Source organism: Streptomyces sp. NBC_00873, assembly GCF_045207415.1.
GTDB lineage: Bacteria > Actinomycetota > Actinomycetes > Streptomycetales > Streptomycetaceae > Streptomyces.
This window is the reverse complement of the sequence record NZ_CP108803.1, coordinates 5,267,115-5,379,610: the sequence shown is the minus strand read 5'-3', so window position 1 is coordinate 5,379,610 and position 112,496 is coordinate 5,267,115. Positions and strand designations below refer to the sequence as shown.

General features: G+C 69.2%; 121 protein-coding genes and 5 pseudogenes (2 of these 126 cut by a window edge). 78 read left to right on the top strand and 48 right to left on the bottom strand.

The window, feature by feature from the left end:
• The 30 genes from OH809_RS24950 to OH809_RS24805 all read left to right on the top strand — a co-directional run.
• On the top strand, positions 1-356 hold the end of the coding sequence (locus OH809_RS24950) for an LAGLIDADG family homing endonuclease (protein ID WP_406515584.1). It extends 1,867 nt beyond the left edge of the window; only the last 356 of its 2,223 coding nucleotides appear in the window; its start codon lies off the left edge, out of view; it ends in the stop codon at positions 354-356.
• 25 nt (positions 357-381) lie between these two features.
• Positions 382-1,518 (top strand): PD-(D/E)XK nuclease family protein, encoded by a 1,137-nt coding sequence (locus OH809_RS24945; RefSeq protein WP_406515583.1) that lies wholly within the window; start codon positions 382-384, stop codon positions 1,516-1,518.
• Between the two features lie 66 nt (positions 1,519-1,584).
• Positions 1,585-2,508, top strand: coding sequence for a hypothetical protein (locus OH809_RS24940; RefSeq protein WP_406515582.1), 924 nt, complete (start codon positions 1,585-1,587; stop codon positions 2,506-2,508).
• A gap of 85 nt (positions 2,509-2,593) precedes the next feature.
• The gene (locus tag OH809_RS24935) at positions 2,594-2,998 is read left to right on the top strand and encodes a hypothetical protein (protein ID WP_406515581.1); all 405 of its coding nucleotides are present in this window, start codon (positions 2,594-2,596) and stop codon (positions 2,996-2,998) included.
• A 91-nt stretch (positions 2,999-3,089) separates the two neighbouring features.
• Positions 3,090-3,599 carry a hypothetical protein gene (locus OH809_RS24930; RefSeq protein WP_406515580.1) on the top strand — a complete coding sequence of 170 codons (510 nt, stop codon included), beginning with the start codon at positions 3,090-3,092 and terminating at the stop codon, positions 3,597-3,599.
• A gap of 97 nt (positions 3,600-3,696) precedes the next feature.
• The gene (locus tag OH809_RS24925) at positions 3,697-4,275 is read left to right on the top strand and encodes a hypothetical protein (RefSeq protein ID WP_406515579.1); all 579 of its coding nucleotides are present in this window, start codon (positions 3,697-3,699) and stop codon (positions 4,273-4,275) included.
• Between the two features lie 67 nt (positions 4,276-4,342).
• Positions 4,343-5,893: a DNA cytosine methyltransferase gene (locus OH809_RS24920; protein WP_327349637.1), complete on the top strand. Its 1,551-nt coding sequence runs from the start codon at positions 4,343-4,345 to the stop codon at positions 5,891-5,893.
• A 171-nt stretch (positions 5,894-6,064) separates the two neighbouring features.
• Complete coding sequence (locus OH809_RS24915) at positions 6,065-6,505, top strand: hypothetical protein (RefSeq protein ID WP_327349636.1); 441 nt, start codon at positions 6,065-6,067, stop codon at positions 6,503-6,505.
• A 115-nt stretch (positions 6,506-6,620) separates the two neighbouring features.
• Positions 6,621-6,806 (top strand): hypothetical protein, encoded by a 186-nt coding sequence (locus OH809_RS24910; RefSeq protein WP_406515578.1) that lies wholly within the window; start codon positions 6,621-6,623, stop codon positions 6,804-6,806.
• A 23-nt stretch (positions 6,807-6,829) separates the two neighbouring features.
• Positions 6,830-7,228, top strand: coding sequence for a hypothetical protein (locus tag OH809_RS24905; protein ID WP_406515577.1), 399 nt, complete (start codon positions 6,830-6,832; stop codon positions 7,226-7,228).
• Between the two features lie 87 nt (positions 7,229-7,315).
• The gene (locus OH809_RS24900; protein ID WP_406515576.1) at positions 7,316-7,774 is read left to right on the top strand and encodes a hypothetical protein; all 459 of its coding nucleotides are present in this window, start codon (positions 7,316-7,318) and stop codon (positions 7,772-7,774) included.
• Between the two features lie 87 nt (positions 7,775-7,861).
• Positions 7,862-8,476: a hypothetical protein gene (locus OH809_RS24895; RefSeq protein ID WP_327349632.1), complete on the top strand. Its 615-nt coding sequence runs from the start codon at positions 7,862-7,864 to the stop codon at positions 8,474-8,476.
• Positions 8,477-8,635: 159 nt separating this feature from the next.
• Positions 8,636-8,827 carry a hypothetical protein gene (locus OH809_RS24890; RefSeq protein ID WP_406515574.1) on the top strand — a complete coding sequence of 64 codons (192 nt, stop codon included), beginning with the start codon at positions 8,636-8,638 and terminating at the stop codon, positions 8,825-8,827.
• Between the two features lie 93 nt (positions 8,828-8,920).
• Positions 8,921-9,205, top strand: coding sequence for a hypothetical protein (locus OH809_RS24885; RefSeq protein WP_327349630.1), 285 nt, complete (start codon positions 8,921-8,923; stop codon positions 9,203-9,205).
• An 81-nt stretch (positions 9,206-9,286) separates the two neighbouring features.
• Positions 9,287-9,661: a hypothetical protein gene (locus tag OH809_RS24880; RefSeq protein ID WP_406515573.1), complete on the top strand. Its 375-nt coding sequence runs from the start codon at positions 9,287-9,289 to the stop codon at positions 9,659-9,661.
• Positions 9,662-9,720: 59 nt separating this feature from the next.
• Positions 9,721-10,113: a DUF3846 domain-containing protein gene (locus OH809_RS24875; RefSeq protein ID WP_406515572.1), complete on the top strand. Its 393-nt coding sequence runs from the start codon at positions 9,721-9,723 to the stop codon at positions 10,111-10,113.
• A 70-nt stretch (positions 10,114-10,183) separates the two neighbouring features.
• The gene (locus tag OH809_RS24870; RefSeq protein ID WP_406515571.1) at positions 10,184-10,552 is read left to right on the top strand and encodes a hypothetical protein; all 369 of its coding nucleotides are present in this window, start codon (positions 10,184-10,186) and stop codon (positions 10,550-10,552) included.
• A 28-nt stretch (positions 10,553-10,580) separates the two neighbouring features.
• Complete coding sequence (locus tag OH809_RS24865; RefSeq protein ID WP_406515570.1) at positions 10,581-11,672, top strand: PP2C family protein-serine/threonine phosphatase; 1,092 nt, start codon at positions 10,581-10,583, stop codon at positions 11,670-11,672.
• A 123-nt stretch (positions 11,673-11,795) separates the two neighbouring features.
• Positions 11,796-12,128 (top strand): hypothetical protein, encoded by a 333-nt coding sequence (locus tag OH809_RS24860; protein WP_406515569.1) that lies wholly within the window; start codon positions 11,796-11,798, stop codon positions 12,126-12,128.
• A 71-nt stretch (positions 12,129-12,199) separates the two neighbouring features.
• Positions 12,200-12,778 carry a hypothetical protein gene (locus tag OH809_RS24855; RefSeq protein WP_327349624.1) on the top strand — a complete coding sequence of 193 codons (579 nt, stop codon included), beginning with the start codon at positions 12,200-12,202 and terminating at the stop codon, positions 12,776-12,778.
• Between the two features lie 77 nt (positions 12,779-12,855).
• Positions 12,856-13,572 (top strand): hypothetical protein, encoded by a 717-nt coding sequence (locus OH809_RS24850; protein WP_406515568.1) that lies wholly within the window; start codon positions 12,856-12,858, stop codon positions 13,570-13,572.
• Positions 13,573-13,649: 77 nt separating this feature from the next.
• Complete coding sequence (locus tag OH809_RS24845) at positions 13,650-14,036, top strand: hypothetical protein (RefSeq protein WP_406515567.1); 387 nt, start codon at positions 13,650-13,652, stop codon at positions 14,034-14,036.
• A gap of 91 nt (positions 14,037-14,127) precedes the next feature.
• Positions 14,128-15,252 carry an N-6 DNA methylase gene (locus OH809_RS24840; RefSeq protein ID WP_406515566.1) on the top strand — a complete coding sequence of 375 codons (1,125 nt, stop codon included), beginning with the start codon at positions 14,128-14,130 and terminating at the stop codon, positions 15,250-15,252.
• Positions 15,253-15,361: 109 nt separating this feature from the next.
• Positions 15,362-15,709, top strand: coding sequence for a hypothetical protein (locus tag OH809_RS24835; RefSeq protein ID WP_406515565.1), 348 nt, complete (start codon positions 15,362-15,364; stop codon positions 15,707-15,709).
• Between the two features lie 88 nt (positions 15,710-15,797).
• A complete protein-coding gene (locus tag OH809_RS24830; RefSeq protein WP_406515564.1) occupies positions 15,798-15,986 on the top strand; it encodes a DUF4314 domain-containing protein in 189 nt (62 codons plus the stop codon).
• An 81-nt stretch (positions 15,987-16,067) separates the two neighbouring features.
• A complete protein-coding gene (locus tag OH809_RS24825) occupies positions 16,068-16,370 on the top strand; it encodes a hypothetical protein (RefSeq protein WP_406515563.1) in 303 nt (100 codons plus the stop codon).
• Between the two features lie 67 nt (positions 16,371-16,437).
• Positions 16,438-17,142 carry a hypothetical protein gene (locus OH809_RS24820; RefSeq protein WP_406515562.1) on the top strand — a complete coding sequence of 235 codons (705 nt, stop codon included), beginning with the start codon at positions 16,438-16,440 and terminating at the stop codon, positions 17,140-17,142.
• 60 nt (positions 17,143-17,202) lie between these two features.
• Complete coding sequence (locus tag OH809_RS24815) at positions 17,203-17,553, top strand: hypothetical protein (RefSeq protein ID WP_406515561.1); 351 nt, start codon at positions 17,203-17,205, stop codon at positions 17,551-17,553.
• 60 nt (positions 17,554-17,613) lie between these two features.
• On the top strand, positions 17,614-17,946 hold the full coding sequence (locus OH809_RS24810) for a hypothetical protein (RefSeq protein ID WP_406515560.1): 333 nt from the start codon (positions 17,614-17,616) through the stop codon (positions 17,944-17,946).
• 77 nt (positions 17,947-18,023) lie between these two features.
• On the top strand, positions 18,024-18,479 hold the full coding sequence (locus OH809_RS24805) for a hypothetical protein (protein ID WP_406515559.1): 456 nt from the start codon (positions 18,024-18,026) through the stop codon (positions 18,477-18,479).
• Positions 18,480-18,494: 15 nt separating this feature from the next.
• On the opposite strand, the gene OH809_RS24800 is transcribed toward OH809_RS24805, so the two are convergent.
• The 3 genes from OH809_RS24800 to OH809_RS24790 form a co-directional block, all read right to left on the bottom strand.
• A complete protein-coding gene (locus OH809_RS24800) occupies positions 18,495-19,082 on the bottom strand; it encodes an SMI1/KNR4 family protein (RefSeq protein WP_406516276.1) in 588 nt (195 codons plus the stop codon).
• A gap of 118 nt (positions 19,083-19,200) precedes the next feature.
• Entirely contained in the window at positions 19,201-19,431 is a 231-nt protein-coding gene (locus tag OH809_RS24795) for a hypothetical protein (RefSeq protein WP_406515558.1), read from the bottom strand.
• A gap of 433 nt (positions 19,432-19,864) precedes the next feature.
• On the bottom strand, positions 19,865-21,163 hold the full coding sequence (locus OH809_RS24790) for a serine/threonine-protein kinase (protein ID WP_406515557.1): 1,299 nt from the start codon (positions 21,161-21,163) through the stop codon (positions 19,865-19,867).
• Positions 21,164-23,124: 1,961 nt separating this feature from the next.
• On the opposite strand from OH809_RS24790, the gene OH809_RS24785 reads away from it, so the two are divergent.
• From OH809_RS24785 to OH809_RS24770, 4 genes are all read left to right on the top strand, one after another.
• Entirely contained in the window at positions 23,125-23,781 is a 657-nt protein-coding gene (locus OH809_RS24785) for a YeeE/YedE family protein (protein WP_406515556.1), read from the top strand.
• Entirely contained in the window at positions 23,781-24,197 is a 417-nt protein-coding gene (locus tag OH809_RS24780; protein ID WP_406515555.1) for a YeeE/YedE thiosulfate transporter family protein, read from the top strand. Before OH809_RS24785 ends, OH809_RS24780 begins: the two co-directional genes overlap by 1 nt.
• A 308-nt stretch (positions 24,198-24,505) precedes the next feature.
• A complete protein-coding gene (locus tag OH809_RS24775) occupies positions 24,506-25,360 on the top strand; it encodes a hypothetical protein (RefSeq protein ID WP_406515554.1) in 855 nt (284 codons plus the stop codon).
• Positions 25,361-25,476: 116 nt separating this feature from the next.
• Positions 25,477-26,037 carry a hypothetical protein gene (locus OH809_RS24770; protein ID WP_406515553.1) on the top strand — a complete coding sequence of 187 codons (561 nt, stop codon included), beginning with the start codon at positions 25,477-25,479 and terminating at the stop codon, positions 26,035-26,037.
• Positions 26,038-26,225: 188 nt separating this feature from the next.
• Here the strand turns inward: OH809_RS24770 and OH809_RS24765 are convergent, their stop codons facing one another.
• Positions 26,226-26,672, bottom strand: a complete 447-nt coding sequence (locus tag OH809_RS24765) for a hypothetical protein (RefSeq protein WP_406515552.1) — start codon at positions 26,670-26,672, stop codon at positions 26,226-26,228.
• 104 nt (positions 26,673-26,776) lie between these two features.
• Positions 26,777-27,406, bottom strand: coding sequence for a hypothetical protein (locus OH809_RS24760; RefSeq protein WP_406515551.1), 630 nt, complete (start codon positions 27,404-27,406; stop codon positions 26,777-26,779).
• 473 nt (positions 27,407-27,879) lie between these two features.
• Between OH809_RS24760 and OH809_RS24755 the strand changes: the two genes are divergently transcribed.
• Positions 27,880-28,716, top strand: coding sequence for a hypothetical protein (locus tag OH809_RS24755; protein ID WP_406515550.1), 837 nt, complete (start codon positions 27,880-27,882; stop codon positions 28,714-28,716).
• 61 nt (positions 28,717-28,777) lie between these two features.
• Entirely contained in the window at positions 28,778-28,963 is a 186-nt protein-coding gene (locus OH809_RS24750) for a hypothetical protein (protein WP_406515549.1), read from the top strand.
• A 522-nt stretch (positions 28,964-29,485) separates the two neighbouring features.
• Here the strand turns inward: OH809_RS24750 and OH809_RS24745 are convergent.
• Positions 29,486-29,971: pseudogene (locus tag OH809_RS24745) on the bottom strand (tyrosine-type recombinase/integrase); the annotation flags it as partial.
• A gap of 585 nt (positions 29,972-30,556) precedes the next feature.
• On the opposite strand from OH809_RS24745, the gene OH809_RS24740 reads away from it, so the two are divergent.
• Entirely contained in the window at positions 30,557-30,760 is a 204-nt protein-coding gene (locus OH809_RS24740) for a hypothetical protein (RefSeq protein WP_406420341.1), read from the top strand.
• Between the two features lie 225 nt (positions 30,761-30,985).
• Here OH809_RS24740 and OH809_RS24735 read toward each other — a convergent pair whose 3' ends face one another.
• The 3 genes from OH809_RS24735 to OH809_RS24725 all read right to left on the bottom strand — a co-directional run bounded on the left by OH809_RS24735 (position 30,986) and on the right by OH809_RS24725 (position 34,533).
• The gene (locus OH809_RS24735; RefSeq protein WP_406420342.1) at positions 30,986-31,741 is read right to left on the bottom strand and encodes a hypothetical protein; all 756 of its coding nucleotides are present in this window, start codon (positions 31,739-31,741) and stop codon (positions 30,986-30,988) included.
• 344 nt (positions 31,742-32,085) lie between these two features.
• Entirely contained in the window at positions 32,086-33,504 is a 1,419-nt protein-coding gene (locus OH809_RS24730; RefSeq protein WP_406424997.1) for an ATP-binding protein, read from the bottom strand.
• 672 nt (positions 33,505-34,176) lie between these two features.
• Positions 34,177-34,533 carry a hypothetical protein gene (locus OH809_RS24725; RefSeq protein WP_406516275.1) on the bottom strand — a complete coding sequence of 119 codons (357 nt, stop codon included), beginning with the start codon at positions 34,531-34,533 and terminating at the stop codon, positions 34,177-34,179.
• Positions 34,534-34,960: 427 nt separating this feature from the next.
• On the opposite strand from OH809_RS24725, the gene OH809_RS24720 reads away from it, so the two are divergent.
• Entirely contained in the window at positions 34,961-37,039 is a 2,079-nt protein-coding gene (locus OH809_RS24720) for a restriction endonuclease (RefSeq protein ID WP_406515548.1), read from the top strand.
• Between the two features lie 274 nt (positions 37,040-37,313).
• Here OH809_RS24720 and OH809_RS24715 read toward each other — a convergent pair whose 3' ends face one another.
• From OH809_RS24715 to OH809_RS24690, 6 genes are all read right to left on the bottom strand, one after another.
• Entirely contained in the window at positions 37,314-37,832 is a 519-nt protein-coding gene (locus OH809_RS24715) for a tyrosine-type recombinase/integrase (protein ID WP_406515547.1), read from the bottom strand.
• Between the two features lie 163 nt (positions 37,833-37,995).
• Positions 37,996-39,198, bottom strand: coding sequence for a PucR family transcriptional regulator (locus tag OH809_RS24710; RefSeq protein WP_406515546.1), 1,203 nt, complete (start codon positions 39,196-39,198; stop codon positions 37,996-37,998).
• A gap of 43 nt (positions 39,199-39,241) precedes the next feature.
• Positions 39,242-40,624 carry an NAD-dependent succinate-semialdehyde dehydrogenase gene (locus OH809_RS24705; RefSeq protein ID WP_406515545.1) on the bottom strand — a complete coding sequence of 461 codons (1,383 nt, stop codon included), beginning with the start codon at positions 40,622-40,624 and terminating at the stop codon, positions 39,242-39,244.
• A 34-nt stretch (positions 40,625-40,658) separates the two neighbouring features.
• Positions 40,659-41,312 carry an RraA family protein gene (locus tag OH809_RS24700; RefSeq protein WP_406515544.1) on the bottom strand — a complete coding sequence of 218 codons (654 nt, stop codon included), beginning with the start codon at positions 41,310-41,312 and terminating at the stop codon, positions 40,659-40,661.
• Positions 41,309-41,734 carry a RidA family protein gene (locus tag OH809_RS24695; RefSeq protein ID WP_406382110.1) on the bottom strand — a complete coding sequence of 142 codons (426 nt, stop codon included), beginning with the start codon at positions 41,732-41,734 and terminating at the stop codon, positions 41,309-41,311. Before OH809_RS24695 ends, OH809_RS24700 begins: the two co-directional genes overlap by 4 nt.
• A complete protein-coding gene (locus OH809_RS24690) occupies positions 41,731-43,092 on the bottom strand; it encodes an MFS transporter (RefSeq protein ID WP_359115504.1) in 1,362 nt (453 codons plus the stop codon). The genes OH809_RS24695 and OH809_RS24690 overlap by 4 nt, the downstream gene beginning before the upstream one ends.
• A 339-nt stretch (positions 43,093-43,431) precedes the next feature.
• On the opposite strand from OH809_RS24690, the gene OH809_RS24685 reads away from it, so the two are divergent.
• Together OH809_RS24685 and OH809_RS24680 are read left to right on the top strand one after the other, a co-directional pair.
• Positions 43,432-45,138 (top strand): thiamine pyrophosphate-dependent enzyme, encoded by a 1,707-nt coding sequence (locus OH809_RS24685; RefSeq protein WP_406420350.1) that lies wholly within the window; start codon positions 43,432-43,434, stop codon positions 45,136-45,138.
• A 136-nt stretch (positions 45,139-45,274) separates the two neighbouring features.
• Positions 45,275-46,552 (top strand): M20 family metallo-hydrolase, encoded by a 1,278-nt coding sequence (locus OH809_RS24680; RefSeq protein WP_406515543.1) that lies wholly within the window; start codon positions 45,275-45,277, stop codon positions 46,550-46,552.
• Positions 46,553-46,611: 59 nt separating this feature from the next.
• Here OH809_RS24680 and OH809_RS24675 read toward each other — a convergent pair.
• The 4 genes and pseudogenes from OH809_RS24675 to OH809_RS24660 form a co-directional block, all read right to left on the bottom strand.
• Positions 46,612-46,683 (bottom strand): annotated as a pseudogene (locus OH809_RS24675) (oxidoreductase); the annotation flags it as partial.
• 72 nt (positions 46,684-46,755) lie between these two features.
• Entirely contained in the window at positions 46,756-47,280 is a 525-nt protein-coding gene (locus OH809_RS24670; RefSeq protein ID WP_406420352.1) for a hypothetical protein, read from the bottom strand.
• A gap of 9 nt (positions 47,281-47,289) precedes the next feature.
• Positions 47,290-47,619, bottom strand: a complete 330-nt coding sequence (locus OH809_RS24665) for a hypothetical protein (protein ID WP_406420353.1) — start codon at positions 47,617-47,619, stop codon at positions 47,290-47,292.
• Between the two features lie 794 nt (positions 47,620-48,413).
• Positions 48,414-48,671: a hypothetical protein gene (locus tag OH809_RS24660; protein ID WP_406420354.1), complete on the bottom strand. Its 258-nt coding sequence runs from the start codon at positions 48,669-48,671 to the stop codon at positions 48,414-48,416.
• A 65-nt stretch (positions 48,672-48,736) separates the two neighbouring features.
• On the opposite strand from OH809_RS24660, the pseudogene OH809_RS24655 reads away from it, so the two are divergent.
• Positions 48,737-48,868, top strand: a pseudogene (locus OH809_RS24655) (IS5/IS1182 family transposase); the annotation flags it as partial.
• Positions 48,869-48,884: 16 nt separating this feature from the next.
• Here the strand turns inward: OH809_RS24655 and OH809_RS24650 are convergent.
• The 5 genes from OH809_RS24650 to hutH all read right to left on the bottom strand — a co-directional run bounded on the left by OH809_RS24650 (position 48,885) and on the right by hutH (position 53,112).
• A complete protein-coding gene (locus OH809_RS24650) occupies positions 48,885-49,454 on the bottom strand; it encodes a GNAT family N-acetyltransferase (RefSeq protein WP_406420355.1) in 570 nt (189 codons plus the stop codon).
• A gap of 151 nt (positions 49,455-49,605) precedes the next feature.
• Positions 49,606-49,752 carry a hypothetical protein gene (locus tag OH809_RS24645; RefSeq protein WP_406420356.1) on the bottom strand — a complete coding sequence of 49 codons (147 nt, stop codon included), beginning with the start codon at positions 49,750-49,752 and terminating at the stop codon, positions 49,606-49,608.
• Positions 49,753-49,793: 41 nt separating this feature from the next.
• Positions 49,794-50,369 carry a hypothetical protein gene (locus OH809_RS24640; protein WP_406515542.1) on the bottom strand — a complete coding sequence of 192 codons (576 nt, stop codon included), beginning with the start codon at positions 50,367-50,369 and terminating at the stop codon, positions 49,794-49,796.
• 57 nt (positions 50,370-50,426) lie between these two features.
• A complete protein-coding gene (locus tag OH809_RS24635) occupies positions 50,427-51,104 on the bottom strand; it encodes an ATP-dependent DNA ligase (RefSeq protein ID WP_406420358.1) in 678 nt (225 codons plus the stop codon).
• A gap of 466 nt (positions 51,105-51,570) precedes the next feature.
• Entirely contained in the window at positions 51,571-53,112 is a 1,542-nt protein-coding gene (gene hutH / locus OH809_RS24630; protein ID WP_406420359.1) for a histidine ammonia-lyase, read from the bottom strand.
• A 448-nt stretch (positions 53,113-53,560) separates the two neighbouring features.
• On the opposite strand from hutH, the gene OH809_RS24625 reads away from it, so the two are divergent.
• Complete coding sequence (locus OH809_RS24625) at positions 53,561-53,797, top strand: hypothetical protein (RefSeq protein ID WP_406420360.1); 237 nt, start codon at positions 53,561-53,563, stop codon at positions 53,795-53,797.
• 7 nt (positions 53,798-53,804) lie between these two features.
• On the opposite strand, the gene OH809_RS24620 is transcribed toward OH809_RS24625, so the two are convergent.
• The 4 genes from OH809_RS24620 to OH809_RS24605 all read right to left on the bottom strand — a co-directional run bounded on the left by OH809_RS24620 (position 53,805) and on the right by OH809_RS24605 (position 56,842).
• The gene (locus OH809_RS24620; protein ID WP_406515541.1) at positions 53,805-54,410 is read right to left on the bottom strand and encodes an MBL fold metallo-hydrolase; all 606 of its coding nucleotides are present in this window, start codon (positions 54,408-54,410) and stop codon (positions 53,805-53,807) included.
• Positions 54,407-55,507 (bottom strand): S-(hydroxymethyl)mycothiol dehydrogenase, encoded by a 1,101-nt coding sequence (locus OH809_RS24615; RefSeq protein ID WP_406515540.1) that lies wholly within the window; start codon positions 55,505-55,507, stop codon positions 54,407-54,409. The genes OH809_RS24620 and OH809_RS24615 overlap by 4 nt, the downstream gene beginning before the upstream one ends.
• Positions 55,508-55,584: 77 nt before the next feature.
• On the bottom strand, positions 55,585-55,893 hold the full coding sequence (locus OH809_RS24610) for an aromatic amino acid lyase (protein WP_406420363.1): 309 nt from the start codon (positions 55,891-55,893) through the stop codon (positions 55,585-55,587).
• A 133-nt stretch (positions 55,894-56,026) separates the two neighbouring features.
• Positions 56,027-56,842: a hypothetical protein gene (locus OH809_RS24605; protein WP_406420364.1), complete on the bottom strand. Its 816-nt coding sequence runs from the start codon at positions 56,840-56,842 to the stop codon at positions 56,027-56,029.
• 81 nt (positions 56,843-56,923) lie between these two features.
• On the opposite strand from OH809_RS24605, the gene OH809_RS24600 reads away from it, so the two are divergent.
• From OH809_RS24600 to OH809_RS24585, 4 genes and pseudogenes are all read left to right on the top strand, one after another.
• Complete coding sequence (locus OH809_RS24600; RefSeq protein ID WP_406515539.1) at positions 56,924-57,907, top strand: LysR family transcriptional regulator; 984 nt, start codon at positions 56,924-56,926, stop codon at positions 57,905-57,907.
• A 781-nt stretch (positions 57,908-58,688) separates the two neighbouring features.
• Positions 58,689-60,029 (top strand): MFS transporter, encoded by a 1,341-nt coding sequence (locus OH809_RS24595; protein WP_406420365.1) that lies wholly within the window; start codon positions 58,689-58,691, stop codon positions 60,027-60,029.
• Entirely contained in the window at positions 60,029-61,489 is a 1,461-nt protein-coding gene (locus OH809_RS24590; protein ID WP_406420366.1) for an aromatic amino acid ammonia-lyase, read from the top strand. Before OH809_RS24595 ends, OH809_RS24590 begins: the two co-directional genes overlap by 1 nt.
• Positions 61,490-62,215: 726 nt before the next feature.
• Positions 62,216-62,374: pseudogene (locus OH809_RS24585) on the top strand (mobilization protein); the annotation flags it as partial.
• Here the strand turns inward: OH809_RS24585 and OH809_RS24580 are convergent.
• Positions 62,302-62,682, bottom strand: coding sequence for a hypothetical protein (locus tag OH809_RS24580; protein WP_406516335.1), 381 nt, complete (start codon positions 62,680-62,682; stop codon positions 62,302-62,304). The pseudogene OH809_RS24585 and the gene OH809_RS24580 overlap by 73 nt on opposite strands.
• 245 nt (positions 62,683-62,927) lie before the next feature.
• Here OH809_RS24580 and OH809_RS24575 point away from each other — a divergent pair, with 245 nt between their 5' ends.
• A complete protein-coding gene (locus OH809_RS24575; protein ID WP_406420367.1) occupies positions 62,928-63,311 on the top strand; it encodes a hypothetical protein in 384 nt (127 codons plus the stop codon).
• A gap of 136 nt (positions 63,312-63,447) precedes the next feature.
• On the top strand, positions 63,448-64,428 hold the full coding sequence (locus OH809_RS24570; RefSeq protein ID WP_406420368.1) for an SIS domain-containing protein: 981 nt from the start codon (positions 63,448-63,450) through the stop codon (positions 64,426-64,428).
• Between the two features lie 253 nt (positions 64,429-64,681).
• Here the strand turns inward: OH809_RS24570 and OH809_RS24565 are convergent, their stop codons facing one another.
• The gene (locus tag OH809_RS24565) at positions 64,682-65,101 is read right to left on the bottom strand and encodes a type II toxin-antitoxin system VapC family toxin (RefSeq protein ID WP_406516274.1); all 420 of its coding nucleotides are present in this window, start codon (positions 65,099-65,101) and stop codon (positions 64,682-64,684) included.
• Positions 65,102-65,139: 38 nt separating this feature from the next.
• The gene (locus OH809_RS24560; RefSeq protein WP_406515538.1) at positions 65,140-66,426 is read right to left on the bottom strand and encodes an RNA-guided endonuclease InsQ/TnpB family protein; all 1,287 of its coding nucleotides are present in this window, start codon (positions 66,424-66,426) and stop codon (positions 65,140-65,142) included.
• A 23-nt stretch (positions 66,427-66,449) separates the two neighbouring features.
• Between OH809_RS24560 and tnpA the strand changes: the two genes are divergently transcribed.
• Positions 66,450-66,878: an IS200/IS605 family transposase gene (gene tnpA, locus OH809_RS24555; protein WP_406420369.1), complete on the top strand. Its 429-nt coding sequence runs from the start codon at positions 66,450-66,452 to the stop codon at positions 66,876-66,878.
• A gap of 110 nt (positions 66,879-66,988) precedes the next feature.
• On the opposite strand, the gene OH809_RS24550 is transcribed toward tnpA, so the two are convergent.
• From OH809_RS24550 to OH809_RS24540, 3 genes are all read right to left on the bottom strand, one after another.
• Complete coding sequence (locus OH809_RS24550) at positions 66,989-67,240, bottom strand: hypothetical protein (RefSeq protein ID WP_406420370.1); 252 nt, start codon at positions 67,238-67,240, stop codon at positions 66,989-66,991.
• A gap of 154 nt (positions 67,241-67,394) precedes the next feature.
• Positions 67,395-67,949, bottom strand: coding sequence for a hypothetical protein (locus OH809_RS24545; protein ID WP_406515537.1), 555 nt, complete (start codon positions 67,947-67,949; stop codon positions 67,395-67,397).
• Between the two features lie 569 nt (positions 67,950-68,518).
• Positions 68,519-69,454: a hypothetical protein gene (locus OH809_RS24540; protein ID WP_406515536.1), complete on the bottom strand. Its 936-nt coding sequence runs from the start codon at positions 69,452-69,454 to the stop codon at positions 68,519-68,521.
• Positions 69,455-69,492: 38 nt separating this feature from the next.
• Here OH809_RS24540 and OH809_RS24535 point away from each other — a divergent pair, with 38 nt between their 5' ends.
• From OH809_RS24535 to OH809_RS24515, 5 genes are all read left to right on the top strand, one after another.
• Positions 69,493-70,734: a CapA family protein gene (locus tag OH809_RS24535; protein ID WP_406515535.1), complete on the top strand. Its 1,242-nt coding sequence runs from the start codon at positions 69,493-69,495 to the stop codon at positions 70,732-70,734.
• Between the two features lie 245 nt (positions 70,735-70,979).
• The gene (locus tag OH809_RS24530) at positions 70,980-73,283 is read left to right on the top strand and encodes a HAMP domain-containing protein (RefSeq protein ID WP_406515534.1); all 2,304 of its coding nucleotides are present in this window, start codon (positions 70,980-70,982) and stop codon (positions 73,281-73,283) included.
• A 6-nt stretch (positions 73,284-73,289) separates the two neighbouring features.
• Positions 73,290-74,912, top strand: coding sequence for a poly-gamma-glutamate synthase PgsB (pgsB, locus tag OH809_RS24525; protein WP_406515533.1), 1,623 nt, complete (start codon positions 73,290-73,292; stop codon positions 74,910-74,912).
• Positions 74,909-75,391 (top strand): poly-gamma-glutamate biosynthesis protein PgsC/CapC, encoded by a 483-nt coding sequence (locus OH809_RS24520; protein ID WP_327245851.1) that lies wholly within the window; start codon positions 74,909-74,911, stop codon positions 75,389-75,391. The genes pgsB and OH809_RS24520 overlap by 4 nt, the downstream gene beginning before the upstream one ends.
• A gap of 56 nt (positions 75,392-75,447) precedes the next feature.
• Positions 75,448-76,530, top strand: coding sequence for a C40 family peptidase (locus tag OH809_RS24515; RefSeq protein ID WP_406420376.1), 1,083 nt, complete (start codon positions 75,448-75,450; stop codon positions 76,528-76,530).
• Positions 76,531-76,576: 46 nt separating this feature from the next.
• Here the strand turns inward: OH809_RS24515 and OH809_RS24510 are convergent, their stop codons facing one another.
• Both OH809_RS24510 and OH809_RS24505 read right to left on the bottom strand, forming a co-directional pair.
• Entirely contained in the window at positions 76,577-78,439 is a 1,863-nt protein-coding gene (locus OH809_RS24510; RefSeq protein ID WP_406515532.1) for an MFS transporter, read from the bottom strand.
• Positions 78,440-78,624: 185 nt separating this feature from the next.
• Positions 78,625-81,222, bottom strand: a complete 2,598-nt coding sequence (locus OH809_RS24505) for a D-alanyl-D-alanine carboxypeptidase (protein ID WP_406515531.1) — start codon at positions 81,220-81,222, stop codon at positions 78,625-78,627.
• Between the two features lie 193 nt (positions 81,223-81,415).
• On the opposite strand from OH809_RS24505, the gene OH809_RS24500 reads away from it, so the two are divergent.
• The 4 genes and pseudogenes from OH809_RS24500 to OH809_RS24485 form a co-directional block, all read left to right on the top strand.
• Positions 81,416-82,138 (top strand): GPP34 family phosphoprotein, encoded by a 723-nt coding sequence (locus tag OH809_RS24500; protein ID WP_393303888.1) that lies wholly within the window; start codon positions 81,416-81,418, stop codon positions 82,136-82,138.
• Positions 82,139-82,348: 210 nt separating this feature from the next.
• Complete coding sequence (locus OH809_RS24495; RefSeq protein ID WP_406515530.1) at positions 82,349-83,218, top strand: helix-turn-helix domain-containing protein; 870 nt, start codon at positions 82,349-82,351, stop codon at positions 83,216-83,218.
• A gap of 237 nt (positions 83,219-83,455) precedes the next feature.
• A complete protein-coding gene (locus tag OH809_RS24490; RefSeq protein ID WP_406420380.1) occupies positions 83,456-83,662 on the top strand; it encodes a DUF397 domain-containing protein in 207 nt (68 codons plus the stop codon).
• A gap of 96 nt (positions 83,663-83,758) precedes the next feature.
• Positions 83,759-83,980 (top strand): annotated as a pseudogene (locus OH809_RS24485) (SDR family oxidoreductase); the annotation flags it as partial.
• Between the two features lie 56 nt (positions 83,981-84,036).
• Here OH809_RS24485 and OH809_RS24480 read toward each other — a convergent pair.
• Positions 84,037-85,152, bottom strand: a complete 1,116-nt coding sequence (locus OH809_RS24480; protein ID WP_406515529.1) for an ADP-ribosylglycohydrolase family protein — start codon at positions 85,150-85,152, stop codon at positions 84,037-84,039.
• 209 nt (positions 85,153-85,361) lie between these two features.
• On the opposite strand from OH809_RS24480, the gene OH809_RS24475 reads away from it, so the two are divergent.
• Complete coding sequence (locus OH809_RS24475; RefSeq protein WP_406420382.1) at positions 85,362-85,646, top strand: hypothetical protein; 285 nt, start codon at positions 85,362-85,364, stop codon at positions 85,644-85,646.
• A complete protein-coding gene (locus OH809_RS24470; RefSeq protein ID WP_406420383.1) occupies positions 85,643-86,041 on the top strand; it encodes a hypothetical protein in 399 nt (132 codons plus the stop codon). The genes OH809_RS24475 and OH809_RS24470 overlap by 4 nt, the downstream gene beginning before the upstream one ends.
• Before the next feature lie 235 nt (positions 86,042-86,276).
• Here OH809_RS24470 and OH809_RS24465 read toward each other — a convergent pair whose 3' ends face one another.
• A complete protein-coding gene (locus OH809_RS24465; protein ID WP_406515528.1) occupies positions 86,277-88,859 on the bottom strand; it encodes a bifunctional FO biosynthesis protein CofGH in 2,583 nt (860 codons plus the stop codon).
• 288 nt (positions 88,860-89,147) lie between these two features.
• Between OH809_RS24465 and OH809_RS24460 the strand changes: the two genes are divergently transcribed.
• The gene (locus OH809_RS24460; protein ID WP_406425006.1) at positions 89,148-89,339 is read left to right on the top strand and encodes a phosphogluconate dehydrogenase C-terminal domain-containing protein; all 192 of its coding nucleotides are present in this window, start codon (positions 89,148-89,150) and stop codon (positions 89,337-89,339) included.
• A 133-nt stretch (positions 89,340-89,472) separates the two neighbouring features.
• Complete coding sequence (locus tag OH809_RS24455; protein ID WP_406515527.1) at positions 89,473-89,868, top strand: DUF6281 family protein; 396 nt, start codon at positions 89,473-89,475, stop codon at positions 89,866-89,868.
• A gap of 248 nt (positions 89,869-90,116) precedes the next feature.
• On the opposite strand, the gene OH809_RS24450 is transcribed toward OH809_RS24455, so the two are convergent.
• Both OH809_RS24450 and OH809_RS24445 read right to left on the bottom strand, forming a co-directional pair.
• Positions 90,117-90,380: a helix-turn-helix domain-containing protein gene (locus OH809_RS24450; RefSeq protein ID WP_406420387.1), complete on the bottom strand. Its 264-nt coding sequence runs from the start codon at positions 90,378-90,380 to the stop codon at positions 90,117-90,119.
• Complete coding sequence (locus tag OH809_RS24445) at positions 90,380-91,045, bottom strand: DUF2975 domain-containing protein (RefSeq protein WP_406515526.1); 666 nt, start codon at positions 91,043-91,045, stop codon at positions 90,380-90,382. The genes OH809_RS24450 and OH809_RS24445 overlap by 1 nt, the downstream gene beginning before the upstream one ends.
• Before the next feature lie 217 nt (positions 91,046-91,262).
• Between OH809_RS24445 and OH809_RS24440 the strand changes: the two genes are divergently transcribed.
• Complete coding sequence (locus OH809_RS24440; RefSeq protein ID WP_406420389.1) at positions 91,263-91,403, top strand: hypothetical protein; 141 nt, start codon at positions 91,263-91,265, stop codon at positions 91,401-91,403.
• 19 nt (positions 91,404-91,422) lie between these two features.
• Here the strand turns inward: OH809_RS24440 and OH809_RS24435 are convergent, their stop codons facing one another.
• Positions 91,423-91,863, bottom strand: coding sequence for an Lrp/AsnC family transcriptional regulator (locus OH809_RS24435; RefSeq protein WP_406515525.1), 441 nt, complete (start codon positions 91,861-91,863; stop codon positions 91,423-91,425).
• A gap of 123 nt (positions 91,864-91,986) precedes the next feature.
• Here OH809_RS24435 and OH809_RS24430 point away from each other — a divergent pair, with 123 nt between their 5' ends.
• The 10 genes from OH809_RS24430 to OH809_RS24385 all read left to right on the top strand — a co-directional run bounded on the left by OH809_RS24430 (position 91,987) and on the right by OH809_RS24385 (position 100,647).
• Positions 91,987-92,910 (top strand): SMP-30/gluconolactonase/LRE family protein, encoded by a 924-nt coding sequence (locus OH809_RS24430; protein ID WP_406420391.1) that lies wholly within the window; start codon positions 91,987-91,989, stop codon positions 92,908-92,910.
• Positions 92,911-93,648: 738 nt separating this feature from the next.
• Complete coding sequence (locus tag OH809_RS24425; RefSeq protein ID WP_406516273.1) at positions 93,649-94,146, top strand: SigE family RNA polymerase sigma factor; 498 nt, start codon at positions 93,649-93,651, stop codon at positions 94,144-94,146.
• Positions 94,147-94,623: 477 nt separating this feature from the next.
• On the top strand, positions 94,624-95,895 hold the full coding sequence (locus tag OH809_RS24420) for a mannosyltransferase family protein (RefSeq protein WP_406515524.1): 1,272 nt from the start codon (positions 94,624-94,626) through the stop codon (positions 95,893-95,895).
• A gap of 559 nt (positions 95,896-96,454) precedes the next feature.
• Positions 96,455-97,438, top strand: coding sequence for an ATP-binding cassette domain-containing protein (locus OH809_RS24415; protein ID WP_406515523.1), 984 nt, complete (start codon positions 96,455-96,457; stop codon positions 97,436-97,438).
• A gap of 426 nt (positions 97,439-97,864) precedes the next feature.
• Positions 97,865-98,266, top strand: coding sequence for an RNHCP domain-containing protein (locus OH809_RS24410; RefSeq protein ID WP_406515522.1), 402 nt, complete (start codon positions 97,865-97,867; stop codon positions 98,264-98,266).
• 42 nt (positions 98,267-98,308) lie between these two features.
• A complete protein-coding gene (locus tag OH809_RS24405) occupies positions 98,309-98,725 on the top strand; it encodes an RNHCP domain-containing protein (protein WP_406420396.1) in 417 nt (138 codons plus the stop codon).
• Between the two features lie 234 nt (positions 98,726-98,959).
• Positions 98,960-99,214 (top strand): type II toxin-antitoxin system Phd/YefM family antitoxin, encoded by a 255-nt coding sequence (locus OH809_RS24400; RefSeq protein WP_405687044.1) that lies wholly within the window; start codon positions 98,960-98,962, stop codon positions 99,212-99,214.
• On the top strand, positions 99,211-99,354 hold the full coding sequence (locus tag OH809_RS24395; protein WP_406420397.1) for a hypothetical protein: 144 nt from the start codon (positions 99,211-99,213) through the stop codon (positions 99,352-99,354). Before OH809_RS24400 ends, OH809_RS24395 begins: the two co-directional genes overlap by 4 nt.
• A gap of 21 nt (positions 99,355-99,375) precedes the next feature.
• Positions 99,376-99,462: a type II toxin-antitoxin system RelE/ParE family toxin gene (locus OH809_RS24390; protein WP_406425010.1), complete on the top strand. Its 87-nt coding sequence runs from the start codon at positions 99,376-99,378 to the stop codon at positions 99,460-99,462.
• 447 nt (positions 99,463-99,909) lie between these two features.
• Positions 99,910-100,647, top strand: coding sequence for a hypothetical protein (locus OH809_RS24385; protein ID WP_406515521.1), 738 nt, complete (start codon positions 99,910-99,912; stop codon positions 100,645-100,647).
• 14 nt (positions 100,648-100,661) lie between these two features.
• Here the strand turns inward: OH809_RS24385 and OH809_RS24380 are convergent, their stop codons facing one another.
• Positions 100,662-101,516: an NmrA family NAD(P)-binding protein gene (locus tag OH809_RS24380; RefSeq protein ID WP_406420398.1), complete on the bottom strand. Its 855-nt coding sequence runs from the start codon at positions 101,514-101,516 to the stop codon at positions 100,662-100,664.
• A 108-nt stretch (positions 101,517-101,624) separates the two neighbouring features.
• Positions 101,625-102,047 (bottom strand): ATP-binding protein, encoded by a 423-nt coding sequence (locus OH809_RS24375; protein ID WP_406420399.1) that lies wholly within the window; start codon positions 102,045-102,047, stop codon positions 101,625-101,627.
• Positions 102,048-102,181: 134 nt separating this feature from the next.
• Between OH809_RS24375 and OH809_RS24370 the strand changes: the two genes are divergently transcribed.
• The 3 genes from OH809_RS24370 to OH809_RS24360 all read left to right on the top strand — a co-directional run bounded on the left by OH809_RS24370 (position 102,182) and on the right by OH809_RS24360 (position 104,547).
• Positions 102,182-103,048: a Scr1 family TA system antitoxin-like transcriptional regulator gene (locus OH809_RS24370; protein ID WP_406425012.1), complete on the top strand. Its 867-nt coding sequence runs from the start codon at positions 102,182-102,184 to the stop codon at positions 103,046-103,048.
• Complete coding sequence (locus tag OH809_RS24365) at positions 103,045-103,290, top strand: DUF397 domain-containing protein (RefSeq protein ID WP_406515520.1); 246 nt, start codon at positions 103,045-103,047, stop codon at positions 103,288-103,290. Before OH809_RS24370 ends, OH809_RS24365 begins: the two co-directional genes overlap by 4 nt.
• A 330-nt stretch (positions 103,291-103,620) precedes the next feature.
• Positions 103,621-104,547, top strand: coding sequence for a helix-turn-helix domain-containing protein (locus OH809_RS24360; protein ID WP_406515519.1), 927 nt, complete (start codon positions 103,621-103,623; stop codon positions 104,545-104,547).
• Between the two features lie 45 nt (positions 104,548-104,592).
• Here the strand turns inward: OH809_RS24360 and OH809_RS24355 are convergent, their stop codons facing one another.
• From OH809_RS24355 to OH809_RS24345, 3 genes are all read right to left on the bottom strand, one after another.
• Positions 104,593-105,027 carry a GNAT family N-acetyltransferase gene (locus OH809_RS24355; RefSeq protein ID WP_406420402.1) on the bottom strand — a complete coding sequence of 145 codons (435 nt, stop codon included), beginning with the start codon at positions 105,025-105,027 and terminating at the stop codon, positions 104,593-104,595.
• A gap of 67 nt (positions 105,028-105,094) precedes the next feature.
• On the bottom strand, positions 105,095-106,579 hold the full coding sequence (locus OH809_RS24350; RefSeq protein WP_406420403.1) for a peptidoglycan D,D-transpeptidase FtsI family protein: 1,485 nt from the start codon (positions 106,577-106,579) through the stop codon (positions 105,095-105,097).
• Between the two features lie 236 nt (positions 106,580-106,815).
• The gene (locus OH809_RS24345) at positions 106,816-107,661 is read right to left on the bottom strand and encodes an LLM class F420-dependent oxidoreductase (RefSeq protein WP_406515518.1); all 846 of its coding nucleotides are present in this window, start codon (positions 107,659-107,661) and stop codon (positions 106,816-106,818) included.
• Between the two features lie 179 nt (positions 107,662-107,840).
• Between OH809_RS24345 and OH809_RS24340 the strand changes: the two genes are divergently transcribed.
• Together OH809_RS24340 and OH809_RS24335 are read left to right on the top strand one after the other, a co-directional pair.
• Positions 107,841-109,376, top strand: coding sequence for a CehA/McbA family metallohydrolase (locus OH809_RS24340; RefSeq protein WP_406515517.1), 1,536 nt, complete (start codon positions 107,841-107,843; stop codon positions 109,374-109,376).
• 4 nt (positions 109,377-109,380) lie between these two features.
• Positions 109,381-109,629 (top strand): hypothetical protein, encoded by a 249-nt coding sequence (locus OH809_RS24335; RefSeq protein ID WP_406420406.1) that lies wholly within the window; start codon positions 109,381-109,383, stop codon positions 109,627-109,629.
• Positions 109,630-109,633: 4 nt separating this feature from the next.
• Here OH809_RS24335 and OH809_RS24330 read toward each other — a convergent pair whose 3' ends face one another.
• Both OH809_RS24330 and OH809_RS24325 read right to left on the bottom strand, forming a co-directional pair.
• Positions 109,634-111,199: an APC family permease gene (locus OH809_RS24330; protein WP_406420407.1), complete on the bottom strand. Its 1,566-nt coding sequence runs from the start codon at positions 111,197-111,199 to the stop codon at positions 109,634-109,636.
• 246 nt (positions 111,200-111,445) lie between these two features.
• A protein-coding gene (locus OH809_RS24325) for an aldehyde dehydrogenase family protein (protein WP_406420408.1) crosses the window boundary here: on the bottom strand, positions 111,446-112,496 show its 3' portion. 410 nt of this gene lie beyond the right edge of the window; only the last 1,051 of its 1,461 coding nucleotides appear in the window; the start codon falls outside the window, past its right edge — the gene reads right to left on this strand; its stop codon occupies positions 111,446-111,448.

Below are 112,496 nucleotides of genomic sequence, written 5' to 3'. Positions count from 1 at the left end.
GCGTGCAGGCGTGGCTGGAGGACAACGACGTCGACGAGCTGAAGGACGTCGAGAAGCTGCGCCAGCTGTGGTGGGACGCCGCCGAGCCCGACACCGGCCTGGCCCGCGCCGAGGTCGTCTCCATCCGTGGGGCGATCGAGCGGAAGGTCGCCGTCCTCGAGAACCCGCCCACCGAGATGGGCCAGGGCCCGCTCAGCGACGCCGACAAGCTGCGGGCCGCCGCGGAGCGCAAGGCCGCCGAGGAGCCCGACGTCGACCCCGACGACGTGACCGTGCCGGAGCCGACACGCCGGCCCGCCCGCAAGCGCACCACCGCCAAGAAGACCACGGCCGCCAAGGTCCCCGCCCGGCGTTGAGCCGCCCTACTTCCAGGAGTACCTGATGACCGCACAACCTGTGGAAAGCGCCGTGTCCCTGTGGACAGCCGCTCACGACGTCGACGCCAGACGGCCGCGATCCCTGCAGCGCCAGCTCGGCGCGTCCGACACCGTGTGTGAGCGCCGCGCCGCCTACGTCCTGTTCGGGACCACCCCGACCGACCAGTCCGAGAAGCGTGCCGCGATCTTGGGAACCTACATTCACGAGGGCCTGCTGGGTGCCGCCCGCACCGAGTACGGCTGGCTGGTGGAGAGGGCCGTGGCCGACGAGACGATCCGGGGCCACATCGACGCCGTGCAGCTCGACCAGGACACTGCTGCCCGCGTCCCGGCCCGGCACCGGCCCAAGGTGACCGCCGAGCACGGGGTGACCGTGGAGGACGTCAAGACGAAGTCCACGTACCTGTGGGAGAAGGTGCGCCGCTACGGGCCCTCGGCGGCCGAGCTGCGCCAGGTGTACCTGTACGCGGACCTGCTGCGCACGACCGGGTTCGAGGACGTGCGCGGCCAGCGGTACCTGGCCAAGCTCGGCCCGCTGGAGGTTGCCCGGATCCGCTTCCGCTTCGTCAACCGCGACAACGGCGAAGAGCTCATCGAGGAGTTCGACTTCGACCCGAACGAGGCCACCCGCGCCCGCTGGTGGGTCCAGCGCGTGCGGGAGCTGAACTCGCCCGAGGAGGGGCGCCGCGACTTCGACGGGCCGGGCCTGGACGCGATCTGCGACCACTGCCCGTTCATGACGGCCTGCTGGGGCCTGCCCCAGAGCCCCGGCGCGGCGGTGCAGAGCGTGCTCATCCACGACGACGCCGACCGGACCCAGGCCCTGGAGGAGTACGTGCAAGGCCACGCGTTGGCGCTCCAGGGCAACCGCATGAAGGCCCTGGCGCGCAAGAAGGTCGACCTCTCGCCGGCGGGCGTGTACGGCGCGAACGAGCTGGTTTGGCTCGGTGGGAACGAAGTCTGGACCGGCGACTTGCAGGCCATGGTCGACCTGCATGAGTCGGCGGGCCTGACGGTGCCGATGGTGCCCGACGAGAAGCGGATGGTCGCCAACTTGAAGGAGGCGGGCCTCGCGGTCCCGGAGAAGAAGACCGCGCAGAAGACGCCCAAGACCATCAACGTGCGGGCCTACAAGGCCTGATCGGACCGCCGCCGCCCGCCCGCGACCCGGGCGGGCGGCAGCGTGCCGTCAGAAGGGGAAGTTCCGTTGTCCATTCACCTGATGCTCGTCGCCGCATACCTGCCCGCCGACGTGGTCACCCAGGGCCAGAAGCTGGCCCTGATGAAGATTTGCGACTCGGCCGACGACGAGACCCGCCTGTCCAAGCCGGGTATGAAGCGTGTTCGCGCGTGGGTCGGTTGCGGGGAGAAGCGGTGCACGACCATCGTCACCGAGCTGGTCGCCAAGGGCCTGATCGAGCGCGTGGAGGTCGGCATGCTCGGGCGCCGGGCGGTGTACCGGGTCTTCCCGCTGGGAGTGCCCCCGATCCCGTCCAACGACGACCTGGACGCCCGGTTCCAGGCCGCCGACGCCGCGCCGAAGAACCCGAACAAAGCCCGCTCGGGCATCACTCGCGCGGCACCGTCCAAGCCCGCGATGACGCACGAGGACATCGATGCGAGGACGCGCGAGGACCTCGACGTGCAGGAGCTGGCCGCCGGCGAAGGCGTGAGGCGAGAGCCAGGGTTCCACGGGTGGAACCCTGATGATGACGAGGCCAGGGTTCCACCGGTGGAACCCCAAGGGTTCCACGGGGGGAACCCCAAGGGTTCCACCGGTGGAACCCCTTCTTTTCCTTCTTCTACTGGTGTTCTTCCTTTCCCCCCTACCCCCGCGGCTGACGCCGCAGGGGAGCCGCGCGGCTGCCCCAAGCACTCGACTCCGGCTGCCAGTTGTCGTGGCTGCAAAACCAATCCGCGCGCCGAGCGCGCGGCACGGGAGCGGGAGCGGGCGGAGACGGAGCGGCAGTCGCAGCGGGAGTTCATGGAGAACTGGCACGCGGACCAAGCCCAGGCGCGGCAGGTGGCCCGCGACCGCCCGCAGGACGTGGAGGCGGCCCGGCAGCTGGCCCGCCAGGCGGCACGAGCAGGGCGGGAAGGGCTCGGTGACGCCCGCTCACCCGAAAAATAAAACTGGACCCCCAACCCGAGTGACGCTAGAATAAAGGCAGCGGTGAGAGGGAAAGCCCCGCCCATCAACCCGAAAGAGAGACGCCATGAACCACCTGATCGACATCAACGACGACGACGCCGCTGACGCCGAGCGCGCCGCCTGTGAGCTGGCCGAGATCGACGCCCACGACGCCGAGCTCGCCGCCGAGGATGCCGCCCAGCCCAAGGCCGTCCACCGCTTCGGTGACACCTGGGAGGCGTACGACGCCACCCAGTGCCGCGACGACATCGCCGACGGCGACGTGCTGGTCATCGAGTCGGAACAGGTCGTCGGCTTCCTCGTCGAGGCCTGGCCCGTCGCCATCACCGAGGCGCACGGCGAGTTCCACCGCCTGACCGCGTCCGTCCAGGAGTTCAAGGACGGCCGCTATGTCGCGAGCGCCGAGCGCGCCGCCGAGCTCGCCGGTGAACTCGGCTTCCCCATGCGGCAGTCCGTTCAGACCGCCTGACCCCCCGGCCCGGGCGGCGGACAGCATCCGCCGTCCGGGCCGGAATGTGCCACACCACTCGACCGAACGAATTCACCTCTTGGAGCACCGCATGAGCTACCTGCCCACCCTGCGCCGCGAACACCCGGACCGCATGGTCCTGGACGCCTCCGCACAGGCCGCGACCGTCCTGATCGGCCTCGTCAACGCCTGGTTCGCCAACCCCGAGGCCATCGACGCCTTGCTTGTTGAGGTCGCCAGACTCGACGAGTGCGTCCGCGAAGGAATCCAGCTGGGCGTCCTCGGCAGCGCCGAGCACGCCCGCGACCAGCTCGTCGACCGGCTCGTCACCGAGGCCGGCGGCGCCGAGTTCCACCTGAGCCCCAAGCGCGACCGGTACGCCGCCCATCAGGCCCGGCGGATCGCCAAGGAGGCCCGCCGCATGGCGGCCGCCCTCGACGGCCACGCCAACGCGATCGACGTCGAAGTCGAGGCCGCCGAGCGTGAGCGCAGCGCCCGCCAGGAGGCCGAACTGATGCGCCTGCGGGCCCAGCTCGCCAACCCGGGCCACCAGCCCGCCCTGCCCCCTGCGCTGGCCCTCCAGCACCCCGCCGACCGCTGACCCGCCCCCGGTCCGGGCGGCGGGCAACTCCGCCACCCGGTTCACAGATGTGCCACAACTCTGTACTGTGTCGACCGCTCACCTCTTGGAGATCAAGATGAACCTCGCTCCCATGCCTGACCACGGCCGCGTGAACCGCCCGGAGTGGCAAGCCCTTTGGCTGCAGTACGAAGCTGTCACCACGCCGCTGCGCGCGGCCGGACTGGTCTGCGACATCGAGACCTGCGGCGGCGAGACCGTCATCTACGTCAACCTCCCCGACGGCACGCACCTGGTCATCGCCGACGACCACTCGCTGCCCGACCGTCTCGCTGACGTCACCGGCTGGCGGATCGTGCGCAGCCACGAGGACAACCCGAACTTCGACGGCCTGCTCTACGACTCCACCGCCGAAGGCGAACACGCACAGCTGGCCGCAGAGGTCCGCTCGATGCTCGCCGCGATCGCGCTCTACCTGCGCGACCTGCGCGACGCGGACACCGTGGCCGCCGGCCAGGCCCTCGGCGAATCCCTGCTGGAGCCCCGCCAGTGCTGGTGCGTCATCAACCACCCCGTCACCGAGCAGCAGCGCGCCGAGCTGAACGAGGCCATCACCTACGCCCGCCGGATCGGTGACGCCGCGGCGCTGCCGCTGCTCCTTGCCCGCCTCACCGGCCCCTGCCCCGCCCGCGCCTGACCTGCGCCACGACCTATCCCGCCCCGCCCCCGTCAGGGGGCGGGGCGGCGACCTCTTGGAGACACCTGTGCTGACCACTCTTCCCACCGACATCGAGTTGACGTTCAACGACCTGCTCGCAGGAGCAGGCGGCTCCTCCTCTGGCCTGGTGGAGGCCGGATGGCAGGGCAAGCTCGCCATGAACCACTGGCAGACCGCGATGGACTCGCACGCCGCGAACCACCCCAACATCGAGCACCTGACCGCCGACGTCAGCGGCTACCCCATGCGGTTCCTGCCCCGCGCGCTGCTGCTGTGGGCGTCGATCATCTGCACCGAGGTGTCCCCGGCCGGCGGCCGCGTTCACCAGACCAATCAGCTCGACCTGTTCGAGGTCCTGGACCAGCTCGGTGACGACGACGATGCCGAGTCGTGGCAGGCCCTGACGCCGGACGCGTTCGAGCGGACCCGGGCCACCGCCTGGTGCGTGGTGCGGGCCTGCGAGGCGAAGCGGTTCCCGTATGTCGTCATCGAGAACGTCGTCGAATTCTGGCTGTGCTGGGTCCTGAGGAAGACCTGGGTCAAGGCCATGACGGAGCTCCGCTACGAGCCCCCGCAGATCCTGTGCGCCACCTCCGCCCACGTCGGCGACGACGACAACGTGCGCGCCCCGCAGTGGCGGGACCGCATCTACATCCTCTTCCGCCTCAAGGGCATGCCCAAGCCGGACCTGGAGCCCCGCCCGCTGGCGTTCTGCTTCGAGTGCGGCAAGGACATCCGCGCGAAGAAGGCGTGGTTCGCCCCCAGGGTCCGAGTCGGCAAGTACCTGCGCGACTACAACTACCGCTGCCCCAGCAGCCGCTGCCGCAACGCCGTCGTCGAGCCGTACGTGCGCCCGGCCGCCTCCGTCATCAACTGGGACGACCTCGGCCAGCGCATCGGGGACCGCAAGAAGCCACTGGCCGACACCACCATGGATCGCATCCGCGCGGGCCTGGTGAAGTTCCCCCACACCCCGGCCTCGATCACTCTCAACCACGGCAAGGACGGCACCGACCGGGCCTACGCGGTGGCCGAGCGGCCGTTCACCACTCGCACCATCAAGCAGGGCGAGGCGCTGCTCGTGCCGACGGGCGGCAGTTGGAACACCGCGTGCAGCGACGTCGCCGACCCGATGCGTACCCGGCTGACCCGCGAGAGCGAGGCCTTGGTCACGGTCGACCCGGAGCCGTTCGTGATCACCTACCGGCAGAACGCCAACCCGGCTCTCGCCACCGCCCCGGTCACCGCCGTCACCGCGCAGGGCAACCATCACGGCCTGGTCGTCCCTGGCGGCCCCGTGCCGGTGGAGCTCCGCAACTCCCTGGTCATCCCGTACCGCAAGGCAGCGGTCAAGACGGCTGCCGAGCCCGTCCACACGATGACCACCCACGACTCGGCCGCACTGCTGCGCAGCGCCCCGGCGGTGGAGGACTGCTTCTTCCGGATGCTCAAGCCCCGCGAGCAGCTGGAGGCCCAGCGGTTCCCTCACAGGTACATCGTGCTGGGCACCCAGGCCGAGCAGACCATGCAGGGCGGTAACGCGGTGTCGGTGAACGTCGCCCGGCACATCGGCGAGCGCATCAAGGAAGCCCTGTAACCCCGCGGGGGCCAGGCCCCGACCGGCCTGGCCCGCCGCCCCCCTTTCACCACCTCAAACCGACCTCTTGGAGACCCCTGTGACCACTACCGACCACCGGCCGGAAGCCGCCCGCCTGCCGGCCGAAGCGGAAGCCGTCAACGCCACCGCCTACGACCCCGAGGAGCAGCTGTGACCGGCGCGTGGACCCTTCGCGCACCCTGCCGCGACCAGGACGGCTTCGCGCCCAACCAGGACGACTGCGGTAGCGCAAACGACATCAAAGACCTGTGTCTACCGCAGCTGCCGACGTGCGGGCCGTGCCCGTTCCGCGCCGAGTGCATCGCCACCATCAAGCCCTCCCAGGCCAAGTTCGACGGGATTGCCGGTGGCCGCCTGTGGTGCAACGGCGAAGTCATCGCCGCCCTCGACGACGTGAGCGACGAGGAGCTGGCAGAGCCGAAACTGCGCCCCTCCTGCGGCACCGAAGCCGGAGCGAAGAGCCACACGCGCAACGACGAACGCATCTGCCCCTCGTGCCGGCAGGCGACCCGCGAGATCGAAGAGCGCCGCCAGGCGGAGAAGCCCAAGCGGCAAGAACAGCTGCAGCTCGACTTCGCCGGTACCACCTGACCCGTCCCCCGCCTGCCTCCGGCGAAAGGGGGGCGGGCGACGGACCCGACCCCCTTTTGGAGACGACGATGCTCCACCCTGCCACCGATCCCCGCGCCGACACCGGCGGCCCCCAGTGATCCGCACCAACGGCCGGGCCTGCACCGGCAAGCGCCGTCACGACACCGAGGAGCAGGCCGAGGAGCACCGCGAACGGCTCATAGCCAAAGGCGCCGTACGCCTGGCCGCCTACCGGTGCCGCAACCGCCGCTGCGGTGGCTGGCACGTCGGCCACACGCCCAAGCCCCGCACCACCCGCTGACCACAACACCTCTTGGAGAACCCGTGAACCACGACATGACCGACCTCGCCACCCGCCTTGCAGAGCGCGCCGCCGGATCGTGGCAGGAGGAAGCCGCCGTGTGGCTGCTCGCCACCCACGGCCACTGGCTGCCCGAACTGGAGCGCACCCAGCTGGTCATTGCCGACGTCGACGGCCAGTCCCGCATCGCCTGGCGTCAGGTCGCCGTCGCGTGCCTGTCCGCCGGCGACGGCTCCCTGATCGGCACGCTCTCGGAGTGGCAGGTTCTGCGCCTGGCCTGCCTCCTGACCGGACGTCACGCCCTGTCCTTGGCCAATGTCTCCCTGCTGGACGAGCCCAACAAGCGCCTGGCCCTGCACGCCGTGGCGTGGGCGTCCGGCGGCCGCGCGTGGGCCGACAGCCTCGCCCTCCTCGCCGCCTGACCCAGCCCCCGATCCGGGCCGCGCCCGCGGTGCTCACACCCCCGCGGGCGCGGCCCACCAATCACCCAGACAAAGGAACCGAGCATCGTGAACTCCTCCCTGCGCGCCAAGCTGGTCATGGACGCCATCAGCCGCGCCATCGACTGCGACTTCCAGGTCGCCTCGAACCTGATGGGCGAGATCTTCCGCAACAGCACCGGCCAGCAGATATACGGGGTGTGCTGCGGTCTGGCGGACGCCGCCCGCCAGACCCTCGTGCGTCTCTACGGGCACCAGGGCCCCGAGACGATGTGGGCCCTGGCCGCACCGGACCCGGACTACGAACCCCAACACCCCGCGCACGCCTTCTCCCTGCGCTTCATCACCGCTTTCGCCAACGGCGACATGGAGACCTGCCAGGCCCTGTACCTGGCCGCGTCCAAGGCCAGCGCCGACGACTATGCCCACTCGGTGATCGCACTGCTCGGCGACGTCGCCCGCCTGGCCCGCCGCGCGCTGCTTCAGCTTGCCGAAGGCGGCGAGGAGCCCGTGGCCGACCCGCACTGACCCCCCAAGCCGGGCCGCGCCCGCGCGGTGCCCACACCCCCGCGGGCGCGGCCCAACCACCCCCATCTGCTGCGCAAGGAGCCCTCGTTGACTGACCTCGTTCCCGCCCCCGGCGCCTGGATGGCCACGGCCGGCCGGTCCCCGCTGGTGATCGGCGTGGACCCTTCGCTGACGTGCACGGGCGTCGCCGGTGACGGCTGGGCTGATGCGCTGCGACCCAAGGGGCGCGGCCACGGGCGGCTGCAGTGGCTGCGCGGGGAGGTCCGGGAGCGGACCCGCGCGGCCGACCTGGTCGTCATCGAGGGCGCGGCGTACGGGCACGGCGGGCAGGCCGGGCACCACGAGCTGGCGGGCCTGTGGTGGATCCTCGCCCAGGACCTGTGGGAGCGGAACATCCCGTACGCGGTGGTGGCGCCCGCCTCGCGCATCGTCTACGCGATGGGGGTGTCCAACCCGGCGAAGGACTACCCGCGCAAGGAGCGGGCCCGCGTCGCCAAGGGCATGGTCCGCGACGCGGTCGCCGAGCGGTACGGCGTGGAGTGCGAGGGGCCGGGCCGGTACGACAAGGCGGACGCGTTCATCCTCGCCGCGATGGGCCTGCATTGGGCGGGCTGGCCGCTCGCGCCGGTGCCGGACACGCACCGTCGGGCCCTGGACGCGGTGCCATGGCCAAGCGCAGGAGGGGCGGAGGCGGCGGCGTAGGCGTAGGCGGTCCTGCGGGACTGGATGGGCTCTGACCTGGGGAAACGCGAAAAAAAGTTCTTGCCTCCCCATAGAAGGACGCTAGAATAAGGGGAGCAGCGCGAGGTGGGAAACCCCCCTGCGTCGACAAGTCATTGACAACTCAAGAGGGAGACGACGATGAGTCGTACGTACAAGCTCGGAGACACCGTCGAGCACGCCCAGGTCGGAGACCGCGGGACGATCATCGAGGTGAAGTCCAGCTGGAAGCGCCAAGCCAGCGGGAGCACCGCTCGCGTCCACAAGTACGTCGTCGACTGGGACAACGGCCCGCAGGGTCACCTGTGCGGTCCTCGGACCTTCTCGAAGTAGGAAACACAGCCGGCCGGTCGCCCACCCACAGGTGGGCGGCCGGCCGGAAGTATGCCACATCTTTCAAACGTTCCAGTCACCACAGGAGAAGTCATGAGCACCGTCCAGGAACTGTTCGCCGCCAACCTCACCGAGCGCGCGGACGACGTCACGTGCGTCAGCAACAACGTCTACGCCCGCTACATCGATAACACCCTCGTCCTGAAAGTCATCTGCGAGCCGGCGGCGGCCGACGAGCTGCGCATCACGCTCGTAGCCGTCACCCCGGAACGCGGCGCGATCGACGCGGTCAGCTTCACCCACACCCGCGCGCAGAAGTTCTCGCAGGCCCTCGAGGAGCTGGACGCGTTCATGAACGTCTGGTTCCCGCTCGCCTGACCCACCCCGGCCCGGCCGCCCACCCCACCAGGTGGGCGGCCGGGCCGTCTCTGCACGACCACCGGCCTCTTGGAGGAAGCCATGTTCGCCACCGACCAGACCGACCGCCTCGCCGCCCCGTACACGCTCACCACCGGCCACACGGCCGACCGGCTCGCCGGCATCGTCGCCGGGGGCCCGCACCTGCAGGCCCTGCTTGTCGAGCGGTTCGGCCTCACCGTCGCCGCCGCCGGCGAGGTCGTGATCACCGTCGACCAGGTCCTGACCGCCACCCACCGGACGGCCAGCTATGGCCAGGACTACCGCACGTGGATCGCCTGCATGCCCGAGGTGTTCCTGAAGTGCCTGGTGGAGATGGCCGCCCGCGCCGAGGCCGACGAATTCGCCGTCGGTCACGCGGTGCACGTCGGCCGCCAGCTGATCGCCGAACTCGCCCTGGCTCTTCGCCCGTTCTGACCCGCCCCCGGGGGCCGCCACCGCGGCGGCCCCCACTCCTCACCGACTCGGAGACAACCATGACAACCATTCGCGGCATCCGCCTCGACGTCGACGGCACCCTCACCGACCTGGAACTGCCCGTCGCCGAGGGCCTGTCGGCCGCCCTGCGCCCGGTCGTCGACGGCTGGGTCGAGATCGCCCACTACGCCCGCCCCGGCGGCACCCACCGCCTGTCCGTGGCCGTGAACGAAGAAGGCATTGCCCTGGGGCTGCCGCCGAACCTGTATGCGACGTCGCTGATCAACGCCATCCGCCTCGAACGCCTGGGGTACTGCCTGCACGGGCCCGTCGTGCTGATAGGCGCCCTGGACGGCGCGGGCCTGCACACCGACGTGCCCGAGGTGCTGCGCGGCGGCCTGCCGCAGATCATCGACGCCCTCAAGCCCCGCTACACCCCGGTCACTTCCTGACCCCCCGCGGGCGGCCGGACCCAGCACGGGCCCGGCCGCCCGCCCCGCCACCCATGAACGGACCGCCTGCATGCGCACCGACCGCCTCGACCGCTTCGCCGCCACCGGCACCGGCTGGCAGCCCGCCCGCATCCGCCTCGCCGACGGCCACCTCATGAGCGTCCAGGCCGGACCCGGAGCCTTCAGCCTCCCCAGGCCCACCAGCTCCTGGCCGGGCACCGTGCCAACCGACTACCCCGGCCCCTACACCCACCTCGAGGTGTTCCTGTGGCCCGGCCTCGAAGTCCCGGACGACTGCGACTGGGACGAGGACCCGGTCGACTGCGAAAGCCCCGACGCCTCCCTGTACCTGGAGGTGCCGGTCGACGAGATCCGCACCTTCGTCCTGGCCCACGGCGGCGAGCACGCCGACCAGGACGCCGACCAGGACGCCAACTGACCCCGCAAGCCCTGACCGAGGAGGAAACATGCCCCGAGAGATCCAGGCCCTGTACGTCCAGCCCAACGGCCACGCCGAGCCCTTCTACCTGGACGACGAGCCCAAGCGCCAGCAGTCCGACATCGCCGACGAGCTCGACGGCCCCGTCACCGCCTGGAGGCTCGGCCGTCACATGACCGCCCACACCAGCGGCCCCGGCTTTGAGCGCACCCGCAACGAGCCGGTGCGCTGCGCCTGGCGCGACCTCGCAGGCACCGACGCCCCGGACCTTCGCGGCCCCGTCATCGTCACCGGCCCCGAGAGCCGCGACGGCCTCCTGCTGCCGCTGCCGCCGCAGGCCATCGAGCGCGTATACCGCTGGGCGCGCCTGCTGCGCCCGGCGACCATCCGGCGCCGCCCGCAGATGTCTGCCGCCCAAGCCGTCGGCACCCGCGACCTGCAGTGCGACACGCACGCCGTCCACCACGACCGCGTCAGCGGCCGCTGGGCGTTCGTCGTCCTGGACGGCGTCGGCGACGAGGAGGACATCCAGGAGCACGTGCGGACGTGGGCGCCCGAGCTGGCCCGGGCCGCCGCCCGCTCGGGCGAACCCATCTCCGCGATCGCCCACGTCCGCGCCCAGATCCTGACCCGACTCGGACGGCGCTGGAACCACATGGACCCGGGCGCGGCCGCGGTCGTGGCCGTCCACCACCCCACCAACCCGCGTCTGCGCCTGGCCTGGTCCGGCGACGCCCGCGCCTACCGGCTCTCCCACATCGGCACCCTCGTGCCGCTGACGAAGGACCACAACTTTGCGCAGGAGCTGCGCGACGCCGGCCGCCAGCCCAAGGAGTGGGACCACAACTCGCTGATGGCGTGCCTCGAAGACGGCGACATCGGCTACGAGGAGGCGGAGTTGGACGTGGTCGCGCAGCTCGTCCTGTGCTCGGACGGGGTGCATCACCCACTGGAGACCTACGAGCCGGGCCTGATGGAGGAGGCCCTGCTGCTGGCCCTGGACGCGAAGGAAAGCGCGGGATCGCTCGTGGCCGAGGCCCTGTCCCAGGGCCGGACGCGTGGGGCGAGCCAGGACAATGCGACCGCGCTCGTGGTCAGGTTCCCGCGCCCGAGCGCCTGAAAAATCTGGCCCATACCCGAGATTTTCTGGCATAGGGGGGCACATACGCCAAATGCCTGTAGAATAAGGGCAGCGGGGAGGGGGAAGCCGCCCCCTCCCCGCCACGACCTCTTGGAGAGCAACGTGACCATCGCATCCACGTCCACGCGCATGCCGATTCCCCCCTACCCCGGCCTGAACATCACCGAGACCGTCGAGCGTCACAACGTCGACGGCGCCCAGCTCCGCGACGCCCTGGACCGCATCAACTGCGCCCTCACCAAGGCTTGGGACATCGCGCACTACGGCCTCACCCAGGAGCAGTACACGCAGCTGGTCTGCCACTGCTTCTACAACACGCTCCTCGACGACGCGCTCGTTCACACCATTCACGCCACCACGATCAGCCGGACCCGCGGCATCACCTGCCTGGCCTTCCGCATCGACGAGCTCATCACCACCGAACTCGGCGCCTGACCCCTTCGGTGGCCCGCCCGTCGGTAGGCGGGCCACCGAACCACCGGACCACCGACCTCTTGGAGACCCGCATGCCCATCCGCCTGCAAAGACCGCTCCGCAGCTGGCTCGTCGTCTTCCATGACGACCCGTACGCGATGCGCATCGTCGCCGTGCACCCGGCCGCCGACGACGACAGCGACGACGAGCTGCACGCCGAGCTGTACGTCGCGAACCTGGCCTCGTTCTACGTCGACGCCCCGTCCGCCGGCCAGGCCCGGCTCACCGCCCGGCAGCTGCACGACGTCGAGCGCATCCGCACCGTCTGCGCCCGCCTGCGCGCCGACCGCCCCCAGCGCCGCCCGGCCGCCCCGCGCACCTGCACCGCGCCCCGCGGCCACCAGGCCCTCGCCCGCGCCTCCCGCGACGTCGCCCTGACCCGGACCGCCGCAAAACGCGCCGACGAGATCGTCACGACCGCGCTGCGCGCCGGATACCGGCACCGGCCCCTGCGTCAGCGCCACCTGACGTACGAGCAGTACGTCGACCACCTCACGGCCAACGCTGCGGCAACCCTCTACCGGCACGCCGCACTGGTGGCCGCAGGCCGCACCGAGGAGGCCGTGGCCGTCCTCATCAACGCACTGGGCAGCGCCGCCGCCACCCACTGACCCCGCTCCACCCCACCCCTGGGCCGGGCCCCGCACCTGCGGGAGCCCGGCCCCTTCCACACCCGGAGGAACACACCGTGACCGACACCGACCAGCAGCAGCCCGCCGACGCCGCATCCCCCCTGATCGAAACCCGGGTCTGCATCGACGACATGCTCGGCCCCTACGACGCCAAGCTGAACCCCGACAACCGGTGGAACGGCTGGCTCTCCCCGTTCTTCACCCTCGACACCGCCCGCAAAATCGCCGCCCGCACGCAGGAGATGGCCGATGAGGACGGCCACGACTGCGTCGACACCATCCACGTCATCGACGGCGGCATCGACCGCGAGGGCGAGCCCCGCGCGGTCGTTCTGCACATCAGCTGGCAGTACTTCGACGAGGGCTCCCAGACGGCCGCCTCGATCATCCAGCCCAACGACGAGGGCCTGTACGGCATCGGTGGCTGGTCGTGGACCTGGCACTTCGCGACCTGGTCGTGCACCTGCGGTGCCGACGAGGAATGGCACGTGACCCGCTGCGAGTGCGGCCAGCCCCGCCCCGAAGACGCCGCCGACGAGGCCGCCCCTGATGTGGCGCACGCCCGCCGCGAGGACCCGATCATCAAGCCGGAACCCAAGCGCAGCGGGCCGGGCACGCGGGATCTGCGGGAGATCGCCGAGGACGCCGCCAGGACCATCCCCAGCGACGTCACATCCCATGACGCCAACGAGATCGCCCAGATGGTCAGCGGCCTGGTCGCCGCCGTTCTCTGCGTCGCCGACACCGTCGCCCGCGTCAACGACCGCCCCTGACGGCGCACCATCCCACCCCTGGGCCGGGCCCCGCACCTGCGGACGCCCGGCCCCTTCCGCACCAGGAGGAACCTTTGATGAGTACTCGCGCCATCGTCGCCCGCCCCACCGAAGGCGGCGGCTTCGCCGGCCGTTACCTGCACCAGGACGGCGACCCCGCAACCGCCATGAGGCTGCTGCGCGACTTCGTCCTCCTCGGCCACAGCGGCAACGTCGAGGCAGCCACCCGCATTCTGCTCGACGAGCACCCTTTCGGCTGGATCGACCTGCCTGACTCGGAGAGCGACGGCGAGTGCTTCTGCCACAGCGTCGAGACGGCCAGCCGACTCGACACGGGCCTGCTCACCCACGAGTCGGACGCCGACGTCGAGTACGCCTACGTCCTGCACCCGGACCGCCTCGTGGCCCTCGCCCCGGGCGGCGACGGCTGGGAGCCGATCCGCACCAGCGCCTGGACCCACTGACCCACACCACCCTTCTTCGGCGCCCCGCCACCGGCTGCACCCCAGCCCGGGTGGCGGGGCGCCGTCACACCCACACCTCGAGGAGCAACCGATGGACCAGCTCGACCTGTTCGCCGAAGCCGAGGAGATCCCGGCGACCTTCACCGCCCGCCCCGCACAGTCCCGCCCCGCGGCCGCACCCCGCCCGGCCGCTGTGCCCGCGCCCCGCCCGGCGCCGGCGCCGCGCCCGGTCGTGGCGGCCGCCGAGCCCGACAGCCTGTTCGCCGACCCGCGCCCCGAGCTGCCTGCCGTGCAGACGCCCATCCCCGCCCGCCGCGGCGTCACACCGCTGATGATCGGCAACCCCCGCGACGCCGGGCAGCGCCTCGGCGAGGCCGTCGCGGAGACCTGGCACGCCTCCAACTGGGGCGGCTACCGCATGGACATCCCCGTCAGCATCGTCGCCGCCCTGGCCCTGTTCCCCATCAAGGGGCACACCGAGGACGTCACCCGCATCATCAGCACCTGCACCGACTGGGAGCTCCTGCAGGGCTACCGCGAGATCTACGCGGCGACCTGGTCCAGCCGCCCCGACCTGGGCGCCCGCATGGCCCCGCTGATGGGATGGCTCACCGAGGACGGTGTGGAGGAGAAGGCGTACGCGGTCCGCCGGGTGACCGACACCGCGCTGAAGTACGGGGTGCTGCAGATGACCGGCAGCACTGACCCCGACAGCCGCTCCGACACCGACCTGATGTCGTGGACGATCACCTCGCTGCGCTCGCACGGCGCCCGCCAGGGCCTGGGCGAGTACCACACCCCGCCGGAGCTGTGCGACATGATGGCCCGCCTGACCTGCGACGCCGAGTCGCTGCAGAAGGGCGCCTGGTTCCACGAGCCCGCCGGCGGAACCGGCGGCATGTTCCGCGCGCTGGCGCAGCACCTGCGCAACCATCACCTGGACCCCGCCGACTTCGGGTGGGCGATCAACGACCTCGACCCGCTCGCGGCCGCCGGTGCCGCCGTCAACGCGATCGTCTGGGGCCTGGGCCCGAGCGTCGTCGTCTCCTGCGGCGACGCTCTCCGGCAGGGCGACGTCGTGGACCAGGCCATACGGGAGCGTGCGGCGCTCATCGAGGAGCGGAACCAGATCGTCGGGTACCTCGCGACGGTCGAGGCGTACGGCGAGGCGATCAAGCTCGCCGACCGGCTCATGGCCGGACCAACGGCCGCCTGACCTGGGGTTTCGCCGAAAAAAATCCTTGACCCCCACTGCTATGCCGCTAGAATAAGGGGGATGGGCAAGGGGGAAGCGCCCCCCTGCCTCAACGCGAGGAGAACTGAACATGAGCGAGCAGCAGACGCACTCGATTCACCACGACGGCTGGGAGCTGAGGTTGCGAGACGAGGGTGACGCGGCAATCGCCGAGCTCTGGGCCTTCGGCGCCAACCTGAGCAAGACGACGCTGAACACCACCGGAACCGGCGAGGTCACCGTCACCTCCGAGTTCTCGCCGCACGTCAGGGGCGATCAGCGGACGAAGTGCTCCGCGAACTGCCAGTGCAGCTGGGAGCTGAGGTCGCGCGACGAGGACGACACGGCGATCGTCGAGGTCTGGGCCTTCGGCGCCAAGCTGAGCGAGACGACGCTGAACACGACCGGAACCGGCGAAGTCACCGTTCACAAGGCCTGATCCCGGTGCGGGCGGCGGACGACTCCGCCGCCCGCACCTAGATGTGCCACACCATTCGACCGACCTGCACCTCACGGGAAGGCAACCCATGTACCACCGAGGCCAGCGCATCGCACTCATCGCCACAGCCGACCCCCACACCGAACTCCGCCCCGGCGACAAGGGCACCGTCCGCCGCTACGACACCCGCCTCCAGCAGCTCGCAGTCGACTGGGACAACGGCTCCCGCCTCTCGATGCTCCTCGACGACGGCGACGAGGTCAGTGTCCTGAGCTGACCCCACCCGTCCCCGCGCACTCGGCCCCGCCCACCTGGGCGGGGCCTTCGCACAGCACCACCCGACCTCTTGGAGAACCCCATGCAGCCCGCAGCCCCGGCCCTCGACATTCACCTCGACCTCCCGAACCTCGAAGCCGCCGCCCGCAAGTGGGCCACCCGCGCCCGCGCCCTCGGCAACCGCGCCGTCTGCGACGACCAGGAGAACGCCCTCAGCGTCGCCGCCATCTCGCTCGACTCCGCCGCATATTTCCTCGACCGCGGCGAGACCGACGCAGCTCGCGACGCCCTGCGCGCCGCCTGCAGCTACGCCGGCTGCGAGGAAGCAGGCGCCCCCCAGCTCGCAGCCGCCGCCCGCACCCTCCTGGACAACCTCCCGGCCTGACCCGAGCCAGCCCCGCCCCACCAGGGGCGGGGCCCCAACCAGCACCACCGACCTCTTGGAGAACACCGTGCAACTCGCACCCTCAGCCCTTCACGCCACCGGCGAAGATCTCGCCGTGCGCCTCGGCTGGCAGCTCGACGGGCTCGACATCGACGGCATCGTCCACCTCCAGGGCGACCTGGAACGCCAGATCGGGATGCGTCTCATCAACAACGGCAGCACCGTCCAGATGTGGGCCACCGGCGGCACCCAGCCCACCGACCAGCCCGCCGACGGCATCGCCCCGCTGCCGTACCGCCACAGCTACAACATGGCCGTCCACATCGGCTCCCTCACCGAGGACCAGGACCCCGGGGTCGTCCTCTACAACACCGTCAGGGACAACCTGCTGCCCGTCTTCGACGCCAAGCCGTACTACGTCGGCCACCGGCCCTGGGAGCCCGACACCGCACCCGACGTCGAGCCGGACCCCGAGGTGACGACCCTGCCCGCCGCCGGCACCGACGAACAGCCCGCACCCGCACCCGAGCCGCAGACCCCGGCCGATCAGCCCGCAACCCAGCCCCAGCCGGAACCGGAGCCCGAGGCCAAGCCCGCCGCCAAGCGGACCCGCCGCACCAAGCCCGCCCCCGCGGCCGCCGCCGAACCCAAGCCGCGCCCCACCCGCAAGCGCACCACCACCAAGCCCGCCCCCGCGGCCGCCGCAGCCGAACCCAAGCCGCGCCCCGCCCGCAAGCGCACCACCGCCAAGCCGAAGCCCGCCACCTCCTGACCACCCCGCCCGGCCGCCCGCCCACCACAGCGGGCGCCCGAACCCAAGGCAAGGACACCCATGGCTCCCAAACCCGAAACCCAGCCCGAGCCCGAAACCCCGGCCGACCCCACACTCGACAACTGCCCCGACTGCTCTGTCCGGCCCGGCCGCTTCCACCTCCACGGCTGCGACATCGCCCGCTGCGCCATCACCGGCCTGCAGCGCGCCGGATGCGTACACGGCAGCGACGTCTGCAACACCCGCTGGACCGGCCAGTGGCCCGGCGAGGCCGAGTGCAACGAGTACGGCTTCGTCATCAAGTTCGGCGACGACCCCGTCCGCGAACACCTCCCGGACCTCAACCGCCTCTACGCCGAATGCGACTGGGACCGCGACCAGCAGCGCATGGTCCGCCGCACCACCTCTTGACCCGCACCCGGGCCGCCCACCCCACCAGGTAGGCGGCCCGGCCCACACACGAGGACACCCATGACCACCACACCCGACACCGACCACAAGACCGAACCCAACCGCGAGCGCAGCGAGTTCGAGTCGGCCCAAGCAATGACGGCCCTGCTGGTCGCCCTCGGCGTCCAGGCCGAGACGATCAACACGGGCGGCAACTGCTGGTCCTCCTCCATCACCCTCACCCCGTTCGTACGCCTGGAGCTCAGCGACTGGCCGGGGGACGCATGGTCCTGGCTCCTCTACCAGCACGGCGGCGAGCAGGTCATGGGCGGCCACTGGGAAACCGCCGACGACGAACTCACGGCCAACAAGGCCAAGGCCCTCATCGACGCGATGGGCTCGATCGTCGCCTGAGCAGCACCGCCCACCCACCACGCGGCCCGGCCCACCAGCCGGGCCGCACCCATCCCCGAAAGGAAGACACCCCAGCCGTGACCCCCGAGAACTGGACCCCCATCGCCGCCCTGGAGCACAACGCCGGACGGCACGTCGCTTACAGCGGCGAGCACACCACCGCCTACGGCCAGCACCCCGCCCCCGCCGGCGCGTTCTTCTACTACTCCCTCGCGCTGCACCTCGACCCCGACCAGGCGGCCGCCACCATCGCCGACCTCCCCGTGGCCCTCATCCTCACCAGGGACATGGAACACTGCCTCCTGCCCCTCACCACCGACACCAACTGCTGGCACATCGCCGAAGCCTTCTGCCGGCTCGGCATCCTCCCGCCCGCCACCGAGCTGCACCCCAACCCCGTCATCGCCCTGTTGGTCGACGCTGAAAATGCCGACGGGTCCGGCACTGAAGGTGCCGATCACCGAGAACAAGATCGCCCCACTGGGGTGGTCCCAGCGGGGCGTTTGTCGGCGAGGTGTCGCGGGCGTCGGTAAGGTGCCGAGGCGCAATCAGTCGAACTTCATGCCGAAGTATGGGTCGGGTTCGCCTGTGTAGGGGTCGACGCCGGACTCCCACCGTCGTTGTTCCTCGCGCCAGTGGACGAAGTGCGGAGAGGACTCTCCCCAGAGGGAGGCGTCGCTGAGTGGACACTCGTCGAAGCCTTTGGTGAACAGGCGCCGAAGGAACTCCGCCATTCCGCAGTCGTAGATTTTCCAGTGGGGCCAGCCGTGCCGTTCCCACACGACAACGGGCCACTTGTTGGGGTCGTGGTCAAGGGTGAGCCAGCCGAGGATGTCGGCTCCGCAGCTGACGCCCCAAGCGACGACAGAATCAGGTCCGGCATCGACCTCGTCCGGTCCTCCTTCGGACTCCCACATGTGCCGCATGTTGGCTGTCTCGGCCGCCATGCCCTCGAGGTCAGGGCTGTCGGCCGGCTGCGTGTTCGCTTCGGGGATCACGACGCCCAGCGCGTTGTCGATGCCGCCAGCTCCGTACGTGCTCATGAAGGCGATGTAATCGGAGGGAAAGCCGACTCCCCAAGCCCGCCGGATCGCATCCCAGTCCACCTGCTCATCGGCCCCGTCATGTGGCGGCATTACCACCGTGAGTGCGGCGAGAACTGTTCCTTGAGACGGCATGTCCCCTCCAGTGGTGTGCATCGTCTGATGCAAGGTATCCGGTGCCACCGACATCGAGTTTCGAGGGTGTGGAATATCAGTCGAGGACTTCGGTGACGGCGGGCTGCGCGGCTTTCTCGTCGACGAGAGACTTGCCGGCGGCGAAGGTGGCCACGAGGGATTGCAGGCAGAGGTTGTTGACCGCGCGGGGGAAGCCGCGCGATGTGGTGTGGATGAGGGTGACGGCATCGTCGGTGAAGAGCTGGTCGCTGCGGCCGGCGAGGCCGAGGTGGTGCTTGATGTAGCTGGCTGTCTCGGTGGACGTCATGCCGGGCATCGTGTAGGCCTGTGCACGGACTGCAGGCTTCGAGGACGCGTCCAACGCGGCTGCGCGGCCGACGACCCCGACCGCTCCCGCGAATCCCGACGCACCTCCTACGCCCAGCCGTGGAAGTGGGCGCCCTGCCCGCACGACTGCGGCTACGTCGGTCGGCCAGAGACTCGCGCCGGCGTTCTGTACCAACTGGCCCCGCAGATCAGCCCGAAGAAGTGGCCTGTGCTGTACGGCTCTCAGAGGGCCGACGCAGACGGCCAAGAGGCCCTACCCCCAGGAGGAGTAGGGGCTCTTCGCGTCGCAAGGTCGATCCGATGGAAAGGCTTTCCGGCCTGGCGCTGGTCTGGAGGTCTGGCCACTTCCAGGTAAGGCCCGGGTGTCAGACGCGCAAGGCAGACCGTGGGGGATCCAGGCCCCGGGACTCGTGTCAGTGTTTGCCCTTGCCGTGCTTGCCGGCCTCCTTGGGGCCTGGCTTGATGTCGTGCTCCTTCTCCGGCTTCTGCTCGGCAGGCTGTGCTGGGGGTGAGGAGGCGGTCCCGTATGACGGCGTGGCCGGGGACGAGGAGGATGTGGCGGGGCTCGTGCTCGCGGACGGCGTGGTCTGCGGCTCCTGCGCTGAGCCGGTGTCGGGCGAGAACCACGCCATGCCCACCAGCAAAGCCATGATGAAGACGCCGACGCCGCCCAGCACGGCCACCAGGCGGGAACGGCGGAGAAACGGCAGGTGCGAGCGGCGGGTCGCGACCCGGTGCACGCTGGTCTGCCACTCGGTGTCCGCCACCGGGACGAAGGCACCCTGGGAGTGTGCCGTGGGAGCAGAGGCGGAGCTTGCAGGGGCGGCGGCGCTCGAGCCGGTGGCGTGTGGCCGGTCCGGGCGGCTGTGATCCTGGTGTTCGCTCGGCAGCGGCTCAGGCACGCCGCGCCAGGCTCCGCGCCCGAACCAGTCCGCCACCTCCTCGGCCGTGGGCCGGCTCTCGGGCTCCTTGGCCAGCAGACCGAGCAGATAGCTCTCGAAGGCGGGCGGGAGATCGGCACCGAGTTGCCGGGGTGGGACCGGGGTGGAGTCGAGGTGCTGATGAAGCACCGCGAGCGCGCTGTCCGCTTGGAACGGCGGGCGGCCGGTGAGGAGTTGGTAGAGCACACAGCCAAGGGAGTACACGTCCGAGGCAGGACCGGCGGTGCGGCCCAGAGCACGCTCGGGCGCGAGGTAGAGGCTGGTGCCGACGATCTGCCCGGTGGCGGTGAGCGCGGCGCCGGGGTCGTCGAGGAAGCGGGCGATGCCGAAGTCGCCAATCTTCAGGGTGCCGTCGGCACCCAGCAGGAGGTTGGCCGGCTTGACGTCCCGGTGCACGATGCCCTGCCGGTGCGCGGCGGCCAGCCCAGCAGCGCCCTGCGCGGCGATACGGGCCACCCGCTCGGCGGGCAGCGGTCCGGAGACGGTGAGCAGCCCGGCGAGGCTGTCCCCGTCGACGAGCTCCATCACCAGGAACAGACGGTCTTCGTGCTCGCCGAAGTCGAGGACGCCGACCACATTCGGGTGGCTGAGGCGGCCGGCGGTCTGTGCCTCCAGCCGGAAGCGGGAGGATGCGGTGGGGTCTGAGTCATGGGGGAGCAGGAGTTTCACGGCAACCGGTCTGCCGAGCGTCTCGTCGAAGGCCCGCCAGACCTCCCCCATCGCGCCCCGCCCGATGGCATCCCGCAGCCGGTACCGGCCCGCTATCAGCACGTGTTCTTCACCCTCATACCCAAAGACGTCTTGATCACCGCAGGCCATCGCTCACCGCCGGGGCGCGGATCAAGTGGGGGGGTGCCGCAGCGGCCCCAGCGTACCGGCCCTGCAACGTGCCTCTGGGCGGCGCAGCCATCCCTCGGTGTGCCTTTCGGCCGGTTTACAGCGGGAGGGCCCGAGCCGAGGGACCGCTCCAGTGCCCGGCTGCTATGAGGTGCGCCACGAGGGGGAAGGTGCGTGCGTGGTTCGCGGCTGAGTCGTGATGGCTTTATGTTGCGCTTGTCACACGAGCGTTGGAGTTGTGACCACCTCTCGCCACCAGTGACATCCCAGGGGCACAGCACGCTGGAAAGAGTGACCCCGTCGTGAGGGTCGAGGCGCTCGCCCTCATGGGGAGGTACGCGAGCGCCGACCGCAGGAGCGGGCTGGTTCCCCCCGTGCCGGCTCGCTCCTGCTCGCATACGGCAGCCCGGGTGTCCACGTGGCAGTCGCACCCGGGCTGCCGTCGCCAGCGGGGCGACTGGTAAGCCGCTCCCGTAACAAGCCGACTGTCAACAGCTCCCTTTCATCGTGGACGCCACTCCTGCTGGTAGCAGGGATGCCGCACAACGGCTGCGCGAGCCACGCCCTGGCGCTGTGCACGTACCATGCAGCTTGGCGGCAATTATCTCATATCGGGCTTTTCGCCCAATTGACGAGCCGGGCCCACCAGCCACCCCTCGATCGGCCCGGTGAACCCCCTGGGCACCGAGGATCCTGCGTGCGTCGCGCCGCCCCACCCGGTCGGGCCGGCACCGATTCCGACCGAGTTGTCGCCTCCACCGTGCGCGCCCGCCTATGCTCCGCCGGCTCACACAGGCACCGCTGAGCCGTTGGCACGCCCTTGAGTACTTGGTCCACATGTCTCCCGCAGCCCTCATAAGTCACTTTGCGGCACGACCGACAGACAGCACGTTGGCACATGATTCCCCTCCATTAGCGTCTTCATTTACCGCCTGGAAAATCAACAGCTTCGTCACAACCGAATTCACAATTTCGCCACAACCAACCCTCATATGCGCACTGTCTCCCCGAACGGCTAACTCGCTGCCAGCGCGAGGGCCGGTCCTGAAACCCAATCACGCTCCAAGCGGCCCCGCCGCCGACCGTAAATATTCAGACACAAGAGACAAAGACGCATAAGCATCACGTGGCATATCTCACTCGGTGATGTCAAGCGGTCACGGTCAGAATCCCCCTGAGGTTGCTTGGGACACCGAAACGGTGGTTCCATCACGCCCGGTCGAAGAAATGGAGGCACAGCTCCATAGCTGTGACAGGCCGTCACCGCGTCGCTCTGAGATCGTCGACCTGGCGCGGCGAGGGCATGAAATCGAGAACGGCAACCGCCCTCTCCGAATGGGTGGTGTGCGCCGGTCAGAAGGGAGCAACGTGGGTTGCTCGCACGCCGTAGGATGCCCCCTGTTCCCGCTGCTTAGGGCGAGCTTGCAAGGTTGGCGCGACTACTACTGCGACAGCGAGGATCAGTGGCTCGGCTGTGCGCGCTACCAGATGTCACTCACCGGCGAGCGCGTGCCGATCAGCCTGCTGCCCAACGGGGCTCGCGCACGACATCTCGAAGACGCGGCCAACGCGGGCCGGTCCGGCGCCGTCGACCCAGGGCAGGTACCCCGGCAGGCCCCGCCACCACGGCACAATCCGACGTCACCGGGGAGCGCGTCTTGGTCGCAGCAAGCGCTGGCCCGGCCACCTGAGCCGTCTGAACCTGGGATCGCGGCTCCGGAGAGCGTGACTCAGTGGGGGGCGGCATCTCCGCCGATACCAGTCACGCATTACCAACCGTCACCACCCCCGCAGATTCCCCAGCCTCATACCCACCCCTCTCGACACGCGCGGCGAGCGCCCAGCTCGAAGCGCGGCTGGTGGGCTCGATTCACCGAATGGATGGGAGGCCCCGCATGAGTAGCTACTGGCCCTGGTGGGCCGGCGCTGCCGGGCTCGCTCTGGTCACGATCAACTACGCCCTCACCACGGATCGCTCTTTTGGGGTGTCGTCCGCGTGGGATCGCGTGTTGCACTGGCGCCGCGAACGCCACCTCGAGCGGATGGACGAGGAGTTCACCGACGATCGTGCTCTTGTTGACGCTCTCGCCGCAGCTACAGCGGAGCACTTCGGCACCGGCCCTGGCGCGTCTACCGTGCCGCCGGCTCCATACGGGGAGTCACAGCTGCTCAAAACGGACGTCGAACCGACGGTGAGCGAGAACACCTCGGTCACAGACCCGGGCCCGGCCCCGCTGGTCACCCAGGCTGCCCTGCTGATATCGATCTTCCTCGGCGGATTGATCGCCGCGGTCACCTCCGGGCGGTTCCACCTCCGCTACGACATGGGCCCGGGTTTCCGGAGCCTGGTCACCGCCAATCCGACCACCATGACCGTCCTGCTGTTCGTGGGGGGCGTGCTGGTCGGCTTTGGCACTCGGCTGGCCGGTGGGTGCAGCTCCGGCCACGGACTCAACGGCTGCGGCCGTCTACGCCCGGTCAGCCTCGTCGCGACCGCCGTGTTCTTCGGCACCGCCATCGTGGTGTCGTTCCTCCTGTGGAAGGTGATCTGATGCGTACCCGGGGCGCGATTCTGCTGGCCAACATCCTTACCGGACTGGCCCTCGGCTATACCGTCACCAACATCGGCTTCGGCGACTACGCCGAGCTGAACCGCATGTTCACCTTCCAGGACCTGCGCATGCTCCTCTCCTTCGCCGGCGCCGTGGTGATCATCGTGTGCGCATTCGCTCTGCTACGGGTCCGCCGCACCCCGGGGCGCATCCACGCCGGCGTGATCCCAGGCGCGGTGTTGTTCGGTACGGGCTGGGCGATCTCAGGTGGGTGCCCTGCAATCCCGATCATCCAGGTCGCCAGCGGATACCTGCCTGCCCTGGTCACCATCGTCGGCGTCATCGTCGGTATCCGGCTGTGCCGCTGGGCCAACGCCCGATACTTCCACCTCGACCGCGGCTCCTGCGGCCTGTAACCAAGGACGCCCCCGCCACACGTCCCGCCGAGGAAGCGGCCCTCGGCCGGAGCCGCTGCGGCTGGTCAGCCGGAGTAGCACGGGTCGCCGCCGTAGCTGGACTCGGCGCGGATACGTCCACCTATCCCGTCACCACACAAGGAATCCGCGCAGGAGCATCACACATGCTGCACACAGCGTTTCAAAAGCCTCGTTAGCGTTGACGGCTGCTCGATCCCCTGTGCGAACGTGACCAGGCCGTGGCCCAGGCGGGCCGTGGCCCAGGCGGGCCGACGACGCATCGAACCAGGAAGACCGGAAAACCGCAGATGGATTACTGCTCCTCATGCCGTCGGCATCTCAACGGCGCCCTGGTGTGCCCCGGGTGCGGCGCCTACGCCCCGGACACCGCCCCGCCCGCCGCCGACGGCTTCAGCGGGTCGGCCCCGGCGATGGCGAGCGCCACACCGGCCACAACGGCTCACCGGGACACCGCGACCTACGACACGTGGCATGACACGCTCCTCGACGGCGAGGCGCAGTCCAGCGATTCCATGGACGTGGCCCCGCACGTTGCCGCTGATGTCGAGGACCTGCCGCCCGCGCGGCAGGGGCGTGCGGCACGCCGACGCCAGCTGGTCCGCTGGAAGAAGAACAAGCGCCGGGCGGCGGTCGCCAGTGCTGTCGCACTCGTCGGAGGCGGCCTGACCATCGCCATGATGGACCGGAACTCCGCCGACCGGGCCGAGGCAGCCGTGGCGCCGTACGACCAGAGCATCGGCGCCGTGAAGGAGCGGACGCCCGAGCAGAATCGTTCGGCCTCCGCGCCAGCTACCGATCAGCGCACTCACCGGTCGTCACACGCCCCGTCCCAGCCGCAACCGCCGACGAGGACCAACGCCCCGCGAGTGCTGACCCGCGCGGTCTCGCCCCGCGCGACGCCATCAATCGACCGGCCAGAGGCCGACGCGCCCGGCCGCCCGGCCGCGACGCCGACCCCGCAGCCGCACAGCACCACCCCGCCCGCCGGCGACACGGCCCCCGACCGCTCCGATACAACGGCGCAACAGCCGTCGACGCCTGCGCCCACCAACGGCACGGACTCGGGCACGTCCCAGACCCGCCCCGCACGGGCATCGACGTCGCCGACGGATGTCTGTCTACTCGCACTGTGCCTCAGCTGACCATGCCTGCACCCGGCCGTTCCCGGTCGAACGATTTTCGGAGTTCGCGGGCATGTGTCAGTCTGTGAGCAATTGAGCAACGGCCCCAGCCGATGGAAGGAGAGGAGACAGAGCCAATGAGTCCCCGCGACGAATTCCAAGTCCTCCTGCGCCGCATCGGCCGGTGGTGGGCCGTCGACATCCCCCGCCTCGACCTCCACACCCAGGGCCGCACACTGGAAGGTGCGGAGGACCTGGCGCGCGGCCTGGTCGCCGAAGCCGTCGGCGTCCCTCCGGAGGTGATCGCCCTGAACATGGTGGTGCCTGAACTCGCGCCCGTGCTCGGCCCGGTGACCGAAGCGCGGCACCGTCGGGCGGCCGCGGTCGCCGCCGAGGATGAGGCGATAGCCGCCGCTGTTCACGAGCTCGTAGACAAGCTGCACATAAGCCAGGGTGACGCCGCGCGTCTGCTCGGCATGCCCCCGAGCGAGGTGGCCCACTTCACGCCACAACGCGGCTCGGCGACCGCCGGCACAGGCCAAAGCGCAGGGCAGCGCGCCCCCGCGCCCGCGCCCACTCCGCCGCGACCGGCCGCCGCCCCTGCTTCCAACTCGCGCCCCGGCCTGCCACGGCGACCGCGGCAGACGGCCTCGTCCGCCTGGGCGACTTCAGACGACGGCGCCGCAGGCCGAGGCTGACCGTTTCGCCTCCAGGCACGCGGCCACAGCCGTGCCTACCTCGCCCTCCACCACGCAATCCGAGGTCGCCTACTACCTCGCCTGCGCACCCCTGGACGCCGCCCTCGCGGACCTGGTCCGCGTCGCGGGCTGCCACTGGAAGATCCCGTTGCGCGGGTTGCCGGCCACAGGCGCCTCCTCTGCTCAGGTCAGCACTTGTTGTCCAGGAAGTACTGGGCTTGCTCTTCCGTGAGGAGTTCGGCGACCGCAGGATCGTCGATCTGGAGCGCGGAGCAGATGTCTGCTTGGGCGTCGGCGTCCATCTCGTCCCACGCGGTATCCCAGGCAGTCTCGTTGGCGGCGTCATCGAGGATCTCGTCCTTGTGGCCGCCGATGACCTCCGCGACGGCGTCGGTGTACTCGTCCTCGGTGAGGCCGATGCACTCGGCTTCGTCGGACGCGTCGTGGAGGTTGTCCTGCGCGTAGTCCTGCTCGATGACGGCCACGCAGTCGTCGATCGTGTGCTCCTGCTCGGTGCTGGCCGTGACCGTGGTGGCCGGGGAGGCTGCCGTGGTTTTGTCGTCGCTGGAGCTGGAGCAGCCGGCCAGGGCGGCGAGCATGGCGGTGGCTATGAGGGCGGTGGTGGTACGGCGCACTGTTCCCCCTGGTGCGTCTGGTGGCGGGTTCGTGATGGCGAGCGGTGCCGGGGGCCGCGGCCCCCGCCGTCACGGGTGGGCGGGGGCCACGGGCTGTGGGCCGCCTAGTAGTTGGCGTTGGCGATGAGGTCGCCGTCCTCGCCATAGACACTGACGAGTCCGTTGTCCGACTCGTAGCAGGAGGTGAACGCGGACGCGATCAGCTTCGCGTCGCCTGCGTTCTCGCTCATGAAGCCGCCGGTGTAGTCGGTGAACACCTCGGCCGAGTCCAGGATGTCGTTCCGCTTGTCCGCGCCGGTCACCTTCGTGACGTGCTTGACCGCCTGCTTCTCCGGCGCCGTGCCGGACTTGGCGACGCAGGCCTTGAACTCCTCGGCCTGAGCCTTCTGCTCGGCCGGCTTGTCCTTCGCGTCGTCGGTCTTCGGCTTGTCGTCGGTCTTCGGCTTGTCGCTGGTCTTCGGCTTGTCGCTGGCGGTGACGGCCTTGTCCTTGCTGCTGGTGTCGGTGGAGTCGCTGCCGCCTCCGGCGATGGCCGCGACGATGCCGATCAGGACGAACAAAGCAACGATGCCCAGGCATCCGAAGCCGATGATCTTCCCGGCGCTGGACTTCTTCGGCGGCTGCGGCTGGAACGGCGGCTGGCCGTAGGGCTGCTGGGGTCCGCCCCATCCGGGCTGCTGCGGTCCGTTCCAGCCGGGCTGCTGGGGCTGCTGCGGGTACTGCTGGTTGCTCATGGTTTCCTCTGGGGCAGGCATTGTGCGGTACAGGTGTGTGACTGGTGAAGAAGATGTGCGGTTGCCTCGAATCGGTGATCTTGACCTGATCGTGATGAACCGTCCAGGGTCACTCGAAGCGGCTGATCGGGTAGCAACCACCGCAGGAGGCGCAGTAGTACAGCGGCTGCTGCTCGTAGCCGAGGGCGCCGAGGAGGCGTCGGATCATCGCTCGTTCACCTCCCCAACGGTGGTCGGATCGGTGACGGGCCCGATCTCAGGGAAGATCGTCAACCCCTCCCCCGGACCCGAGCGGACCTCGCGCGCGGCACCACGGCGCACGCAGCGATGCGCGACCACGGCGCTTGCCCCGCAGATCGGCACCAAGCGTCGCCAGTCATGGCTCATCTCACCGCGTGTCCAAGTGAAGGTCACCCCCGTGCTGGCGGGGAGCAGGGGATCTGACCAGCTGCCTTCGCATCGGCGACATCACGGTGTTCCACGACACCGAGCCGCCCCGCACGGTGGAGATCAAGACGGACCCGAAGAAGACCAAACGCGCTCAGCTACGGCGGATCAACCAGGCCCGCGCGGCGGTCCTGCACGGTGGCCCGCTGCCCGGGGAGAACGCGTCGGAGGTCCTGCATGACCTGGACTTGCCGTTGCACACGCATCTGGACCTGCTGCGTGCGGCCATGGGGAAGGCCGCGGCAGAAGGCGTCTACGCGACCGAGGTCCCCGGCAGCCGGGCCCTGCTCACCTTCGACCAATACGGTTGCGCCGCACAGGGCCTGACCCACGAGCAGTTCACCGAGCGCACAGCCGATGCCTTCGACGCGGCGCTCCAGCGTGCGGGCATCGGCGGCCAGCGGGAGCACAACATCCACACAACCAGCCTGGACAGCACGGCCGGTGACCCGCAGCGGGTGCCCTGGGCGAACTACCCGCTGGATCCCGTCCTCTGCGCCCGCCTGATCGGCGACTACGCCGCGGTGACCGTCGAGACCTCGGGCCCCGCGCTCACCCGGCTGCTCCAGCTCTCAGGCATGGACGCGCGATGGGTTCGCCCACCCGGGAACCATGACCTGCAATCCGGTGAGGTCGTAATGGAGATCCACCGCCAGGAGCAGCTGCGGTCTGTCCTTCTGCCCGGCGGGCTCACCATGACCCCGGCCTGGACGCTGCAGATGCGCCGCTCAGCACTCGACCGCTACCTGATCGAGTTCCTCCGGCCAGGTTCGTGGGTCGCAGGTATCAAACACTTGATCGCCGCACGACAGGCCGGCCAGCCGTGGCCGCACTACCGCAACGAGCACGAGATCTGGGTCTAACCGACCCAGCTCCAGTGGCACGTCGAGCAGGCGGAGATCGTGCTCAGAATGGCCACCTGAAGTGCACCCAGTCCTCCCGCGCGAGACCGACGCCCTCGAAGCCGAACGCTGCGGCCCCTACCGCGACGCCTTCGGCCTGTACACCGGCTGCGGCCTCCGAAGCCGCGTCGAACGCCGCTGCGCGGCCGACGACCTCGACCGCTCCCCCGAGTCCCTGCGCGCCTCATACGCCCAGCACTGGAAGTAGGTACCCGGCCCGCACGCCTGCGGCTACGTCGGCCAGCCCGAGATCCGTCTGAGCGTCCTGCACGGACTGGCCACGCAGTTGAGCCCGAGCCGCTAGCCTGTGCCCAGCGGCCATGCACGGCCCGCAGAGACGGTCCGAGGGCCCCGCCCCACTGTGATGGGAGCGGGGCCTTCGTCGCCCCCAAGGGTTCTGCGGTGCTCACCGCTTCGACGACCGCAGCTGACCTCGACCGACTCCCCCGGCCTCCGTTCCCACAGGTCTGGGAGCCCGCATGGGGAACGTCAGGGGAACGGAAGGCCGAGTAAAGGCCGGGAACGATCCGACGGGGACGGAAGGCCGGACCGCGCTGACCAGCCAGAACGGTGAATCCGGGGGAAGATCAACACAGACAGGGCAGGTTATAGGGCCTCTCCTAAAGCGGGTGTCGCAGGTTCGAATCCTGCCGGGGGCACCAGGCAAAAGGCCCCGGACCGATCATGGTCCGGGGCCTTTGACATCAGTTTTTGACATCAACGAGGGCGGTCACTCACGGCCGGGGCGCCTCTTGAGCAGCCGGTCCATGTGGCTGATGGCCTCGCGCTGCGTGTCGTGGACGACGTGCGTGTAGACGTCCATGGTGATGCTGATCTGGCTGTGCCCGAGGATCGCCATCACGACGCGGGGCGCGACGCCGGCCGCGGTGAGGAGCGTCGCGCAGCCGTGCCGGGCATCGTGCAGCCGGACGACGCGGAGGCCGGCGGAGTCGGCTACGCGGGTGAAGGAGCGGTACACGTTGCGCGGCTCGACCGGGCGACCGGTGCGGGTAGTGAAGACGTGGCCGTTCTCGTCCCAGGACTCCCCCGCACGCTGCTTCGCGGCCGACTGGCGCATCCGATGCCAGCGCAGCGGCGGGATGCACATCGCCGGGAGCGGCAGGGCACGATGGCGGCGGTTCTTGGTCTCGTCGTCGTAGAGGACTCCGCGCCGTCGCTGGGTCTGCTGCCGGACGTAGATCACGCGGTTGTCCAGCAGGCGGTCGCCGAGTACGACCGTCTGCGGGCTGAAATCGTGGCCCAAGCCTGACCAGTGGCTCGGGCCGGCATCGTGTAGTGCCGAACTGGTGGGGCGCCTCAGCTGACGGCGGTCTCACTGCAATGACGATGGACGTCACGGTGCGCAGCGGTATCCGATGCTCGCAGTACAGCGTGCCCGTTCGGAGGGGACGCAGCGGGGACTCACGGGGAACAGCGGCGCCAACCTCGCTCCGGACCAGGTCAGGGAGCCGCCAGGTCAGCGGCCATCCGCATACGGCGTCTTCCAAACTGGTGCGGCGTGGCCGCTAGAATCGACCCATGACGTCACATCAGGCGGATGCCGCGTAGGTCCCCGCGCGAGCTCAGGGCCACCGTGCTCCGTGGGCAAAACGATGGTGGGGTAAGCACACTGCTCGTCAGCGCGTGCCCCGGGCAGCCAATTTGTTCCGCCGTTCACACGTACCTCTTCGCCGATGGCCTCGACGTGGTCGCGCGCAGCGACAGCAGAATGGCTGGCCTCGATCCAAGGTGGCTGCTCCGCCCAGGCGGACCGCTCTATCCGACGGATATGCCGTGCAAGGTGGATGTAGCAGCCCAAGAGCGGCCCGAGCCCGGGCCAGACAGGCTGACCATCCGGGTCCGGCTCCGGGGCGAGACGGTCATCTGGACCGACCTGATGTACCCGGGCCTCGATGGCAAGCCCATCGAGGAGGTTCGCTTCCGCCTGAACCAGTACCTGGGCGAGGTCGAACGAGCGTACGCGGCGCTGAAAGACCAGCCGTAGTTAGGCAATTACGACGATCTATATGAGGCGCTACGCGGCCTCCGCAGGCATGCGCGCTGAGTGTCTAACTGCGCTACAACAGCCCCGCACCAGGGCGCACAACCACGGACTCTCGCGGACGGTCCGCCCAGGTCACGAGCGGTTCGGCCGCAGGTCACAAGGTCGCGCGCATTGCTTCGGGACGAAGAGGTCGTGGGTTCAAACCTTGCCACCCCGACGCGGTTCTCAGCTGGAACAGTCGACGACCTGCCCAATGACGGAGAAGCGCTGCTCACACTCCGGGCAGGTCGCCTCACCGAAGGCATAAGTCAGGGCGCGCGCGACTTCCTCATGGCCGTCGGCCATGGCAAGGTCGTAGAGGCGCCGGCCGAGACCTTCCAGGGCGCGAGGATCGGCCGGATGGAGAGGGAAGGTCTCGATGTCGTCAGAGAGGGCGTAGTCCTCCGTCGCGCTGAAGAAGCCCCGCTCTCCGAAAATCACCCACAGCGACGCGCACCCGTCGGGATCGGGGCACTCGAGCTCGTATTCCTCGCTGACGACGCCCCAGACCAAGTCCTCCGCCCAGTGGATGTCACCCTCCAGGTTCAGGACCGCCTCAACCAGATAGCAGTAGTCGTTGCGGTCGGCGGTGACCTGCCGCCACCGGTGTGCGGCGCCCAGTAAGCGTGCAACTTCCGGCGCGTACCGGTGCCGCAGGTTCCGGGTCTCGGACCGCTGGTCGGCCTGGACGAGAAGGGCGCCAGCCAAGTGGAGGGCCGAAGGCGCCACGCCGGCTTTGTCGGCCTCCGCCATGTCGGCCAGCGTGTGCAGCACCAGCGGATGGGCGACGTCCAGAGAGCCGTTGTGGTAGAGCTCCGTCCAGAGGTCGCTCCAGGCCTGACTGTCCCGGCCCGTGGCGGCACGTTCCAGCAAGGCCTTCAGGCGGTCGGAATCAGCGTCGTCTGCGCGGGGAACAAGAGAACTCGTCGTCATCTCCGGCATCCAAGCAGACTGCCGCAAGCGCACTTTCGCCGACCTGTCGACTGCTGTGGATGTCGCCGGTCGGCATGTCCGGTGACGCTGGGCCGACTGACCGGGCTGCTCGAGAGCGGCTCGGCCCGGGTACGGCCGGTGGTCCGTGCCATGCCGTGTCGTGCCGGACATCGTGCGCCGCTCGACGGCGGGACGACCCGCGCAGGCGACCGACATCCTGGTGCACCTCTGCTCCTCAGTTGCGTCCAGGCGGACTTCGTAAGGCAGGATCGAGTATCGGGTCCAGAGGCTCGGTCGACCCGAGTTTGGCTGGCAGGCCGTACACCTCCAGCCCAACATGTAATCGGGCGTGCTCAGGAGGACCACGCCGCGAGAAGTTCCACCGGGCCGTACGCGGCGTCGAGCCCCGCGCAGTCGGTCCCGCTGCGCGAGACAGCGATCACAGGCACGGGAGCAGGCGTGAGCGCGGCACGGTGTCGATGCAGCGCCGCGAGATCGTGCCGGTCGAAGGGGGAGTTCTCCAGCCACTTCACCGAGCCGACGAACAACAGCTCCTTGGCGATCGGCGCGCGGTCCGCTCCCACGACGTCGATCTCCACATCGTTGGTGCGGGTCCAGTAACCGCCGATGGCGGGGGCGGCGGGGAGGTTCGCGTCGGGCAGCAGCCGTGCCAGCGCCTCGCGCACCAGAGGTTCAACGGCCCGGCCACGCCAGCTGGTCCAGTTTTCGCGGATTCGCCGCAGCGTCAGGTCACCCCGGCCCCGCTCGATCTCCTCCATCGCCGGACCCAGGAGCTTCAGCCAGAAGCGGAGGTAGGGATCCGCGACCTGGTATCGACGATCCTTCGAAGGCCGCGTGGACACAGGAAGCTCCGCCGCGATCACCCGCTTTTCCGTAAGGATCCCCAGCGACCGCTGTAGCGGGGTCGCCCCGATCCCGCCGGCGGCGCGGGCAATATTGGAGAACGTCCGCTCACCGCTGCCGATCGCCGAGAGGACGGTGCGGGCCTGCACCTGCTGGGGAAACTCTGCAGCGAGCGAGCGCTCCGCCGACACCAGCAAGGCCGAGACCGGATCGCTGAGTGCCGCCTGCAGGAACTCCCACATCCCGGCGCCGTGCGTCCACTCTGCACAGATCAGGGGCAGTCCACCGGTGATCAAGGCCGCATCGAAAGCCGAGGCAGGCTCGAGACCGAGCATCTCGCCTACCTCCGCCGGGTTGAGCGGACCCAGCACCATCTCCCGTCCGCGCTGGTGGAACGGGCGTCCATAGCTGTTCAGCGCCTCCATCATCGACAGGTCGGAGCCGATGAGAACCAGCAGAACCGGCTTCGTCTCCAGCACTCGGTCCCAGGCCCGCTGAAGCATGCCCTCGAAGGCGCCCTCCGCATCCATCAAATAGGGCACCTCGTCCATGACCACCACGCTCGCCCGGTCATGCGGCAGTGCCGCCGCCAGTACATCGAAGGCGGCATCCCAACTCGCCGGGCGGGCCGCGGACAGCAGATTCGCCAGCGGAAGGCTGGATGACTGCGCATCCTGGCTGAGCCGCTCCAGGTCCACCCCCGGCGACGCCCCTGTGGCGGCATAGAAGAGGAACGGCGCACCGGACCTCTCGGCAAACCGCTCCACCAACCGCGACTTACCCACCCGGCGGCGTCCTCGAAGCATCACGCACCGCCCGGGCCGCTCCCCACCGACCCCGGCCGTCACCTTGCCCAGCTCGCGATCCAGCGTCTCGAGCTCGTGCCGCCTGCCCACGAAATCCGCCATGTCGCCGCCCTCCAGAGCGTTACTTAACATCCACGCAGATACTAACATCGCAGTTAGTAACATTAGCGTTAGTGGTGGAGGCTGGCTCGGAAGGATGGCACTTACCCCGGTACATCCACGGGAGACAATCAGCCTTCGGCGCCACAGCACGGTCCGCCACTGGACGCCCCACGGCCGCCGAATGCGTGAGCGGCGCGTGAGCGGACGGCGTAACAGGAGCCGTCCTGAGCCGGATGGCCGGGAGCAATGCTCGGGACTTGTGGATCGGTTCCGGGAAGGCGCGCGGAGGGCGTACCTTCCCGAATGATCCTGTGATGGTCACCGAGTAGGCCCGCGTTGCAGCGCGGGTCGGGAAGGCACGCCCGTGCTCACCGTGGTGAATGACGACGCCGCGACGCGAGACGGCTCCTTGATCGACGAGATCGGACGAGCTTGCGACCGGCCTCGGCCGTGGACGGCTCGCACGGAAAGATCTCGCTGTACGTGGCATGGCTGGCGAGCACGGCCTCAACTGGCTTCTTCGGACTCGGCATTGGTTGGAGCCTTCGTGTCGTCTCGGCGCCCGACCCGCCCTCTCGTGACACTTCAGGGCGGACCGGACCGTCAACAGCCGCTCACAGGAGGCGACCGACAACCAAGCAACTCCACAGCCTGGCTTCCTGGTTAGGGCGTTCAGGCACTCGTCCGACGGCAGGACCTAGGGCGTTTTGACCTCCTCTTTACCTGGCGGGTGGGAAGTGCGCGGGCTACCGTGCCCGAATGGACGCCATCCGCAGCACCGTCCTTGAGACGTGGATGACCGAACACGGCTACAGCTCCAACAGCCCTGCCCCAGATCATGACGGCCACGAACAGATCGCGGAGCCCGTCGGGATCGTCGCCGGCGCGCTCTCGTATCGCCGTCAAGTCGTCCCGGCTGATCAGGCGGTCTCCGCTCGGCCCGCTCGCGCATTCCTTACCGGCATCTGGAACGTGCCCGGCCCCGTGCGGCTCCAGCCATGGACGCCAGGTCTCGGGACGAAATCGCACCCGGTGCTGACTGCGCCCGGCATGGGTGTGGACGAGTCTTCGTAACTGTTCCAACACTGTGCCCTCCCGTGGAGACGGCGCGTCGTGTGCCGCAGCCGATGGGGGCCGACGCCCGGACAGTCGGCCTTTCCTGACCTCAGCGCCGCGGAACGTTCCAAGGCGCCTCCCTACTCACCACAGCCAAGGACCGGCACGCTCAAGACGGTTCGTCGCTGAGCACTGGCTCCGCCCGACAGGAAGGCGACGTCCCGCCGACAGGCGCCGCTTCACCTCTGGTATGCGCAGGTTAGGGCGGAGTGGAGGTCATTTGCGGCAAGGGCATGGGCGCACGGTTGGTTGCCGACTAGAGTCACCTCATCACTGCTGGTTATGGGGCCAGGGATCGGTGCACACACGCCGAGCCGCTGGTGGGGACGGCCTGTAGAGCATGAGCCGTCGCTCCAATGGGTTGGTCGGTGTCTGGGCTGAAGCGCAACGCCAACAGCAACGTCAACGTGAGGCGCAAGCCAGATACCAGCGGGATCAGGAGAGGCAACAACGCGCCTACCAGCGAGAGCTCGCGCGCAGCCACCGTGAGCAGAGAGCGGCGTACCGGGAGCAGCGCGAGGCGGAGGCCCGGCGGCGCACGGAGGAACTCGACGCGCGGGTGGAGTCGTTGCAGGGCCTGCTGGCGGCAGGGTGCCGGGCTCCGGCGTTCAGGGCCGATGCTCTGACTCGGGCGGAGCGGATAGAGGCATTCTCGCCGGGACAGCTCGCGCACCCCATCCGCATGCCGGACCCGAACCAGTACCAGCCGCAGGGCGGTTGGGCCGCCACACGGCGAGCCCAGACACAGGCGGAGGCCCGGTCCAGGTTCGAGCACGACTGGCAGGCCGCACAGGCTGCGGAAGCACAGCGTCAGCACCAGTTGGCTACCTACCAGCTGCAGTACCAGCAGTGGGCCGAAACCCAGCTGGGCGAGATCCGTCGGCACAACGCCGGCATCGGAGAGATGACGATGGGGCTTCGCAACGGAGATCCCGAGGCCGCGGTGGAGTATTTCTCCGCCGCCCTCTACGCCTCGACCGGTTGGCCGGAGGGCCTGCCCCGTCAGGTATCCGCAGCGTACGACTCCGGTGCGCGCCAGTTGGTACTGAACTGGGAGCTGCCCAAGTACGACGTCGTCCCGGAGGCGAAGTCGGTGCGCTACATGATCAACGCCGATCAGGAGAAGGAGTCGCCCCGACCGGTCACGCAGCGCCGCGCCCTGTACCGGGACGTACTCGCGCAGTGTCTCCTGTTGGTTCTGCGTGATCTTTTCGCAGCCGATGAGTTCGGTGCGCTGGAATCGGTCGCGTTGAACGGGTTCGTGGACGATCACGACCCGACGACCGGCCGACGCGCACCCATGTTCCTCGGCACTGTCATGGCCCCGCGTTCGACTTTCGCCGAGCTGCATCTGGAACAGGTGAACGCTGTCAACTGCCTGGTGGACGGACTCCGGGGGCAACTGTCGTCGCGCCCCGATCAGTACGCGTCCGTGCGGCCCGGCCGGGTTCCCGAAGACGTCGGTAACGGTGTCGTCACCCATGGAGGCGACGAAGAGCCGGATCTGTACGAGATGGATCCCATCGCCTTCGAAGCGCTGGTCGCCGATCTGTTCCGGGCCATGGGCATGCAGGCCGTGACCACACAGCGCTCGAACGACGGGGGTGTGGACGTCGATGCGCTGGACCCGACCCCGATTCGCGGCGGCAAGATCGTCGTACAGGTCAAGCGCTACCGCAACACCGTGCCCCCGACAGCCGTCCGCGACTTGTACGGCACCGTCCAGGACGCCGGCGCCAACAAGGGTGTGCTGGTCACGACATCCGCATTCGGCCCCGGCTCGCACACCTTCGCCAACGGCAAGCCCTTGGAACTGGTGGCAGGCTCCGAACTGGTCGACCTGCTGCACCGCCACGGGCTGCGCGGGCGACTGGGCAGCGGCGAACGCTCGGTGCCCGCCCAGCGGACAGCGCCGGACAGTGAGACCAGCACGGACGACCACAACGTGCTGGGCATGTACTGGTCGGGCAGCGTCGCCTTGGACGTGTGCGCGCTCGTCTGCCACGGCAACCGGGTTCTGGACGACGACCACTTCGTCTTCTTCAACAACCCCCGGACACCCGACGGCACAGTCCGCGCGCTCATCCCCGTCGCGCCGGACAGAGCCGCCATCCAAGTCTCCTTCGATGCCCTACCGGCGCGCGCTGACCGCCTCGTCGTCATCGCCGCGGTCGATCCTGTCGCCGACCCCGCGGCCGACCTGTCCGGGTTCACCGACGCCGGTATTCGGCTGCTGGACTCCGAGGGAACCCCACTCGACCAGTTGGAAGTCTCCGACGGCCGCACCGGCGAAACCGCCCTCGTACTGGGGTCCTTCCGTGGCCGCGCGAACGGCGACTGGGAGTTCGTCACCGGAGGCAAGGGATACCGAGGCGGCTTGGAGAAACTGGTCCAGGAGTACGGCATCGATGTGGATTAGCGCCCATGCCGACATGAGACCTCAAGCGGGGTGCCGCCGATCCTTCGTGTCTGTCACGAAGACACGCAGCCGGCCGCCTGCCGAGTAGCCCCCGGTTCAGAACGGATTCAGCACACATCAGGACGGGAAACCACGCGAACACGTGAGAACCCGGGAGAGGAATTCTTCCAGGCGAGGCACCCTACGCCCGACATCTATGCAGGTCACAGTCTCGCTCCGAGAAAACTCCTAAAGCGGGTGTCGCAGGTTCGAATCCTGCCGGGGGCACAACGCATTACGCCACTGACCTGGGGTTTCTCCCCCAGGGAGGCGCCCTATTCGGCCTCGGACTCCTCGTCCGGGGCCGTTTGCGTGAGCGGTGCGTGAGCGGTGCGTGAGCGGACGGAGAGTTGATCTCCGAAATTTCTGCCACCGGATCAGCATCATCCGGCACGGACTCCAAGCCGGGATGCTCCGCGTCGTCGGGCTCGGCCTCCGCTTGGGGGGCGGTGTTTTCGGAGGTGGCGCGGGCGCGCGGGACGAGCCGGGCTGCGGCCTCGGCGATCGCCAGGTCCGCTTCGGGGAGCAGGCTCGTGTACGTGTCGGCCGTGACGGTGATCGAGGAGTGGCCGAGCATCTCCTGGATGTCCTTCAGGCCGGCCCCGGCCACGTGGGCCAGCGTTGCGGCACCGTAGCGCAAGTCGTGGAGCCGGACCGGCGGGAGACCGATCTCCTCGCACAGCTCGACGAACCGCCGTGTGACGCGTTGGCGGGGTGGAGCATCTCGCCGTTCCCTCGGGGGGCTTCTTGCCACCGCTCCGGCTGGTCGAACGCATCGCCCCCGGAGCCGATGCAGGGCGGGGCGCCGCTGCAAGTCCAAAGTCGCCGGCTGGATCGACGAACTGGGCCGGCGAGCGTGGCGCCGGCCTTTCCCCTGGCGGTGTCGGCTTCGTCGCGTTGCGCGCCGGCACCGGGCGTCACATCTGTAGCAGGCGATGCGCGCTGAGGGCCAGGACGACCAGGGCCGCGTCCTCGGGGCGTCTGGGGTCGCGGCCGGTGAGTTCGGCGAAGCGGTTGAGGCGTTGTTGGATCGTGTTGCGGTGGCAGTACAGGGCGGCGGCCGTGTCGGCCACCGATCCGCTGCCCGACAGATGGACCTGGACGGTTTTCAGCAGGCGTTCCGCCTCCGCCGCAGGAACCGCGGGAACTCCCGTGTACAGGCCGCCGAGCACGTCGGACGCCAGGTCCCGGCCGAGGTCGCCGGCGCGGTGGACCAGGACGTCGAGCCAGTTGTCCTCCAGCCGGTGCGGTTCTGTGGCGTCGGGCGCCAGCACACGGGCCGTGGCGGTCGCGAGCGTCACCGCGCGGGGGACCTCGGTGAGTCCGGTCACCACGCGGGAAACGCCGCACGGCGTCCCGTGCAGCTGTGTCAGCACCGCTTCCCGGGTGAGGCGTGGGCCCAGCTGGACCACCAGGACCATGTCCGAGGCGACCGCCTGCTGTTGCAGTGGGGCGTCGAGGTTGCGGAGGGCGTTCGCGACTCCCCGTAGCGACGCCTCGCCGCCTCCGGGCGCTACCGCGCACAGGAACTGCCCGGGCACCTGGAATCCGAGAGCCCGCGCCACGTCCTGCACCACGGTGGGGTTGCGGCCGTCGGTGTCCAGGAGCCGGCTGAACCACAGACGCCGCTCGTCCTCCGTCCGCCGCCCCATCTCCAGGACGGTGCGCTGATAGGCGGTCATGATGCCGGTGACGTGGCGCTCGACCGCCTCCCACACGTAGTAGGCGGAGGTGACCAGCTGCGCCCTGCCCTCCTCGCCCGCGCGCCGCACCAGGGCGGCCCAGACGACCCGGAAGTCCACGCGGGCGGCCTGCAGCAGCGCATCCAGCGGAACGCCCTGCCGGGCACGCTGTTCGCCGACCCGCTCGGAGACGCCGGCGATGTGTTCCGGCACCGGCAACTGCGCGACGGTGCGCAGCAAGAGCTCGAACGCCTGCCAGGCGCTGTCGCGGAACTCGTGCCGGGAGACCAGGTCCGAGTAGGAGGCGCGGACCGGCCCCACGTACTCGGCCCACTCGTCGACCAGGCTGTCGATCTCCTCCAGGCACTCGCGGGCCAGAGCGACGACATGCGGGTCCGGCAAGGGCAGGGCGGCCAGGTGCGGAGTCGGGGTGTGCATGTGCTCCATCGTGCCTCGTCCCCGCCGGGGTAGAAACGCCGAGTCAGCTCGCCCGGCCGCGTACGCGGATCACCTTCCGGTTCACGAACTCCGCCATTCCGTACGCCCCCAGCTCCCGCCCCACGCCGGACAGCTTGACCCCGCCGAAGGGGATGTCCTCCTGGGTCTGGGAGGAGCCGTTGATCGAGACCATGCCGACGTCGAGCGCGTCGGCGACCGTCTTCGCGGCGGCGAGGTCGCGGCCGAACACGACGCTGCCGAGGCCGTACGGGGTGTCGTTGGCGAGGCGGATCGCCGTCGCGGTGTCGGGGACGCGGTGGACGACCGCGACCGGGCCGAAGATCTCCTCCTGGTACGCCCGCATGCCGGGGGTGACCCCGGTGAGGACGGTCGGTTCGACGAAGGCACCCTCGCGGGCCGGCCGCTTGCCCCCCGTCACCGCCGTCGCGCCCCGCTCCACCGCGTCGTTCACCTGCGCGATCACGGCCCGGGCGGCCTCCTCGGAGGAGAGGGGACCGAAGGAGACGCCGTCGTCGGTGGGGTCTCCAACGGTCAACGCCCGCACCGTGTCCGTGAAGGCGCCGAGAAAACGGTCGTAGAGAGGGTCTACGACTATGAACCGCTTCGAGGCGGTGCACGCCTGGCCCGCGTTGCCCATCCGGCCCTCGACGGCCGCGGCGACGGCGGCCTCCAGGTCGGCGTCGGGAAGGACAACGAAGGGGTCGGAGCCGCCGAGTTCGAGGACGTACTTCTTGAGGTGGCGGCCCGCGACCTCGCCCACCGCTCGCCCGGCCCGCTCCGAGCCCGTGAGCGACACTCCCTGGACCCGAGGGTCCGCGATGACGCGGGCGACCTGCTCGTTGGTGGCGTACACGTTGATGTACGCGCCCGTCGGCAGTCCGGCCGCCCGCATGATGTCCTCGATGGCCTGCGCCGACTCGGGGCAGTTCGGGGCGTGCTTGAGGACGACGGTGTTGCCGAGGACGAGGTTGGGGGCAGCGAAGCGGGCGACCTGGTAGTACGGGTAGTTCCACGGCATCACGCCGAGCAGCACGCCCAGCGGCTCGGACCGTACGACCACGTCGTCGCCGCCGCGGATGTCGAGCCGCTGGTCGGCGGCGAAGTCGGGGCCGTGCTCCGCGTAGTACGCGAAGATCGCCGCCGACAGGTCCACCTCACCCAGGGCTTCGCGGGTGGTCTTGCCCATCTCGCGGGTGATGATCGCGGCCAGTTCCTCCCGCCGGTTCTCGAACTCCCGGGACACGGCGAGTACGGCGTCGGCCCGCTCTTTGACCGGGCGTCGCCGCCAGGCCGTGAACTCGGCTGCCGCCGCCTCGACCGCGCGGTCGACCGTGGCGTCGTCCGACGTCGGGTACCGCCGCACGAGAACGTTCGTGGCCGGGTCGACGATCTTGTATTCCGTCACGCGTGCCTTCTTCCTTCGCATAGCCAAAGGTGGATCAGCCGAGGTGCAGGAGCGTCCGGAGGTCCTCGCCCGCGCGGATCCGCCGTAGGAGCTCCGGCTCCGCCGCGTCCGACAGTTCCGCCTCGTGCACTACGGCGGCCAGCGCCACCGGCGGCAGGGCGATCACGCCGTTGGCGTCGCCGAGGACGATGTCCCCCGGCGCGATGCGGACACCGCCGATGTCCACGGGCACCTGGTGCCGCCCGCCCCGACCGTCAAGCCTCTTGGTGGTCAGGCAGCTGGTGCCCCGGGCGTGGACCGGCAGGCCGAAGGCCAGATCTGTGAGCGCGTCCACATCCGTCACCACTCCGTCGACGAGGATGCCCGCGGCCCCGCGCGCTCGCCCCGCCGCTACCGTGACGGCGCCGATCGGCGCGTGGGTGTGGTCGCCGCGCATGTCGACGACCAGCACCTCGCCGGGGCGCAGCGCGACGAGCGCGCGGTTCACCGCCACGGCGTCCGGGGCGTCGAGGGCGAGGGTGGCGGCCGTACCGGCCATCCGCCGTGGCCAGCCCAGCCGCCGGACGGCCGAGTCGACGAAGCCTTCCTCCAGGAAATGGCCGAGCGTCGGGAGGTCCACTCGCCGGAGGCGCTCCAGCAACTCCCCGTGTGCGAGTCCGGCCTGGTCGGGGCCGGCGGTGACGCTCACTCCCCCGCTCCTTCCTTGACCACCGCGATGCAGTCGATCTCCAGGGACACGCCCCACAGCCCCACGCAGACCGTCGTCCGCGCCGGCCGGCGGTCGGCGAAGAACGCCTCGTACGCCTGGTTGTAGGGCGCGAGCTGGTCCGGCGAGCTGAGATAGGTGTTGACCTTGACGATGTGGTCGAGATCCGAACCCGCCGCGTGGAGAACGGCTTCGAGGTTGCGCAGCGTCGCGTGCACGTCGTCCTCGAAGGTGCCGTTCGACTGCCCCGGGGCGGCGGGTATCTGACCGGTGGTGAAAACGAAGCCACCGGCAGACGTCGCCTGGACGTAGGGGCCCACGGCGGCCGGGACGCCCGGCGCCGAGTCGATCCGCGTGATCCCGCGTCCATTTGTCGCTGTTGCCGCCGTTGTCGCTGTGCTCATGCGACCGCCCCGATCGGGCGCGCGGCGGACCGGGACTCCACGCCCGGCTCGTCGATGTCCCCGAACCGGGTCTCCGCGAGCAGGAGCAGGGCCAGCAGGGACAAGGACGCCGCGCCGAGCACGTACCAGGCGATCGAGGAGCTGCTTCCGGTGGCCGACAGCAGCCAGGCGGTGACGGCCGGAGTCGCCGCGGAGCCCAGCAGGCCCGACAGCATGTAGGCGACCGAGAGGCCCGAGTACCGGACCCGGGTGCCGAAGAGCTCGGCGAGGAAGGTCGCGATGGGGCCGTAGTTGGCGGAGAACGCGAGCATCATGAGCGCGTAGGCAACGAAGACCCCGAGCGCCGATCCGGTGTCCAGCAGCCAGAAGAACGGGAAGGCGAGTACGGCCTCCGCCGCGATGCCCGCGTAGATGACGGGCTTGCGGCCCACCCGGTCGGACAGCCGGCCAAAGTACGGGATGGCCAGGAACGCGATGGCGCAGGCCACCATGACCGCCCACAGCATCAGGTTCTTGGAGTGTCCGAGGTCGTTGGTCCCGTAGCTCACGCCGGAGGCCACCATCAGGGTGAAGGTCGACCCCGTGGACAGGGTCGCTACGCCGCCCAGCAGCACCTGGCGCCAGTACCGGCTCATCAGCGCGAAGAACGGGATTCTGGCCTTGACGCCCTCCTCCCGGACCGCCTGGAAGGACGGCGTCTCCTCGATGTGGAGCCGGATGTAGAAGCCGATCCCGACGAGGATCGCCGAAGCCAGGAAGGGGATCCGCCAGCCCCACGAGTACAGCGCGTCGGTGCTCGTGGTCGAGGCGACCAGCAGGAAAGCCCCGTTGGCGAGCAGCGTTCCGATCGGCACCCCGATCTGGACCATGGAGCCGAAGAATCCGCGCCGGTTCTCCGGTGCGTGCTCGACGGTCATCAGTACGGCACCGCCCCACTCGCCGCCCAGCGCGAGACCCTGCACCACGCGGAGGCCGAGCAGCAGGAGGGGCGCGGCCACGCCGAGGGTGGCGTAACCGGGCACGAGGCCGATGGCGAAGGTGGCCACGCCCATCGCCGTCAGGGAGATCAGCAGCATGGACTTGCGGCCGAGACGGTCTCCGAAGTGGCCGAAGAGCACGGCGCCCACCATGCGCGCCAGGTAGGCGGAGGCGAAGGTCAGAAACGAGAGGATCGTGCCTACGGCCCCGTCGAACTCGGGGAAGAACACCTTGCCGAAGACCAGCGCGGAGGCGGTGCCGAACAGGAACAGGTCGTACCACTCGACCGTGGTGCCGACCATGCTGGCGAGGGAGATCCTGCGCATCTTCGTCGCGTCGAGCCGGCTGCCGGTGGTCGGCGGGAAAGCGGGAGCGGTCATGGGGACTCCGGTCTGAGGTCTGAGCCGAGGAATCGTCTGGGGGACTGGGGGCTGAGCGGGCGCCGTCCGGTTGGCCAACGGTGCATCGACGACTTCGCCGACCGCAAGGAGCAGAAGCACACCGCCGCGGAGCGACGACTGTGCACATGACCAATGCGCCACGTCGCGCTCCGAATTCCGGATGAAAACTTCGTGTTACGGACCTGGCCCCCTCGCCCACGCCTGTTCATCTGCACATCGCAGCGCCGCTATCCGGGGGCCTTTGCCCCGTGTCTCCGGCCGCCTCGAAAGCAACACTGGCCGGGCAACCGCGGCCTCAAGAGAAGGAACAGACCCCCGATGGCGAACGTCGCACCCGAACCCACCGACTCCCCCGAGCGCCCCCTCTCCGCCGGCCATCTGATCGTCGCGCAGCTGGAGCGCGAGGGCGTCCGGCGGGTGTACGGGGTTCCCGGTGAGTCCTTCCTCGACGTTCTGGACGGCCTGCACGACTCGTCGATCTCGACGGTGGTGACCCGGCACGAGGGCGGTGCGGGCTTCATGGCGCTGGCGGAGGGCAGGCTGACGGGCCTGCCCGGGGTGGCGATGGTGACCCGGGGGCCGGGCGCCGCTAACGCCTTCATCGCCGTCCACACCGCGTACCAGGACGCGACCCCGATGCTCCTCTTCGTCGGGCTGGTCCCGGTGCCCGACCGCGGCCGGGAGGCGTTCCAGGAGTTCGACCTCAGCGGGTGGTTCGGCAGCACGGCGAAGAAGGTCGTCATGCTGGACGACCCCACCGCCGCCGCCCGCGTCGTCGCGGAGAGCGTCCACGTGGCCCGCAGCGGCCGGCCCGGCCCGGTGGTGATCGGCCTTCCCGAGGACGTACTCACCCTCCCCGCGGGCCCCGCCCTCGGAGTTCGGCCGCTTGCGGTGCCGCGGCCCGGCGCCGCAGAAGCGGAGCTGAAGGAGCTGGTGCACCGGTTCGAGCGCGCGCGACGGCCCCTGGTCGTCGTCGGCGGAGAGGGCTGGACCGCGGAGAGCGGCCAGGAACTCATGCGCTGGGCGACACGGCACTCGATCCCCGTCCTCGCCGACTTCCGCGCCTACGACGCCGTCCCCCACGACATCGAAGGCCTCGGCGCCTACGCCGGCTCGCTCGGCTACGGCCGTGGCGACCACGCGGCCCGGCTGCTGGACGAGGCCGACCTCACGGTCTTCCTCGGCGCACCGCGCGGTGACGTGCTCAGCGACGGATACACCCGCGGCCTCGACTCGGAGACGGTGCTCGTCCTCCCCGGCGACGCACAGGGCCACTGCGGCCGCATCGACCAGTTCGTCGCGGCCCATGCGCCCGCCTTCGTCCTCGACCTCGTCACCACGCCGGCGGCGCCGGACGCCGACGCCGCGTGGTTCGGGGCGGCCGTGGACACCCAGGCCCGCTTCGCCACTCCCCCCTCCGAGCCGACCGAGGACGACACCCACGACACCTACGTCGACCTCACCGCGGTCATGGGCGTGCTGCGGGAGGAGCTCACCCACGACGCCGTCATCACCTACGGCGCCGGAAACCACGCCCTCTGGCCGGCCCGCTACCTCCCGCACCGCGCCCCGGCCTCCCTCGTCGCCCCCCGCAACGGCGCCATGGGCATGGGCATACCGGCCGCCGTCGCGGCCTCGCTGGCCTTCCCCGGACGCGAGGTCGTGTCGGTCGCGGGTGACGGCTGCTTCCTGATGAACGGTCAGGAACTGGCCACCGCGGTGGGACACGGCGCCGCCTTCGTCGCCCTGGTGGTCGACAACGGCTGCTACGCGACGATCCGCGAGCACCAGGAGGGCGCCTACCCGGGCCGCCCGTCCGGCACCCAGCTGACCAACCCGGACTTCGCGGCATGGGCCCGCTCGTACGGTGCGTACGGCGAGACCGTGACCTCGCACCGCGACTTCCGCGAGGCGTTCCGGCGGGCCCGCGCGAGCGGCCTCCCGGCCGTGCTGCACCTGATCCAGGACCCGGCGGTCCGCGCTCCGGCGACCGCCGCCTGGGCCCCGAAGCCGCCCGCCCGATGAGCCGCGAGGCCACCCACCCGATGACCCCCGCGCCGCCCCACGATCGCCGGAGCCCCACCCGCCTCCGCCAAGGTGACCCGCCTCCCTCCGTGGACGCGTTCCCGCAGCCCACCCCGCAAACCGACAGGACGTGATCATGAGCAACCCCGCCACCTCTTCCACGGCTCCGACCGCACACGACGTCACCCTGCTGGAGGACTTCGCGACTCTCTCGGCGTTCGGTGCCACACCCGGCGGTGGGGTCGACCGACAGGCTGCCACCCCCGCCGACGCAGAACAGCGTGCCTGGCTCCACCGGTGGCTCACCGCCCGCGGCGCCGAAGTGCGCTACGACGGTGTCGGCAACCAGTTCGGTCTCTTCACCGTCACACCCGGAGCCCCGTACGTCCTCACCGGCTCACACCTGGACAGCCAGCCGCTCGGTGGCCGCTACGACGGTGCGTACGGCGTCCTAGCCTCGGCTTACGCCGCGCACCGGGCCGTGGAACGGTACGGCGTCTCGGACTCCGCACCGAAGTACAACGTGGCCGTGGTCAACTGGTTCAACGAGGAAGGCTCCCGGTTCAAGCCGAGCATGATGGGCAGCTCGGTGTTCACGGGGAAGCTGCCGGCCCGGACCGCCCTCACGACGACCGATCCTGCGGGCACCACGGTCGAAGCCGCTCTCCGCGAGATCGGAACGATCGGCGACTACGCCGGGCCGGACGTGGCAGCGTACGCCGAGATCCACATCGAGCAGGGCCGCGACCTGGAGAACAAGGGGATCACGATCGGCCTGGTGGATGCCACCTGGGCGGCACGCAAGTACCAGGTCGTGGTTCGCGGCGAGCAGTCGCATACCGGATCGACGATCATGGCGGACCGACGCGACGCCCTGTTCGGCGCCTCGCTCCTCGTCGTGGCGGTGCGCGAACTGGCCGAGCAGAGCACGGACATCCCGTTGCACACCTCGGTGAGCGAGATGACCATCGAGCCCAATTCTCCCGTGGTGGTCGCGCGCGAGGTGCGCATGCACGTCGATCTGCGTTCGCCCGACGAAGCGCTTCTCGACTCGGCGGCCAAGAAGCTGGCCGAGTCGATCCCCTGCGTCGAGGAGCGTGCGTCGGTCACCATCGAGCAGGTTCAGACACACGGTTGGGGCGTGGCGCCGTTCCCGGCGGCCGGGGTCGAGCTCGCAGCCCAAGCAGCCGACGAACTGGGGCTCAGCCACCAGACCATGATGACCATCGCGGGACACGACTCGGTGAACATGAAGGATGTCGCGCCCTCGATCATGCTGTTCGTGCCCAGCATCGAGGGAATCTCCCACAACGAGGGCGAGTTCACGAACGACCAGGACATCAGCGCGGGCACCGATCTGCTGACCGAGGTGGTCCGCCGACTCATGTCGGGTGCTCTGGACGGCACACGGTGACCCGCGGGGCAGAAACGGATTACGCCTCTCCCGCCCGGTCCTTGTGGACGCGGTCGGTCACGGCCGGGACGCTTCTTGAGCAGCCGGTCCATGTGGCTGATCGCCTCACGCTGCGTGTCCTGCACGACGTGTAATGGTGACGTCGGGTATTGGAACTGTCCGAATGCCTGTCTGTGGTAGCGCAGGGTCTGGGTCAGGGCAGGTCAGCGATGCTCGGGCGACAGCCCTGTGCCAGCGAAGTCGACGACGGTCTGCTGAAGCTGTTTGAGGAAGTCGATCAGGTTCGCGGCGATCAATTCGAAGTCGTCGAACCAAGACGCGGTGATGGAGCGATGGACCGCCCCACTCGGGTCGACAGCAAGGAGGTTGCCTCCGCCGTCGCTGCCGAACACGATGCCGACAATGTGATCTGCAACGTGCACGGAGCCGTACTCGGCGAGATCGTTGAGCACGTGGTCGGGTGAGTGGATGAAGTGCCCGTTGTCGATGTCGGGCAGGGCTGCCTCGGAGATCGTGTCGTAGAACGTGATCAAGGTGGGTGCGGCTGCCGGGTGCTCCTTGAGCTGTGCAGCTGCTGATCGACTGTCGGCATTCGCCAGGATGATCTCGTTGTCACCAGGCGGGTAGCCGTAGGTGTCCTCGAAGGAGCCGAGCACACGCTGAAGAAACTTGGTGATCTGGTGCTGCCAGACAACGAGCCAGTTCGCGTCGAGTGAGGGGGTCTGCATCTGGATCTCCTATTCGATCGTTTCTGCCGGCTTCGAGGTTCGGTTGCTGGAACGTCGGCTGACTTCGGCGGCGTAGGTGGCCCAGTCGCCCGCAGAGAGACGTTGCCGGGCGACGGCGACGTCGGTGTGGATGCCCGGGGTGCGGGCGAGGATCGCGGCGGGGATCTCGGTGGCGAGCTGGAAGAGCGCGGTGCTGCGGGCCTGGTTGGGCCGAATCCCGAGCTCAGCGGGCGCACTGGCCGGGGTGTGGGTAGTCGGGGTCGGTGCAGGTGGGACAGGATGGACGGGGCGCCGTTCGCGGGTGCCGGCGGATTCGTGGTGAGCGTTGTGGGCTCCCATCCCGTCCACCTTCGACCCAGGCAGAGCCGAGCAGTCGCGGCCCAGGGCGTCAAGGTCGTTCGTACAGTGGCGCGCTCCACCTTGACGCCCTGAACCACGACTGCTCCACGGTGTGTGGGGCGAAGGCGGACGGGATGGGAGCTGGGTGAGTGGTGGGTTGAGGGAAGAACGCCGCCGCTTGGCGGGCAATTGAGACCCCGTTGGACCCATCGCTACCATGCGTTCGTGGCTGGAGATCTCGGTTTCATGCTGGTTTGGGGCGTCATCACCATCGGCGGTGGAGGGGTAGTGGCTACCAACTTCCGTGGAGCCGCGGAATCGTTCCATGAGTTGATCCCCGAGCACAGGCGATGGCCTCGCACCGTGCCAGGTCTGAGGAAGGCCGCCGGAGCCTGGGCGGTCCTGGGAGCGATAGTGGTCAGCGTTGCGTTCATTGGCTGATCGCGCCTCATGACATCAATCACTGACACCAAGTCCCCGCCGGTCAATGCCTTACCCCGCCCAGGGGAGGGTACAGAGATAGGCGTCGAACGCCGCAGCAAGCTCGACTGGGCTGATCAAGGCATCGCGCTCCACGATCCAGGTGGAGATCTCTTCGGCGCGCACTCGCGCAGGTTAACCGAGCCGCCCAACGAGCCGGTGGCGTGCCCCTTGCGTGCCCGACCAGGCGGGTGCGAGGGGGGAGTCACGGGGAACGACGGTCACGTCGTGGCTCCCCCGCAGCAAACGCCGCTGGCGTTCCTGTCGACTCGCCGGGTAACCGCAAGACCAAGGCGGTGCCGGGTCGGGACGGGTCACCGCATCCGCACCACCGTGAGCGTTCCGTGCCGGCCTGATCCCGCCAGGACTTCCACCGTGAGGTCGGTCTGGATCCGGGTGTATGTCTCGCCTTCCGTCCGCCGCTCACCCATTACCTCCGCATCGGTCAGGGCGGTACCGATGTGTGCGGCGAGGACCCGCTCGAGGCGGGCCGACAGCCTTACCCGGCTGTCCTCGTCGCCGACCACCAGGGCCAGGTGCTGCGGGCGGAGCCTGGGCCCCGTGAACGCCACGACCAAACCGTCGGCGGTGTCGGCGTGGCACTGGTGGAGTGTCGGTATTCGAGAGTTGCAGTATTCGCCCACAGGGCGAGCAGCCCCGCACCCGACCTGGTCACGCCAGCGGTGACAAGGTGTAAGGCTCCTGCCGCAACGGGTGCTACCTGCGACGACGCCAGATCAAGCACACGATCCCAGAGCCGAAGAACCAGCCGGGCAGCGTCGGACTCAATCGCCTGATCGACTGCCAAGATCCGCGGACAGCGCCGCGTAGATGTACTCGCTGCCCCAGCGATCCCCGTCGAGGTCGTTCTCGACCAGGTGCGCCTCCCGGCGCATCCCGAGGCGCTCACAGACCCGCACAGACCCGGTGTTCTCCACATCCAGCCGTGCGTAGAGCCGGTGCACGCCCAGCGTGTCGAAGGCAAACCCGGCCAGCGCCGCGGCCGCCTCGGTCGCGTAGCCGTGTCCCTCGTGACTTGGGTCGAGAGTCCAGCCGATCTCGGCCTGGGCGGCGCGGACATCGGCCAGGGTGAGGCTCACCTCTCCAAGGACGCCGGGCTCATCGCGTCGGCAGACAGCGAGCGCCAGCTTGTCCCCGTCGGCGCGCCAGGCCGTCTGCGCCGCACGCTCGGCGGCAACTTGCTCGCTGCGCTCACGCGTGTGCGCCGGCCGGTACAAGTAGCGCGCCACGCTCGGCAGGCTCTGGTAGGCGTACAGGTCGTCGGCGTCGCCGGGAGTGAACAGACGCAGCGACAACCGGGACGTGGTCAACGGCAGCAGCGAAGCGATGTCCATGCGGACCTCCGGGACGCGGATGTGGATCAAGTTGCGGACGGATTGTCGCATCACGACTGCCCCGCAGCCACGCCTTTTCAAGAGCAGCGGTCGGCAGCCGCACTTCACCACGAGGCGTGGCTTTCCAGGAGTTGTTTACTGACCCACACTCCTAGCCCTGCGGGGCGTCCCGTCTCGCTGCCAAATATTCGGACCAGTTCCCGCCGGCGAGGGTGGCCCAGCGTTCGGCAGTCTTGGGGTGGATGCCGAGCAGGTCGGCGATGACCATGGGCGGCAGGTCTACCAGGGCGTCCATCATGGCGGTGTTCCGTGCTGCGCGGGCGGACAGACCGTGGTGTCTCAGTGTGTCGGCGAGGCCGAGGGGGTTACGCGGGCGTCCAGGGCTCTGGCCGGGTAAGAGGTACCTACGTCCGGCCGGAATGCTGTGACGGCGTCGAACAGCGCCTGGACCTCGTCGTAGGTCAGAGGCCGACGTCGGGGATCGCCTTCGTACTCCACCGAGTGCAGGACGGAGTTGCCCTCGTGAAAGATCACCTGCGGTGACAGGCCGAACCGCTCCTGGCAGGTCTCGATCCACCCGTACCGGCGGTCCAGCAGGTACTCCACGAACAGCTCGATCACTACCTCGTAAGACCGAGCCGTAGACAACTGGATCGGCTTGGCCCCGCTGCGAAGGTGGACGATGAACGCCTCGCCATCGGCCGGAGTCCACTGCCACGGGTACAACCCCGTGAAATCCTCGAACCGTTGGATCAGACGCAGCCGGGGCTGGATCGTCGAAGCCTGGAGAAACCGCGCGGACTGCTGCCGAGCCCATCCTTCCTTCATTGCAGAGGAAACCGCTGGCTCCGGGTCCAGGAGGACAACGTTCGGGGCCAGGGCAAGACGCACCGAACCGGGTGCCTCAGTGACCATGCCCGTCGTTGTATCAAACGCATCATTGTTGCGTCCATATCGAGCGGTGCTGGTCAGCTACCGAAGGAGGCCCAGGGCGTTCCCGATACAGGGTCTCTGATCAGCAGGAACGTTCGAGGTAGGGCTGTACGAACTGTTGCAGCCAATGCAATTCATCCTGTTTCGAACCTTCACCCACCCGCGCCGTCCCGACGGGTACGCGGCCGTGCCCCGCTTGGCCACCACTCCTTCAAGGTCCTGCGCTTGGAGGGCCTCGTACCAGTGCTCCGCCACATCCCTATCGTCGGTCGCCGGTACGGGCTGGATCGGCGGGCCGACCTCCGCGAGCAGTTCCAGGAGAAGGGTGCGCCGCTTGGTGTAGGGGAGCGTGCGGGTGTCACCGATCGCCGGGGCGGGGTGCTGCACGAGGTCCCAGCAGGCATACGAGGCCGGGTGCCGGGCGGCCAGCGCACGGGCCCGGGTCACGGACGAAGCGGCCCTCGACTGAGCGGCTCCGAAATCGAGCCGCCCATCCCGCCAGACCACCGCCTCCCCGTCCAGCACCGTGCCCGGCCGCAGCGCCATGCCGGCCAGGGCCAGGTCCATCCAGTACGGCGTGACAACCCTCCCGGACCGGGCATACAGAATCACAGTGCCATCGGTGCGCCGCAGTACAACTCGGTGCCCGTCGAACTTCGGCTCGAACCACCACCCCGGCCCCTCGGGCAGCCTAGGGACCGCCTGGGCCAGCGCCACCTTGATTCTGTATGCCCGGCGGGGTGTGCGTAACGTATTCGGTGCGATCTGGGACGCCGGGTGTGGCGTCAGCAGTCGGGGCCCCCGTGTCACCAGCGAGATGGTTCGGGGCCTCCCCGTCACCTCTGGCCACACCCACATGGCCAGGTCGTAGGAATTCCGCCCGCCCGGGACGGACCGCATACGGGATATGCGTCGCCGACCGGGACGCGAAAGCGGAGGACCAGTGCGCCCAAGACCGTTCGGGGCGTACCGGTGAGACAGGACTCACTCCTGCTCACTGCCCAGGAACGGTTTGTACCCGTGCTCCCCATATCCGGACTCCACCCCCGAAGGGACGTGTTGAGGGGCGCCAGCTACGGCTGGCGCCCCTCGCGGCCTCTGGCTAACGATTCGCCCTTTCAGGTCAGGTTGACCGTCGACGACGGGCGGATAACGCACCGCGCCGCCGGTCCTCAGCCCGACCTCAGCGACCCAGCGGGCCCACCACGTCCTCGGCGACCCGCAGCAACTCCCCGCTTCGCACGAGGTGGGTGATGTGCTCCATGTCGGCGTGGAAGACCCGGTCCTCGTAGACGGCCGGAACGGTCTCCCGGATCCTGGCCCGCAGCGCCTCCGCGGCCGGCGAGGGTGAGAGCGGCGCGAGCAGGTCGAGCGCCTGCACGGCGCACATCACCTCGATCGCTACGACGTAGCCGAGCTTGCGCGCCGCCCGGTAGGCCTTCAGCGCCGCCAGATAGGCGTTGCTGACCGCGTCCTCCTGATTGGCCGAGGTGGTGACGTTGTCCGCGGATGCGGGCATCGCCATGCCGCGCAGTTCCATGGTCAGCGCGGCGGCCGTGTACTGCGCGATCATGTAGCCGCTGTTCAGCCCCGGCTGGGGAGTAAGGAACGCGGGCAGTTCGCTGAAGTTGCTGTTCACCATGCGGTCGGTGCGGCGCTCGGACACCTTGGCCAGCACCGTTATCGCGTTCACCATGGAGTCGGCCTGGATGCCGACGTACGTGCTGTCGCAGTTCGCCCCCATCAGCGCCACCCCGTCCTCGCCCTCGGGGTGGATGACCGGGTTGTCGCCCACCGAGTGCAGCTCCTCGACGATGACCTCCCGGGCCTGCGCGAGCGTCCGCTTCGCACCGCCGTGCATCTGCGGAACGGCGCGCAGGGCCAAGCCGTCCTGGAGCCGATGGTCGAGGAATTCGGCGCTGAGCGCGCTGGATTCGGTCAGCCGCCGCAGGCTCTCGGCGACCGCGGCCTGCTCGGGGTGCCGCTTCCTCTCGTGCAGCCGGGCGTCGTAGGCGCGAACGGTGCCCTTGAGTGCCTGCACCGACAGGCTCGCGGCGATGTCGGCGGTGGCCGCCGCGACGTCGGCGTCATGGGCGGCCAGGACGGCGATCGCGGTGACCGAGTGTGTCCCGTTGGTGAGCGAAAGACCCTCCTTGCAGCCGAGCCGGGTCGGTTCCTCCCCGATCCGGGTCAACGCCTCGGCCCCGGGCAGCAGTTCGTCGCCATACCAGGCCCTGCCCTCTCCCAGCAGCACAAGAGCCATGTGCGCCTCTGGGGCCAGGTAGCCGACGGAACCCTCACCGGGTACGTGCGGCGTGACCCGGGCGTTGAGCATCCGCCGGATCAGCTCCAGGGTCTCGAGCCGGATGCCGGAATAGCCTTCGCCGAGGCCGACCAGCTCCATCAGCCCGATGGCGCGGACGATCTCAGTGGGCAGGGGTTCACCGACCGACACGGCGTGCGAGCGCACAATATTGCGCTGCAGTTGCTCGGCATCCGCCGGGGCGATCACCTCCGTGACGTTGTCGCCGAATCCGGTGGTCACCCCATACACCAAGCGGTTCTCGGCCAGGAAGCGCTCCACGAGCGCGCGGGACTTGCGCACTCGGTCGACATACGTCGCATCGAACTCGACCCGGGCGCCGTGCCGGGCGACCGCGACGAACTGCTCGATGGTGATCGGCTCCTCACCCAAGGTGACAGTGGTGATCTTGTGGGCGGCCATGGGGGTCCTCTCAGATCGGCCAGCAGTCGGTGATGGGACCCGTCAGCGGGTAGCCCGCGCTGTCGGCGCCGGTCCCGATGGCGCCGCGGGAGCGCTCGGCATTGACGGCGCGACAGTCAGGGCACGACCGTCCGAAGCGGGCTCCGCCAGGTGGACGGCCACGGACATCTCCTCGTGCTTGACATACATCCATTCACTAGCCAGGCTGAATGAATCACTTTATTTAAAGCTTGGCAAGGGCCACATCGCAGCGGACACCGGGCCCAGCACGGGGGTTGCAAACCCCCGGGGGATCGGCGAAGACCTCGCCCGACTCGAGACGCTGCGTACCACCGTCGTGGCTAAGACGCCCCCGTGGTCCTACTGCGTCGAGACGCCGCCAAGGATGCCGAACTGTTGGTGCTGCGGCACGAGAACGCCATCCTTGTGCAGGCATGTGAGGGGCAGGGTGCGCTATGAGCCGGCCGACCGATTCTGGCTCGCCGCCGTCACCTCGCTGCTACCACGTGGCCGCTGGGCCGCCGTCTTCGCCGCCACTCCCGGTACCGACGAGGGTTCTCTGCGGGTACTTCACTCCATCGAGCGATTGAGCTGCAAAGACGCCTCCGTGTCGCAGCGGGCGAACTGGCGGCTGTTGTCGTTCGCGGGCTTCGGGCGCGTCGGGGACCTGCTTGCCGATCGATAGCGGTTCGTCATTTCTTTCGTTCGGCGCCGATGGTGGTGTCGGGCCCGTGGCCGGTGTGAACCACGGTGTCGTCCGGCAGGGTGAGCAGTCGGTCACGGATCGAGGCACGGATGGTGTCGTGGTCGCTGCAGGAGCGGCCTGTCGCGCCAGGGCCGCCCTGGAAGAGGGTGTCGCCGGTGAACACGCATCCGAGTTCCTTGGAGCTGAAGCAGACCGCCCCTGGTGCGTGACCGGGGGTGTGGATCACCTCCAGGCGCACGTCCCCGACCTCGATGACCTGGCCATCGGCGAGATCGACGTCCCACGGGTCGGTCGGATGGGTGAGCTGCCACAGCGGCCGGTCGTGGGGGTGGAGGAAGATCGGCGCCTGGGTCTGCTGCCTCAACCGTGGCGCCACCCGGACGTGGTCGTCGTGGGCATGGGTGCAAAGGATCGCCTTGACCCTGCGGGCGCCGACCACAGCGAGAATCCGATCCACGTCGTGAGGTGCATCGACCACAACGCATTCGTGGTCGTCGCCGACCACCCACACGTTGTTGTCGACCTCGAAGACCTGGCCGTCGAGGCTGAATGTGCCGCTTGTGGTGGTGTGGTCCACCCGGGTGCGCGTCACAGGACGACCACGGAACGCAGCACCTCGCCGCGGCCCATCCGCGCGAAAGCCTCCTCTACGTCGTCCAGGCCGATTCGCTCGGTGACGAAGGCATCCAGATCCAACCGCCCCTGCTGGTAAAGGTCCACCAGCATCGGGAAGTCCCGCGAGGGCAGGCAATCGCCATACCAGCTCGACTTCAACGCCCCACCGCGGCCGAACACGTCCAACAGCGGTACGTCGGGAATCCGCGTGTCCAAAGTCGGCACCCCGACCAGCACCACCGTGCCGCCCAGGTCCCGGGCGTAGAACGCCTGCCGCCAGGTCTCCGGGCGCCCGACAGCGTCGATGATCACGTCTGCCCCGCAGCCATCGGTCAGCTCCCGGATCGCCTTCACCGGATCGGTCGCCACACCGTTGATCGTGTCGGTGGCGCCCATCGACGACGCCCACTTCAGCTTCCGGTCGTCCACGTCCACCGCGATCACCTTCGCGGCGCCGGCGAGCCGGGCCCCCATCACCGCCGCGGATCCAACGCCGCCGCAGCCGATGACGGCTACCGACTGACCGCGGGTCACCTGACCGGTGTTGATCGCCGCGCCGATGCCGGCCATCACCCCGCACCCCAGCAGCCCGACCGCGGCCGGGTCGGCGGCCGGGTTCACCTTGGTGCACTGGCCGGCGGCCACCAAGGTCTTCTCCGCGAACGCCCCGATGCCCAGCGCCGGGGTGAGCTCTGCACCGGCATCCAAGTCGCCGTTGGCCAGCGTCATCTTCTGCGTGGCGTTGTGGGTGGCGAAGCAGTTCCACGGCTGACCGCGGCCGCACGCGCGGCACTGACCGCACACCGCACGCCAGTTGAGGATCACGAAGTCCCCCGGCGCCACCCCGTCCACCCCCTCGCCGACCGCCTCGACCACGCCTGCCGCCTCATGCCCGAGCAGGAATGGGAAGTCGTTGTTGATCGCGCCCTCCCGGTAGTGCAGATCGGTGTGGCACACCCCGCAGGCCTGCACCTTCACCAGCGCCTCGCCGGGCCCAGGATCGGGGACGTTGACCCGGACCACCTCGAGGGGCCGGTCCTGACCCCGCGCGACGACTGCCTTCACTTGTTGCATGTGTGCTCCCGTGTTGAAAAGTTCGATCCTTCGGCGCCGCTGTGCCGGCCTGTCGTCCGCCCCGGAAGGGCCACCCATCAGTGCGGCCTGGAGGAATGCAACCCCCAGGCCTGCGCCCACCTGGGCAGGCAAGACCCGGCCAGCAGCTGGTCGAGGTGAATCGTGAGGGCAGCCCAGGTGAGCCCTGCGGATTCGACAGGCCTCACCCCGGCACGGTGGCTACAAAGCAGCCGCCTCAGGTCAACCACGCTGTCCTCTGCGGCTGCCTGGGCCGTCCGATTCGTTCCCCCGCCAGTGCTGGCCCCGTAGACGCGGTCATGGCTTCGCTCCGATCGAGCCTCACTGGCCCGTGCGGCCTTCTCCCACGCTTCGGGCGCAATGACCACAGACCGATCGGCGTACGACCGGAGAGATTGACTGTGATGGCGGATGCAAGATCCGACTCCTCAGTCCCACCAGTGAGAGGGGTCCAGTGAGAGGGGTCACTCCCGCAGCTCACGCTGCGGGAGTGACCCCGTCCTAGGCGATGCGGCCGTAGAACAGTTCCTGGGTCAGTTGGTTGAGCTTGTCTCCGCGCTTCGCCGAGTACGCCAGTACGGCGTTGATGCGAACCTCATCGGCTTCGATCGGCGAGACCCGATGAAGGGAGTACTGCCCCCGGAACATGCTGAGAGTTCCCGGGGCGTTGTAGAGCTTGATCTTGCCCGGCAGGTCGCCCCGCAGGGCCGACGTCACGTCGGACTTGTTCTCGTCGTTCGCGCTGCGGAGATCGTGGTAGTACTCGTAGTCCCCTCCGACCGTGGAGGGCCGAAGCATGAGGGTCACTGCGAACGGCGAGCGGTCGAAGTGCCAGCCGAGCTCGTCCCCCTTCTCGAACAGCATGAGCGAGGCGGCGCCGAGCGGGTCGGCGTACCGGTGGAACTCAGGCATGCCGAGGGCCTCGCCCAGGAACCTGGTGAGGTCATCGCACTCGTAGGCGATGCGGAGGGGTGAGCTGGGGCCGATCAGGTCCCAGGCAATCGCCGACTTGGAGCTGTGCTGCAGCGCTGCGGCCGGATCATTGCCTGACGGCTCGTCAGGCACAGGCTCGAAGTACACGTTGTGCGTGTCGTCGGTCCGGTAGGCCACGCCGCGCTTCTCGAGCGCCTCCGCGATAAGAAGCTCCACGGCCTCGGGGCGGACGAAGCCGGGCAGCTGACACGCACCCTCGAACGCGAGCGACGCATGACAGAAGGCCATAAGAGCTCGGCCCTTCGGGCTGTCGAGCTTGTCGATGGGGTAGCGGTCAAGGTCGATCACCTGCTCTACGGCGGTGATCAGTGAGGACCCACTCATGGGGACGCCTCCCTCCTGGTCAGAACGATGTCGCGACAAGCCTGGCCCCTGCTGGCCGATAAGCACCAGCGCCTGTAAGTTGTGGGAATCATTAATTTCCCTTATGGAGGAACGTTGACTACTCCTTTGTGGGCCCGGCTTGATCTACGCCATTTCGTGACGCTGGGGCAGGTGGCGCGGTCGGGTTCTTTCACGGAGGCTGCAGCCGAACTCGGATATACGCAATCCGCAGTGAGTCAGCAGATCAGGCGGCTGGAATCAGTGATCAAGCACCGCGTCATCAATCGTTCGGTCGGCGGGAAATCTGTATCTCTGACTCCGGCTGGAAGGGTACTTCTTCGCCATGCCGAGTCCCTGACGGCAACCCTACAGAGGGCCGCTACCGATATCGAGGCGCTTTCTTCGGGATCGGCCGGAATCCTGCGCGTCGGTTGCTACGAGAGCGTGGGGGCACATCTCATACCGTCGGTCCTGGCCGGCTATCAAAAGCAGTTCCCCCGAGTACAAGTCGTTCTCACCGAGCTACCGGACGACGGGGAGCTGCTTGATCGCGTAGAGCGCCACGACCTTGATCTGACATTCGTGGTTTTCCCTCTCCCAGACGGCCCCTTCGAGACTCAAGCACTCCTGAGGGACCCGTACGTCCTGGTGGCTGCCTCGCATTCACCGGTAGCCTCGAGCGTGGGACCGATCGATCTCGACGAAAACACAGATCTGCCTCTGATGTCGTACGGCGAGCTTCGGTCGGCTCACACGATCGAAACGCGCTTGGGTCGACCGGCCTACAGGGACCGAGTGGTCTTTCGGAGCAATCACAACTCCACTCTTCTCAGCCTCGCTGCCCAGGGCTACGCAGCCGCAGTGATGCCATGGCTCGGAATCGACCACTCCCGGGACGACCTATGCGTGCGTCAGCTGGCCAAGGTCAGTCCGCGCATCGTCGGGATCGCCTGGCATCGGAATCGACCGCTGTCGGACGCGGCTTCCGGATTCATCCACGAGTCGCGAGTGGCAGCCTCAGAGCTGGAAGCCCGCATGACGGAGACATTGGGTTTCGAGTACTGAGCTTGAACTCGTGGTGTCGTAGGGCCTGACGGCTTCCTGTCCGTGCAATATCACCGGGGCATGCGGTATCCACTGCTCGCGGCAGCACCCGCGATCGCTGGTACTCCTCCCCCAGGTGTCAGCGAACTCGGCGAACCGCTCCAGAGCAGCCTCCTCGGTCGCCGCGGTGCAGAGGGGCTTGAGCGCCTTCGCGATCTTGTCCCAGTCCTGGCGGGCGCCATGGCGGGAGAAGTTCTGCATCAGGTCTGGCGGGAGACGTCGGCTCCGCAGACCTGCGCCAGATGGGCGTGGACGTCGCCGTTCGTCAGGCCCTTCGCCGCAAGGGAGATGACCATCTCGTGCACGCCGGACAGGTGCTTCAGGCCCGCTCACCGGGCTCCCTGTCGGGCTGAGCGCCCGCTTGCGCCGGGCCGAGGGCGGGGGTGCGGCAAAGCCGGCGGCCGCGGGGAGCCGCCTGAGTGACCGGCCAATACCCGCTGCGCCAGTCCCCGCGACCGCAGCTTCCTGTGCAGACCATCGTTGTGGACCAGGCCTCGCGGGAGTTGTGCGCCCGGCTCTGACCTGCGCATCGACGGACCGATACGCAAGACATGACGCGGCGGCACACACCGGTCGCAAGCGAGTCGGCGGTGGAGCATCAGCCAGCCGACGCCCGCTGCGCGCATCAGTGCCGGGGGCGCGCGACAGCACGTCGATGCATAAGAAATTTCAACCAAGCATTGTCTGACTGGATAACTTCATGCACGATGTGCGCACCTCATCTGCCCCTACGGAGGCGTGCATGGACAGCAAGGTAAGGCTGGCGAATGCCGACCGCAGTCACACCGGCATCGGTAGGGAGCCCCTCACGGCGTTCCATCTCCGTGTCACCGCAACCACGTTCGGCGCCAACTTCTCCGACGGTTACGCCCTCGGCATCATCGGGGCCGTGCTCCCGGTACTGGCCCACACCATGGGTCTCTCCGGCATCTGGCAGGGACTGCTCGGCTCATCCGCTCTGATCGGTCTGTTCTTCGGCAGCATCCTGCTCGGGCGCCTCGCCGACCACATCGGCCGGCAAAAGCTCTACCTCTACAACTTCGTCATCATCGCCCTCGCGTCCGCCGCCCAGTACTGGGCCCACGACCCGCTCACCCTGTTCCTGCTCCGGCTCGTCATCGGCTTCTGCCTCGGCGCCGACTACGCCGTCGGCCCCACCCTCCTCGCCGAGTTCGCCCCCCGGCGCCTCCGCGGAATCCTCCTCGGCTCACTCACCGTCCTGTGGACCGTCGGCTACGTCCTCGCCAACATCCTCGGCACCTACATACCGCTCACCGACTCTGCCGCCCGCTGGCTGCTCGCGTCCGGCGCGCTGCCCGCGCTGCTCGTCCTGCTGCTGCGCATCGGCACCCCCGAGTCCCCCAGCTGGCTCGACAGCCGCGGCCGCCATCAGGAGGCCGCCGCCATCCGCCGCGACTACCTCGGGCAGGACACCGCCACCCCGGTCAGCGCCACGGTCGGTGACGCCCCGGTCACCCGCTACGGCGCCCTCTTCGCCAAGGGGCAGCGCCGCAACACCTGGTTCGGTGTCGTCTTCTACAGCGCCCAGGTGTTGCCCTACTTCGCCATCTACACCTTCATGTCCAGCATCCTGGAAACTCTGCATGTCTCCGACCCGGACGCCCAGAACCTGCTGCTCAACCTCTTCCTGCTGGCCGGCGGTGTCATCGGACTATGGCCCGTGCAGCGGATGGGCCGACGCCCGTTCACCGCCTGGACCTTCCTCGTCATGACCGCCTGCCTCGGCGTCATGGCGCTGCTCGGCAACGCCTCCGGCGCCTGGCTGATGGTGCCCTTCCTGATCTACACCTTCGTCATGGCCGCCGCCTCCAACATCACCCAGGTCTACCCCGCCGAGCTCTTTCCCACCGCACTGCGCGCCTCCGGCGTCGGCTTCCTCAACGGCGCCAGTCGCGTCGCCTCAGCCGTCGGCACGTTCGTGCTCCCGGTCAGCCTCAGCACTCTGGGGATCGGCTGGTCCATGGGCTGGCTCTCCCTCGTCCTGCTGCTCGGCACCGTCGTCACCTTCGCCTGGGCACCCGAGACGAAGGACACCGTCACCACCGAGGAGTGGATCCACTGATGCCGCACACACTGGTACTCGACGGCACCACGCTGACCCCCTCCCAGGTCACCGCCCTCGCCCGCCGCCGGGCCACCTCCGTCGTGGCCCCCGCGGCCCGGCAGCGCGTCACCGCCGCCCGCGCCGCCGCCGCACGCGTCACCGCACGCCGCCACGTCTACGGCCACACCACCGGAGTCGGCGCCAACCGCACCACCCCCGTCCCCGACGCCGCCGCCGACACCCACGGCCTGCGCCTGCTGCGCAGCCACAGTGGCGGCATCGGCCCTCTTGTCCCCGAGGCCCAGGCCCGCGCCATGCTCACCGTGCGCCTCAACCAGGTCCTCGGCGCCGGCTCGGCCCTCGGCGACACAGTCGTCGACGCCCTCGCCCGGGCCCTCGCCGGCGGACACGTCCCCGCCGTGCACGCCCTCGGCGCGATCGGCACGGCCGACCTCACCGCCCTGGCCGAACTCGGCCTCACCCTCGCCGGAGAACTCCCCTGGCAGGGTGGCGACGGCCCCGCCCCCGTGTCCGTCCCGATCACCCGCTGGGACGCCCTGCCGCTCATGTCCAGCAGCGCGCTGACCATAGGCCAGTCCGCCCTCGCCACCACCGATCTGCGGCTGCTCCTCGACCGGCTGCCGCTGGTCGCCGCACTCACCCTCACCGCCGTCCGCGGCGGCACCGAGGCCTTCGCCGCCTCCGTCCACGCCCAGCGCCCGCATGTGGGCGCCGGGCAGGCCGCCGCCCGTATGCGCGAGTTGCTCGCCCACTCAGACTGGCAGCCCGCCCTCGTGCAGGACCCCTTCGGGTTCCGCTGTCTTCCCCAGGTCCACGGCGCGGCACTCGACTCCTGGGCCGCGCTCGACTCCGTCCTCACCATCGAGCTGAACTCCTCCGTCGAGAACCCCCTGCTCGATCTCGCCCCGGACCAGCCCGGCCACGAGGACTACCACCACCACGGCGGCTTCCACATGGCCAGCCTCGCCCTCGCCCTCGACCAGTTCCGCCTCGCCCTGCTTGGCACCGCCTCCCTGTCCACCTCCCGCCTCGGCGTCCTGGTCGAACCCGCCTTCACCGGCGGACTGCCGCCCTTCCTCGCCCAAACCGACGACGGCAGCAGCGGCATCATGATCGTCGAGTACGCAGCGCAATCCGCCCTCGCCGAACTCCGCGGCGGCGCCCAGCCGGTGACCGTCGGCCACGCCGTCATCTCCCGTGGCGTCGAGGAACACGCCAGCTTCGCCTCCACCGGTGCACGCCGAATCCTCGAGGCCGTCGACCACGTCTCGCTCGTGCTGGGCTGCGAACTCGTCGCCGCCGTGCGCGCCCTGCGGATGCGCGGGCTCAAACCCCCGGCCGGAGAACTCCGCGACTTCTACCGCGCCGCCGCGGACGCCCTCTCCCCGGACCTCGCCGACCGCAAGCTCACCGACGACATCCACACCGCAGCCGCACTACTGCTCCGTCCCACCTGAGCCGTCACGGAAGGCGAGTCATGGACCTCAGCCGCAGCACCGACCGCGCAGCTCGTTGATCTGCGAGATTCCGGATGCCCCGCCGCGCTTCGAGGACGATCACGTCGAACCCACCTGGGACGGCCACGCGGCCCGGCTGATCTGGACAGCGTTGAACCTCGCCGCTGACGGGCTCGAGGCGTGGCAGCCCCTTTCCCTCGTGGCGATGCCGCAGGGACACAGTCGGGCTCCTCCTTCATCGAGCGAACCACAGTGAACACGGGAGCCGTCCCCAACCTCGCCCCGCCGCTTGTCTCCAGCAGGTTGCCGGGGCTGGGCGCATCGACCGCCGATCGGCCCGGGACGGGGCGGAGCCGCCGTAGTACTCCGAGGCCGGGAGAGCCGGCCACATGGGGAAGGGCGGCAGCGGTATCGAGAAGGGAAGGATGCTGCAATGCCGGAAGACGCCCGGAACGGCGGAGGACACCCCCGAGCACCTCACTGCGCTGCTAAACCCCGACCAGCACGTCCGATCGCAGGCCCTGGACCACCTGCACTACGCAGTGCACCACCAGACCACCCTGTACACCGCTACGATCCCAGCCGCGCTCTACGTCGCGGGGATCCTCCCCGACTCGCGTACAGCCTGGCCCGTCGATCTTCCCGGGCCCATGCGTGCCGCCCTGCTGGGGTGGCTCGGCTCCGTGGCCGATCAGGCCGACGACGAAGCAGCAGGCCGGAAGCCCGGCGCCCCAGGCCCTTCGGCCCCAACTCCGAGACGCAGCAACCGCGTTAGAGCGCGCCACCCGCTCCCGCAACCGGGCCGAACACCATCACGCACGCGCCCTGCGCGGCGCCGTCCGCGCGATGTTCCGTGAGCCCGCCCCCAGAGACGGGGCCGTCCTGATCTGCTCGACGTCGGCTGCGCCGGCGAGCAGGGCCCGGTCCGCGGCGCGCTCGTCGCCCGCGGTGGCGTGGGCGACGGCCTCCAGGGCCGAGAGCCAGGCGGCGGCGATTGCGGGGCATTCGCTGCCGAGCTGGCGGCGGGCGCCGCGGATCAGGCTGAGGCCCTGGGCGACGTTGCCGACCTCGACCTCGAACTGGGCGAGGCTGCCTTGCTGGTACGCACCACCGAGAAGGAGAACGATCGTGGATAACGATCGTGGATAAGGTCCCTGCTGGGGCTCCCTGGCGGATCCAAGCTGAGTGAACATCAGGCCGCAGCGCAGCGAATGGGGTGCTTCGAAACCCTCTTGACAGCACCGGGGAGCAAGACCAAGATTTCAACGAAATCAGCAACCATCCCGCACCAGTTCAACGTAATCAGCTACACAGAGCGCAACTCACAACCCATTCCGTGGAATCCAGTCCTGGAGATGTGACTAGTGTTGATCCGCTCGATGACTGGCGATGAGCGGCGACTCTGCTCGACCTGGCGTGCGGTACCGGACGGCACAGCGTGCCGCTCGCCGAGGCGGGCTACACCGTCACCGGCGTCGACCGCGACTGGTTCCTGAGCCAGAGCGGTGAGTCGTTCGGTGTCGAGGCTCACGAATTCGTCGTCCGTAACTTCGACGCCGACGGCCCGGTGACCTATCTGTACGAGGAGCGCTTCTCGCCGCTGACCAGCCGGCTCCGCTGGCATATCCGCACTGCGGGCACCACCCCGGAGCGCTCTGCCACCGCCGACTACCGGATCTACAGCGCTCACGAGCTATGCACGCTGCTGTCCCGGGCCGGCTTCCTGGTCGCCGAAGCGTACGGCGACCGCGACCTGAATCCGTTTCACGTGCACGCGCCGCACCTGATCATCACGGCCCAGCCCACGACCGGCAGAACCTGAACCTGAAACATCTGGCCGCCGTACCCGGCCGCCGGAAACCGGACTGGCTGGAAGGGGCCACCCAGCATTCCCGCCCCTGCGCCCCGAATCCGCCTTGACAACAACGGCAATTCACAAGAAAGAGAAGTGATCTGGCGTGACCTCGAAGACCGCCCTGTACGACGTGATCCATACCCAGGCTGACGCCATCGCGCGGCTGGCCGACACCGACCTGTCAATCCCCGCAGAGAGGCTGGCCGGAGCGCGACGCATCCTGCTCATCGGCACCGGCACCAGCCAGCACGCCGCGGAACTCGGCGCCATGATGTTTGTCCACACCGGGATCGACGCCCGCTGGTCTTCCGCTGCTCAGTTCGCTCGCTGGGGAGCACCGCTACGCGACGGTGACGCCATGGTGGTGATCACCCATACTGCCGAGACCGCCTTCGCACTCACCTGCCGGGAACAGGCTCTGGCTGCCGGGGTGCCGATCGTCTCCATCACCGGCATCGGGTCCGGCTGGCCCGACGCCATCGAGACCGTCGAGCGCGAACGGTCCGAGACGTACACCGCCAGCTACACCGCCGCGCTCGCCGTCCTCGCCGGAATTGCCGCCCACTTGGGCGCCGAGCAGTACGGCCCCCAGGCGCTGCGGCGCACCGCCGAAATGGTACGGGCAGCGGTGGCCGACCCGGGGATCGACGAGATCGCCTTCCCTGCCCGCTCCCTCGCCCTGATCGGCACCGGCCCATGGGGCGTCACCGCAAGGGAGGGCGCCCTGAAGATCCGGGAGGCGTCCCGGACCCTCGCAGAGGGCTTCGAGGCGGAGAACTTCCTCCACGGCTCGGCCGTCCCGTTCGGGACCGCCGACGGACTGGTCCTGTTGGAGCCCGCGCGGGATCCGGACGGGTTGGTCGCAGCGCTCGGCGAGGCCGCCCGCCTGGAGGGCATCACTGTTCACGTCCTCGGCGACAGCACCGACGACCTGCCGCCGGTCCTGGCCCAGCTGCCGATGACCGCCCGACTCCAACTGCTTGCGGACCGGTTCGCCGGGGTACGGCAGCAAAACGCTGATGTGGCCATCGTGGGTGCATGGGCGGAGAAGCAGCTGTGGGCCCTGGGCGCCCCCACAGCCTGACGTCTCCTCGCGGGGGTCGGAGAAGATCAGAATTGGCCTGGCTAGTTCCGCGGGACTCGCCCAGCCTTCAGGCCGGCACCAGCCGCGTGAGCCAGGGTCGCGGCACCGTGACGGAGGTCGTGGAGGCGAATCGGCGGGAGGCCGATTTCCTCGCACAGCTCGATGAACCGCCGTGTGACGTTGGCGGGGTGGAGCAGTTCTCCGTTCTCGCGGGTGAGGACACGTCCTGTCTCACCCCAGGAGCTGCCGCCACCTACATGTGCTGCTCCCACGGGTTGACCACCAGAGCCCCGGTTCGGGCCATGTGCTTGATGTTGCGGGTCGCTACCGTCCAGCCGTTGGCCAGGGCAGTGGCGGCGATCAGTGCGTCCGGCGGGTCGATGCTGGTACCGGCGGCCTTGAGCGTCTTGTGGATGGTGAGATAGGCGGCCGCCCCCGGTTCGCCGATCGGCGCGAAGCGGTCACGGAATTCGTGCCGTACCGCAGCGAGGGCTTGGGCGTAGCGGGCCTGTCGTACGGGATCCGGGGCGGCGACCACCCCCGCCTCGATCTCGGCCACAGTGATCACGCTCAGGAAGCGGTTGGGCCTGGCCGTGGACCGAAACCAGGCGATTACGCGCGGGTCGGGCTTCGCCCGGGTCGTGAGCTCCGCGATGACATTGGTGTCGAACAGTTGAAGTGCTCTCCTTCGTGAACGAGGGAGATTCCTGCCTACCTTGCGGTGGCGGGCTTGACGCGACGGGCGCGCCTGACGACTGCCCTTCCGGCAGCCGGGACGAGCGCGAGGCCCATCCGGTACAGGTGCAAGACGTTCATCGATGCGTTGTGGTCGGCGTTGCCGGACCAGCCGCAGTCGGGGTTCTTGCACACGAACACGGCCTGGTTCTCCCGGCTGCCGGGGGTGGTGAAGCCACAGGCCGAGCAGCGCTGGGAGGTGCCGGGGGCGGGGACCTTGTGCAGAGTGCCGCCGCGTCGGGCGGTCTTGTACGTCAGCATCGTGATGGTTCGGCCCCATGCTTGCCGGCTGATGGCACGGTTGAGGCCGGATTTCTGCGCGACGTTCCTGCCTGGCTGTTCGAGGGTGCCTTTGGCGGACTTGACCATGTTCGTGATGGTGAGTGCTTCGACCACGACCACGCTGTACTTGGCGGCGATGGCGGTGGTGGTGGTCTTGTGCTGCCAGTCGACGGCCCGGCGCTTGGCTTTCGCGCGCAGGTCGGCGATCTGGTCGTAGGTGCGGTGCAGACGGCGAGACGTCCTCTCGCCCGGTTTGCGGTGCTTCTTGCGCCGGGCGGCCAGCTGCTCCAGACGCAGAAGCCTGGCCTGCTCGGATTCGGTCAGCCACTCGCCATGGCCGTACGTGGTGCCATCCGAAAGAGCGAGGGGCACGGTGATGCCGACGTCGATGCCGACCTCCGGCCCCCGGTGGGGCTCGGGCCGGGCTTCAAGAGTCTGGATGCGGAAGGCGATGTGCCAGCCGAGGGCATCCTTGACCAGCCGTGCCCCGGTGATGCGGTTGTCACCATCGGCCTGTCTGCCCACGGGCAGGTTCTTCGTCCAGCGGAACCGGACCCGGCCGAGCTTGGGAATGTTGACCATCCCCCACCGGCGGTGGACGCGGACGATGTTCAGGTCCCGGCCCTGCGGAATGTCCACCGCCATCACCGACCGCAAGCGGGCCTTGAAGTCCGGCGCGGCCGCACGCCCTTCCCAGCAGTTCTTCCAGGCCTGGAGGTACGTCTTGAGAACTGCCTGCGCGGCCTGCGCCGGGAGGACGGCGAGGAAGTCGATGTCCTTGCGGGCCCGGCGTATCGCCGCGTCCGCGTTTGCCGGGGTCCGCTTGTCCTTCGGCATCATCTGCCACCACACGTGCAGCAGATTCCACATCGTGCGTGCCGCATGAGCCTGCTCATCGGCCCTGGCCGAGAGCACCGGGTCCAGCGCCAGCCGGGCACGGTGCCCGAACTGCCGCTTCTCGTACCCGATTTCGACGCTCACGTCGTCACCGTACCATTTGGTTCATGTCACCACGCTGGAACCCGAATCCCGATGTACGCACCGGTCGCCATGTCACATACAACCTTCACGCTCATTTGGTTTTCGTCACCAAGTACCGGCGCCAGGCATTCACCGCCGAGATGCTGACACGCTGCGAAGAGATCATGCGGGAGGTATGCACCGACTTCGAGGCCGAGCTGAAGCAGTTCAACGGCGAGGAAGACCACGTGCACCTGCTGGTGCACTATCCGCCGAAGGTCGCCCTGTCGAAGCTGGTCAACACTCTCAAGGGCGTCTCCTCCCGGTACCTGCGCAAGGAGTACGACGCGCACGTCCGCCGCTATCTGTGGGGCGGGCACTTCTGGTCCGGCTCCTACTTCGCCGGGTCCTGCGGCGGCGCACCGCTCACCGTCGTCCGCCAATACATCGAGAACCAGCAGCGACCCGCATGACACTCACCGCTCCGGAGGCGCAATGAGCTCCGGCTCTCCGCGCCTCCGGGACAAGGACGCTCTCCACCCCCGCCCTGAAGGGCGGAGCACTGGGCGAGACCAGAGGTAGATCACTCGGCGTCCGTCGGCTCGTCATAGGAGCGGGCACCGAACTCCAGCCCCTCGAAGGGCCGGGAGAGCAGGAACTCCTCAAAACCGTCGTTGCTCAGCGTCACCCAGCGGTGCAGCATCTCGGGCAGCGCCTCGATCTCCGTGTCGGCGAGCTCCGCGTCGAAGTGCCGACGCTGGTCCTCCGGCAGGGACTCCCGGATGTCACGAATGGTCCGCAGCGGGTGAGGCACACCGCTGGGAGCTGTGGTCATCGGCATCCCTCCCGCTTGATCAGGCTGCGTACTGTGCTGGTCCCAGGCTACGGTTCCCGCCTGCCCACTCACACCCTCGGGACGAGAGCGGAGCATCCGTCTGCCTGCCCGGACACGTTCGTCACCGAATCGTCCGGGGTGCAAGGTCCGGCACTCAGCCGGCGGTCGTTGCCCGGCGATGCGGGGAGCGGTGGCGGCGGTAGTAGGACATGGTGACGGCGGCGAGCAGCGGGCCCCAGAGAACCAATGGCTGATAGAGGATGCCGACGACGAAGTTTCCGGTGTGCGTCATGTCATCGTGCGGGTATGTCCACCACCAGGGGACGTTGGCCCAGATCAGGGTCAGGGCCGCTGCGCCAAGGGCGGCAGGGACGACGGCGGCCATGGGACGGACTTTTCGCCCCCCGATCAGCGGTATCCAGCGCGGCACAATCTCGCCCCACGGTCGTACCAGACCGATCGTCAGGAATGCGCCCAGCTCGCAGAGCACGCTGAGTGTCAGCATCCACACCTTCGCGCCGATCGTCTCGAAGCCCGCGAAGCCCGCGTCGCTGTAACCAGCCGGGTATCCGAGCACCAGGGCGATACGCCACAGTCCGCTCGGCAGCACCACCAGCGTGGTCAGATGGGCGGCCCAGACCGCCCAACGGGGCGGCTCTGCAACGGCAGTGGCAGTGGAGAGGGCCGGGTGAATGCTCATGTGCCTCATCATCAAGCGCCGCCCAACGCGTGTCGTCAGCCTGCGCGGCTGACTCGGATGGTCGCCGGGTACGAGACCTGGACTGCGTGATCAGCCGCGCGGAGGAACCAGCGTCACCCTCCGAGGCGATGTGCTCAGCCCGCCCCAACGACTGGATGCCGCAGCAAGTCCTGACGCGCACTCGCCTCGTGACCCAGGACCTCGTACAGCCGGGGCCGGGCGAATGGTCACGTGCTGAGGTTCTGTACCTGTATGTACGTCGGTACGTCTCCGCTCACCGCCCGGCCCGCCCGTATGGGCCTGCGCCCAGCCGTCGGGCCAGGAGCTCAGGACGACGTGACGCCGTGGCCCACGCCGTGCTCGCGGTACTCGCCCGTCGAGCAGCCGGGACCCGCCCACGCAGTGTACGCGTAACCACCTTTGCGTGGTGGTGGCTTGGTGGGACGGGTCGGACTCGGTGACGGGCTTCGCAGGGACGGGGAGCCGGAGGGGCTGGGCATCGGACCCGGGTCCGGGCTCTCGGTGCCCGTGACGCCGCCCCCCAATTGCCGGCCGGTCTTACTTGCCCTCGCCTTTTCTCAGCGTGGCAGCACTGCCGCCATCGCCGCCACCGCACGCCGCATCCGGCCCTCGTCGTCGCGCACACTCCGGCTGAACTCCATGTGCAGGAACGGTACGCCGTCCGCCGCGGCCCGCCGTCCCTGTTCATTGCTGCGCCCCTCCAGCGCGCAGCGGCGCACCCAGGCCCGGCAGACATCGAAACCTTCCCGCCGCAGGGCGGTTGCCGTGCGGCGGGCCGCGGCCAGCCCGTGGTCGCCCTTGCCGGTGGATGCGATCACGTCGTAGTCCGGTTCGGTGGCGTCGGCGAAGCCGTGCACCTGGAGGCCCGGCAGCCGGCGTTCGACCAGCTCGTCGCAGACCGCGTCGAAGACGGTGTCACGGCGGTGCGCCACATCGGCCCGGTCGCCCTTCCCGGCGTTCCGGTGCGCACCGGCCAGCACCAGCACCCCACCGGGCCTGGCGCGCAGCACCCCCAGGCCGAGCTGTTCACTTCCGGTGTCGGCGACCGGATGCGGGACCTGGACGGACCAGCGGATCGGGGCGCCGAGGTCGACATAGACCCGGCCCCAGCCTCGTCCAGCCTCCGCCGCACGGTCGGCGATCTCGGCGTAGCGGCGGCCGGTCCCGGTGTCGGCGAACTCACGGATCCCGAATTCGACCTCGGCCAGCCGCCGCCCCGCCTCGGCCCGGCGGCCGTCCAGGAAGAGCCCGACCCCCTCGGCGACGGTACGTCGCTGCGCGCGCAGGGGTGGCTGATAGCCGCTGTGAGCGACGGTGCCCCTGGTGAAGTCGGTGATGCGCCGGGCCAGATCGTGACCGTAAGAAGGGGATGGCGGAGAAACCGCCCCGAGTCGACCCTGGTTCTGAGTCGGGACGAGAACCGCCGCCAGAGCGCCGAGCGTGACCACCATCACCCCAACACCGAGCAATGTTGCCTTGATTGTTACCTTCACGGAAGGATCCATTGTCGTATGTAAGTAAAATATTAGGGGTGTCACCACTCTTTCACGGCTCCTTCGCATACCGCGCCACCGCGCTGGCGCTCCTCGCGGCCACCGCCGCCGGCTGCTCCCTCCCGGGCAGTGACAGCGGCGCCGCCGACGCGAGGTCGGGCCCGTCCTTCACCGTCGCCGCCGCAGGCGACATTCTGATCCATCCGCAGCTGACCGAACAGGCCCGCAAGGACGCCGGGAGCAGTGGGGCCGGGAGCAGTGACACCGCCGCCGGCGGGCTGGACTTCGGCGCGATCATGGCCGGGGTCAAGCCAGTGATCAGCAAGGCCGACCTGGCGATCTGCCACTTCGAGCCAGTCGTCGGCAAGCCGGAGGGTCCGTTCCAGAGTTACCCGGACTTCCTGGTTCCACCGCAGATCACCAAGGCGATCAAGAGCACGGGTTACGACACCTGCTCGACAGCCTCGAACCACACCCTCGACCACGGCGCCGAGGGCGTGAAGCGCACGCTCGACACCCTCGACGCCGCCGGGCTCAAGCACGCGGGCTCGGCACGCAGCAGCGCGGAGGCCGCCAAGCCGCTGATCCTGGACGTGAAGGGCGTGAAGGTTGCCCAGCTGTCGTACGCCTTCGGGTTCAACGGCCGCGAGATACCGGCCGACAAACCCTGGCTCGTGAACCAGAACTCGTTCACCAAGATCGCCGCCGCCGAGAAGGCCGCCCGCAAGGCCGGCGCCGAGGTGGTGATCCTCAGCATCCACTGGGGCCGCGAACACCACCCCGACCCGAGCGCCCCGCAGCTGAAGCTGGCCCGTCGGCTCGCCAAAGAGACCGGGATCAACCTGGTGATCGGCCACCACGCGCACGTGGTGCAGCCGATGGAGAAGGTGGACGGCACCTGGGTCGCGTACGGCCTCGGCAATCAGCTGGCGCGACACGACGTGCCGTCCGGGCTGACCGAGGAAGGCGTCATCGGCTGGTTCGAATTCCACAAGCGGGGCGGTACGTGGGGCGTGGACGCCCGGTACGTACCGACGCTCGTCACCATCCCGCCGGACGTCGACGACACCGACCCCGCCTCCGTCGAGGCGGCCGAGGCGCCCGGCGCGGTGACGGACCATCGGCTGGTGATTCCGGCCGAGTCCCTGCGGGGCGGCAAGGGGCTGTCGTCCGAGGAGCGGGCCCGGTACCGGCTGGCCTTCGAACGCACCCAAGGCACGATGCTCAACCGGGGTGGAGCCAAGGACGGTCTGAAGCCGCTGGAGAGCCTTCCCGACTGATCACCTGATCCGCCTGGTCATCACCTGGTCGTCCGGCCTGCCGCTGATCCCGCGTCGGCTCGCCGCCCTCTCCTGGGCAGCACGCAGTCAACTCACATGTGCCCCACAGGCAGGGCTTCAAAAGTTGCGTGCGTCACATCGGCAACTCTCCGTACAACCTTCCGCCAAGCTTCCCAGTCCTTGAACTGGTCGTCCTGTCTCCATGGCACGCATCGGCGCGGGCCGGAACCCAAAGGGGAACACTCATGGCCGCTTCGTCTGCGAAGCGGCGGCACAAGGTCCGACGCCGGGCCGACATGTCGCTGCTGGGTGGCATCCGTCCACCCATCGCGGTCCTCTCGGCCCTGCTGCTCTCCCTCGCGGGCATCACCGCCCTGGGCCTGGGCAGGGCAAGTCAGGGATCCGTCCCCGAGGCGGTGCTGACGTCTCAGCAGCGCTTCGCCGAGGACGGTGCCGTCGCCATGCGCGCCTCGATCGACGAGAGCGCCACCGACCTGACGCGTACCGCGGGACTGTTCAGCGCCGGGGAGCCGGTCTCTCCGGACGCCGTCCTCGACAAGATCGGCAGTGTCTATCAGAAGTGGATGGGCACGGCCGTCGTGGAGATCAAGTCGGGCCGGTTGCTCGCCGCACGCGGTGAGAACGTGCCCGTCACCGCCATCGACACGAGCAGGCTCTCCGCGAAGGACGGGCTCACCCCACGCATGGTGCGGCTGCAGAACGGCGAGACCCGGCTGCTCGCCCTTGCCCTGCTGTCCTGGCCCGACCGGCCGCAGCAACTGCTCATCGCATCGAGCAGTCTGCGCTTCCCCGGAATCAGCCTCGGACAGTTCCGCTCGATCGCCGTCATCGACAGCGATGGACACATCCTCAGCAGTGACGGCATCCCCGAGCCCGAGCAGGTCCTGACCGATCTGCAGCGCGACGGCGTCAAGCGCTCCAACAAGGAGCTCAAAGCCTTCTCCAAGGTTGCTGCCACCAAGGCCGCGCAGCACCCGCTCACGGCGAAGGAGCCCGGTTCCGGTGGTTTTCCCGGGGTCAGCGGCAGCCTGCTCGGCAGCTCCTTCCAAGGTGACCGTTCCATTGCCGGATACGCCACGCTCACCGGCCCGCAGCCCGGCGAGGGCACGGTCGCGACCGCGCTGGGGCTGACCGTCGTGGCCATGGTCGACGTCGCCGTGGACCCCACCCGGGTCGCCGGCCCGCTCTTCGGGCTGATCGCGGCGGCGGCACTGCTGCTGATCGGCGCCCTCGCGGTAGCCCTGCTGATCGGTACGGTTCAGCGCCCCCTGCTGCGGCTCTTCCTGGAGAGCCGTCGGCTCACCCGCGGGGATCTGGCCCGCCCGGTCACCGTCCCGAAGTACGGAGAGGCCGCCCGGATCGGGCAGGCCCTGGAACGGCTCCGCCGCCAGCTCGTCGGCGAGTCCGCCGACACCGCGGGCCCGCCTCCCGGTTCCTCGCGCCGCGGCCGCTTCGGCACCCGCGGTCTCATCGTCGTCTGCGGCGTCCTGCTGCTGGCCTGGTCCGCACCGATGCTGCTGCTCTTCAACCGTGCCGACTCGACCGTCGCCGTACCCGAACAGATCATCAGCGACCAGCGCGAACGCACCGACACGCTCTCCGACCGGGTGCGCCGCGCGCTCAACGAGGGCCACGCCGACCTGGTGTCCGTCTCCGCCCTGATCGGCGACCGGACCAGCCCCGAGGATATGACGAAGGTCCTGGAGCGCACCCGCACCGAGCATCTGCGCTACCGGTCGTTGTACGTACGCTCCGCCGACGGCGCGATCCTGGCCCGGGCCGGCGAATCCCCGCACCGGCTGCCCGCCGGTGACGGCGCCAAGGACAACGACAAGCCGTTCGCGCAGCCGATCAGCGTCCTGAACAGCTCCGGCAAGGAGCCCGTCATCGCCGGATACGCCGAGATCCCGGGCCGGGGCGGTGCCGCAGTGATCGGCGAGTTCCGGATCGACTTCATCAACTCGCTGCTCAAGCGCCCCGGCCTCGGTCAGATCCGGGTGGTCGACGGCGAGCACCGGGTCCTGGCAGGCAACACCGGCTATCTGGCCTTCCAGAAGCTGCCGAAGCGGCTCGACGAGCTGGCCACCGGCACCAGCCAGAAGACTGGTCTCACCGCCCGCGCCAGCGGCGTCATGTACCGCGACGGAGGCGGCGTCCAGGTCGCCGGTGCGGCGCCGTTCGTCGGCGGCGGAGCGGCAAAGGAACTCGGCTGGACGGTGGTCAGCTGGCAGCCCGCCGCCGGACTCGCCATCCCCGAGTACCGCCTGCAGAACCGCACCGTCCTCGCCGGAGTACTCGGCGTCACCGCCGCCGCGGCCTGCCTCGGCTGGCTGTACATCGTCGTCGTACGTCCGCTGCGTGAGCTGGCCGTCAAGGCCGAGGCCCTGGCCGCCGGCGACCGCCGCACCGTGCTCTTCCCGCATCACCACGACGAGGTCGGCGCCGTCGCACGCAGCCTCGAACTCGTCCGGCAGCAGCTCCAGGAGCAGCGCAGACACGACAGCGCTCCCCTGGCCGGAAGGAACTGATCGGCCGTGCTCTTCCTCTATACCGTGCTCGTGGTCTGCTGCGCGATCCTGCTGATCGCGGGCATCGTCGAGCAGCGCCGCCACTTCGCCAATCTGGAACGGATACCGACCCGGGTACTGGTCAACGGCATCCGCGGCAAAAGCTCCATCACCCGGCTGTGCGCGGGTGCTCTGCGCGGCGGTGACCTCGTCACCGTCGCCAAGACCACCGGCACCGCGGCCCGCTTCATCCACCCGGACGCCACCGAGGAGCCGGTCTACCGCAAGTTCGGCATCGCCAACGTCGTGGAGCAGATCGGCATCGTGCGCCGCGCCGCGTCGTACAGCCCGGACGCGCTCGTCATCGAGTGCATGGCCGTCATGCCCGCGCTCCAGGAGATCAACCAGTCGAAGCTGATCCGGTCGACGATCGGCGTGCTCTGCAACGTTCGTGAGGACCATCTGGCCGAGATGGGCCCGACCCTCGACGACGTGGCCCGCTCCCTGTGCCGCTCCATGCCGGAGGGCGGCATCTGTGTCACTGCCGAGCAGGACCGCTTCGACATCCTCCAGGAGGAGGCGGACGCCCGGGACTGCAAGCTGATCTACGCGGACCCGAACACCGTCAGCGACGAGGAGCTGCGCGGGTTCAGCTGGTTCACCTTCAAGGAGAACGTGGCGATCGCGCTGACCGTCGCCGAACTCCTCGGCGTGGAGAGGGACACCGCACTCCAGGGTATGTACGACGCGCCGCCGGACCCGGGTGTCCTCTCGGTCGAGCGGTACCGCACCGACGACGGCAAGCGGCTGCGGTTCGCGAACGTCTTCGCGGCCAACGACCCCGAGTCGACGCTGATGAACATCAACCAACTGCTCGACCTGGGTGCGATCAACCGGCCGCTGAACGTTGTCATCAACTGCCGCCCCGACCGGGTCGAGCGCAACGGCCAGATGGGCCAGATCATCCCCGACCTCCAGCCGGAGAAGGTCTTCGTCATCGGCCACCCGGCGAAGAGCGCCATCGACGCGATCCCCACCGAGTGGCGGCGCACCGCGGTCGACCTGGGCGGTGACAAGCGGGACCCCGAGGAATTCATGCAGCAGCTGCTCGCACAGCTCGGCCCCGATTCGTCGCTCGTCGCGATCGGCAACATCCACGGGCAGGGCGAACTGCTGCTGGAGCAGCTGGCCGAACTGCCTGCGGACGAGACGCCGGACGAGACCCGGGGCCGGACGCCGGGTGATGCGGACAGGCCCGTTCCGCGTGACGTGCGCGACGACGACGGGCCGGCCACCGCCGCCCTCCCCGTGATCCCGGCCCAGCCGAACCCCTCTCACCAGCCCGAACCCACCTACGTACGGCATGACGAGACGCTCGCCCTGCCGCGGTACACCCCGCGCCTCGACCCGTTCGCGCCGTACCCGGAAGCGTTCGAGGCGCGCTACCAGCAGCGTCGGCAGAGCGTGCTCCCGCTCTCCGCACTGCCCCAGCAGGCGCCGCCCGCGCAGCAGCCGACGGCCGGGATGCGGCCGCAGCCTCCGTCGCAGAGTTCGGCGCAGCCGTCCTCGGAACCGTACGTCCGCGGCCCGTTCGAGCCGGTCAAGCCGCCCGCACCGGCCCAGCAGCAGAACCCAGGAGAGCCCCGTTGATCCCCTCCGTCCTCACCCCTGAGATAGCCGCGATCGGTATCGCCCTGGGGCTGATGTTCTCGCTGGTCTGCTATCTGACGACCAACCTCTCCCCCGGTGGCATGATCACGCCGGGCTGGCTCGCCCTCACCCTCGTGGAGGACCTTCAGCGTGCGGCCATGGTCGTCGGCGTCACCGTGCTGACGTACGTTGCCGTGCTCGGCCTCCAGCGCGTGGTGATCCTCTACGGCAAGCGGCTGTTCTCCACCGTCGTCCTCACCGGCGTCATCTTCCAGGCGACGCTGATGATCGTGCTGTCGCTGGAGTTCCCGCTGATGTACACCAACCAGACCCTCGGCTTCATCGTCCCGGGCCTGATCGCCTATCAGCTCGTCCGGCAGCCCAAGGGCGCAACGCTGCTCGCGACCGGCACGGTGACGCTGACGGCCTACGTCGTGCTCACCGCCGGAATCCTGCTGGGCGCGCTGCCCTCCGTCTGACCGGTATGCCGACCGACACCGCCTGACGACTCACCCGAACCGGAGCTGACCGACTCATGAGTGCCAAGACCAAACGCGGCCCCCGCCCGGTGCTGCATGCCGTCACGGTGATCGCCCTGCTCGCGGGCAGCGGCTACCTCACCGTCGAACTGCGCAAGGACGAGCAGGCCAAGGCCCCGGCCGTGCAGGCCGTCACCGACAACCCGGCGCTGCGGTCCTCCGGCGCCGGTGCGGACACCGGCGACCAGCGCTGGGAGCGGCTGCAGAACCCGTCCCGCACCCTGCTGCGCGGCGCGAACGGCGAGGTCCTCGCCAGCTTCACCGACGGCGCGCGCACGGCCACGCTCACCGGCCCCAGCCGCACCTTCACCGAGCCCGCCAACACCAAGTCCCGGATCGTCACCGAGGACTGGGTGCGGCTGATGCCGTACCAGTGGAAGAAGGGCTCGCAGAAGGAGAAGTGGTTCAAGGACTGGTTCAAGGAGTTCTTCGGCAGCGAGGAGGACGACCTCTTCGCCATGGCCTTCCAGTACGTGGACCAGGCGCCGGTCAAGAAGGACGACGAGGGGATCCCGTACGCCGGGGACGCCAACTTCGGGCCGATCAACCCGAACGGCAGCCCGGGCAACGACTACCGCCTGGAGGAGTCCGACTTCTACGACTACCTCGGCATCCCGTACACGTTCCGCAACGGCACCACCATGCAGCCGCGCGCCGAGCGCGCCCGCTCCATGGACTGCTCGGGCTTCATCCGTACGGTCTTCGGCTACCGCGCCCGCTACCCGCTGATGGTCACCGACTCCCAGGGCGACGGCCTGCCGCGTACCGCCAACGGCATGGCCCGCTCCGGCCGCGGCACGGACATCATCGAGCTCACGGGTATCGCCCCCGCGAACCGGCCGAAGAACATCGACGTGCTGCAACCCGGCGACCTGGTCTTCTTCAAGCTCGACCAGCGCACCAAGCAGCGCCTCGACCACGTCGGCATATACATGGGGCACGACACCGACGGACACAAGATCTTCGTGTCCAGCCGCGAAGAGGTCAACGGCCCGACCGTCGGCGACAAGGGCGGCACCTCCCGGCTCGACGGAAACGGCTACTACGCCTCGACGTTGCGCAGCGCGAAGCGCCTGTAACGCCCGGCCGCACCGCCCACCGCAGCCCGGAGGCCCGCTGCACCGCTCAGCGAAGTTCCTCCGGGCACGGCGTGCCGGGCGAGAGCTGGTACGGCGCTGCCAGCCGGTACACCCCGGCGTGCGGCGCGAGCAGTTCCGTCCACTCGTCGCCGTCCGCGTCCTCGTCCACCTTGATCAGGCAGCCGTTGGTGTTGACGAAGGTCCGCGGGCTGTCCTGGTCCGCGCGCTGCTTGGAGGCCTCGGTCTCCTGCGGCCGCTCCACGCTCTTGCCCTCGTCGTCGACCAGGGCGAGCCAGCGCGAGTACGGAATCCGGATCAGCACCCGGCCCGCCCGCTTCACATGGATGGTCAGCTCGCCCGCACCGGCCCGGTCCACGGTCGCCGGCGGATCGGCCAGCGGCACCGGGCTGTCGACCTCGAAGAGCTGCCAGCTGGAGTCGGACCAGATCCTGCGCAGATACGGCTGCCCCTTCCGGACGAGCTCCGCCTCCTGCACCGCGCCTGTGGCGTCCGGTTGCCCCTTGGGCAGTACCACGTAGTGCACGGCCCAGCGGTCGAGCCACTGGCGGTAGTTCGCGGAGTTCAGGGTGTCGTCGTAGAAGAGCGGGTTGCGCTCCATGTCCGCCTGCCGGTTCCAGCCGCGGGCCAGGTTGACGTACGACGCGAGTGCGGACGCCTCCCGGTGGCTGCTGGCGGGCACCACCTCGACCCGGCCCCGCTCCGCGCCGATGTTCTGGAGCTCGTTGACGAGTGGCGCCAGTTCGCGCGTCCAGGAGGCGGCGGGGGCGGTGCGGACGATGTCGTCGGCACCCTTGAAACCGATCCAGACGTTCATGCCGACGAACGCGAGGAGAAGCGCGTACCAGCGTCGGGACCGCGGCACTGCGTACGGCAGCGCGGCAAGCAGCGTCACCCCGGCGAACAGCATCACCATCCGCGTGACGTTCGACCCTATCTGCGAATCGATCACATAGGTCAGCAGCGTCCCGACCCCGTAGACAGCGGCGGCGGTACGGACCGTGCTCCACTCGCGCGGCACGAGGAGGAAGACGAGGACGGCGAAGAGGAACGGCAGCGACAGCGTCGCGATCGACATCGGCTGTGTGCCCGAGAACGGGAACAGCCACGAGGACAGCGCCACCACCGCGACCGGCGCCAGCCCCAGCGCGTACGCGCCCGGGCGCCGCTTGTTCAGGAACAGCGCCGCCGCCACCACTCCGAGGAACAGCCCCGCGACAGGGCTGCCCGCAGTGGCGAGACCGGCGAGCGGCGCGGCGACGGCCGCCTTCGCCCAGCGCTTGTGGCGCCACCGGTACGGCCAGCAGAACACCGCGGCCACCGCGCCCAGGGCGAACATCATGCCGAGCCCGAACGTCACCCGCCCGGACAGCGCGTTGCACAAGAACGCGAACACCCCGGCGAGCGAGCAGGCGAGCGGATTGCGGACGGCCCGCACCCGGACCAGGATCAGCGCGGTCAGCGCCGCCGACACGGTCCCGGCGACCATCATCGTCGTACGGACGCCGAGCACCGACATCACATACGGCGACACGACGCTGTACGAGACGGGGTGCATGCCCCCGTACCAGGCGAGGTTGTACGCGGTGCCCGGATACCGGCCGACGAACTCGGCCCAGGCATCCTGCGCCGCGAGGTCGCCACCGCTGTTCGCGAAGAAGAAGAACCAGAGGATGTGGGTGACCGCGGCGGCCGCCGTCGCGATGGTGACGGGGTGACGCAGCAGCCGCCGGGCGCGGGTCCGCCGTGGCACCTCGGCCCGGGGTTCGGGGGTACCCGGGGCAGGCAGCCGGACGTCCGTGTTCCCGCCACCGCTGCCGCTCGTCACGTCGCCTCGCACATCGCTGCCCCCGGCCGCTGCACGGCCGGATCTCGGCTCCGCGGTGGTCACTACGGTCTCTCCCCGTCTCCGCCTGCCCCGTACCCCGTCCCCGTACTTCGTGCCCGTGCCCCCGTGCCCCGTATTCGGTACACCTGCGAGGACGCAGTGCGGCCCTCCCCGGTTGTCCGGGGACGCTAACACGTGGGCAACAGGGAAGGGGGTGCCGGGATCGGCACCCCCTTCCCTGTTGCGCGTCAGCTGATGCGGGTCAGCTTCTTGCCGAGGCCGGGCTCCGCAAGATCGCTCTGCAGCGCCACCGCGACCTTCACCTGACTGGCTCCCTCACCGACGGTGAGCGTGCCCACATGGGTCCCGGCGGCCGCCGAGTGCGGGATCGTCCTCCCGTCGTCGGTCAGTTCGAGCTTGACCGTCAGACCGGGCCAGCCGACCGCCGACACGTCCTTGGCCGCGACCACCGGGGTGCTGCCGCCCAGGCCGTCGGAGACGGTGCCGACGACATCGCCCTTCTTGACGACCTTGTCGCCCTCCAGCAGATCCTGAGTCGCCAGCATGACTTCCTTGCTGGCGGCGTTGACCGTGTCGATGATGGACTGCTTGTGCTGGCCGAGGATGGCGCCGACGATCAGCTGGTCGGTGTCGCCGACCATCTTGTGCGCGGCGAAGAGCAGGTTGCCACCGGCCTTGGTGGTGGAGCCGGTCTTGATGCCGAGCGCGCCGTTGTACGGAACGAGGGTGTTGTAGTTCCGCCACTCGCGACCCGAGGGGTCGGTCCAGTACGGCAGCACGGTGATCGCCATCAACGCCGGGATCTCCACCAGCTTCTCGCCCAGCTTCACCTGATCCTCGGCCGAGCTCACCGTGGTCTCTTTGAGGCCGGACGGATCGGTGTACGTGGTGTTCGTCATGCCGAGCGACTTGGCCGTGTCGTTCATCTTCTTGACGAACGCCTCCTCGGAACCCGCGTCCCAGCGCGCCAGCAGCCGCGCGATGTTGTTCGCGGACGGGATCATGATGGCCGAGAGCGCCTGCTTCTCGGTGAGCTTGTCACCCTTCTTCACGGTGTCGACCGTCGACTCGTTCACCGCGTTGAGCTTCCCGTCCGCCTCGGCCTTGGCGTCGACCGTGATGGACGGACCGTTCTCGCCCTTCTTCAGCGGGTGGTCCTTGAGCACGATGTACGCGGTCATCGCCTTGGCCACACTGCCGATCGGCACGGCCTTCTGCTCGCCGAACGAGTCCACCGTGCCGAGACCGGTCGCCGCCATGTAGCCCTGGCCCTCGCTCGGCCACGGCAGCGACGGTTTGCCGCCCTCGAAGGTGTACGTCGGCTTCGCCGTCAGTTGCAGCTCGGGCGCCGGCAACGGGCGCACAGCCTGCGCGATCGCAAAGACGACCAGGAGGAGCAGGACCAGCGGGGTCCAGATCTTGACCCGGCGAACGGCGGTACGGACCGGCGTCTCCGGGGGCGGGGGCGTGTTCGTCAGCTCGGCCAGCAGGTCGAGCGGCGGCCTGGGCGGCATCGGCTGCTGCCGGGTGCGCTCGGCTCCGCTGAGCGAGGGAGCGGGGGCCGGCGCAGGGCTCGGCCGGGCGGCCGGGGCGGCTGCGGATCCAGTCGTCTCGGGCTTGCGGGGCGCCGGGGCGGGGCGTGCGTCGTCGCGGCGGAGCGGTACGAACTGGCTGGTGCGCTCGGCGGGGCTCTCGGGCTCCGGCTTCTCCTCAGGCTTCGCCGAGGGACGGGTGATCTTCAGCGCGGTCGTCGGCTGGTCGATCCGGTCGCGCCGGACCGCCTTGAAGACGGCCGTGGGCTGATCGATTCCGCGCTTGTCCGCAGCGGGCTCGGTGCCGTCGGTGTCACCGGCGTCTTCGGCGGGGTCCACGACGTCGGCGCCGGTGGTCTTGGCGCCCTTGGCCGCGTCGGCGGCGTCATCAGCATCGTCAGCCGCCGCGGGTTCGCTGCCACCGGCGTCCTCGGCGGGGTCCACGACGTCGGCGCCGGTGGTCTCGGCGCCCTTGGCCGCGTCGGCGGCGTCATCAGCATCGTCAGCCGCCGCGGGTTCGGTGTCACCGCCGCTCTTGTTGCCCTCGGCGTCCGTGGCGTCCGTGGCGTGGCTCTCCTCGCGTCCCTCGGAGACCTGGGTCTCGTCGGAGGCGTCGCCGGAGACCGCAGGCTCGTCCTCGTCCTCGTCCGCGTCAATGGTTGCGGCTGCGTCAGTGGTTGCGGCTGCGTCAGTGGTTGCGTCCGCGGCGTCATCGGACGCCGCAGGCTTGTCGGCGGCCTCGTCATCCGCATCGCGATCGGTGTCCGCTTCTGCGGCGTCGTCCACCACTTCAGCCACATCCGCCGCGTCCGTGCTCGATGCAGCCGGTTCGTCCGCGGTCGCGTCGGCGGAGTCCGTCCCGCTCTCGCCCGCCTCTTCCGCCGGCACGGGCGTGTCACTCTCCGCGACCGCCTCGGGCTTCACGACGTCGTCGGCGTCCTCGGGTTCCTCGGCAGCGCCTGCGGCGTCGCCGTCACCCTTCCCCACCCACGCAGCGACCGCCGCACGCAGCCGCGCGTCGCCCTCCCCGGGCTCGGCGGACCCGGAGGGCGTGGAGGCCGCCGCAGAGGCCTCAGAGCCGTTCTCCGCGCCCTCGGCGCCCTCGGCGCCCTCCGCGTCCTCGCCGGTCCCGACCGGCTTCGTACGGAAGACCGCCGTCGCCGTGTCCTGCTTGCCGCCGGGCTCCGCCGGGGAGCCCTGTTCACTGAAGACGGCAAGCCGCGGATCGCTTTCACCCCGAGCCGTTCCCGACGACTTCTGCTGCTCCGACTTGTCGGGGGACTCGCCCGCCACCGATGCCTCCTCCTGCGCTGCGGGGCCGCCCCCGCGCTGTCCGAACCATCTACCAGTGTCCTGTGTGAACCCTTGGCCGCGGCGCCAGACGAGAACGACATACATACCGGTTCCCGTACGAAGCACCCAGGCGCTCTCGACAGACCAATGTGAGAGGGGTCACCCTGTCATTCATCCACGCGGGGAGGCATGGATGGGCAGGAGCCGCAGAACAATTCCGGAGGAGCTTCTGCTGCTCGCTCTGGACCCGACCACGGGTACCACAGCGCAGCCGCAGTCGCTCGACCTCGGCCTCGCCGGAGCTCAGCTAGTGGAGCTGGCTCTGGCAGGACGGATAGCCCCTGACGGGGATCGTATCGCCGTGGTGATGCCACGGCCGACAGGAGATCCGACACTGGACTCCGCACTGGAACTGCTGCGCCGACGCGGCAGCCCGGTTCGGGCCGTCCACTGGATTGGCGGGCCCCGACTGGGGTTGCGCCAGACCTATCTCTCGCATCTGGAGCGGTGCGGCATGGTGCATGCCGTGGCGGGCCAGATGTGCGGGGTGCTGCCGACGACTCGCTACCAGGCGACGGACACGGCGATCAGCCGGGAAATCAGATCCCGGCTGGACAGTGCGATCCGCACCGGTGTACCGCCGGACCCGCGGACCGCGGCGCTCGCCGCACTGGCCCACGCGGTCGGACTCGGCAAGCACCTCTACCCCGGGAACGAGGGGCGCTCATCGCGCTCCCGGCTCCGGGACCTGATCAGACACGACCCGATGGGCGGTCTCGTGGCGCACGCCGTGATGGACGTCCAGAACGGGGCGATCGCCCAGCCGCGCCGCAATCAGGCGGCGGGGGGGCCGTTGCAACCGCAAGTGCAGTCGCAGTCCCGTCGCGACAGCATGGTGCACACCGCCGCCCACTGAGGCAGCCCGCACCACCGCACCACCGCACCGAATACCGCCGCACCGACGTCCCCAAGACCCGGTTCGGGAGCCGCACCAGGCGCGGGGCAGCCGGCCCACCGGCTGCCCCGCGCACCTGCGTGTGGCCATTTCCCAGCGCAACCGGGCCCACGGGTGGCAATCTGCTGAGCAGTAGATACGCACAGCTACATAGCCGGAGGTGCCGTTTCCGTGCCGTCCAACGTCAATCCCACCGTCAGGCGACGCCGGTTGGGCCAGGAATTGCGCCGACTGCGCGAGCTCAAGGGCATGACGGCCGAGGAGGTGGCGGAGCGACTGCTGGTCTCGCAGTCGAAGATCAGCCGCCTGGAGAACGGCCGCCGTTCGATCAGCCAGCGCGATGTCCGCGATCTCTGCGGGGTGTACGAGGTCGAGGACCACCGGATCGTCGACTCGCTCATGCAGATGGCCAAGGACTCCCGCCAGCAGGGCTGGTGGCACGCCTTCGGCGACATCCCGTACAGCGTCTACATCGGCCTGGAGACCGATGCCGAGTCGCTGCGTGTGTACGAACCGCAGGTGGTCCCCGGCCTGTTGCAGACCCGGAGTTACGCCGAGGCACTGATCAACGGCGCGCTGCCGGAGGCGCCGCCGACCGACATCGACAAGCGCGTCAACGTCCGTGCGCGCCGCCAGGACCGGATCACCGCCCAGGAGGCGCCGCTGCGGCTCTGGGCGGTCATCGACGAGGCCGCGCTGCGCCGGATGGTCGGCGGCAAGCAGGTCATGATCGAGCAGCTGGAACAGCTCGTGGAATTGTCGCACCTGCCCCATGTCACGGTGCAGGTACTGCCGTTCGACATGGGTGCCCACCCGGGCATCAACGGGCAGTACGCCATTCTGGAATTCCCGGATGCCGCGGACTCCAGCGTGGTCTATATCGAGGGCGTCACCAGCGACCTCTATCTGGAGAAAGCCAATGACGTGCAGCGGTACAGCGTCATGTACGAGCACTTGCGGGCACAGGCACTGAACGTGGAGCAGACCCGGCACTACATCGCCGACATCGCGAAGACGTACGCCCAGCTCAGCACCGACTGACCGACTGAACCAGACATTCCGCAAAGTCCGGTATGCGGGAAAAGGGGCCATGTTACGGGTGCGGCGACGGCACGGTACACCGTCGCCACATCAAAGCGGAAGACCCGCATGGAATATGCCATCCGGTCGAGTGAACGGCCCTCTCACCCAGCGACGTTGGCGAGTAGCGTCGATCACGCCAACAGATACGCAGTTGGTGCGACTCACACAACTCTCTGAATCCGAACCGGAGTGAACATGGCTATTCGTCAGGGTGCCACGGACAATTGGATGAAGTCGTCGTATTCCGGGGGCAACGGCGCTTGCGTCGAGGTCAAGTCCCCCCTCGTCCAGTCGATCGCGGTGCGCGACTCGAAGGCCCCCGAGGGCCCTTCGATCACCTTCGTGCCCGGCGCGTGGAACGCCTTCGTGTCCGACATCGCAAAGGGCTCCGTCGACGTCTGACCCATGCCCACCCACGGAATGCGGTGCGGCACCGAAACGGTGCCGCAGGGAGCCCTCTCGACTGGTCCGCCGTCCTGGCCGAGGGGGCCCACCGCCGGCTGGATGTGGGGTCCGCCGGTGCAGGCGTACGTGCAGTTCACCGCGCACACCGAGGGAGTGCCGGAGGCCGAGGTACTGGGCAGGCCCGAACGGATGGCGCTGCCGGAGCCGGCCACGGACGGCGACGTGGCGGAGGCGGCGGTGTTCCTGGCCTCCGACCGGACGCGGGCGATCACCGGGCAGTCCCTGCTGGTCGACGCCGGCGAGCTGATGCGCTGAGGCGCCGGAACAACGAGGGCGCCGGAACAACGAGGGCGCCGACCTCCGTACCTCGGTCAGCCGCGTGGGTAGCGGGTGAGCCAGCCCGGGGCGGCAGCCGACGGGCTGTGGAGCGCCGGCCCCTGGGTCATCTCCATGGCGAAGTCGTCGGCGAGTTCGAGGAGCGTGGCCCGGCCCTCCAGTTCGGCGAGCCAGGCGGGCGGCAGTGCGGTCTCGCCGTGCAGCACACCGAGCAGTACCCCGCAGAGCGCCCCGGTGGCCGCGGACGGTCCGCTGTGGTTCACCGCGAGCCGCAGCCCGTGCCGGATGTCCTGGCCGACCAGTGCGCAGTACACGGCGACGGCGAGGACCTCCTCGGCGGAGTCCGTGTCGCCCAGCGCCTCGATGAGGGCCGGGCCCGGGATGCCCTGGCGCACGGAGCCGAGGGCCTGCCGCAGGGCGTCGGTGACCTGTTCGTGGCCGGGGCGCTCGGCGAGCAGCGCCAGGGCCTGCTGGACGGAGCCGTCCAGCGTCTCGCCGCGGGCCAGTCCGTGCACCACGACAGCGAGTGCGCCCGCGGACAGCAGCGCGGTGGGGTGGCCATGGGTCTGGGCGGCGCATTCGACGGCCAGTTGCAGGACGAGCGGCGGTTCCCAGCCCACCAGCAGTCCGAAGGGGGCGGAGCGGGTGAGGGCCGCCGAGTCGCGCGCGGCGGGGTTCTTGGGCCGGCCGAGGGTGCCCATGGTGGTGTCGGCGAAACCGCTCAGGCATTCGCGGGTGGGGGCGCGGCGCGCGTAGAGCCACTCCTCCTGGGCGAGCCAGCCGTTCTCCGTGCGCCGCTCGTCCGGGCCCCAGTCGCTCTGGGTGGCGGCCCAGCGCAGATGGGCACGGTGCACATCGGTGGGCGGGTGCCAGGCGCCGGTGTCGCGGCGGACCTGCGCGCGGATCAGCCCGTCGACGGTGAACATGGTGAGCTGGGTGACGGCGGTGACCGCACCGCGTCTGCCGTGGACGGGCACGAAGTCGGTGACGGCTTCGGCGCCATGGGCCGCGCGGATCTCTTCGAGGGAGAGCCCGCTGACGGCCGCGCCGAGCGCGTCGCCGATGGCACCGCCCAGCAGACAGCCGCGCACCCGGCTGCGGAAGTCCTGCTGTTCGGCGCGGCCCCAGATGGCTGTGGTTCCCATGGTCACGGCGCCCCTCCCCCGTCCGCATAGGCAGTCCGCGTACGACTGCGCAGCCTTGACGCGCAGCACTGTAATCGAACCGGAACGGTCGGTTGTGGGCCTGAACAGAATGTACGGAGTAGATCCTGCGATCACTTTTGAAAGGCATTCTCCGGGGATTTCCGGGTCTCGGAGCAGCAGCCACTCGTGGGCCGTAGTGGCTCTATAGTGAATCTATGGCTACTACGACCATTCAGGTGCCTAAAGAGACGCGCGACCACCTCGCCCAGCTGGCCAAGGAACGCGGGCTGAGCCTGGGTCAGCTCGTCGGTCAGCTGGCCGCCCAACAGCCGACCGCGGCCCAGATCGCCGAGCGTGTCGCCACTACCCGCAAAGTGCTGCGTGACCGCATGGGCTGCACCCTGACCGATGAGGAGTTCGACCACGGGCCGGACGTCCTGGCCAACGTGTACGCGATGGCAGCCGAGAAGATGCACACCCGACGGAACACCGCCGCGTGATCATCCTCGACACGAGCGCGCTGTCGGCACTTGCGCAGGGACATCGTGCCCTGCACCACCTCGCCGGTAATGTCGCCGCCACACCGGGCGACTGGCTGCACACCCCCGCCCTCTGCCTCATGCACGCCGAGGCGGACGGCGAGGGGCTCGCGCGCAGTGTGCTCGCCCTCCCAGGCATCCTGGTCGATCCGCTCGATCAGACCGCGGCGGCCACGGTCGGTGGGATGGTCCGGGACGGGTGGGGCAGCGCCGATACCTGTCACGCGCTGTACGTCGCGACTCCGCACCAGGAAAGCGGCGGCATGTCGATCATCCTGACCCGCCGCGAGGGCGACTATCCCCCCGGCATCCTCACGGTCGGCATCGACTCACCTGGCATGCTGGGCTTTCACTGAGCCTCGACTCCGGTTCCGGTCCGCCGGCGTCCGCACGTCCTCAGCCGTCGGCCGGGACCTCGCAGAGGGCTTCGTCGGTGACGGGTCCACTCCGGTCGACCACCGACTCCTCCACGGACTCCGACCTGCGTGCGTCCAACCGCTCGGAGCGCTCGCGACGATCGCCTCGACTATCGGCCGTACCGCCTGCTCCACCATGCTCTGCTCCCGTGCTGCCGGGCTGAGGGCATGGGGCTCAGTCCGGCAGCACGGGAAGCAGCTCCGGGAGGTGTCCGTCGGAGGCGGCAGCCGCCGCCACCCGCTCCTGCGGCACCTCTCCGTACAGCGTCGTACGCGGCTTCGCCGGGCGGCCCACGAGTTCCGCGATCGCGACGAGGTCCTGGATGGACCGGTAGGAGCCGTAACCGGAGCCTGCCATACGGGAGATGGTCTCCTCCATCAGCGTGCCGCCCAGGTCGTTCGCACCGGAGCGGAGCATTTCGGCCGCGCCCTCCGTGCCGAGCTTGACCCAGCTGGTCTGGATGTTGGTGATGTGCGGGTGCAGCAGGAGCCGGGCCATGGCGGTGACGGCCCGGTTGTCCCGGTCGGTGGGGCCGGGGCGGGCGATGCCTGCCAGGTAGACGGGGGCGTTGGTGTGGATGAAGGGGAGGGTGACGAACTCCGTGAAGCCGCCCGTCTCCTGCTGGAGGCGGCCAAGGGTCCTGAGGTGGCCGAGCCAGTGGCGGGGCTGGTCGACATGGCCGTACATCATCGTCGACGACGATCGCAGGCCCACCTCGTGGGCGGTCCTGATGACCTCCAGCCAGGTCGCCGTGGGCAGCTTGCCCTTGGTGAGGACCCAGCGGACCTCGTCGTCCAGGATCTCGGCCGCCGTGCCGGGGATCGAGCCGAGCCCGGCCTCCTTCGCGGCGGTCAGCCAGTCGCGGATGGACATGCCGGTGCGGGTCGCGCCGTTGACGACCTCCATCGGGGAGAAGGCGTGCACATGCATGCCGGGGACGCGTTCCTTCACCGCCCGCGCGATGTCGAAGTACGCCGTGCCGGGCAGGTCCGGGTGGATGCCGCCCTGCATGCACACCTCGACCGCGCCGACGTCCCACGCCTGCGCGGCCCGGTCGGCGACCTGGTCCAGGGAGAGCGTGTACGCGTCGGCGTCGGTGCGCCGCTGGGCGAAGGCGCAGAACCGGCAGCCGGTGTAGCAGACGTTGGTGAAGTTGATGTTCCTGGTGACGATGTACGTGACGTCGTCGCCGACCACGTCACGGCGCAGCGTGTCCGCGATCCGGCACAGTTCGTCGAGTGCCGGGCCGTCCGCGTGGAGCAGGGCGAGGGCCTGGTCGTCGGTGAGCTTCGTCGGGTCGTCGGCGGCCTGGCCGAGCGCGGCCTTCACGTCGGTGTCGATCCTGGACGGGAGCATGCCGGGGGCGGCGGCCTCGCGGAGTGCCTCCCAGTCCCCGTAGACCTCGTCGAAGTCGTCGCGGCGGTCGCCGGTGCGGCCCTCGGTGTCGATGGTGCGGTGCAGCTCGGTGCGGCCGGAGGCGTTGAAGCCCTCGTCGGGCTCCTGCCACGGCAGACCGGCGGGGATCACCCCTTCCTTCGCCAGCCCGGTCTCCGGGTCGGCGAGCGCCCGGACGTGCGGGAGGAGGCGGGGGTCGAGCCAGGGCTCGCCGCGCTGGATGAACTCCGGGTAGATGGTGAGCCGTTCACGGAGCTCGAAGCCCGACTCGGCTGTCTTCGCGGCCAGTTCGTCGATGTTCGGCCATGGACGCTCGGGGTTCACATGGTCCGGGGTGAGCGGTGAGACGCCGCCCCAGTCATCGATCCCGGCGCCGATGAGCAGTGCGTACTCCGCGTCGACGAGGTTCGGCGGGGCCTGGATGCGGGCGGACGGGCCGAGGATGTGCCGGGCCACGGCAATGGCGGCGGCCAGCTCCTCCAGTTCGGCGTCCGGCATCCCGCGCATCGCCGTGTCCGGCTTGGCGCGGAAGTTCTGGACGATGACCTCCTGGATGCCGTGGTAGGCGCGGGCGGTCTTGCGCAGCTCGAAGAGGGAGTCGGTGCGCTCCTCGTACGACTCGCCGATCCCGATCAGGATGCCGGTCGTGAACGGGACGTTGGACCGGCCCGCGTCCTCCAGCACCCGCAGCCGTACCGCCGGCTCCTTGTCCGGGGAGCCGTAGTGCGGGCCGCCCGGCTCGGACCACAGGCGGGTGGCCGTCGTCTCCAACATCATGCCCATGGACGGGGCGACGGGCTTGAGGCGCTGGAGGTCGGTCCAGGTCAGCACGCCTGGGTTGAGGTGCGGAAGGAGTCCGGTCTCTTCGAGCACCCGGATCGCCATGGCGCGTACGTACGCGAGGGTGTCGTCGTATCCCTCGGCCTCCAGCCACTCCCGCGCCTCGGGCCAGCGGTCCTCGGGGCGGTCGCCGAGCGTGAACAGTGCTTCCTTGCAGCCCATGGCCGCGCCCTTGCGGGCGATGTCGAGAACCTCGTCGGGCGACAGGAACATCCCGTGCCCGGCCTTGCGGAGCTTGCCGGGGACGGTGACGAAGGTGCAATAGTGGCACTTGTCGCGACAGAGCCGGGTCAGCGGGATGAAGACCTTGCGCGAGTACGTGATGACGCCCGGCCGGCCCGCGGCTTCGAGGCCGGCGTCGCGCACCCGGGCGGCGGACGCGGCAAGGTCCGTCAGATCGTCGCCGCGCGCCTGGAGCAGGACGGCGGCCTCGGTCACATCGAGGGCGACACCGTCACGGGCCCGTTTGAGCGCGCGCCGCATGGAGTTGGTGGTCGGGCGTCCGCGCTGAGGATCGGTCATGAACCGAGCATACGAGCGAGGCCCCCGCCCCGGGCCGGGGCCTCCACCAGGTCACCCGCTACGGGCGACGGCACCCATCCGGCGTGGGCCGGCGCCCATCCGGCCTGGTCGACGTCCATCCAGCTTGGGCCGGCGCCCACCCGGCATGGGCCGGCGCCCACCCGGCTTGGTCGACGTCCACCCAGCATGGGTCGGCGCCCGTCCAGCCCGTCCGGCGCTTGAGGACGGAACCGTCGCCGGAGTTTCCGCCCACCCCATCAGGGCCGGTGTGCGCCGGACCGTGGGCGGATTTCTCCGGTGCGAGGCGCCATAGGCTTCCGGCTCACCGGAGCAAGGGTTCCGTTCTCCGACGCGTGCCTGATCGCGATGGACTACGGCCGCGAGTCGATCGTCCGCGACGACTGGAAGAACGTCTTCAACGACGACGAGCTCGACAAGGTCATCACACGGATGCTCAAGATCAAGGAGATCAAGCGCTGACCCGCACACCCCTGGTCCGAAATGGGTCCGTGGTGCGGCAGGGGAACCCGAACCGGGTTACCTACGTCAACTGAACACCAGGGCTGCCGACTTGCCTCGGCAGGTGCTTGTTCATCGGACTGGAGGAACGCACATGAACTGGACCGGGCGATCCGCGGGCGTGCTGCTGGCGGCGAGCATGGTGATCTCAGCAGCCGCGTGCACGGCTGACAGCAGCAGCGGCGGGGCGGCATCGGGTTCCTGCGTCAACCGGTTCACCTACCAGGAACGAACGTACCGAGACGTGGCGAACGTCGACTTCACGGTCGGGGCGAAGCTCGGCGTCGCCACCCAACCTCCCTGCGACGACACCGGCGGCCAGGACAAGACCGATGAGACGGGGACCGCACAGACTGCCTACGAGGTGCATGGCATCTCGCCCGAGGTGGCCATCGCGGTCGGGGACACACCCGCGGAGGCCTCGTTCTTCGCCGCCTACTCCGGCGCGGACCTCCCGCCCGAGGTACAGAAACTGATGGACGGCTCATGATGCGGAGCGTGACACGAGCACGGCCCGTCACTGCGGAACAACGCTCAGGGCGCCTCCGTCGGCAGCAAGGTCGGTTGTGCGGCCGAGGAGCCGCGTACGCGCGGCAGGGCTGAGCGACCCGGGATCCACCGGATCGCGACAGCCGCGACCCGGTCGACCGCGACCTGGTCGACCTCGTCGCGGCGGCCCACGACAGCGAGGCCCGCATCGCCACCGCCCTGCCCCCCACGGCGTCGGCCCGGCCCGCCTCAGAGGGCTGTCGGTGGGCGCCCGCGCTCGTCTTCGGTCCTCCGGTGCGTGAGCAGGTCGCCCGGCTGGCAGTCGAGGACCTCGCAGATGCGGGTCAGCGTGGTGAAGCGGATCGCGCGGGCCCGGCCGTTCTTCAGGATGGACAGGTTCACGTTGGTCACGCCGACCCGGGAGGCGAGCTCCGCGAGGGTCATGCCGCGCTCGCTGAGCATGCGGTCGAGATGGACCTCGATCGCGTGGCTGTCGCTGTCGTCCGGCGTCATCACACCGTCCCTTCCAGATCCTCCCGCATGGCCACCCCGGCGCGCATGATGCGGGCGAACGTGAGGATGCCCAGAGCTGTGAAGACGAGTGCGTAGGGCGGCTGCCAGGTTCCCAGCCAGGTGTCCACATTGAAGGTGTAGTCCTGCGCCAGGGTCGCCAGTAGCGCCGCATGTGCGCCGGCTTCCACTACGTCTGCGACCAGGCAGCCGAGCAGCAGCCACCAGCCTGCAACCCGCAGGTGCTTCGCTGTCCGTGCGGTGAAGACACCCTGGCGGGACGCGCCGTGTATCAAGCGGTCGAGCAGGAAGAGGATACCCAGTACCAGTAGCAACGAAGGGAAGCCACCGAGGAAGTCGAACAGCCGCTGGGCACTGTCGGCGTGATCGGTGCAGTACGACGGGCGGGCCATGACCTCGACCCCTGCATGGGGTCGGAACATGCCGGTGAACCCGTCCCCGCTGAATTGTGAGCGGGACTCGGCGCACACGTGAGGACCGCCCCACGCCAGGCCCAGCTTGGTGCCGACCAGGGGTCCCACGGCGCCGACTACGAGGCCCGCGAGAAACAGTCGGTAGACAACCCGGACCACAGTGGCGACCGGCTCCAGCAGCCTGGCCTCGGCACGGTCGCCGTGTGACTTGGAGCTCTGTACCTCAGCAGACACCAGCAACCGCCCCTCGTATCGAATATCGATGCTATCGAAGAACGATAAGAGCAACTGCATCCGTGGTCAACACCTCTGAGTACCCGTCAACACGCATCGCGAGCAGGCGGGGCCTGGGCGCCCATCTTCCGGACGCCGGCGGCGGGTTCGGAATTTCCCATAGGCGTCAGTGCACCGCATGCGCCCCGTTGGCAGAGCCGCGTCCTAACCTTCCCCCATGACAAAGCCTCTGCGCTACACGGTCACGATCGCCGCGAGTCCCCAGCAGGTGCGGGACACCCTGACCAGAAACCGATCACGCTTCAGTGCGCTGGTGACGCTCCGTCACCCGGGCCGATACTCGCTCCTGCCGACCTGATAGCGGTGCATGGGTGCTTTCAGGCTCCCGTCGACACCGGCCTCTCGAAGAACGTCTCCAGGGCCACCGTCGCCTGGGTGCCGCTGACACCCTCGATCTCGTACAACCGCCGCAGGACGTCCTGGAGTTGTTCGGTCGTCTCAGTCCTGACCTTGACCAGGACCGACGCGCTGCCAGCGATGATGTGGGCCTCCTGCAGCTCGGGGATCGCGGCGAAGAAGTCGCCGGAGTCGCCCATCCAGGCGGATGAGTCGACCATGACGAAGGCCAGCACTCCTCGGCCGACCGCGGCGGGGTCCACCTCGACCGCCGTACGGCGGATCACCCCCGACTCGCGCAGCTTGCGCACTCGCTCATGAGCCGCGCCCGTGGAGAGCCCGACGGCCCTGCCCAGGGCGGCGTACGCCTGCGTGGCGTCCTCCTGCAGCAGGTTCAGCAGCTTCCGGTCCACATCATCCATGACACCCTCCATCGAACCAGCTCCACCAATTGCTTGTGCTGACCATACGACATCCTGCAATATTCATCTCTAGCAGGATGTTGTTCAGAATTTGGAACTCGGAACGACTGAAGGAGAACAGACATGGCCACCGGCCGCCCCGCGCTGCTCGAAGTGCTCGACGACAGGTTCCGTACAGGGAAGTGCGCCGTGGGTGATCTGCAACTGGAGACGCTCCATGTGGGCTCCCGCTGGGCGGAGGGGCCGCTGTACATACCGGCCTGGCGCCAGCTGATCTGGAGCGACATCCCCAACGACCGCATGCTGCGCTGGGACGAGGCGACCGGCGCGGTCAGCCTCTTCCGGTCGCCCGCGGGCCACTCCAACGGCAACACCCTGGACCGCGAGGGCCGTCTGATCACTTGTGAGCAGGGCAATCGCCGGGTCACCCGTACCGAGCACGACGGCTCGATCACGGTGCTGGCCGACCACTACCGGGGCAAGCGGCTCAACAGCCCGAACGACGCGGCTGTGAAGTCCGACGGCTCGATCTGGTTCTCGGACCCGGACTTCGGCATCACCAGCGACTACGAGGGCCACCGCGCCGAGAGTGAAATCGGCGCCAACAACGTCTACCGGATCGACCCGGACACCGGCGAGGTACGACTCGCAGCCGACGGCTTCGGCGCCCCCAATGGCCTGGTCTTCTCGCTCGACGAGAGCGAGCTGTACGTCTCCGACACCCGGGCAGGCTTCATCCGGGTCTTCGAGGTAAGAGATGACGGCACGCTGTCCGAGGGCAAGGTCTTCGCCGAGGCGGGGGCCCGTGAGCAGGCTCGCTTCGACAACCTCCGCTTCGACGACCGGGGCCACCTCTGGGCTGCGGCCATGGACGACGGAGTGCACTGCTACGCCCCGGACGGAACCCTGCTCGGCCGCATCCTGGTGCCCAACACGGTCTCCAACATCCGCTTCGGCGGCCCGAAGCGAAACCGCCTCTTCATCACTGCGAACGACACGCTCTACTCGCTGGTCATGGGGGTTACAGCGGCACCGATGGCGGTTTGATCCCCGCACCCGCTCCTTCCCTGAAGGATCACCGCATGGGGACTGTAAAACGTTCGGCTCCGACAAGATTTTCATAGCTGGTGATCGAACGTGTCGAGGGTGCTTGGGGTTACTGGCGGGCTGCGCACCCTCGGCGGCCGGCTCACCGCCGCCGAGGGCTACGCATTGGTCCAGTTGCTCCTGCGCGGACCGCGCCCACTGGTCGGTCAGGAGGTGAAACGCACCCGGGTCCAGCTCAGGACATTCCAGGACAACGGCCCTGCCGGTGCTGCCACCCGCGCTTCGGTCCAGGCCGGTCAAGGATGGCGGCCCGACCGCGGCTGCGTGATTCCGTGTCCCCGAGGCCGAGTTCGGCGAAGGCATAAGCCGACCACAGGACGTGCGGACCAGGTTCGGTTCTTCAGCCTTCGACCGATGGTCGGACGCTGAAGAACAGGCTCAGCCTGCGGGGCATCGGGTGAAGCTCTTGCCACCGGATCTTTCGCGATGCTCGCCAGGGCTGCGGGAGCCGACGGAAGCTGAGCACACCACCCACCTCACGCGGACGTGCGGGCCCAGGCCCTGTTGAGTAACTCCTTAAGCGCTCAGTGGGCCGTGAGGCTGAGCCGGCGGCGGAAGACGCGTGTTTGCCGCGCTTGGTTCCGTGATCACCATCACTGTGCTTCTTCGCGCTCGGTGTCGACCGGATGCCCTGTGCCGGGCGTATGCCTGGTGAAGCGAGAGATCCGGGAGTGGTTGTTGACCGTCGAGGAGTTCGAAGATTTCTATGTCCAGACGGCCGCGCGTCTCACAGGGCAGTTGTACGTGATGCTCGGCGACCTGCACGAGGCGCAGGACGTCGTACAGGAGGCCTTCGTCAAGGGGTGGAACCGGCGGCGGCAGCTTGACCGCGACGGGCAGCCCGAGGCGTGGATCCGCACGGTTGCATGGCGTCTGGCGGTGAGCCGATGGCGCCTGCGGCGGCGTGCGGCAGACGCGTGGACGCGCAGTGGTGCCCTGCCGGATGCCGAGGGGCCAGGTCCAGAGCGCGTGGCGCTGGTGGAGGGGCTGCGCGGGCTGCCGGCCCAGCAGCGCCGCACGATGGCCCTGCACTACGTATGCGACCTCACCGTTGAGCAGATCGCCGGTGAGACCGGTCAGTCCGCCAGCACCGTCAAGACACACCTGGTCCGCGGACGGGCCGCGCTCGCTCATCGCCTGCAGGACCCGCCTATTGAGGAGGCCGCCGGTGCCTGAGCCACACGACCCGCTGCGATCCCTGTTCCAGCAAGCGGCCGAATCCGGGCAGTCCCGCGCCGTTGCCGCGCCTGTTGTCCGAATCGCCGAACGCGGTCGGCAGGCCCACCGGCGCCGCCTTGCCGCGCTCGCGGCGGGAGCGTGCCTGGTCCTTGCCGGCGGCGGTGTGACCACAGCCACGCTTCTGGCGGGCAAGCCACCCCCGGCGGTCCCGGCAACCAGCCCGTCTCCGATCACGCCGTCACCCGCGCTCACCACCCGGCCACCGTCGAGCAGTACGCCCTCCATCCCCAGCGCGACGGAAACCTCAGCCCGGCCGACCGATACAAGCACCTCAGGTGGTGCGCCCGTCGCCACGACGTCGCCCTCGCACAGCGGGGCCACCGCTACGTCAGCGCCCTGATCGCCCATTTCTCGTGACCCGGCGGGCGCCACCGGGCGGTCCCGCACGCCTGCGCACACTCAAGAGAGCCCTATATGTCTGCCATGTCGTCCAGGTTGCGTGAGAGCACGCCTGTACCCGCCCAACGCTCTGCGACGCAGGAACGGCCTGCAGTGCACCCCCGGACAGGGAGCGAGTCCGGTTCTCGCCGCTCGCGAGCGGCCCTCTTCGGCGGCCTGTCCTTCCGCCTGGGCTCTGCCGACCGTCAGGTGTTGTGGCTGTACCTGCTGACACGAATAGGCGTCTGGACCACCGCCTACTGTGCCCGGTGGCTGTTTCCGGCCGACCGTGATTCCCGTGATGCCGACTCCGTCCTCGCGTCCTTTCAGCAGTGGGACTGGGCTCACTATCTGCACATAGCGCGCGACGGCTACTTTCCCGGGCAGGCAGGAACCTGGCAGAACGACAACCGGGCAGCTTTCTTCCCCGGCTTCCCGCTTGTGCTGCGGGCGGTCCACGTCATCGTGCCGCACTGGACTGCGGCCGGGCTGCTGATTTCTTTCGTCGCCGGGGCCGTTGCCGTCCTGGCGCTGGCCCGGATCGCCCAACTGCACCTGCCCTATGAGAGCGCAGGCCGGCGCACCGTCCTGATGCTTCTGTTCTCACCGTGCGCAGTCTTCCTCGCCGCCGGTTACACCGAGGCTCTCTTCCTTGCGCTGGCCCTGCCTGCCTGGCTCGCCGCCCAGCGGCACAATTGGCCTCTCGCCGCCGCCCTGACCGCCTTGGCCACCACGGTCCGCGTGAGCGGCCTTTTCCTCGCTGCCGCCATCACCCTCCACTTCGTCCTGGCAGCGCGCACCCGTCGTCACTGGCGCCAACTGCCCTGGCTGGCTCTGCCCGCCCTGCCTACAGCCGCCTACGCCTGCTACCTGCACGCGTACACCGGCGACTGGATGGCCTGGAAGCACGCCCAGGAACGGGGCTGGTACCGCACCTTCCACACCCCCTGGGGGGCCTGGACCAACACCTGGCACGCCGCCTTCAGCCACACCCAGACCACCGGCTACGCCTTCATGTTCCAGGCCGAACTCCTTGCCATGCTCGCCGGGATCCTCATGTGCGGCCTGCTGATCCGGCAACGCCGCTGGGCCGAGGCCCTGTACATCGGCCTCAGCCTGTGTGCCCTGGGAACCTCCTACTGGTACACGTCCATCCCCCGCGCCACTCTCCTGTGGTGGCCGCTGTGGATCGTCCTGGCCGGATGGAGCCTGCGCAGACCACGGTTCATGACCGCCTACCTCTGCCTTGCCGCACCCCTGACAACCGTCTTCGCCCTCACCTTTCTCTCAGGACGATGGGCCGGCTGACGAGCAGGATCGCCATATCGACAGTGAGCGACGTTCTGCAGGCCGTTCAGCTGCCACCGGCTATGGCCGGGCCCGGGAAGACGACCGCGACGGCCACGCCGTTGCTGCGGCCTTCGACCCGGCCGTGGCCAGGTCCACTTCGGTGCCGGTGACGATGAGCTCGACAAGGTCATCACGCGGATGCTGAAGATCAAGGAGATCAAGCGCTGACCTCGCGCTTCCGGCACCCGTACGGGCCGGGCACCCGCCACGGACGGGGCGCCCGGCCCGTACGCGTCATGACGCGGGAGGGAGGCGGGGCTACCCGGACACATGGCGCGTGGACGGCAAATGACATGCGCGCCGGCAGACCTCCCCGTACGGTGTTTCGTATGGGTTCCCTGTGACAGTCCCCGTGCGACCGCGTTGAGCTCGGCTCCGCCATCGCACGTTCTCATCCGTGCTCCTGCTCTCCTGCGCCGATGCCGCCTGCGCGGCGGGCCGTGAGGGGCCACGGCGTGCGCGGATGCGTCCAGCTGCCCGTTCCGATCGGCACCGGCCGAGAACAAGGGACTCCTCCATGCCCAGCGCACAACTATCCCTTCACAACATCACCCGCCGCTACGACGACCACATCGTGCTGAACGAGGTGTCCTTCACCGTCGGAGCGGGCGAGAAGGCCGGCATCATCGGCGACAACGGGGCCGGGAAATCAACCCTGTTGCGGCTGGTCTCCGGACAGGACCGGCCCGACAACGGCGAGTTGACCGTGGTCTCGCCCGGTGGCATCGGCCATCTCGCCCAGTCCCTGGCGCTGCCACCCGAAGCCGATGTCCAGGATGCCGTGAACCTGGCCCTCGCCGAGCTGCGCGACCTCGAAAGCCGGATGCGCCGCGCCGAGGCCGGGCTGAAGAACCTGGCCGGGGCGGAGCTCGCCGCAGCGCTCGACGCCTACTCCCGGCTGGTTGCCCGGTACGAGGCACGTGACGGGTACCGGCTGCTGGTCACCGGACCCAACGGGGCCGGCAAGACGACACTCATGCGGGTCCTCGCGGGCGAACTGCGGCCCGACGACGAGACCGTGCGCACCACGGGCCGGGTCGGGCACCTGCGGCAGGAGGAAACACCGTGGCCGCCCGGCCTGACAGTGCCGCAGGCCTTCGCCCACAACAGGGCCGGGGACCTGGACGAGCACACCGACGCCCTCCTCTCGCTCGGCCTGTTCCGTCCTGACGACCTGCGTCTGAGGGTCGGCGAGCTGTCCTACGGGCAGCGGCGCCGCATCGAACTGGCCCGCCTGGTGAGCGATCCCGTCGACCTGCTGTTGCTCGACGAGCCCACGAACCATCTCTCCCCCGCCCTGGCCGAGGAACTGGAAGGCGCACTGGCCGGCTACCCGGGAGCGGTCGTCGTCGTCGTCACCCACGACCGCCGCATGCGAGACCGCTTCACCGGCAACCACCTGGAGCTGAGCGCAGGCCGTATCACACAGCACCGGTCACTTGCGGCGACGGAGCAGGCCGCCCCCGCCCGGAGCTCGATCCACCCGCCGACTCGTTCCTGAACACGCACCTTCACCTGCCCGGGGTGGCCCGGCCCGCTCTTCGGCCGGGCCGGGCCATCCCACGCGTATCCGCGCGGCCCGATAATCGCTGGATCCGGCCCGGGCACATTGTTACGGTCACCTCGACCACGGTGTCGACCGTCGCCGAACCATGGGCGCTCGCCCTGGAAAGAAGTTGATGTATGCCCCGGCCAGTAGTTCCGAGCTTCCCTCGTCGCGCCTCCATCCGCGCCGGGGCGATCGGAGCTGCGTGCATGCGCACGCCCGCGGCATCGCGCTGACCTGCATGCCCTGACCGGTACGCGTTTCCGCCTCGTCAGTACGTGATCCCGGCTGACGACTCACGCCTCTCCGGCCCGTGCCCCCGAGGGCTGCTCGGTACTTCCCTGCTGCATTGCTCATCCTCTTCGGCAAGGAGAAAACCGGGTGTCCACCGACAACCCCCAGAACCGTTCGACCAAGTCCTCCGCCAACGGCGCCAGCGCCTATCTGAGGACCGACACCTTCACCTGCCTGTGGTGCGGGCTGACCGTCGCCACGCTCGCGCCCGACGGCAGCCGCCGCAACCACTGCCCCAGTTGCCTGCACTCGCAGCACTGCCTCGACCACATCGAGGGCGGCCCGTCCGACTGCGGGGCACGTATGACCCCGATCTCCATCGCGGTGCTCCGCACCGGCGACTGGATGGTCATCCACCGCTGCACCCGCTGCGACGAGCTGACCTCGAACCCGGTGTGCGGAGACGACAACCAGCTGATCCTGATGCGGATGGCCGTACGCCCACTGGCCCAACCGCCCTTTCCGCTCGAAGCGTTCGGTCACCTGTGACGGGCCGCCGACGACGACCGCGGAACGGACGGAGAAACCGACATGCCACGTCGTAGACCCCGGCGATCAACGCACCGCCCACAGAGGCGAAAGGATGTCCTGCACGGACCGGGCGGCGCTCACGGCGACGCGTTCCGTTGTGTCGGCTGCCGGCTGGACGTGCCGCTGATCGCACCCGGCACCGCCCATCGCAACCACTGCCCGCACTGCCTGACCAGCCTGCACGTCGATCAGCGGATTCCGGGAGACCGGGCCGCCGACTGCCGTGGGCGGATGACGGCGCTCAGCCTGTCCGTCCGGCAGGACGGGGAATGGACGATCATCCACGAGTGCCTGACCTGCGGTGAGCTCAGCGCCAACCGCATCGCGGGAGACGACAACGCCCTGGCCCTGATGCGGATGGCGGTACGCCCGCTGTCGGACACCCTCATCCCCGTAAAGGCGCTGCTCACGCTTTGACACGGGGCGCCCGGTCACCGCCGCGTTCACGGCGGTGACCGGGCGCCGAGGGTGGTACGCGCCGTCACACGTGTCCGGGTTGGGTCAGCCACTGCCGAGCCGCGCAGCTCGGCAGTGTCGAGGAAGAACGTGACATCGCGGGCCGTGGTGTCACGTTGTTCGGATGGGGTGTGGTTGCCGGCGGCACCCAGATGCCGACTGGACACAAGTTGCAACAAGTGTACACTTCTGTGTATGAGTGACACACTGCCGATCACCGAGGCCCGCGCCCGCTTCGGCTCCCTCGTCCGCAGAGCCTCGAATGCGCGGGAACGCATCACCATCACCGACCACGGCCAGCCCGCGGCCATACTGATCAATCCTCAGGAACTGGCTGAACTGGAGGATGCGCTGGCTCTGGCCCAGTACCAGGCACGCCAGGCCGCCGGCACCGTGGAAACCGTTCCACATGACCAGGTCCGTGCACGACTCGGCCTGGAGCAGCGTTGACGTATCTGATCACGTGGGACGAGCACGCCATCGATCAGGCTGCCCGGTTCCTCAAGGACGACCCCGACGGCCTGCGCCAGTTAGTGGATGCCGTCGACCTGCTCGCCGACAACCCTCTGCCTCAAGGGTCTGCACCGTAAGGCTCCCCCACGCTGCGACGCGTGCACGTCGGGCGCTACCGAGTGCTGTACGAGATCACAGAGGCCGAGGTCACCATCATCGTGATCCACATCGGTCGCGTCGGCTGACTTTCACAGAGCCGTGGCCAACTGGGCCCTGACCGTCTTGCCCACGGCCCGGTCCGTCACGCCCCACGATGTCGCCAGCGCCTCGACCAGGTGCAGGCCGTAGCCCGATTCCGCGCCGGGCCGAGAAGGGAGCGACGGTACACCCCACTCGTCGAGTTGATGCACAGCGAGCCGACGGGCGAGCCGCGCGCCGCGACGGGTGACACTGAAGCGTTGGACGAACTAGGCGCGCCCGGCCCGGGCAGGGGTCGTCGAATAACGTGACATCGCAGGGCTCGTGTGTCACGTTGCTCGGACGGGGTGTGGGGGCGGGCCCGCGCGGATACGGTTCACGCGTGCGCTGATCATCTGGGCGGCGGCCAAGTGCCGTCACGGACGGTGGGGGCGACTCCGGCAGGCGGAGCCGCCCGGCAGGCCTACCCGACGCCATCCCACGGAGGTCACGCAATGACCGCTCAGCAGCCCCTCACCTACGACGCGTTCGTCGAAATCGCCTCAGCCGACCGCGCCGTCGTCGGTCTCGTCCTCAAGGGATCCCACGCCCACGAAGGTATGACGACCGAGCGCTCCGACCATGACCTCTACGTCGTCGTCGCCGATGATGCGGCGACCGATCTCGCCCCGCTCTCCGGCCACCGCACGGCCGAGCTCGACCTCGTCGTCCTCCCGCTCGCCGACTTCCGGGCGGCGGGAATGCCCGGCTTCGAGCGCTACGCCCTTGCCCGCGCCCGGATCGTACTCGACAGGCTCGACGGAGGGATCGCCGAGATCCTGGCCGCCAAAGCACGACTCGACACCGATGAAGCGTTTCGGGAGGCCGGTGAGTGGCTCGATGCCTACGCCAACTCTCTCTACCGCTCCGTGAAGAACGAGCGCGACGGACATGCACTCGCCGCCCGCCTCGACGCCGCCGACAGCATCCGTTTTCTGCTGGAGCTGCTCTTCGCTCTGGACCGTCGCCCGCGCCCCTACAACAAGTACCTGCAGTGGGAGCTCGTCCGGTACCCGCTGCCCGGCTGGGACACTGGCTCGCTGCTGGAGGCTGCGGACCACATCTCGGCAACAGGCAGTGTGTCGCTTCAGCGGAGCCTCTTCGCCCGTGTCGAGGCGGCGGCCCGTCACGCCGGGCACGGCGCGGTGCTGGACGCATGGGGCGAGGACCTGGAACTGATGCGACCGCAATAACCGCAATAGCGGGGTCACACGCGGGGTGCAGGCCATTCCTGGGCGTCCGCCCATGCGGCGTACGAGGTCCAGGGGACGGTGGGGAACTGCGCCCGCAACGCCTCCAGGTCCACCTGGTAACCGGTGTCCGCCAGAAAGCTGTACATGGCGAACATGTCGGGGTTGGTGGTACGCAGGTCCGCCAGTGGCGTCTGCCGGAACGCGACCGTGCCGCCCGCGGCCCGTCCGATCTCCTCGGCCATCCGGACCGGCGTGGGATCGTCGCCCGCCACCTCGATCCGCTGCCCGATCCAGCGGTCCGGATCGGCCACGACCGCGGCCACGACACGGCCCAGGTCCTGCCGTGCCACCTGCTGGAGTGGGGTGTCGCCGGGAAGCGGCATGGTGAGGAGGCCGGCGGCGACCTCGTCCAGCGCGCCCAGCGCGTTGTCGTAGAAGTAGGTCGGTGCCACCACGGTTGCCGGAAGTCCGGAGCCGGCGAGCAGTTCCTCGGTCCTGGCCTTGGTCTCGAAGTGCGGGACGCCGGTGCCACGGTCCGCACTGGCGACGGAGGCCAGCACCAGATGCGGCAGCGCGGCGTCCTCGGCGGCCCGCACGATTGCCGCGCCCTGGGCCACCTCCGCGTCCAGGCCGTCCTGGAACGGGGTGGTGACGGCGAATGCGGCCGTCGTACCCCGGAATGCCTCGGCGAGCGAGGCCGCGTCGAACAGATCCCCGGGAACGACCTCCGCCCCGGCCGCCGCCAGCGCCCTGGCCCGACCGCTGCCGGGATCACGCACCACGGCGCGCACGGCACGCCCCGCCTCCAGCAGGGCGGCGGCCACCGCGCCGCCCTGGCCGCCGGTCGCTCCGAGTACGGCGATGGACATGGGTTCTCTCCCTGTTCGACGGATATGGGTCCATGCTGACCAGCGGCGGCCAGACCTGCCACCGGGAGGGCCCCGGGTGGTGGGCGTCGGCCCTGCCGCGTGTCCGCCTCAATGATGACCGGAAAGTAACTCGGCCCAGACCGTCTTGCCCACGACTCGCTCGGTGACTCCCCAGGACGTGGCCAGCGCCTCGACCAGGTTCAGGCCGTACCCCGACTCCGCGCCACTCGTCGGCGCACACCGCTGCGGCCCCCGCTCACCCAGTGCGTCCGACACCTCGATACGGAGTGTGTCCGCCAGGTCGAGGAGCTTCAGCTCGAAGTCCCGCCCCTTCACGTGCCCGTGCAGCACCGCGTTCGCCGCCAGTTCGGCCACGACCAGGGCGGCATTGTCGGAGAGCTCGCTCCCGTACGGCACTCCCCACTCGTCGAGTTGATGCACAGCGAGCCGGCGGGCGAGCCGTGCACCGCGGCGGGTGGCGCTGAAGCGTTGGACGAACTCGGCGCCCGCAAGGGTGGTTTCGGCGTTCATGTGACTCAGCGTGTCCGGTTCCTCGTACGCTGACCAGGAGTGACACCACGACGCCGAGCAGCTGTACGGGCACGCCCGGTCGGCTGTACGGAGCGTCGGCCGTGACCGGGCGGACAGAGAGCGGTGCGGGGCAGATGGCGAACGCGGAACGTGAGGAACGACCGAAGCGACCGGCCGAGTCGGACGGCACGGCGCACCTGTTCAGGGCGCTGGGCAAACAGATCAAGGTGCTGCGGGAACGCGCGGGTCTGAGCCAGAAGGATCTGGGGCTCGCTGTGCATTGCGGGGAGGACCTGATCTCCGCAATGGAGCGGGGAGTACGGACGCCGCAAGCTGATTTCCTTGAGCGGGTCGATGAGCTTCTTGAGGCAAAGGGTTTGCTCAGAGTGGCAATCCCCGACGTCCTGGAAGCCCGGAAGAAGGCGCGCACCCGGCATCCGGAGTGGTACCGCGATTACGCAAGGTTGGAGGCGGACGCAGTACAGCTTTACGTCTACAACAACCAGTCCGTGCCCGGCCTGCTTCAGACCGAGTCTTACGCACGCGCCCTCTTCACTCAGTGGCAACCGCTGCTCAGCGAGGAGACCATCGACAAGAGGGTGGCCGACCGACTGGACCGCCAGCAGATCTTCTCCCCATGGCCCTCGCCGACGTTTCACTTCATCCTGGACGAGAGCGTACTGATGCGGCCCATCGGTGGCCGGGGCGTCCATCAGGAACAGTTGCGGAAGCTCCTGCACATTGGCCGTCTCCGGACGGTGCAAATTCAGCTGATGCCGCTTGATCGCACCGAACAGCCCAGCCTGGATGGCCCGTTCACGCTGGTCACGCCCAAGGGCAAGCAGCAAGTGGCCTACCTGGAGATCCACACGTATCCAAGGCTGATCACCGATCTGGAGGAGGTCCGTGTGCTGGCCGTCCGCTATGGAATCATCCAGTCGGCGGCTCTCACGCCACAGGAGTCGTTGGCCGTGATCGAGAAGATGCTGGGAGAGCAATGAGCACCGAGCGACTGCGCTGGTACAAGAACAGCTACAGCGACGGCGAAGGCGGCGCCTGCATCGAGGTCGCCTATGACTGGCGCAAGTCCAGCCACAGCAGTGGCGGCGGCGGCGAATGCGTCGAGGTCGCGACCTGCCCCACCACCGTCCACGTCCGCGACTCCAAGAACATCCAGGGTCCCCACCTCGACGTCACCCCCGCCACCTGGTCCGCCTTCGTCTCGTACGCGCGCCAGGGCTGAGCGCGGCCCGATCCGCCTGGCGCACCTGGTCCCGCACCGGATCGCGACAGCCGCGACCCGGTGCGCCGCGACCCGGTCGAACGCGACGCGGCGGCCCCCGACGTAAAGGCTTTAAAGGCTTTGGGAAGAAGGAACTTCCCAACCCAACCCCTCCCCCGGTCACAACCAGAGGCCCGTCACTCACACGGGTGAGGTTTGCCAACTTGGCTGGCTTCCCTGGCGGTTGGCTGGCATATGCTCGCCGCGACAACCGCAAACATGCGTCGGCCCCCGGCCGGGACTCGCAATCCCGATCGAGGGCCTGACCACCGAGGAAGTTAGGGCTTCCCGATGGATACCCAGCAGGTTAGCGCGCCCTCGCGCGCCCCGTCTCCCCTTCCCGGAGACGCCACGCCGTCATCCGGTGTCGTACACATCAATTCCCGGCACACCAGACGCTTCACGGTCGTCGGCAACCACCTCGCCCAGCACCGCGAGCTCTCCCTCCTCGCGATCGGTCTCGCCACCCACATCCAGTCGCTGCCCACCGGAGCGAAGATTGGCATCAGGTTCCTCGCCGACCGCTTCCCGGAGAGCGAGGCCCGCATCGCCGCCGCCCTGCGCGAACTGGAAGTCCACGGCTACCTGCGCCGCATCCGCGAACGCCTCCCCAACGGCCGCGTCGTCACCCGCACCTGCTCGTACAACCAGCCGGACACCACCCCGCACACGTCTCCGGCGTCCAGGCCGCAGCCCCGGCCGAGGCCGCGCCCCAGGTGCCCCGTTCCCGCACCGGCGCAGTGCGCGACGCCCACGCCCCTCTCCCCCGACCGGACCCTGGCGCCGCCGCCCGCCCTGCCTGCCGCCCCTGCACCCTCCCCTCCGCTGCCCACGCCTCACGCCCCCAGCGTCGAGCTGCTCTGCACCGCCACCGATCTCCTCGCCGATCTACGTCGGGACACCCCGCAACTGATCCTCTCCGAGCGCGATGTCGACCGTCTCAGCCACGCCGTCGCCGCCTGGCTCGAACGCGGAGCCACCCCCGAGATGATCAGGCGTGCCCTGGCTGCCGACCTTCCCATGCCCCTCAAGCACCCGGCGAAATTGCTCGAACACCGCCTCGCCGCGCTCCTCCCACCGCCGCTTCCCCTCACCTCCGTACACCGGGTGGTGACGCCCTTCCAGACCTGCGACGGCTGCGAGCGCGCTTTCCGCTCCCCCACGCCTGGCCACTGCCGCGACTGCCGAACCGACGAGCACCACCCGCCCACCGCCTAGTCGGAGACCGGAGCGGGGGCGGGCAAGGGCGGGAGGCGCGGCGCCCTACTCCATCGGGAACCGGTAGACCGTCGACCCCCGGGCCCGGAAACCGAGACGTTCATACAGCCGGTTCGCCGCCTCCCGGTCCGGGCAGGACGTCAGATCGACGGTCCGGGCGCCCGCCTCCCGCGCGAGGTCCAGGGCTCTTCGGGTCAGCGCGGCCGCAACTCCCTTGCCCCGGGCCGAGACATCCACGACGACGTCCTCGATGCGTGCCCGTACCCCGGTGAGAACCGGGAACACCACCAGAGTCAGCGTCCCGACGATCTCGCCCCCGTCGCGAGCGACCAGCACGGTGTTCGTCTCGCACCGCACCACCCGGTCGACCGCTTCGAGGTCCAGGAGGGCGGCTGTCGAAGAAAGTTGGGGCAGCAACCGCCCGAAGGCGTCGACGACTTCCTGACTCGCTTCGTGGACAATCTCCACCTCGACGCTCATGCGCGGGAGCCTATCCTCCACCCCGCGCATCCGCGCCGTGATGGCGGACACGCCGCGAGCACCTGGGCTACTTCCCCAGCACCGCCTGCATCACGCGCTTCGCGATCGGGCCACCGAGGCGGCCGCCCGAGATGTCGGTGCGGGAGATGTCCATGTCCGTCGGGTCGATGAAGACCGCGACGGCCACCGACTGCCCGTCGGCCTTCTTGCCGTAGGAGACGAACCAGCCGTACGGCACCTTGTCCTTCACGTTCACTCCGCGCTGCGCCGTGCCGGTCTTGCCGCCGACCGTGACCCCGTCGATGAGGGCCCGTTGCGCGCTGCCTTCCTTCGCGGTGAACTCCATCATTTCCTGGACCTTCTTCGCCGTTCCCTCGGACACGGCCTGGCTCTTGAGCTTCGGCTCGTGCTTCTCCAGGGTCGCCAGGTCGGGGCCGCGCAGCTCTTCGACGAGGTAGGGCTGCATCAGCTTGCCGTCGTTGGCGAGGGCGGCGGTCACCATGGCCATCTGCATCGGTGTGCTGGTCAGGCTGCCCTGGCCCATGCCGGTCAGAGCGGTTCCTGGCTTGTCCAGTCCGGTCGGGTAGAGGCTCTTGGTGGCGAGCATGTCGCCGAACTCGTCTGAGTAGACATCGGAGTTGAAACCGAACTTCTCCGCCGTCCCGCGCATCTTGTCCGCGCCGACCTTGGACGCCGCGTCGAGGAAGACGTTGTTGCAGGAGTGCTGCATGGCGGTCTTCATCGACGCCTTGTTGCAGACGGCGTCACCCGCCTCACTGCTGATCCTGTTCGAGGAGAGCGGCAGGGGATACGGGGAGACCGCGTCGGACGCGGCGTCGACATCCGTGACCACGCCGTTCTCCAGGGCCGCGGCCGCTGTGAGGATCTTGAAGGTGGAGCCGGGCGGGAAGGTCTCGCGCAGTGGGCGGTTGGCCAGCGGCTTGCTCTTCTCGTCGACGAGCGCCTGGAACCGGTCGCTCTCCTTGAATGTGTTCCCGGCGAAGACGGACGGGTCGTACGAGGGGGTGGAGACGAGTGCCAGGACCTTGCCCGTACGCGGATCGAGCGCGACGACCGCGCCCCGGGCGCCGAGGTCGGTCAGTCCCTTGTAGCCGGCTTCCTGCGCCTTGGGGTCGATGGTGGTGATCACATCGCCGCCGCGGCGCTGCTCACCGGTGAGGATGTCCTTGGCATGCCGGAAGGCGAACCGGTCGTCCTGGCCGCTGAGGATGGTGTCGTACGTCCTCTCCAGGAGGGACATGCCCTGCGCCTGGGAGGCGTAGCCGGTGACGGGGGCGTACATCGCGCCCTGCTTGAAGGTCCGCTGGTACTTGAAGTCCGTGCCGTCGACCGCTTTGGAGCCGGTGATCGCCTTGCCGCCGACGATGATGTCGCCGCGCGGAGTGGCGAACTGGGCGATCTGCACCCGGCGATTGTGCTTGTCGGTGGAGAGTGCCTCGCGCTGGAAGTGCTGGAGCCAGTTCGTCCGCAGCAGCAGGGCCATCACCAGCACCCCGCAGAAGATGGCTATGTGCCGCAACGGCCTGTTCATCGTCCCCCCGCCCCCGGAACCGGTTCGATCTTCAACAGTGGAAGATGCGCATAGCGGGCGAACGGTTGCACCGGGGGGCGGGCCCGCGGAAGGGGGCGCGGGCCCACCCGCCGGGGTGGCCGATCATTCCCGATCACCGACCCCCGAGAGACGTGGCGCGCCCGTCCTCCCGGAGGTGCGCAGTGGACATCACCCGAGCGGTCCCCGCCCGCGGTGCCGTCCCTGCCATGCCTCGGTCACAGATACTGTGCGTATTCGTCGAGGGCGCGCAGGACCTCCACCTCCCCCGCCGGGGGAAGCTGCAGGACGACCTCCGCGATGCCCAGGTCCGCGTAGTGCGCCAGCTTCCCCGCGCTCGGCAGCACCGCGTACGGCACCACGTGGAGCTGCTTCGGGTCCCGGCCTGCCGACTCCCAGGCCTCACGCAGAACGGGCACCGATTCCGTCAGCCCCCGGCCACCGATCGGGAGCCAGCCGTCCGCGTACTCCGCGATATGAGCGAACAGCTTCGGACCGGCCGCGCCGCCGATCAGGGTGCGCGGGCCGGTCACGGGGCCGCGCGCCTCCTGGACCGGCTTCGGGTGCGCATGGCTGGCCCGGACGGACCCGAACTCGCCCTCGTAACCCGTGGGTTCGTCCGCCCACAGGGCGCGCATCAGCGCCATCCGGTCGCGGCCCAGCTCCCGCCGGGTCCGCCAGGTCACTCCGTGGTCCGCGGCCTCCTCGACATTCCAGCCGAAGCCTAGGCCGAGCGTGAACCTGCCGCCGGAAAGGTGGTCGAGCGTGGCGATCTGCTTCGCCAGGTCGATCGGGTCGTGCTGGGCGATCAGGGTGATGCCGGTGCCGAGCGCCAGCCGCTCCGTCACCGCGGCCGCCTGGCCGAGGGCGACGAACGGGTCGAGCGTGCGGCCGTACTCGGGCGGAAGATCGCCGCCCGCCGGATACGGGGTGTCCCTGCTCACCGGGATGTGCGTGTGCTCCGGCAGATAAAGCCCGGCGAATCCCCGCTGTTCGAGCTCGCGCGCGAGCCGTACCGGCGTGATCGTCTCGTCGGTGAGGAAGATCGTTGTGGCGATCCGCATTCGAGGACACCTCCGTCGTCGTCCGGCCCCAACATATGCGGTGCCGATCAGGACGCCCAGAGCTCTCGCTCGCCGTTCCTGTCCGTGAATCTACTTCCGTCTGCGGTGAGTTCATGGCCCCGTAGCACGGTTCGAGTACGTCACCCTCGTCGCGCACGACACCCTGGGGAGCCACTCGTATGACCGGATCGCACACCCTGCGGAACGGCCCGCCCGGCAGGCGCGGCCTTCTCGTCGGGACCGCCGCCACCGCCCTAACGTTGTCCACTGTGAGCTTCGCGAACGCCGCACCCGGCAAGGACGGCGGCACGGACCGGGCCGACCTGACGAAGACCGTGCGCGGCACCCTGCCGACCGGGTCGCCCGACTTCGTCTATCTGCCGGTCGACGTGCCCCGCGGCGTACGGGAGATCGCCGTCTCGTACACGTACGTGAAGACGCCCGTCCCGGCCGGCACCCAGGGCAACGCCCTCGACATCGGCATCTTCGACGAGCGCGGCACAGACCTGGGCGGACGCGGGTTTCGGGGCTGGTCCGGCGGGGCGCGTGCCGGCTTCTTCATCCGGGCGGACGAGGCGACACCCGGCTATGTCGCGGGTCCGGTACGGGCCGGGACCTGGCACATCGCGCTGGGCCCGTACACCGTCGCGCCCGAGGGACTCCCGTACGAGGTGACGATCACTCTCCGTTTCGGCGAGGCCGGCACCACTGCGACGCCCGTGTACCCGCCCGAACGCGCCAGGGGGCGCGGCCGCGCCTGGTACCGCGGAGACTGCCATCTGCACTCCGTCCACTCGGACGGCAAGCGCACCCCGGCCGAGATCGCCACCGCCGCGCGCGCCGCCGGGCTCGACTTCATCAACAGCAGCGAGCACAACACCCACACCGCGCACAGCGCCTGGCAGGGGCTGTGGGGCGACGATCTGCTCATCCTGACGGGCGAGGAGATCACCACGCGCAACGGTCATGTGATCGCGCTCTCCACCGACCCCGGCACCTTCGTCGACTGGCGCTACCGGGCCCGTGACAACCGCTTCGGGCACTACGCGAAGGCCGTCCGCCGGGCGGGCGGCCTGGTCGTCCCCGCCCATCCGCACGCCACCTGCATCGGCTGCCACTGGAAGTTCGGCTTCGGCGAGGCGGACGCGGTGGAGGTGTGGAACGGGCCGTACACCCCGGAGGACGAGATCGCGCTCGCCGAGTGGGACAACTCCCTCGTCGCGGCCGTCCGCGCATCGAAGCCGTGGATCCCGGCGATGGGCAACAGCGACGCACACCGCGAGCCGGACACGGTGGGGCTGCCGCAGACCGTCGTCCTCGCCGAGGAGCTCTCGCGCGACGCGATCCTCGCGGGCATCCGGGCCGGGCACTCGTACATCGCCGAGTCGTCCGCGGTCACCCTCTCCTTCGGCGTATCGGGCGGGCGCGGCGGGCGCGCGGGGATCGGTGAGCGGCTGCGGGCCGACGCGGACAGTCCGGTCACCGTACGGCTGGAGGTCACCGGGGTGCCCGGCTGCACCGCCCACTTCGTCACGGACCAGGGCACGCTGTTCACCTCCACCCTGCCCGGGTCGGGCTCGGGCACGGTGGAGTGGCGTACGACCCCGATGTACGCCGCCTATGTCCGCGCCGAGGTCCGCCACCCGGCCACGGTGCCGGGGCTGCCGGGGGCACTGGCGGCGCTCACCAATCCGGTGTTTCCGGACGTCTCCTAGCGGTGTGCGGCGGCCCGGCTCGGAAGGGCGAGCCGGGCCCGCGCCGCCCCGACGCCAGGATCTCCGTACGGGCGTTGAGCGCGGCCACCCGGTCCACCGGCAGTCCGGCGCCCTCGGCGATGCCCCGGATCACACCCTGGTGGCGTTCACCGGCGGCGTACGCGTCCCGGGCCACGCCGCTCTGCTTCCCGTGGCCGTGGGACGGGCGGGGCGACGGGTGCTGGGACGGCTGGAGGAGCGGGTGGCGGGGTGACCGCTCAGTCCTCGACGACGAGCGCCGGGGTCTCCTTCGTCAGCACCTCGCCGCGGAAGAACGAGGGGCTCCTGCGCTGCATCGCCACCATCAGCACCACGCCGAGCAGGAGCAGCCCCACACCGATCACGAACACCGAACCGACCCCGAAGACCGACGAGCCGGAGCCGTACGCCGGGTCCCACATGTCGTAGAGGGTCTTGCCGAAGACGGCGGTGAGCAGGATGCCGCCGACGACCGGGAAGAGGCCCTTGAAGGCCAGGTCGCGGGCGGAGCGGGTGAGTTCGGCGCGGAAGTACCAGGCGCAGGCGAACGCCGTCAGCGCGTAGTAGAAGCAGATCATGAGGCCGAGCGCGTAGATCGTGTCGACCAGGACGTGCTCGCTGACCAGGGTCATGACCGTGTAGAAGACACCGGTCGCGACGCCCGCCGTGACGGTTGCCTTCCCGGGCGTCTTGAAGCGCGGGTGGACCCGGGCGTACGAGGCGGGCAGTGCCTCGTACGTGGACATGGCCAGCACCGTGCGCGCCACGGGGATGAACGTGGTCTGGAGGCTGGCCGCGGCCGAGGCGAGGACGGCGACGAACAGCAGGATGCCGAGGCCAGGACCCATGATCGGGCCGGCCAGTGCGGCGAAGACGTTGTCGGAGGTGTCCGGGTTGGCCAGGCCGAGACCGGTGGTGCCGGAGCCGACGGCCATCTGGGCGGCGACGCCGGTCGCCAGGTAGGAGCCGACGAGGACGACCATCGCGATGAGTGCGGCGCGGCCGGGCGTCTTCTCACTGCCGGCCGTCTCCTCGTTGGCGGTCAGGCAGGCGTCCCAGCCCCAGAACATGAAGATCGACAGCGACAGGCCCGCGGTGAAGGCGGCGAAGGACTGCACCGCGAACGGGTTCAGCCACGACCACGAGAAGTGGACCGACGACGCGAAGTCGCCGCTCGCCCCCTTCTGCACCGCCATCGCCACGAACAGGGCGAGGACCACGAGTTGGAGCCCCACCAGTGCGTACTGGATGCCCTTCGTGGCTGTCATCCCCCGGTAGCTGATCGCGGTGGCGACCGCGATCAGGATGAGGCAGGTGAGGATGTGGACGGGCTTGTTGTCGTCCAGGGCGGCGATCGAGTCACTGCCGGTGATCTCGCCCGCGAGCAGCCAGAAGTACGAGGTCGCCACGCCTGCCAGGTTCGACAGGACGATGATCGTGGCGATGACCAGGCCCCAGCCGCACATCCAGCCGAGGCGCGGGCCGAATGCCTTCACCGTCCAGGTGAAGGAGGTGCCGCAGTCCGGCATGACCTTGTTGAGTTCGCGGTAGGCGAAGGCGACCAGCAGCATCGGCAGGAAGCCGGCCAGGAAGACCGCGGGCATCTGGACGCCGACCTCGCCCGCGGTGGAGCCGAGGGTGGACGTGAGGCAGTAGACGGGGGCGACGGTCGAGATGCCGATGACCGCGCTGCCCATCAGACCGACGGAGTTGCCGCCCAGGCCCTTGCTGCGAACACCGCCGTCGGCCGAGGAGGCGCCCCGGCCCGTGTCTCCGGCCTGCGGCCGCACGTCCAACTGAGTCATAAAGAGGACGGTATGCGCTGCGATATCCACATCCGGAGTGTGAGACTCCGACGCCTCACCCTTCGATTGATTGGTCAATTATCGCCGAACGGAGATGAATTGAATGTGAACATCATGGATCGCCACTCAATTGATGGTCCTGCTCGATTGGATCAATGTACGAGAACCGCAGCACTGTCCGATTTATGATGATTCGAAATTTTCCCGCGCTTGTCCGTTATCCGGACGGGCGCACCGCCCCGATGCTCAGCCCGGCCAGACGATCGCCTGGAGTTCGCTGTACGCATGCAGCGCGTACGAACCCACGTCACGCCCCACCCCGCTCCTCTTGAACCCACCGAACGGGGCCTCCATGTTCCGGCCGATCGTGTTCACCCCGACCCCGCCCGCGCGCAGCCGCCGCGCCACCCGGAAGGCTCGCGCCACGTCCCCGGACCAGACGTAGTCGATCAGTCCGTAGTCGCTGTCGTTGGCGAGTGCGATGCCCTCCTCCTCGTCGTCGAAGGGAACGACCACGACGACCGGGCCGAAGATCTCCTCCCGGACGACCCGCATGTCGTTGGTGCAGTCGGCGAGGAGCGTCGGTACGACATAGAAGCCGCGGTCGTGTCCTGCCGGTCGCTCGCCGCCCGTGACGACCCGGGCGCCCTCCTTCCGGCCCAGTTCGACGTACGACTCGATGCGGTGGCGGTGGGCCGCGGAGATGACCGGTCCGACGACCGTCCCCTTCGCCGCCGGGTCGCCGACCGGCAGATGACCTGCGTACGCGGTGAGCCTCTCGATCAGCGCGTCGTGGACGCCCCGCTGGACGAGGACGCGCGTCGGAGCCGTGCAGATCTGGCCGCTGTAGAAGGAGAAGGTCGTGCCGATGCCCGCCACTGCCGCGTCCAGGTCGGCGTCGTCGAGGACCACCGCGGCGCCCTTGCCGCCCAGCTCCATCAGCTGCCGCTTCATCCCGCGCCCGCACACCTCGGCGATGCGCTGTCCGACCGCCGTGGAGCCGGTGAAGCTGACCATGTCGACGTCCGAGGAGTCGACGGCCGCCTCGCCCGCCGCGGGGCCCGAACCGGTGACGACGTTGACGACGCCCGCCGGTACGCCCGCCTCCGCGAGCGCCCCGGCCATCCGATAGACGGAGAGCGGGTCCTGCGGGGCGGGCTTCACGACGACCGTGTTGCCCATGGCGAGCGCGGGGGCGACCTTGCCGGCCGGGTTGGCCCAGGGGTTGTTGTACGAGGTGATGCAGGTGACGACGCCGACCGGCTGGCGTACGGCGAGTGCGCCGAAGACACCTGCC

Excerpts from the sequence above, each read along its gene's own strand:
- OH809_RS24375 (WP_406420399.1), bottom strand. The coding sequence starts at position 102,047 with ATGAACGCCGAAACCACCCTTGCGGGCGCCGAGTTCGTCCAACGCTTC.
- OH809_RS24830 (WP_406515564.1), top strand. The coding sequence starts at position 15,798 with ATGTACCACCGAGGCCAGCGCATCGCACTCATCGCCACAGCCGACCCC.
- OH809_RS24785 (WP_406515556.1), top strand. The coding sequence starts at position 23,125 with ATGAGTAGCTACTGGCCCTGGTGGGCCGGCGCTGCCGGGCTCGCTCTG.
- OH809_RS24825 (WP_406515563.1), top strand. The coding sequence starts at position 16,068 with ATGCAGCCCGCAGCCCCGGCCCTCGACATTCACCTCGACCTCCCGAAC.
- OH809_RS24770 (WP_406515553.1), top strand. The coding sequence starts at position 25,477 with ATGAGTCCCCGCGACGAATTCCAAGTCCTCCTGCGCCGCATCGGCCGG.
- OH809_RS24640 (WP_406515542.1), bottom strand. The coding sequence starts at position 50,369 with ATGGTCACTGAGGCACCCGGTTCGGTGCGTCTTGCCCTGGCCCCGAAC.
- OH809_RS24355 (WP_406420402.1), bottom strand. The coding sequence starts at position 105,027 with ATGAGCGTCGAGGTGGAGATTGTCCACGAAGCGAGTCAGGAAGTCGTC.
- OH809_RS24845 (WP_406515567.1), top strand. The coding sequence starts at position 13,650 with ATGAGTACTCGCGCCATCGTCGCCCGCCCCACCGAAGGCGGCGGCTTC.
- OH809_RS24350 (WP_406420403.1), bottom strand. The coding sequence starts at position 106,579 with ATGAACAGGCCGTTGCGGCACATAGCCATCTTCTGCGGGGTGCTGGTG.
- OH809_RS24455 (WP_406515527.1), top strand. The coding sequence starts at position 89,473 with ATGAACTGGACCGGGCGATCCGCGGGCGTGCTGCTGGCGGCGAGCATG.
- OH809_RS24465 (WP_406515528.1), bottom strand. The coding sequence starts at position 88,859 with ATGACCGATCCTCAGCGCGGACGCCCGACCACCAACTCCATGCGGCGC.
- OH809_RS24405 (WP_406420396.1), top strand. The coding sequence starts at position 98,309 with ATGCCACGTCGTAGACCCCGGCGATCAACGCACCGCCCACAGAGGCGA.
- OH809_RS24870 (WP_406515571.1), top strand. The coding sequence starts at position 10,184 with ATGCGCACCGACCGCCTCGACCGCTTCGCCGCCACCGGCACCGGCTGG.
- OH809_RS24420 (WP_406515524.1), top strand. The coding sequence starts at position 94,624 with ATGTCTGCCATGTCGTCCAGGTTGCGTGAGAGCACGCCTGTACCCGCC.
- OH809_RS24400 (WP_405687044.1), top strand. The coding sequence starts at position 98,960 with ATGAGTGACACACTGCCGATCACCGAGGCCCGCGCCCGCTTCGGCTCC.
- OH809_RS24330 (WP_406420407.1), bottom strand. The coding sequence starts at position 111,199 with ATGACTCAGTTGGACGTGCGGCCGCAGGCCGGAGACACGGGCCGGGGC.
- OH809_RS24645 (WP_406420356.1), bottom strand. The coding sequence starts at position 49,752 with ATGATGGACGCCCTGGTAGACCTGCCGCCCATGGTCATCGCCGACCTG.
- OH809_RS24340 (WP_406515517.1), top strand. The coding sequence starts at position 107,841 with ATGACCGGATCGCACACCCTGCGGAACGGCCCGCCCGGCAGGCGCGGC.
- OH809_RS24380 (WP_406420398.1), bottom strand. The coding sequence starts at position 101,516 with ATGTCCATCGCCGTACTCGGAGCGACCGGCGGCCAGGGCGGCGCGGTG.
- OH809_RS24605 (WP_406420364.1), bottom strand. The coding sequence starts at position 56,842 with ATGAGTGGGTCCTCACTGATCACCGCCGTAGAGCAGGTGATCGACCTT.
- OH809_RS24800 (WP_406516276.1), bottom strand. The coding sequence starts at position 19,082 with ATGCCGCCACATGACGGGGCCGATGAGCAGGTGGACTGGGATGCGATC.
- OH809_RS24690 (WP_359115504.1), bottom strand. The coding sequence starts at position 43,092 with ATGACCGCTCCCGCTTTCCCGCCGACCACCGGCAGCCGGCTCGACGCG.
- OH809_RS24590 (WP_406420366.1), top strand. The coding sequence starts at position 60,029 with ATGCCGCACACACTGGTACTCGACGGCACCACGCTGACCCCCTCCCAG.
- OH809_RS24685 (WP_406420350.1), top strand. The coding sequence starts at position 43,432 with ATGGCGAACGTCGCACCCGAACCCACCGACTCCCCCGAGCGCCCCCTC.
- OH809_RS24795 (WP_406515558.1), bottom strand. The coding sequence starts at position 19,431 with ATGACGTCCACCGAGACAGCCAGCTACATCAAGCACCACCTCGGCCTC.
- OH809_RS24530 (WP_406515534.1), top strand. The coding sequence starts at position 70,980 with ATGGCCGCTTCGTCTGCGAAGCGGCGGCACAAGGTCCGACGCCGGGCC.
- OH809_RS24835 (WP_406515565.1), top strand. The coding sequence starts at position 15,362 with ATGAGCGAGCAGCAGACGCACTCGATTCACCACGACGGCTGGGAGCTG.
- OH809_RS24890 (WP_406515574.1), top strand. The coding sequence starts at position 8,636 with ATGAGTCGTACGTACAAGCTCGGAGACACCGTCGAGCACGCCCAGGTC.
- OH809_RS24935 (WP_406515581.1), top strand. The coding sequence starts at position 2,594 with ATGAACCACCTGATCGACATCAACGACGACGACGCCGCTGACGCCGAG.
- OH809_RS24435 (WP_406515525.1), bottom strand. The coding sequence starts at position 91,863 with ATGGATGATGTGGACCGGAAGCTGCTGAACCTGCTGCAGGAGGACGCC.
- OH809_RS24780 (WP_406515555.1), top strand. The coding sequence starts at position 23,781 with ATGCGTACCCGGGGCGCGATTCTGCTGGCCAACATCCTTACCGGACTG.
- OH809_RS24580 (WP_406516335.1), bottom strand. The coding sequence starts at position 62,682 with ATGTTCACTCAGCTTGGATCCGCCAGGGAGCCCCAGCAGGGACCTTAT.
- OH809_RS24880 (WP_406515573.1), top strand. The coding sequence starts at position 9,287 with ATGTTCGCCACCGACCAGACCGACCGCCTCGCCGCCCCGTACACGCTC.
- OH809_RS24450 (WP_406420387.1), bottom strand. The coding sequence starts at position 90,380 with ATGACGCCGGACGACAGCGACAGCCACGCGATCGAGGTCCATCTCGAC.
- OH809_RS24710 (WP_406515546.1), bottom strand. The coding sequence starts at position 39,198 with ATGCACACCCCGACTCCGCACCTGGCCGCCCTGCCCTTGCCGGACCCG.
- OH809_RS24840 (WP_406515566.1), top strand. The coding sequence starts at position 14,128 with ATGGACCAGCTCGACCTGTTCGCCGAAGCCGAGGAGATCCCGGCGACC.
- OH809_RS24670 (WP_406420352.1), bottom strand. The coding sequence starts at position 47,280 with ATGCAGACCCCCTCACTCGACGCGAACTGGCTCGTTGTCTGGCAGCAC.
- tnpA (WP_406420369.1), top strand. The coding sequence starts at position 66,450 with ATGTCACCACGCTGGAACCCGAATCCCGATGTACGCACCGGTCGCCAT.
- OH809_RS24665 (WP_406420353.1), bottom strand. The coding sequence starts at position 47,619 with ATGGGAGCCCACAACGCTCACCACGAATCCGCCGGCACCCGCGAACGG.
- OH809_RS24855 (WP_327349624.1), top strand. The coding sequence starts at position 12,200 with ATGCCCATCCGCCTGCAAAGACCGCTCCGCAGCTGGCTCGTCGTCTTC.
- OH809_RS24370 (WP_406425012.1), top strand. The coding sequence starts at position 102,182 with ATGGCGAACGCGGAACGTGAGGAACGACCGAAGCGACCGGCCGAGTCG.
- OH809_RS24500 (WP_393303888.1), top strand. The coding sequence starts at position 81,416 with ATGGGCAGGAGCCGCAGAACAATTCCGGAGGAGCTTCTGCTGCTCGCT.
- OH809_RS24615 (WP_406515540.1), bottom strand. The coding sequence starts at position 55,507 with ATGCAACAAGTGAAGGCAGTCGTCGCGCGGGGTCAGGACCGGCCCCTC.
- OH809_RS24475 (WP_406420382.1), top strand. The coding sequence starts at position 85,362 with ATGGCTACTACGACCATTCAGGTGCCTAAAGAGACGCGCGACCACCTC.
- OH809_RS24925 (WP_406515579.1), top strand. The coding sequence starts at position 3,697 with ATGAACCTCGCTCCCATGCCTGACCACGGCCGCGTGAACCGCCCGGAG.
- OH809_RS24760 (WP_406515551.1), bottom strand. The coding sequence starts at position 27,406 with ATGAGCAACCAGCAGTACCCGCAGCAGCCCCAGCAGCCCGGCTGGAAC.
- OH809_RS24490 (WP_406420380.1), top strand. The coding sequence starts at position 83,456 with ATGGCTATTCGTCAGGGTGCCACGGACAATTGGATGAAGTCGTCGTAT.
- OH809_RS24515 (WP_406420376.1), top strand. The coding sequence starts at position 75,448 with ATGAGTGCCAAGACCAAACGCGGCCCCCGCCCGGTGCTGCATGCCGTC.
- hutH (WP_406420359.1), bottom strand. The coding sequence starts at position 53,112 with ATGGCCGCCCACAAGATCACCACTGTCACCTTGGGTGAGGAGCCGATC.
- OH809_RS24595 (WP_406420365.1), top strand. The coding sequence starts at position 58,689 with ATGGACAGCAAGGTAAGGCTGGCGAATGCCGACCGCAGTCACACCGGC.
- OH809_RS24430 (WP_406420391.1), top strand. The coding sequence starts at position 91,987 with ATGGCCACCGGCCGCCCCGCGCTGCTCGAAGTGCTCGACGACAGGTTC.
- OH809_RS24885 (WP_327349630.1), top strand. The coding sequence starts at position 8,921 with ATGAGCACCGTCCAGGAACTGTTCGCCGCCAACCTCACCGAGCGCGCG.
- OH809_RS24720 (WP_406515548.1), top strand. The coding sequence starts at position 34,961 with ATGAGCCGTCGCTCCAATGGGTTGGTCGGTGTCTGGGCTGAAGCGCAA.
- OH809_RS24945 (WP_406515583.1), top strand. The coding sequence starts at position 382 with ATGACCGCACAACCTGTGGAAAGCGCCGTGTCCCTGTGGACAGCCGCT.
- OH809_RS24385 (WP_406515521.1), top strand. The coding sequence starts at position 99,910 with ATGACCGCTCAGCAGCCCCTCACCTACGACGCGTTCGTCGAAATCGCC.
- OH809_RS24865 (WP_406515570.1), top strand. The coding sequence starts at position 10,581 with ATGCCCCGAGAGATCCAGGCCCTGTACGTCCAGCCCAACGGCCACGCC.
- OH809_RS24440 (WP_406420389.1), top strand. The coding sequence starts at position 91,263 with ATGACAAAGCCTCTGCGCTACACGGTCACGATCGCCGCGAGTCCCCAG.
- OH809_RS24415 (WP_406515523.1), top strand. The coding sequence starts at position 96,455 with ATGCCCAGCGCACAACTATCCCTTCACAACATCACCCGCCGCTACGAC.
- OH809_RS24550 (WP_406420370.1), bottom strand. The coding sequence starts at position 67,240 with ATGACCACAGCTCCCAGCGGTGTGCCTCACCCGCTGCGGACCATTCGT.
- OH809_RS24875 (WP_406515572.1), top strand. The coding sequence starts at position 9,721 with ATGACAACCATTCGCGGCATCCGCCTCGACGTCGACGGCACCCTCACC.
- OH809_RS24545 (WP_406515537.1), bottom strand. The coding sequence starts at position 67,949 with ATGAGGCACATGAGCATTCACCCGGCCCTCTCCACTGCCACTGCCGTT.
- OH809_RS24360 (WP_406515519.1), top strand. The coding sequence starts at position 103,621 with ATGGATACCCAGCAGGTTAGCGCGCCCTCGCGCGCCCCGTCTCCCCTT.
- OH809_RS24650 (WP_406420355.1), bottom strand. The coding sequence starts at position 49,454 with ATGGACATCGCTTCGCTGCTGCCGTTGACCACGTCCCGGTTGTCGCTG.
- OH809_RS24345 (WP_406515518.1), bottom strand. The coding sequence starts at position 107,661 with ATGCGGATCGCCACAACGATCTTCCTCACCGACGAGACGATCACGCCG.
- OH809_RS24730 (WP_406424997.1), bottom strand. The coding sequence starts at position 33,504 with ATGGCGGATTTCGTGGGCAGGCGGCACGAGCTCGAGACGCTGGATCGC.
- OH809_RS24775 (WP_406515554.1), top strand. The coding sequence starts at position 24,506 with ATGGATTACTGCTCCTCATGCCGTCGGCATCTCAACGGCGCCCTGGTG.
- OH809_RS24365 (WP_406515520.1), top strand. The coding sequence starts at position 103,045 with ATGAGCACCGAGCGACTGCGCTGGTACAAGAACAGCTACAGCGACGGC.
- OH809_RS24680 (WP_406515543.1), top strand. The coding sequence starts at position 45,275 with ATGAGCAACCCCGCCACCTCTTCCACGGCTCCGACCGCACACGACGTC.
- OH809_RS24815 (WP_406515561.1), top strand. The coding sequence starts at position 17,203 with ATGGCTCCCAAACCCGAAACCCAGCCCGAGCCCGAAACCCCGGCCGAC.
- OH809_RS24695 (WP_406382110.1), bottom strand. The coding sequence starts at position 41,734 with ATGAGCACAGCGACAACGGCGGCAACAGCGACAAATGGACGCGGGATC.
- OH809_RS24735 (WP_406420342.1), bottom strand. The coding sequence starts at position 31,741 with ATGCCGGAGATGACGACGAGTTCTCTTGTTCCCCGCGCAGACGACGCT.
- OH809_RS24810 (WP_406515560.1), top strand. The coding sequence starts at position 17,614 with ATGACCACCACACCCGACACCGACCACAAGACCGAACCCAACCGCGAG.
- OH809_RS24930 (WP_406515580.1), top strand. The coding sequence starts at position 3,090 with ATGAGCTACCTGCCCACCCTGCGCCGCGAACACCCGGACCGCATGGTC.